Source organism: Andreesenia angusta, from assembly GCF_001855385.1.
Classification (GTDB): domain Bacteria; phylum Bacillota; class Clostridia; order Tissierellales; family Gottschalkiaceae; genus Andreesenia; species Andreesenia angusta.
In genome coordinates, this window is sequence record NZ_MKIE01000007.1 from 1 (window position 1) to 115,343 (window position 115,343).

Consider the following 115,343-nt stretch of genomic DNA (forward strand, 5'->3'; position numbering starts at 1 on the left):
GCCGCTAGATCATTCGAATTCCGACCGAAGTTTTCCTTCGAGTTCTCTCGCTCGACTTGCATGTGTTAAGCACGCCGCCAGCGTTCATCCTGAGCCAGGATCAAACTCTCATTTAAAAAGTTTATCTTGGTCAGTCTTGCTGACTGTTTTTTCAGTTTTTTTGGATGTCTGATCATCCGTTAATTTGATCTCCCTTGCGGGCGATCTTAAGGAATTAACTTGCTTTTTACTGTTCAACTTTCAAAGTTCATCGCAGCCGGCGTTTGTTCCTCGCTGACTACTTTATATACTTTACCATAATCAAAACTATCCGTCAATGGCTTTTTGAAATTATATTTATATAAAATTAAAAAAGCACACCCTCTCTTTATTCAAGCCTTCTCACAAAGACTCCAGGTGTGCTTTTTTCTACTTTTTCTTGCCTATATACTCTTTTATCGTCTTAAATATCTCTGACCCTATCTCAATGTACTTAGATATATTGTCTATGCTTCCTTTAACAGAAGTCGCTGTTTCCTCCACAGTGTCCTTTAAAACCCCAACAGCTTCGCCGACATCTTCTGCTCCTTTGCTGACTGTCTTGGTTATCTTATTTACACTTGAAGTTATGTCACTGGCGTCTTCAGTTATATAGTTCACATTTCTGGTTATCCCAGATATATCTGGACTTATCTCCTCTAAAGTCTCCTTAAAGTCGGATGTTATCTCGTTTACATTAGCTGTAATCAGTGGAATATCCGATATAGTCTTGTCTATAGAATCCTTATTTTCAGATAAGACAGCGCTAATATCTTTTGTGATTTTCGCCAAGTTCTTGAATAGCAATACAAGATAGACGCCTACGCCTATCCCAAGCAAGTAAAGTATAAACTTTAAAAGTTCACTTATTTTTATAGTTCCATCCATCTCTACTTGTTACCCATCTTCTTGTTTTGGTTTTTAGAGTCCTTTTGATCTACCTCTTCTAGCTTCTTTTCAGCTTCTTCAAGCCCTTCTTCTGCTTTTTCCTTGGCGTCACTCTTTATCTCCTCTACCTCTTCAGCTATCTCTTCTTTTTTCTCTTTTAAGTCCTCTTTCAATTCATTTTTCTTTTCCTTCAGTTCCTCTTTCTTTTGCTCTATAGTCTCTTTAGCTTTGTCAGCAACTTCTTTGGCTTTTTCTACAGACTCCTTAACTCCTTTTTTCACAGTTTCAGAAGTATCTTTAGCTTTCTTGGCTATCTCTTCCCTGTTTTCCTTGCCCGATTTTGGCGAGAACAGAAGACCTATCGCCGCTCCTATAGCTGTTCCTATCGCAGTTCCAGTGGCTACATTCTTGGCCTTTTTCTTGTTTTCCTCTTTTCTCTTTTTCTCCTGCATTTTTTTAACTAATTTAAACATAGTTATACCCCCTCGATTTATTTTTCTTTTACCTATATACCCATCTTTATTGTCTAAATTCAAGACTTTTCATTTTTTTATCCAATTTTCTTGCTATGCCATTCCAAGCTTTTTCCAGTATAAGCGGGTACAGTTCTGTAAATTTCTCTCTATCCTTAATCCTGTCTAGCCTAGAAATTTGCCTTTCAATCGCCATCCTAATACCTTCCTCAAACTCTTCAAGCCCATCTTCTACAGGTTCATCTACGTTCTTGAGTTTAGGAAGCTGTACGTACTCTATAAGTCCACTGTCGTTTAAAGCTTCTCCCAGGTACTCATGTATTCCATTTAACCTGCTTACTACCACTCTAAGCCCTGAAGCCAATGCCTCTACAGTAACTAGAGACAGACCTTCATAGAATGATGGAAGCACAAATAAATCGGAGTCTCTGAACAGGTCAGCCAGTTCATCTTGAGACACCTGCCCCTTGAGTGTCAGTTTTTTTTCACACTTTCTTATCTCTGCCATGACCCTTTCGCCTTCCTCGCCTTCTGCATTTCCGACTAGAATAAGCTCCAAATCATCCTCTAGCTTTTCGTAGGCTTTCAAAAGAGAGCTTACCCCTTTTGAGTAGCTGAGCTTACCAACGTATACAGCCTTTACCCTGTCTTTTTTAAGTGTGCTCTCAAGATTTGCGAGGTGAAATTTTTCAGAGTCGAACCCTCCTCCTATCACTTCAATTTTTTCTCTATCTATTCCATACAGCTCTGATATATCCTGCTTTTGTTCACTGCTGAGAGCATAAACCCAGTCAAGTTTTCTACAATTTTTCACTATGTAATCCCTGTACTTGCAACCCTTCTTAAGCTGCCTTATATCTGTCCCATGGCAAAATGCAATTACAGGTATGTCTTTAATCAGCTCTGCCACTAAACCAGTCATGGCCCAAAGGTGATGCGTCACCACTACATCTGGTTTGTAATCCTCTACTGATTCCAGGATTTTTTCTTTGAAACTCTGCTTCCAAACTTCCATCATATCCTCTGTCATATCACAGTACTTCACGCTTTTATATGGCATAGTATCACTCATGCCAGGAATGTTGAATGGAATTTCATCTGTCCCGAACTCTAGCACATACTCTCTTTCAACTCCTATGCCACCTAGGTCGAACTTGTCTCCTGAGTTCACAGCATAGAGTGCACTTTGAATATAGTTTAGTTTAGACAATTCTTTTATCACAGACCTGAAATACACACCACTTCCTGTTCTCTCTGGATACTGCGATATCATATGTAGTACTCTAACATTCAAATTAAATCTCTCCCCTTTAAACAGAAATACAAGGGAGACAGCTAGGTCTCCCTTGTATTTTAATTCTCTTTTCTATTCTTCTGTCTCGCTTTCCTCTAGCTTGTTCTCACCTATAGGCTTCATAGTAGGGAACAGTATTACGTCCCTTATAGACGGCTGATTCGTAAGTATCATTATAAGCCTGTCGATTCCTATTCCAAGACCACCTGTAGGCGGAAGACCTACCTCTAGAGCCCTTATAAAGTCCTTGTCCATCATATGGGCTTCATCGTTTCCAGACTCTCTCTCTTCTATCTGCTTTTCGAACCTTCCCTTTTGATCTATTGGATCGTTAAGCTCAGAGAAAGCATTGGCTATCTCCCAGCAGTTTACGAAAGCTTCGAATCTATTTGTTATTCTAGGGTCGTCTGCATTTCTCTTTGCAAGCGGCGAAACCTCTACAGGGTGATGAAGTATGAAAGTAGGCTGGTCTAAATGCGCCTCTCCAAACTCTTCAAACAGCTCGTTTATTATATGACCTCTAGTCATGCCATCTGTCACTTCTATTCCCTTCTCTTTGGCAACAGCTTTGGCCTCTTCGTCAGTCTCTATCTGGCTGAAGTCGACTCCTGCGTATTCCCTAACAGCGTCTTCCATAGACAGCCTTCTCCAAGGTGGAGTCAGATCTATGTCCTTGCCCTGGTAGTTTATCTTAGTAGTCCCTAACACTTTTTCAGCAACGTATGCAACTAGCTTCTCAGTTATATCCATCATATCGTTGTAGTCAGCATAAGCTTGGTAAAGCTCTATTGCCGTGTACTCTGGATTGTGCTTTATGGACATTCCCTCATTTCTAAACATCCTGCCCATTTCATATACCTTGTCAAATCCACCTACGATAAGCCTCTTCAAGTAAAGCTCGTTCGCTATTCTAAGGTACATGTCAAGGTCAAGTGTATTGTGGTGAGTCACGAAAGGTCTAGCAGTCGCTCCTCCAGCAAGTGTGCTCAGTATAGGTGTCTCAACCTCAAGAAAGTCTCTGTCGTCTAAAAACTCTCTTATGGCCTTTATTATCTTAGATCTCAATATAAAGCTCTCTTTGACTTCAGGGTTCATTATGAGATCCACATGTCTTTGACGGTATCTAAGGTCCTGGTCCTTGAGTCCGTGGAATTTTTCAGGCAGTATCTGAAGCGACTTGGAAAGCAGCTTTATTTCGCTTACCTTTATAGACACTTCGCCCATCTTTGTCTTGAATACTTCTCCAACTACACCTACGATATCCCCTATGTCGTAGGTTTTGAAGTGTTCATAGTCCTCTTCGCCTACATTGTCCACTTTTACAAATAGCTGAATTCTGCCTTTGCTGTCCTGTATATCGGCAAAACTTGCCTTTCCATGCCCTCTCTTGGACATTATTCTTCCAGCAAGCGAAACCTCTTTGCCTTCGAACTGCTCGTAGTTATCGGCTATTTCGTCGCTTTTATTTGATACATCGTATGTCTCTTCCTTGAATGGGTCTTTCCCCATTTGCTTGAGATCTTCTAGCTTCTGCCTTCTGAGCAGGAGCATTTCATTTAAATTGTTTTCTTCTACAGACATCCACTCGCCTCCCTGTGCTATTTATTTATAGAAAGAACTTCGTACTTCGCTATTCCATCTGGAACTTGCACTGGAACTATATCTCCTACTTTTTTCCCCAAGAGAGCAGTTCCGACTGGAGATTCGTTTGATATCTTTCCTTCGCAAGGATCTGCCTCAGCCGATCCAACTATTGCATATGCTATAACTTCATCGTAGTCTAAGTCCTTTATCTCTACTTTCGATCCTACACTCACTATATCTGAAGATATGTCGTCGTCGTCAATGACTGTAGCGTTCCTAAGCAACGACTCCAGCTTCAGTATCCTCTCTTCAAGCCAAGCTTGTTCGTTCTTGGCTTCATCGTACTCCGAGTTTTCACTTATGTCTCCGAAGTCCAATGCTTGCTTTATTCTCTCTGCAACTTCTCTTCTTCTGACCGTTTTCAGTTCTTCTAGCTCAGCTTCTATCTTCTTTAGCCCTTCACTGGTTAAGAGCGTCTCTTTTTCCGCCATTTACATCCACCTCTAATTTTTATTTTATTCTATTGAATCTGCGAAATCTCTCTGTAAATATATACTCGCTGTTTCCCTTTTGCGGGGCTCAGATGAAGAATATTATAGTTTAGTAGCTCTACATTGTCAAGTTGAGCTGATTTCTGTAGTTGCACAGAATATCGTATATATCTTCTTTTGACCTTGTCTTGTTTATTTTGTCCTTTATTTCAGCCGATCCCCTCAGCCCCTTGAGATACCATGCTACATGCTTTCTTATCTCTCTTGTAGCCAGAACCTCTCCTTTGTTCTCTATCAGAAGCTCAAAATGCTTTACCGACATGTCTATTTTCTCATCCGGCAAAGGCTCTCTGTAGTTGCCACTCGCTAGAAGCTCATTCCCCATCTTAAATATCCAAGGGTTGCCTCTAGCACCTCTGCCTATCATAACTCCGTCGCAGCCTGTGTATTCAATCATCTTGCTGATGTCCTCAGGCTTGAATATATCTCCGTTTCCGATTACAGGAATAGAGACACTTTGCTTTACCTCTCTTATTATATCCCAGTCAGCAACTCCAGAGTAAAACTCCTCTCTGGTCCTTCCATGTATTGTTAAGGCCGATGCCCCCTCTGCTTCTATGGCCTTCGCCACTTCAACTGCATTTATGCTCTCATCGTCCCAGCCTTTTCTTATCTTTATAGTTACAGGCTTGTCTGAGGCCCTCACAGCTGTTTTTACGATTTCTGAAACCCGCTTTAAATCTTTCATAAGGGCGCTGCCGTAGCCGTTCTTCACTATCTTGGGTGCAGGGCATCCCATGTTTATGTCCAGTATCTCAAAGCTGTCATTTCTATTCAGTTTTTCCTCTATAACTTTTTTAAAGACCACTGGGTCCGCTCCAAAGATCTGAAGCGCTGTAGGCCTCTCATCTCTGTCTATAGTCATAAGCTCTTCCGTCTTATCGTCGTCATAGTAAAGACCGTTTATGCTGACCATCTCCGTAAAGAGAAGCCCTACACCCATTTGCTTGCATATGACCCTGAAGCTTCGATCTGTAACGCCCGCCATGGGGGCTAGAAAGATATTGTTTTCAAGCTCTAAATTCGCTATCTTCATATTCTCTCAGACACTCTCCTCTATTTGTTTCTCTCATATATAATCCTAAGGCCCTCTAGTGTAAGCTGGCCGTCCACTTTCGTTATGGTCCTAGACTCTGAAGCTATTAACTTAGAAAGCCCCCCTGTAGCCACAACTTCCACCACTTCAGAGTCCATCTCTCTCTTCATTCCATCCACAATGGCGTCCACCATCCCGGCGTACCCGTATATTATGCCCGACTGCATGCTGGAGACTGTATTCCTGTTTATGACAGTCTTAGGCTTTACAAGCTCTACTTTGGGCAGTTTTGAAGCTTTGTTGAACAGAGCCTCTGTAGATATATTTATCCCCGGAGATATAGCTCCTCCTAGATACTCCCCCTGCTCCGAAATTGCACAGAATGTCGTGGCAGTGCCGAAGTCTACTATTATAAGGGCCCCCCCGTACTTCTCATATCCAGCTATGGCATTTACTATCCTGTCCGCTCCAACTTCTTTAGGGTTTTCGTACTTTATATTCAGTCCAGTCTTGATCCCTGGCCCTACAACTATAGGCTCTCTGCCAAAGTAGTTTTTGCTCATCTTCTCTAAAGCGTGCATTATGGTAGGTACTACCGAAGATATTATGACTGACTTTATAGACCTCTTGTCTATGCCCTCGTATTCAAAAAACTGACTTACCAGAATACCGTATTCGTCGTATGTCTTGTTCTTGTCTGTGGATATCCTCCAGCTCTTTATCAGCACTTCCTTAGAGTATATTCCCAAAACTATATTGGTATTTCCCACGTCTATAACCAGTATCAAATATTTCACCTTCTCTTTTATTTTTCCTATACATTTTATCAGCTTTATTTGTTCTATACAACCACACTTCTAAACGTAGCCATGAATTCCCCTTATAGATACCTCTCCTGAAAACACAGACTCCCGATTTCCATCTCCGTCTTCAACCACAAGTTCTCCGTCTTCGTTTATATCCACAGCTTTTCTCAGCATCTCACTCTTTCTGGATATGACCCTGACTTCTTTCCCAAGTAGAATGGAGTTGGCCTTGCATATCTCTATAGAGACCGATATGCTTCCCCGCTCTAAAAAGTCACTGTAGAGTTTTTCAAAGTTGTTGAGCACTGCTGAAGCTATCTTCTTTCTTTCAAACTCTTTTTTCTCCTCTAATTTCAGAGAGCTAGCCTTGTTCGCTATTTCCTCCGGAAAATCCTCTATGCCGTTATTTACATTTATCCCAATCCCCAGTGTTATATACTCCACTCTCATAAGCTCCCCAGTCATCTCTGTAAGTATGCCTGCAACTTTTTTCTCTTTGAGGATTATGTCGTTTGGCCACTTTATCTTCGCATCCACACCTGACTCTTTAAGACCTTTCACCACAGCAGCAGCGGCTACCTGAGTTATCTTAGGGGCGTCTTGGGGATATATATCAGGCTTTAGCAGTATACTCATGTATATGCCAGCTCCTTTTCTAGAAGTCCAGTTTCTCCCGAGCCTCCCTTTTCCGACACTCTGCTCCTCAGATATGACTACAAGCCCCTCTCTACTTCTATCTGCTCTTCTTTTGATTTCTTCATTTGTGGAGTCCACTGTATCTAAGTAAACTATCTCTCGGCCTATAAACTCAGTGCTCAAGAGAGGCCCTATCTCCTCTCTATCTAGCTTGTCAGGCGCAGACTTTAGCTTGTATCCCTTTCTGGATATGGACTCTATTTCATAGCCTTCTTCCTTAAGCTGGTTTATATGCTTCCAGATCGAAGTCCTAGACACTCCCAGGCTTTCGCTGAGTTCTTGTCCCGATACAAATTCCCCTTCAGCATTTTTTAAAAATCTCAGTATTTCAGATTTCAAATCCACCACTCCCTGTATAAAGCACAAAAGTACCCCTAAAACCTGGGATACTTTTGTGCTTAACTCTATTGTTTATCTCTGTCTGTATCTAGATCTTCCCGATCTATATTCAGCTTAGCTGTCTCTTCAAAGGATATCTCTTCATTTATATCTTCTTTAACTTCTTCTATTTCTTCTACTTCTTCTTTGACTTCCTCTTTGTAGTCTTCCATCGGAGGAAGCTCTTCGCCAGTGAACACCATCTCAAATTCCTTGGCATTCAGTGTTTCTCGCTCTAGAAGAGCCTTCGCTATTTCATGAAGCTTGTCTAGGTTTTCACTCAAAAGCTTTTCTGCTCTTTCGTAAGCTTCGTCCACTATAGTCCTCATCTCTTTGTCTATTGCGGCAGCTATGTCCTCGCTGTAGTCTCTCGCTCTAGCTAGGTCTTTGCCTATAAAGACTTCCTGGTCGTCAGATCCGTAAGTCATAGAGCCTAGGTTGTCGCTCATACCATAGCTTGTAACCATATTTCTTGCAATCTTCGTAACCCTGCTCAGGTCGTTTTGTGCGCCTGTGCTTATATCTCCAAGCACCAGCTTTTCAGCAAGCCTTCCTCCAAGCAGAATAACTATTTCATTCTCCATCTCAGACTTTATGCTGTAGTACCTTTCCTCTGTAGGAAGATTCATAGTGAACCCTCCAGCCCTTCCCCTAGGTATTATAGTTACCATGTGGACAGGATCGGCTTCAGGAATAAGTCTAGAGAGAAGGGCGTGTCCAGCCTCATGATATGCAGTCAGTTTTCTCTCTTTTTCACTTACAACTCTGCTCTTCTTCTCTGGCCCTGCTATTACCTTAGTCGAAGCCTCTTCTATAAGCCTCATAGGTATAGTCTTCAGGTTTTCTCTAGCAGAAAGCAGTGCCGCTTCATTTACTAGATTTTCCAAATCAGCAGGGGTAAATCCTGGAGTCCTTCTGGCCACCACTTTAAGGTCAACATCTCTGTCTAGTGGCTTTTTCTTTGTATGAATCTTAAGTATCTCTTCTCTTCCTCTTATATCTGGAGCTCCTACATATACCTGTCTGTCGAACCTTCCAGGTCTTAAAAGTGCAGGGTCTAATATGTCCGGCCTGTTTGTGGCGGCTATCATTATTATACCTTCGTTTTCTCCAAACCCATCCATCTCAACTAGAAGCTGGTTTAGAGTCTGCTCTCTTTCGTCGTGCCCTCCGCCAAGTCCTGCACCTCTTCTTCTACCTACAGCGTCTATCTCGTCTATAAACACTATACAAGGAGAGTTTTTCTTGGCCTGCTCAAACAAGTCCCTTACACGCGAAGCTCCAACCCCTACGAACATCTCCACAAAGTCTGAACCACTTATGCTGAAAAACGGAACTCCTGCCTCTCCAGCAACTGCCTTTGTGATATAGGTCTTACCTGTTCCAGGAGGACCCACCATGAGTACTCCTTTAGGGATTCTGGCTCCTAGGTCATTGTATTTTTTAGGGTTTTTCAAAAAATCCACTATCTCTTTAAGTTCTTCTTTCTCTTCGTCAAGTCCTGCTACGTCAGCAAAAGTGACTTTGCTTTCGTTTTCTTTCAACATCTTGGCCTTGCTCTTTCCGAAAGACATCACTTTACTTCCGCCACCTTGAGACTGCTGCATAAATACAAACCAGAATACCACAAATACCAATACGATAAATATGGTAGGCAGCATAGTTATAAACCAAGAGGTCTCAGGCTCAGCCTCACCTACAAGCTCTATCTTCTCTTCTTGAACAAGAGTCTTTAGATACTCTTGATAGAAGATGTCAGGACTGACAGGGAGCATCATGGAAAATGTATTTCCATCTTTCAGTTCACCCTTTGCCGTTCCGTCTTTAACTAAAGTTATGGTCTTTAAATTGTCTTGTTCTATTTGATTTACTAGCTGTACGTATCCTATCTGCTTTGGCTCTTCAAAGTCTTTGCTAAAAAGTGTGACCAAAATCAGCAGAGCCAAAAATATAACCAGGTAGGCGCTAATTCCTCTAAAAAATTTCTTCAACTATAGTCCTCCCCTCTTTAAAGCGATTTTCTTTTGAATCTTATGTTTTATTTGTTGTAAGTCTCTTCCTTGAGCACCGCAACTTCAGGGTAGTTTCTATATTTTTCAGCATAGTCTATCCCGTAGCCAACCACGAACTCGTCTGGAATGTCAAATCCCTTGTATTTTATCTCTACCTGTACTTTTCTTCTCTCAGGCTTGTCTAGAAGTGTACATATCTTTACACTGCTAGCCCCTCTTGACTTTAGGTTGTTTACAAGATAGCTAAGAGTAAGTCCTGTGTCTATTATGTCTTCCACTATGAGTATGTCTTTTCCCTCTATTTCAAGGTCTAAGTCCTTAAGTATCTTTACTACTCCTGAAGATACAGTTGAATGTCCGTAGCTTGAAACTGCCATAAAGTCCACTTCAAGAGGTATTTCTATGCTTCTAGCCAGGTCTCCTAAAAACATAAACGCACCTTTAAGCACTCCTACAAGCACAAGCTCTTTTCCTCTATAGTCCTCAGTTATCTGCGCTCCAATCGCTTTCACTCTCTGCTCTAGCTCTTCTTTCGTTACAAGTGTAGTCTTTATATCGTTCTTCATCTTTAATCCTCCCTTTTGATTTAACTTCTTAGCTTTTCAGATATTCCAGCACCAAAACTCTCTTGGTATTCGCTGTGACTCTTGCTTTTTCAGTGGATCTATATCCCACTATCCAAGCTATTTCTCCGTCGATCTCAATCAGCGGAGTCAACTCCCTGTCATCCTGTGGAACTTTCTCGTCTATGAAATAGTCTTTGAGCTTCTTCCTACCATTCATACCCAAAAATTTCACTTTGTCACCAGGCAATCTATTTCTTATGAAAATGTCTCCTGAGATTTGGTCATAGTCAAAACAAGAGCTGCAAGTCTCTTTCGCCTCTCCCTCAAACGAGCCTATCTCTACGACTTCAGATTTGAGAGTAGCACCTAGCTCTTTAAGCTTCAAACTTTCACCGACTTCTACCTTATAATTATATCTTATTACAGATCTTTTTTCACTTTTTTCTATAGATAATTCCCCGTAAGTCATCTTCGCCTTTATGCCCTTAAGCAGGTCTATGCTCTTCCCCGTCTTTGACATATCTGAAAACTCTGTCAAAATCCTGAGGTGTTTTTCCTCTAGCCCCTCTATGTCCCCTGTAAGCTTGAGCACAGCTATCCTCGCCACCCTGTATCTTATCGCAGGGTCAAGCGCTTTAAACTTGTCGTTGTCGAGAGTGACTGCGTCATTTTTTTCACGTACTAAAGTAATTCCGTACTCTCGTTCTGCCAGCTTATGCAGAAAGTCGGAGTCTCTTCTGGCCAACTCCGACATTCGACAGAGAGCGTCTGTGATTTTGGAGTTGAAGTTGTCTTCAATGTACGGAATAAGCTCTAGCCTTACCTTGTTTCTGGAGTATATATTTTCGAAGTTTGTCCTGTCAACTCTGGGCTCTAGACCATGATCTTCACAGTATTTCTCTATTTCAGATCTCGTCACGTCAAGCAGCGGTCTGACCACGTCACCGTTTACAAAGTCCATGCCTTTGAGTCCGTCTATTCCCGTCCCCCTCATAACTCTCATTATGACAGTTTCGGCCTGATCGTTCTTATTGTGTGCCACAGCTATCTTCCCTGTCTTGAGTTCGGTTTTGAGTATCTCTCTGAAGAAAGAGTACCTTATCTCTCTTCCAGCCTCTTCAGACGACAGATTCCTCTCTTTAGCGTAGCGGTTCATATCAGCCTTTTTCACATAGAAGGGGAGTCCGTAAACTTCAGCTAGCTTTCTTACATACTCTTCGTCTCCATCAGCTTCTTCCCCTCTCACTCCATGGTTTACATGGGCAATGTGAAGCTTGTATTTTTTGTATTTTGCAATCTCTTTAAGTACATGGAGCAACACAATAGAGTCATGCCCCCCCGAAACCCCTATAAGTACATTCTCGCCTTCTTCAAAAAGCCTGTGGCTTTCTATATTGTCCATTACGGCTTTAATCAACATATCTATCCCTCTGCTCAACTGGATTTGCAAATTAAAAAAACTGGGTCAACCCCAGTTATATTTACGCTTTACGGCTTTTTTGGGAAAGCCCCTTCCTTGAATCTTTTCTCTTAAGTTGGTCTTGCTTCTCTCCACTGTCTTTCAAGAACTTGTTAAGCTTGTCTTCAAAAGACAATCCCTTGACTTTATCATCTGTCTTAGTCCAGTCGATTTCAGCTGGTTTCTTTACAGTAGACTTCTTAGGCTCTGCCTGTCTTATAGATAAGCTGACTTTGCCTTCGTCATTTATAGATATTACTTTAACTTTTACCTTTTGATCTTTTTTAAGATAATCACTCACTTTGCTAACATAGTCATGTGAAATCTCAGAGATATGAACTAAACCTGTTTTTCCTTCCGGCAGCTGAATGAATGCTCCAAAATTAGTTATTCCTGTTACAACACCTTCAACTACACTACCTACTAGAACGGGCATAAATTAAATACTCCTCCTTTAAATTATCTCAATTAACAACTTTCTTAAGTATATATTATTACTATAATTATGTCAATCCAAAAGCGCTCTATTCTTTGTCTGGCCTATTATCGACGCTTGAAGCATTTGCGTCTTCGTATATTATTTCATTAGGCCTCACCATGTTCAACTCGTCTCTGGCTATTTCCTCTATATACTGTATATCTTCTTTGTTCTCTATCTTTTCCTCTATCTCTTTCGACTCAGCCTCCAAGTGCTTAAGCTGCTCTTGCTTTTCTACTCTGCTTTTTTCAAGTTCTTTTATTGCGAACTCCTGCTGTACCAGTGAAAAAGCTACATAGATACTGAAACAAGCGAGTGCAATTTTCCTTATCTTCTTCCAATCGAGCCTTTTCAAACTATCTCCCCCTGATTTTTGACTTATAGAAAACAGTATACCCTCTTTTTGCCGTTTCATTCAACGTTCTATATATTTTTATATAGGCTTTCAGCCTTGTCCTTCGGAACATGCTCTAGTATCTCAAGCACCTCTATGTTCATCTCGTTGTTTCCAAAAGTTATCTTTACCCTGTCTCCAACCCCAACCTCTGTCCCAGGCTTGGCCGCTCTGTCGTTTACAAGCACTCTCCCCTGATCACACGCTTCTTTCGCCACCGTTCTTCTCTTTATAATTCTGGCGTTTTTAAGAAACTTATCTATTCTCATAAATATCACTCCTCATGCTCAAGATATAATAAAAAACCAGGCCACTAGACCTGGTCTCAAACATACTACTTATTAACTGCTTCCTTTAGAGACTTTCCTGCTTTGAAAACAGGTGCCTTTGAAGCTGGTATTTGTATTACTTGCTCAGGATCTCTTGGGTTTCTTCCCTCTCTAGCTTTTCTCTCTCTAACTTCGAAAGTTCCGAATCCTACTAGTTGGATTTTGTCTCCTTCTATAAGGGCTTCCTCCACTGTCTGCATGAATGCGTTTAGCGCATTTTCTGCATCCTTCTTTGTCAATTCACTCTTTTCTGCTATGCTAGCAACTAATTCAGCTTTATTCACAATAAAACCTCCCTATTCTCTAATTAACTTTATATTTCATCCAAAGACACTCAAAACACTTGCCTTCAGACAATATATTATTTTATTTTGAAATCCCGGTACATAATCAGTTTATTCTTTATCAAGCCTTAAGTCAAGAAAATCTCTCACTTATTTGGCTTAAATTGAACATTTTATTCTCCTGATTTGACTTCTTCCCAGATTTCATCCAGCTCGTCCAAGCCCATATCTTCCATCTTTCTCCCCGATTTCAGAACTTCATCTTCGACCTTTGAAAACCTGTCAATGAACTTGTCGACCGACTTGTATAGCGCTCTTTCTGGGTCTACATCTAGAAATCTGCTGAGGTTTACCACAGAGAAAAGTATATCTCCAAGCTCTCCGTCTATATTCTCTCCATTCGAGTCTATCTCCTGGATAAGCTCCTCTACTTCTTCCCTGAGCTTTTCTACAGCTCCGCCTCTGTCGTCCCAGTCGAATCCGCATTTTGAAGCTCGCTTCTGTACTTTCTCACTTCTGATAAGTGCCGGCAGCACCTTCGGAACGCTTCTCAGCCTCTCCTGATGGCTCTCCTGCTCTTTTTCAGAAGCCTTGATGTCGTCCCAGACACGCTTGACCTCGGAATCTGTCTCGGCCACACCGTCCCCGAATACATGAGGGTGCCTGTTGACCATCTTTTCCGAAATGCCTCTTATCACATCCCAGATGTTGAAGTAGCCTTCTTCTCTGCCTATCTGGCTGTGAAAAACAACCTGAAGCAACACATCTCCAAGCTCTTCAACTATTCCATCTATGTCATCTTCCTCTATGGCCTCTACAAGCTCATAGGCTTCCTCTATAACGTACTTCTTAAGCGACTCATTCGTCTGCTTTATATCCCAAGGGCATCCGTCTTCTCCTCTAAGCGTTTCCATTATCTTCAGAAGATCGTTGAAGTCGTAAACCCGCTTGTCCTCTGTCTGGACCTTCGGTATATAGATGCTGGTCAAATAGTCTATCCAGCCTAGCCTGTCTAGCTCGTACACTGGAACTTTGATCTTCTTCTCTTCTCCCGGAACACCGGCCGCCTTTATTATGTAGACTTCGTACTCATCTCCGTAAATCTCGGAAAGCTCAAGCTTCAGCTCTGACGCCTTAGTCTGATTATAAACCTGAGTCACGAGATTGTCTACACTTATATCTACTTTTTGATTTTTCAGGTCCAGCCCATCTATTATCTTAAGCCCCTCTACAGGGTCAGACTGCATAGAGAGTATTACCGGCTCGATAAAGCTAAGTCCTTCTACTATTTCAAGCTCTACTCTCTCCTCTTTCTCTGCACCTAGCAGCAGTTCTACAGTTTTTTCAGCTATAAGAGGGTGTCCTGGAACACAGTAGTTTATTGTTCCGTACTTGTCGGACTGCTCTATAAGGTCTTCCACTATAGAGCTGTATACGTCCTCGAACTCCTCTTTGCTGTCATAGACTTTATCGTAAGTCTCATATTCTATTTCTTCCCTCTTCAGATATGAGACTGTTGGGTGCTTTTCGGTCCTTAGATACGTCTTTCTCTTCTCTCTTAAGTTTTTAGCCGCTCCAAGCGTAAGAGCATCTTCAGCTCCTGGCCCTAGTCCTATAACTACTATCTTGTTCAAAGTATCCCCTCCAAAGCTTATTTTACAAGTTTCAATTTTTTAAGCATCTTAAACAGCTTATCTCCCTTAGGGAACATGTCGAAATCAGACTCCGCAACTGCCCCTGATTTCAAAAGCAGAATCACGTAGGAAGCTCCACCTGCCGCTATAGATACAAGAGTGGCCAGCTTGCTGCCAAGCATCCCCTCGGATGCATAGAACGCCCCGTAGGCTACAACGCCCATTACAATCGAAGCCATAAGCGGCTTAAGCACAGTGTTCTTCACTTCTATATTGGAACCTGTAAGCCTTATAACAGCTGCATAGTTGAGCACCGCAGCCACCATATATGTTATAACTGTACTTGCAGCCGCCCCTTTTATGTTTAGAGCCGGTATGCCTGTAAGCACATAAGTCAGCACTATCTTCACAAGAAGCCCTATCACAAGGTTTCTGACTGGCACCATGGGCTTTCCAAGCCCCTGAAGAATAGCTGTCAAAGACTGTATAAGCGTCAAAAACACAAGGCTTATGGCAAGCACCTGTAGAACTGCGCCTGAGCCTAGCTGTTCCTCTAGCGTGTTTCCATAGTAGAGCAGTTGCATTATAGGCGTCGCCAGCACAAAAATTCCTATAGCCGAAGGCAGTCCGAAAAGCAGAGTCATCCTTATTCCAGACTTGGTCGCCTTTCGCATCTCATCTTCTTTCCCTCTCGCCATCGCCTCCGATATAGCCGGAACCAAACTCATTGCAAGGGCAGTCGAGATGACCTGAGGAAGGTTTATAAGCGTCTGTGCATTTCCCGTAAGCTGTCCAAACATCTCAGAGGCCTGCTTTGCCGTATACCCTATGTCCTGAAGCCTTCTCATTATGAGGAATGTGTCCACATTGTTTATGACAGGCACTATCGATGCCCCTATAGTGATAGGTATAGCTATCTTCATTATGTTTTTAGCTATTACACTTACCTCTTCTTTTTCATAGACCTTGCTGCTTTCTATTTCAGATTTCCTGCCTCTTCGTTCCCTTGCATATGCGAACATTATGACAGCCATACCAGCAAGCGCTCCTATAGTTCCTCCAAAAGAAGCTCCACCTGCCGCCTGAGGCAGTCCTTGCTTCAGCAGTATATATGCCAGTGGCAGTCCAGCTGAAACCCTGAAGAGCTGCTCTACTGTCTGAGAAACCGCTATAGGCAGCATCTGCTGTTTCCCCTGGAAGTATCCCTTGAACGAGGAAAGTATAGGCACTAGAAATAGAGCAGGCACCAGCGCCATAAGCGCGTAGTATCCGCCTTCGTTCCCCACCAGCTTGACTATAGGCCTTGCAAACAGCGCTATGAAAAGTGATGTGACAACGCCGGCTATCAAGAAGCCTATAAAGGATATCTTGAATATCCTGCTTGCGCCGTAGTAGTCCTCTACTGCTCGTTTCTCAGATATAAGCTTGGATATCGCCGTAGGAAATCCAGATGTGGATATGGCAAGCAGCAACGTGTAGAGCGGATATGCCGTCTGATAGTATCCTAGCCCTTCTGTCCCCATTAAATTCGAGAGCGGTATTCTGTAGAAAGCCCCTAGTACCTTGGTTATCATGCCAGCTATTCCAAGTATGGCCGCTCCCTTTAAAAAACTGTTTTTACTCATCTTTTTCCCTCCTGATAAGGATGTTCAACTCAAATAGAGCCTGCCCGTTAGGCAAGCTCTATTCTACTCTTCTGTTTTAGTCTCTGTCTTCGAGCCGTCTTCTGCTGGCTTTTCTTCTGATTTTTTCTCTTCACCATCTGCCCCATCTTTAGCTTCTACACTGTCTTTAGTTTCCTCTTTTTTCAGGAGGATCTCTATCTTGGCTTTTTCTTTAAGCTCGTTTGCATATTCGTTGTACTTCTGGTCCTTTATGGCATTCTCTATGTCGCTCTTCAAAGACTCTATCGTGTCTTTCTTGTCTACTAGCTTTATTATATGGTATCCGTATTGAGTCTTTACAGGTTCGCTTATCTCTCCCACTTTCATAGAGAAAGCCGCTTCCTCAAACTCTGGCACCATCTGGCCTTTTCCGAAGTACCCAAGGTCTCCTTTACGTTCAGCGGCGCCTGGCTCTGTAGACTGGTCTACATAGTCTTCAAACTTCTTGCCGCTCTTTATGGCCTCAGATATCTCTGTAGCCTTAGCCTTAGCCTCTTCTTCTACTTTAGCTATCTCTTCCTCTGTAGCCCCTTCTTTAGCCTCAGCCCCTATCAGTATATGGCTAGCCTTGACCTGCGAAAGATAGTCTTTGTTCTGCTCGTAGTAGTCCTTCACCTCTGCTTCAGAGACTTTCATCTCTTTTTTCACCTGCTCTGCATGAGATTCTAGCATAAGATTTTCTTCAAGCATTTTTTCAAAGTCTTTTTGCTCTATCTTGTTTTCCTCTAAAAACTTCTTGTAGCCTTCTTCTCCGCCGTACTGCTCTTTAAATTCTTTTAAAGACTTTTCCAGCTCATCTTTTGACACCTTTATATCTCTTTTTTCAGCGTCCTGCACAAGCACTTCATTGAATATCAGATTGTCCATAACTTGCTCTGAAAGCATCTTCTCTAAAGTCATTCCCTCTCCCATTTCCTGAGAAAGCGACTCTTCCCCGTACTGTGAAACATAAGGTGACTTCACCATTTCAAACACTTGGTTGTATTCAGCCATTGTTACACCTTCGCCATTTACCTTGGCCGCAAGCTCCCCTTCTGAGCAAGCTGTCAAAAACATAGAGCCCACTAACACTGTAGACACCATGATGGCTGATTTCTTTCTTATATTAAAAAACACCTAATCATCTCCTTTAATTTTTAGCTTTAGACTATTTTATAATAAAAAAAGCCTAATTACTACTCAATTTAGTTACAATTGCCTCTATTTCTTTCAGCACTTCTGTCTGGGATTTAGACTCTAGCTTGTATTTGATGCTTGGACTAGATGTAGTGTCGAACTCGACTCTCGGGCCGTACTCTCCAACTAGAGACTCTATAAACTCTCTCTTCATGTCCAATATATCTCCAAATCCCAGCTTGACTCTGTCGCCGGACTGCTCTACGCTGAGTATCCTATGGCTCCTGGCCATAGCCTTTATATAAGATATCCTTATGAGATTCTGCACCTGCTTTGGAATATCCCCATATCTGTCTGTAAGCTCATCCATTAGTTCGTCCATCTCCGCCTTGCTCTCTATTACAGATATGCGCTTGTAGGCTTCTATCTTTTGCTCTTCGTTTGATATGTACCTGTCCGGTATATATCCGTCTACGTCTATCTCTATAGATGTCTCCACAGGCTCTTCTGTCTTGATCTGTCCTTTAAGGCGCTTGACTGCGGAGTCTAGATATTTCACGTAGAGATCGTATCCTATAGAGGCCATCTGCCCATGCTGCTCGGCTCCTAGCAGGTTTCCAGCTCCCCTTATTTCCAGGTCTCTCATGGCTATTTTAAAGCCTGATCCGAATTCAGTGAACTCCTTTATGGACTTAAGCCTTTTCTCCGCAACTTCGCTAAGCGACTTGTCCTTGTCGTACATAAAGTAGGCGTAGGCCATCCTGCTGGACCTTCCCACACGCCCCCGCAGCTGATAGAGCTGGGAAAGTCCCATCTTGTCTGCATCGTTTATTATTATGGTGTTCACATTTGGTATGTCGAGCCCTGTCTCTATTATAGTGGTACAGATAAGCACATCGTACTCTCGCTCTAGGAATTCAGACATGACCCTCTCTAGATTCCGCTCTCCCATCTGCCCATGGGCAACACCTATGTTGACTTCCGGTATCAGCTTCTTTATCTTGGCCGCAAATATATCTATGGACCTCACCTTGTTGTAGAGGATGTAGACCTGACCGCCCCTTGCCACTTCCTTCATGACAGCGTCTCTTATTATACTCTCATTACGCTCTAGGACATAAGTCTGGACCGGAAGCCTCTCTTCAGGAGGCTCTTCTATCACGGACATGTCCCTTATGCCTGTAAGCGACATATGGAGCGTCCTGGGGATTGGAGTAGCCGTAAGGGTCAACACATCCACCGACTCTTTTATCTGCTTTAAAGCTTCTTTCTGCTTCACTCCAAACCTCTGCTCCTCATCTATTATCAGAAGACCTAGGTCTTTAAACACCACTTGCTTGGAAAGTATCCTGTGGGTGCCTATGAGTATGTCTATATTTCCGCATTTAAGGTCGTTCATTATCTTTCGCTGCTGCATCGGAGTCTTGAATCTGCTAAGGCTCTCAACCTTTATCGGGTACTCTGAAAACCGCTCTGAGATATTGGTGTAGTGCTGCTGTGCAAGTATGGTGGTTGGAACTAGAAACACGACCTGCTTGCCGTCCATAGCCGCCTTGAACATCGCCCTTATGGCGACCTCTGTTTTGCCATACCCTACGTCTCCACAGAGCAGCCTGTCCATCGGCTTTTCTCTCTCCATGTCCTGCTTTATCTCCTCTATGGATTTAAGCTGGTCGTCTGTCTCTTGGTGTGGAAACGCGTCTTCAAACTGCTTTTGCCAAGGCGTGTCTTCCGAGAAAGCGTACCCCTTGATTGTCTCTCTTGTGGCGTATAGCTTTATGAGATCCTTGGCCATGTCCTCTATGGCCTTTTTCACCTTCGCCTTAGTCTTCTGCCAGTCAGAGCTTCCAAGCTTGTTGACTTTAGGGCTTGCGCTGTCAGAGCCTATATACTTCTGGATCAAGTTCATCTGATCAATGGGGATGTAGAGTATGTCGTCGCCGGAGTAGTTTATTATCATATAGTCTTTTTTCACGCCCTGCACGTTCAGCTGCTTTATCCCGGTATACCTTCCTATACCGTGAGCTTCGTGAACCACATAGTCACCTGTCTTGAGGTCTGTGAAGGACTCTATCTTGGCCGCATCTTTCCGCTTGAGCTTTTTCTTTTTCTTGCGCTCTTTTTTAAATATCTCCCCGTAGCCTATAAAGACCCAGTTGCAGTCAGAGTACTCAAACCCTGCGGCAATTTTCCAAGGAATCACACCGATCTGCCCTGCTTCTAGCTCTATCTCTGGATTTTCAGTGTATACAACCTCCAGGCCGTACTCTCTTATGTCCTGCTCAAGCCTTCTTCCGTTTAGCTCGTCTCCCGAAAAAATCAGAACTCTGCTATTTCTTCCCTTGTAGTACTTCAGATCGTCTACAAACAGATCCAGTTTCCCCATGTAGTTAGGGATGCTCTTTGTGTTTATATTTACGGCTGCCGAAGACCTAAAGAGCGAGCTTTTCTTGGCTATGTCGCTTGAAAGCAGCATCTGCCTTTCCTGGAGCTTCTGGATCACTTCTTTTTTAGAGTAGTATATCTTTTCGTGTGAAGAAGTGGCTTCCCCTAGCTCCTCTAGCTCGGCTATCTTTGACTTGTAGCTTAGCTCCAACTCCTCTATGGACTCCGCCACCCTCGACGGCTCATCTACCAGGACTATAGAGTCCTCTTTCAAGTAGTCAAGTAGCGAACCCAAACTCTCCTTTACATAGGGGATCAAGAAATCCATATTCTTTACAGCTACACCCTCTTTGAGCTTCTCTATCTGAGAGGCATATTTAGCCTCCAGCTTTTCAAGCACTTCCTTCAAGTCCTTGCTCTCGCCGAGCTTTTCAGCTGTCTTTTTCAAATCACTTTCCATAGCCCTGATCAGAGGCTCTACGTTCTTCCAGTCAATCACTATCTCTTTCGAGGCGTATATCTCCACAGACTGCAGATTTCCCACAGACCTCTGGGTCTTAGCGTCAAAGCTCCTTATAGAGTCGACCTCATCTCCGAAGAACTCAATCCTGTACGGGTCTTCCGCCCCCACAGAGAACACGTCGAGTATGCCTCCGCGCAGGCTGAACTGACCTCTTGCTTCAACTATCTCGACTCTCTCATACCCCAGATTTGCAAGTCTTGAGACTATCTCCTCTAGGCTGTAGCTTTCTCCGTACTCTATTTTCAGCTTGAGATTCAAAAAGTCTCCTTTTGAAACAACCCTGTCAAATACGCTCTCTATAGAAGCCACTGTTATTATGTCTTCTCCGTTGTAGAGCCTTGAAATTATCCTGCACCTTTCGTCAGAGACTTCATGGCTGTATGCATCTATGTCGTAGAGCATCAGCTCTCGCTTTGGATAAAGCTCTGTATTCTCTCTGTCGTAGAGCATAATTGAATCGTAGAGCTTTCTAGCCCTGTATTCGTCTTTGGCCAGTATCAGTATCTGTTTTCCTTCGTCTGCGCTTAGTGTATAAGCTATGTTGGCCAAGCTCTCAGGTGAGACTCCCACTATGGAAATCGCACGGCAGCCTGAATTCATGCTCGCCAGAATATCTCTGTACTGGCTCGACTGCCTTAATCCTCTTGTTACAACTCTGTCCAATCCGATTCCCCCAATACCGACAAGCCCAGGACAGCTGTCCTGGGCTTGTGTTTATCTATTGTACTTGTTCATGGCCACGTCAATTCCCTCTGCTATAAGGCATTCTATCGAGTCTGCGGCCTTTTTAACCAATTCATCTATTACAGGTCTCTCGTCTGGCTTGAACCTACCCAACACAAACTCGGCCAGGTCTTCTCCTGGTTCAGCTTTTCCGACGCCTATCTTCACTCTGGGAAATCCGTCGTTCCCCAAAAGCCCTATTATGGACTTCATGCCGTTGTGACTGCCGGCACTTCCCTTCTGCCTTATCCTGAGGCTTCCAAACTTTATGTCTATGTCGTCTTGTACCACCACTATATTCTCAGCTGGAACTTTGTAGAACTGGGCTATCTCCAGCACAGCTTCTCCGCTCTTGTTCATATACGTCTGAGGCTTTAAAAGCACCACTTTTTCTCCGCCTAGCTTTATCTCGTTGTAAAGCGACTTGTACTTTATCTTGTTGAGATTTGCGCCGTGTCTTTCAGCCATATAGTCTAGCACGTCAAACCCCACATTGTGCCTAGTTCCGCTGTACTTGCTGCCCGGGTTTCCAAGACCCACTACTATATACAATCTGCTCTCCCTCGCCCTTTTAGTCGAAGAGTATGCTTACAGACTCGTGCTCGTATATTCTCTTTATGGCCTGCGCAAATATAGGTGCAACTGAAACTACTTCTATCTTGTCTATTTTCTTCTCTTCACTTAGAGGTATGGTGTCTGTAACTACAAGCTTCTCTATGACCGAGTTCTCTATTCTCTCTATTGCCGGTCCAGAAAGCACTGCATGGCTACAGCATGCGTACACTCTCTTAGCTCCAAACTCCTTGAGCACCTCTGCAGCTTTAGTCATAGAGCCCGCTGTGTCTATTATGTCGTCCACAAGGATCACGTCTTTGCCCTCTATTTCTCCTATTACGTTCATTACCTCCGAAACGTTGGCCTTAGGCCTTCTTTTCTCTATTATAGCTATTGGAAGATCTAATATGTTTGCAAAATTTCTAACCCTCTGAACTCCACCTAAGTCAGGTGAAACTATTACAGTGTCTTTTCCTAGTTTTTCTCTGAAGTACTCAGCTAGTATAGGCCCTCCTAGCAGATGATCTACCGGTATGTCGAAGTACCCTTGAAGCTGTGCCGCGTGAAGGTCCATACTTATAACTCTGTCTGCTCCAGCAACCGTTATAAGGTCTGCCACCATCTTAGAAGTTATCGGCTCTCTGGCTTTCGCCTTTCTGTCCTGTCTAGCATATCCGTAGTAAGGGATTACTGCGTTTATCCTTCCTGCCGACGCTCTCTTTAGGGCGTCTATTATTATAAGAAGCTCCATAAGGTTGTCGTTTGCCGGCGGACAAGTAGGCTGTATCACAAATACGTCTGCTCCTCTTACGGTCTCGTTCAAGCTAACCGTTGTCTCTCCGTCGCTGAATTTCCCAGCTGTGCTGTCTCCAAGTGGCATATCTAGCTCTTTACAGATTGCATCTGCCAAGTCCTTGTTGGCATTCCCTGAAAAAATCTTGATTTTTAATCCTCCAATGTTCATCGTATACCTCCAGTTTTTTTGTTGTCTAACATCATTATATTATAAAGCATGGCCCTAAACCATTACTTTTTAAGTCCTCTTTTAAGTACCCAGTCTTTTTTTTCTACTTGTCTCTCTCTAGCTATGGCCAAGCTGTTGGCACTTACGTCATCTGTTATAGTCGATCCGGCCGCTATATACGCGCTTTCTTCCACTGTAACTGGCGATATAAGGTTCACGTTGCAGCCTATGAAAGCCTTGTCTTTCACAGTGCTTCTATGCTTCGAAACTCCGTCGTAGTTTACAAACACAACCCCACAGCCTATATTTACGTCGTTTCCAACGTCTGAATCGCCTATATAGCTAAGGTGAGAAGCCTTTGAGTTGTCCCCTACATTCGAGTTCTTGACCTCCACAAAGTCGCCTATCTTCACGTGTTTTCCTATTCTGCTATTTGGTCTAAGGTATGCATACGGCCCTATCTTGGAGCTGTCGTCTATAGAGCTCTCCACTACAGTAGATGACTGAACCTCCACGAAGTCGCCTATCTTGGAGTCCACTATTCTGCAGCCATGACCTATGACAGAGTCTCTTCCTATCTCAGTCTTTCCCTCAAGTATTACTCCAGGGTATATAACAGTGTCTCTCCCTATCTTGACGTCTACACCTATATAAGTGGACTTAGGGTCTACCATTATGGCCCCTTCCGCCATAAGCTTTTCGTTCACTCTGTTTCTCATAACTTCTTCGGCCTCTGCCAGCTGCTTCTTGGAGTTTATGCCCTGTATCTCTCCGCTGTCAGAAGCTATGTAGCCTCCTACGGCTCCGCCTTCAGCCCTGACTATGTGTATTGCATCAGTTATATAGTACTCGCCTTTGGCGTTGTTGTTGTCTATCTTTCCAAGCACGCTTTTAAGAGTCTTGCCTTCAAAGCAGTATATGCCCGAGTTCACCTCGTCTATCTCTAGCTGCTCTGGAGTAGCTTCCTTCTGCTCCACTATGCCTGTAACTTCTCCAGATCCGTCTCTTATTATCCTTCCGTAGTCTGTAGGGTCTTCCAGCTTTGAAGTCAGAACTGTAACTGAATAATTACCCTCTATATGGTACTTGGTAAACGCTTCTATAGTCTCGCTCTTTATAAGCGGAGTGTCGCCACAGAGTATAAGCACTGTATCTCCGTCCTCTACATGGTCTATGCCCTGCTTGACTGCAAATCCCGTTCCATATGGAGCACCTTCGCCTACAGGCTGCTGTACAAACTCAACTCTCTCCTGCTTTTCCACTATGAACTTCACCTTGTCGGCACCGTGTCCAACTACAACTACGTTCTTCTCAACTCCCGCCGCTGTCGCAGCATCCACTATGTGGTTTATAAGCGCTTTTCCGCAGACTTTATGCGAGCATTTTGGAAGGTCCGACTTCATCCTAGAGCCCTCTCCAGCCGCAAGTATTATCGACTTTATCATATATATCACACCTCTTTGATCTCTTATTTTAAGTTTAATATTTCATCATAGGATTATATTATAACACCTTAGCGCTCTTAATTCACCCTCCTAAAGATTTGGAACTATTGTCAGCCTCTCTTCCGCTTCGTCTATCTCGTCTAGCCTTAGAAGGGACGAGATATTCTGCTCTCGGTTGAACTCCTCGCTGTTTCGGCTTACAAGCACTCCAACTCCGACTATCTCCGACTTGAACTCTTTCATCATCGACCTTATACCGGCCAGTGTACCTCCGCCTCTCATAAAGTCATCTATCACCAACACCTTGCTGTGCTCTTTCATGCTGTTTCTAGCCAGCGAAAGGCTCTGTATGTTCTTGTTTGACTTAGACACGTAGTTCACATTCACAGTGGCTCCTTCTGTCACCTTTATATCTTTTCTGATTACTACCAGAGGCACGTTTAGTGACCTTGCCGTTGCAAACGCCATCGGAATCCCCTTTGTCTCTATTGTAACCACGTAGTCTATATCCTGCTCTATAAAGCGGCTTGCGAATATCCTGCCTATTACCTCTGATACATTTGGAGAGTATATTATGTCTGTCATAAACACAAATTCTCCAGCAGTTATCCGCTCCGGGTCCGAGAGCTTCTCTGCCAGCTCTACCAAGAACCTGGTTTCCTCTATCTTGTTCACTTTGGGAACGAACTTAACCCCACCTGAAGCGCCCGGTATAGTGACCACGTTCCCTACGTCTAGCTTCTCTATGGACTCCTTCACTATAAATATGTCCTCGCTTATGGTCGACTTGGCGGCATCTAGTTTTTCGCTGAAGTAGTTGTAGGTGAATATCTTGTTTGGACTGTTCGTAAGCATATAGGTAAGTGCTCCTATTCGTTCATTTCTCTTGTATTTCATATACATACCTTCCTCACCGAATTTTTTTCTAATTATTTATCATTTTATTCGTTATTTTATGGCTTTTCAAGTTTTAGTTGCAATTCCTTTATTTTTTTCTTGTGACTGTGATATAATCTTCACGTTGTATCTTTTATTATTAAAATCTAGGAGGAACAGTTTATGACTAACTTTGATATACATAGCAAAAATATAGGCCAAGTGCACTTTATAGGAATCGGGGGAGTCAGCATGAGCGGACTTGCCAGCATCCTTCTCGACAAGGGCATCTCTGTATCTGGCTCTGATATGGGAGATTCTGAAGTTCTACACGAACTTTCTGAGAAGGGCGCACAGATATACAGCGTTCACAGCGCAGAGAACATCTCTTCACCAGACCTTGTAGTCTACACAGATGCAATATCTAGCGAGAATCCAGAGTACCTTGAAGCGCTTTCCAGAAAAATTCCAACTATGGATAGAGGTACTTTCCTTGGCCAGCTTATGAAGCAGTATAAAAACTCAATAGCTGTTTCAGGAACCCACGGAAAGACGAGCACAACCGGTATGCTGTCTGTAATACTTGGCGACTCAGATCTAAACCCTACAATACTGCTCGGGGGATATTTGGAACAACTCAAAGGCAATATACAGATTGGAGATACGGAGCTGCTTATAACTGAGGCCTGCGAGTACAAGCGCAACTTGCTCAAGTTCTATGCCACTATAGGCCTTATTCTCAACATAGATGCAGACCATCTAGACTACTACAAGAGCCTGGATGAGATAGTGGAAACTTTCGGGGAGTTTGCCTCAAAAATACCTAGCGACGGCCACCTTGTCATAAACGCAGACGATGAAAACTGCGAAAGAGTTGTAGACAGGTCAAGCTGCAAGGTTGTCACTTTCGGAATAAAGTCTCCAGCCACTTACACAGCCGAAGATATCTCCTTTGGAGACGATGGCACCGCTTCCTACACTCTTACAGTAGATGGCTCTGGCAAGTACAGCGTAAAGCTCAGCGTGCCTGGACTTCACAATATCTACAATTCTTTAGGCGCCATAGCTTCATCTCACTTAGCTGGACTTAGCTTAAGCGAGATAATATCTAAGATAGTCGAGTTTAAAGGTACAAACAGGAGGTTCCAGCGCAAAGGCGAGTTGAACGGGTTCACCATAATAGACGACTACGCCCACCACCCTACAGAGGTAAAGGCAACTCTTGAAGCTGTTAAAAATCTGCACCCTAAAAAAGTTTGGTGTATTTTCCAGCCGCATACTTACACTAGAACCAAGTCTCTGCTAGATGATTTCAGCAAGTCCTTCGCAGAGGCCGACAAGATCATAATCACCAATATATACGCTGCAAGGGAAAAGGACACCGGCATGATCCACTCTAAGGACTTGGTTGAAAAGATCGTCTCTCAAAACAGCGATGCGGTTTTCATAGACTCTTTTGAAGATATCCAAAACTATATACTCGAAAACGCCTGTGATGGAGATATAGTCCTGACTATGGGCGCTGGAGATATATATAAAGTTGGAGAGAACCTCCTGAAAAAATAGATTAAAATTAAATAAATTTTAAATTTTGCGTTTAACCCCTCCAATTTAGGACATATATAATCCATAGAATAAATTTTAGGAGGGGTTTTGACATGAGCGTAAAAAAAATATTACTTCCACTAGATGGATCTAAGAGAAGTCTCGATGCCATCAACATGATTAAGTCACTTTTCGGGGACAGCGAACTAGATATCCATATCTTGCACGTTGTGGAAACTGAGTATATAACAGTTCCTGGAATTCAAGAAAAAGCCAACGAGATAAGCAAGGACATTCTAGACAAAGCTGCTGATCTGCTTGCAGGCTACAGCACTACTAAGATTGGGATGAGCGGTGTAGCTTACAAGGATATCGTGGAGTATGCTGACAAAGAGAAAGTCGATATGATTGTCATGACTAGAACTGGTATAAGTGGACTTCAGAGATACCTAGTTGGTTCCGTTACTAGCAAGGTTATATCGGGCAGTTCAGTTCCAGTGCTAATAGTACCTGAGTCTGACTAATTTTCACAGTTTAAAAATCGTATTTCGGGATATAAAAAATATAGAGAAGACAATCTAGGAGGGGTTCCAAATGGGTGCAAAGAAAATACTTATTCCAGTAGACGGGTCAAAGAGAAGCTTAGACGCTATAAACATGGTAAAATCGCTTTTTTCAGGTGAAGAGCTTGATATACACTTGCTGCATGTAGTTGAAATGAACTATATAATACAGGAAGATGTTCAGAAAGAGCTTCTAAAGGTAAGCGACAACATACTTGACAAGGCGGCAGAATTGCTTGGAGACTACAGCATAAACAAAGTCAGTCTTATGGGTACGCCTTACAAGGATATAGTGGAGTATGCGGAGAAAGAGAATATAGATATGATTGTCATGACTAGAATGGGTCTTAGCGGACTTCAAAGATATCTAGTGGGATCTGTAACTAGCAAGGTCATATCTAACACTTCAGTGCCTGTGCTTATAGTTCCTGAAGGGGACAAGTAGTATAAAAAAGAGAAGGATCAAATCCTTCTCTTTTTTTTCGCTATTTTTCTTCAAAATACCCCATATTTCTTATCTTCGTATACCTTTCGGCCTTGAGTTCATCTATAGACTTAGCTCTGAGAATTCCTAAGCTCTCGACTATATACGACTTTATGTTTCGGCTCATCTCACATACGTCTTTATGGGCTCCTCCTAGAGGCTCGCCTATTATGTCGTCTATGATTTTAAGCTCTTTTAGATTTTCCGATGTCAGCTTCATGACTTCAGAAGCACTCTGAGCTTTCTTGGAGTCTTTCCAAAGTATACTCGCAAGCCCCTCTGGGGATATAACCGAGTAGACTGAATGCTCAAGCATAGCTATCTTGTCCCCCACACCAAGCGCAAGAGCCCCTCCGCTTCCACCTTCGCCTATCACTATGGCAATAGTCGGAACAGAAAGCCTGCTCATCTCTAGAAGGTTCAACGCTATCGCCTCTCCTTGACCTCGCTCCTCTGCGCCCAGTCCGCAGAAAGCTCCTGGAGTGTCTATGAAAGTCACCACCGGTCTTCCGAACTTCTCAGCCTGTTTCATAAGCCTAAGGGCTTTTCTATACCCTTCTGGATGAGGCATTCCAAAGTTCCTGCTTATGTTTTCGCTGGTGTCCCTGCCCTTTTGGTGCCCTATTACAGTCAAAGGTTCGCCATCTAGCATTGCTATTCCACCGACTATAGACTTGTCGTCTGCAAACTGTCTGTCTCCGTGAAACTCCATAAAATCCAAAAATATATTGGATATATACTCTAGCGTATTGGGCCTGTCTTTATGCCTAGCCAATTTCACTTTTTCCCAAGGGCCCAAACTGCTGTATATTTCATTTTTCATACTCTCCGACTTTTTTCTAAGCGTTTCAATCTCGTCGTCTAAGTTTACGTCTTTTGCTCTAGAGAATTCCTCTAGTTCCTTTATCTTGTTTTCAAGCTCCAGTATAGGCTTTTCAAAGTCTAGAAAATTACTCATATATTTCACCACCTGACGGATGCATCTTAAGTATATCTCCAAGCACCGACTTCATTCTGTGCCTGTCCACTATCTTATCTACAAAGCCTTTTTCCACCAAGAACTCCGATCTCTGAAACCCTTCAGGGAGCTTCTGCTTTATAGTCTGCTCTATAACTCTAGGTCCTGCAAACGCCACAAGCGCTTTTGGCTCTGCCAGTATTATGTCTCCGAGCATGGCAAAGCTGGCCGTTACTCCTCCTGTGGTCGGATCTGTAAGCACAGATATATACGGAAGTTTAGCGTCATCTAGCCTTGCAAGCGCCGCAGAGGTCTTGGCCATCTGCATAAGGGAGAGTATCCCCTCCTGCATCCTAGCTCCTCCTGATGCGCAGAAGATTATGACAGGGAGCCTCTTCTCTATTGCGGCTTCCACCATCCTAGTTATCTTCTCGCCTACGACCGAGCCCATGCTGCCCATCATAAAGGCGGGGTCCATCACAGCTATAGTCGTGTCTATTCCGTTTATCTTTCCCTCTCCTGTGACTACAGCTTCTTCTATTCCAGACTGTTGCTTCGCCTTTTCTATCTTCTCTTCGTAGTCCGGAAACCCTAGAGGGTTCCCTGTGCTTATGTCCACATCGTACTCTACAAAGCTGCCACCATCTATTACTGTCTCTATCCTCTTTCTGGCGTCAAGCCTCCCGTGGAATCCACAGTTGGCGCATACTTTTGAATTTGCCTCATAGTCTTTTATCAGCATAACTTCTTCGCAAGCTGTACACTTCATCCATATCTTTTCGTCGTAGACTTCCATCTTCTTTTTCGGTTTTTCCGAAGTCTCTTCCTGCTTATCTACTTTGTTCTCTGTCTTTAAGCTCGGACTCTCTTCTTTTGCTTCTTCTTTTTTGTAGAGCTTTACAGTAGCGTATTTCCTCTTTGATTGAAATAAGTCACCTAATTTCATTTTTTCATCTCCTTCTAGCTCTAGCCGTTGAGTATTTCCTTCTCTATAAACGAGGTGTCTATGGAGTTCTCAATAAACTTTTCGTTGTTCAATATCTCCATCTGGAAATCTATATTGGTGTCTATACCCGTTATCTTGAACTCGTCTAGCGCCCTTATCATCCTCTTTATGGCTTCGTCCCTGTCATCTCCCCAGACGATTACCTTTCCTATCATAGAGTCGTAGTTTGAAGGTATGGTGTAGCCACTGTATATATGGCTCTCTATCCTAGTTCCATATCCCCCAGGCACAAGCAGCGTGTTTATAGTTCCAGGCGAAGGCCTGAAGTTGTGTTCAGGGTTTTCAGCATTTATCCTGCACTCTATGGCATGTCCTCTCAGCACTATGTCCTCTTGTCTTAGCTTCATAGGGTTTCCATAGGCTATGTTTATCTGCTCTTTTATGAGGTCTACACCTGTAACCATCTCTGTAACTGGGTGCTCAACTTGAATTCTAGTGTTCATCTCTATAAAGTAGAAGTTCCCGTGTATGTCCAGCAGAAACTCTATAGTCCCGGCACTCATGTAGTTTACAGATCTAGCCGCCTTGAGTGCAGCCTCTCCCATTCTCTCTCTGAGATCTTGAGTTATGGCGCTGCAAGGAGCTTCCTCTATGACCTTCTGGTTTCTTCTCTGAAGAGAGCAGTCCCTCTCGCCTAAGTGAATTACATTTCCGTACTCGTCTGCAAGTATCTGAAACTCTATATGTCTAGGGTTCTCTATGAACTTCTCCACATACATCGAGTCGTCGTCGAAGGCAGTTTTGGACTCTGATTTGGCCATGTTGAAACTGTTCTCGAACTCAGATTCTTCCCTGACTATTCTCATTCCTCTTCCTCCGCCTCCGGAAGAAGCTTTTACCATGACTGGGAAACCTATGCTCTTGGCTATTTCAAGCGCCTCTTTGGAATCTGTAGTAGAACCTTCAGAACCAGGAACAACTGGAACTCCGGCCTCTATCATAGTCTTTCTGGCTTCAGACTTGTTCCCCATTCTCTCTATATGCTCTTTCTTAGGCCCTATGAACTTTATGCCGTGCATATTGCATATGTCCACCATCTTTGAATTCTCGGATAAAAATCCATATCCCGGATGTATGGCATCTGCACCTGTCACAACTGCTGCTGAAATTATGGCCTTCATATTCAGATAACTCTTCATTGGAGAAGGCGGTCCTATGCATATAGCTTCGTCCGCCATATGTACGTGAAGCGAATCCACATCTGCCTCAGAGTAAACAGCTACGGTGGCTATTCCCATTTCCTTGCAGGCTCTGATTATCCTTAAGGCTATCTCGCCTCTGTTTGCAATTAAAATCTTACTAAACATAGCTACCTCCTGATTATCATAAGTGGCTGATTGTATTCTACTATATCCTCGTTCTCCACCAGTATCTCGTAGACTTCTCCGTCAACTTCGCTCTTTATTTCGTTCATTATCTTCATAGCTTCTACTATACATACAACTTCGCCTGACTTCACTTTAGAGCCCACTGCGACGTAGTTTTCAGAGTCTGGAGACGGCGAGCTGTAGAAAGTCCCCACTATCGGCGATTTCACTATGAACATATTCTCGTCTTCTGCTGCATTTTTATCGTCAGTGCTGGCTGACACATCCGTAGACTGGCTTACAGCCGGTGCTGCTTGAGTCTGTGGGGCCTCCTGGATAGCATATGGAGCTGGCGCAACCTGAGATGTCTGCACCACTATTTGCTTCTCTTTTGAAATCCTTATCTTAAAGTCGTCTTCCTTTATTTCAACTTCATTTATGCTAGTTTGATCTATAGTCATTATCAGTTCTTTTATATCTTTAAAGTCCATTGTAATTCCTCCTCGCATTTTTATAGACAAATATACGCATAAGTATATTATGTCCAATATATCCTGCTAAATCTCCAAACTATATCCAGTGATTTAATACCATATCGTTTCAAAACCTTGCCTTCCAAAGTCGTGATATTGCATTGATTTTTTTCTGGATAAAGTGCCGTTATATAGCCTACATAAGATTCTCCAGTTTTCTTTGTGTACCTGACTATATCTCTATGTTTGAATTCATTTAGAGATTCCGTCTTAGCTTTTGACTTTCTCCTCATGGGCTTTATATTCCAGTCTTTTACGTCTGTACTGCTCGGTTGCAAGCCAGTTATACAGAGAGCGTCATTGCTATGGCTTTTTTCTATATCCCAGTCGATTCGCCTATTCGATGTATCACCGCCTACAGTGTGCTCAAGCGGCGCTATCTTTGAAAGCTCTTCTCTCAGATAGGTTTTGCCTTGCATAACATGCTGGGCATAGTCAAATCTGGTGTTTTTTCCGTTGATTAAACTGTAGAAGTAATTTTGGTAATTCAGCTCTTCATCTGAAACTTTTTCATGACAACCACTGCAAAGCGTTATCAAGTTGCCAAGCGTATCTGAACCTTTAAGCCTCCTTGGCTGTATATGATGAACTTCCAGTATGCAGTTCGTCTTTCCACACATCATGCATCTATTGCCGTCTCTAAGGATAGCAGCTTTTCTCAAGTTCTCGTCAAGCCTGTTGCTTTTCTGGTACTGCCATCTGTAAGGCTTGTAGCCTTCTGTCATAGCCCTTATATCTATAGCCACATCTTCTAGAACTATATTTGATATAGGTGTGATTTTATCTAGCTTGTTCACAACTCTAAGTATAGAGTCCTTCTTCTGCTTTATGCTTGGAGCTATCCTACTTTTTCTTTTTGAGGAAGCTCTATTGTCAAACCTAGCAGGCCTGTATCTTTTATGGCTTCTTTTGTATCTTCTGTACCCTCTTCTGACGTCCATAAGGTGTTTGACGTCTTGTCTAAGCTGTATAGTTCCTTTGAACACAGGCTTATTGTGCGTATCGCATTTTTGAACTAGCGCTATTCCTACACTCTTAGAGCCGTCATCTATTCCAAGGACTATTTCAGGGACACTCTCCCTCTACTTCTCTATTCAGTTTGATTGTCATAGGGTATTTGTTGATCATTGTAGCTTTTTTCTTCCTGATAAGTATCCAGGCTTTGTTTATATTGGTTGGAGCCAACTTCTTGTCGTTAGCATCCAGTACGAAAGCATACTCTTTTGGTAAATCGGCCATCTCTGACCACTCTCCTTTTGGGAATTTCTCTTCTTGCCAATGTCGTGAGGAAGCTCATGTGTTTCTCTGTTATCTGTGCAGGACATTAGCACAGTTTCTTGATTGGCACTCTTAGAGCTTCAGACTGAAGATCACATCCGAAGGTAAGTCTTTAACTTCTCCTCATAACGTAGTTCATCGCAGAGAATAGCTTTCGCTAAACACTGCTCACTTAGGCTTGAAACCTAGCATAAGTCGAACAGAAAAGAGAATATTTGTCCACTCTTGTCTGCTTTTGTCTATGTTTTTAGCGACTTATGCTTAGTCCTAAATGTGTTAGTACCAAGTTCTAATAGCTGTTACCATTGTAACATACGGGCAATTCCTTTGCAATTAAAAAAGCACTGCTGCGCAGTGCTTTAGTGTACTCCATCTACCCAGAATTCCTTGTTGGCCATATCTGAATAGTATTCCGCCATCTTTATGGTTATCTCATCGTCATGCGATGCGGAACGCTCTATATAAACGTTTATTCCATCCACCTCATACTTCATGTAGTCGCTTAAATCCTTAGGCTCTCTTAGTCTAACAAAGACATCTGCTTTTTGAATCCCTCAGCAACCTACAGGCATCTCTGTATATATGGAGATATCCTTGACCCTTCTATTTTCCAACACACTTCTAGCTTCATCAGTTATATTTATCTTCAAGATAATCACCTCTTTGGCATATTTTCTTTCCAGTACTAAGTTTATACCCGAAATACATGCACTACAACAGTTTTAATCTTAAAATAGTGAAGTCGTCCTCCAGCTCGTAGAAGATAAAGTCGTCTACGCTGTTTTTTATAGCCTTTATAGGATTTTCATGCCTCTCGCCTACAATATCTGCAAGTCTTTCAAAGCCATATTCTTCGCCTTCTCTATTCTTGGCTTCAGTTATTCCATCTGTGTAGAGTATGAGCTCATCTCCCGAACTCAGCTTTACTTGGCTGTCTGTATACACTATGTTGTCGAACAACGAGGTTATAGGGTATCCTGTCCCTTCCAGATGTCCTATATCTTCGCTTTTTATATGGAACGGCACACTGTTGTGACCCCCGTTTACAAACTTGAGAACTCTGTCTTCTGTGTTTATTATCCCGTAGAATATCGTAAAGTAGCTCTCCACGTCTAGATTCAGGTCTAGAAAGTTCTTGTGAAGGTTTGTCATGGCCTCTCCTGGTGAGATATACTCACTCACTATACTTGCCATCGTCTGCTTTACAAACATGGTCATTATGGACGCTGTCACTCCGTGTCCAACCACGTCGCTTACGTAGAAGCCTATATGACTTTCATCTATCTTGAATATATCGAACATGTCGCCGCTCAGCATCTCACAAGGCCTGTATAAATACTCCATCTCCACTCTTCCGTACTTGCCTTGTTTAGGGAGTATTTTCTTTTGAATCTTTCTTGCAAAAGCCAAGTCCTTGCTCATCTTTTCATTTCGCTTCATTATCTCTTTTTCCAGCTTACGCTCTTTTGTCACATCTCTAAAGACCTCTACTACAGCGTATATATTTCCTTCATCATCTCTCACAGGAGAGCTCTTTATGGAGAATATCTTTTCCCCTATGATCTCCTCTTTTTCAGCTATTTCTCCCGTGCTCATGGTGGTCTCTGTTATGCACCTTCTACATCTGCTGTCTTTCTCAAACACCCTGTAGCATTTAGCCCCTAGCGCTCTCCCCTGCAAGTCGCGTTCCATAGACTTGTTTGTATAGATTGTATAACCCTTGTTATCTATAACCCTGACCCAGTCTACCATTCCGTCTAGAATGTCAGATGCAAGCCTGTCATAATTGTTGATTATACTGTCTCCTTTTAGCATACTCTCTATATGACCCAGCATATTTACCCCCTGTATCGTCTTTAGATCTTTTCCCTTTGATATCTTTTATATATTGTACCATAAGATGGGCTTTTTTTCTTTATAAAACTTACCCATATTTTGTGTGTTGTGATATAAGTCACATTTAATTTTGATAGAAATCATGGTTAGTTTCTCTTTCAAGGGGTATTATAAGTCAATAAGAGGAATTCAATTCAAGAGGAGGTTTTACAATATGAGCATGTTTTGTTATCAATGTCAAGAGGCAGCACAGGGAACAGGATGTACAGCAATGGGAGTCTGTGGAAAGACTTCAGCAGTAGCCAATATACAAGATCTACTTATGCACACACTTAAGGGGATAGCGCTTTACAGCCAGAAGGCCAGAGAGCTTAAGCTAGACACTTCTGAAGCTGATGCATTTATAATGGAAGGTCTTTTCATGACTATCACAAATGCCAACTTCGACTACGATGTATTTATAGAAACTATAACTGAGGCTAAGTCCCTTAGAGACAAGGTCAAAGATGCAGTCGTATCTGCAGGTGGAGATGTAAGTGGTATCACAGCAGATGCTGCTACTTGGTCTGCTCCTGAATCAGACTACGACGAAAAAGCTAAATCGGTGGGCGTGCTTTCGACTGAAAACGAAGACGTAAGATCACTTAGAGAGCTTGTAGTATATGGACTGAAGGGAATGGCTGCCTACGCTGAGCACGCTTACAACCTTGGATCTACTAAAGATGATATATTTGAGTTTATAGAGAGAGCACTTGCTTCTACTACAGACGACTCACTTTCTGTAGACCAGCTTGTAGCGCTTACTCTTGAAACTGGAAAGTTCGGAGTAGACGTAATGGCGCTTCTAGATGCTGCCAACACTTCTGCATACGGAAACCCTGAAATAACTGAGGTGAACATAGGAGTTAGAAACAACCCTGCAATACTTATCTCAGGTCATGACCTTAAAGACATGGAGAGACTTCTAGAGCAGACTGCAGGAACTGGAGTAGACGTATATACGCACTCTGAGATGCTTCCAGCCAACTACTACCCGGCGTTCAAGAAGTACGACCACTTTGTAGGAAACTACGGAAACGCTTGGTGGAAACAGCAGACTGAGTTCGCTTCTTTCAACGGACCTATACTGTTCACAACTAACTGTATAGTGCCACCTAAGAGCGAAGAAGTAAGAGAGAGAATCTACACTACAGGAGCTTCTGGGTTCCCAGGATGTACTCATATAGAGATGGACTCAAACGGAAACAAGGACTTCTCTGCCATAATAGAGCACGCCAAGAAATGTGCACCTCCTACAGAGATAGAGACTGGAAAAATAGTCGGAGGGTTTGCACACGCGCAGGTGATGCAGCTAGCCGACAAGGTGGTAGACGCTGTTAAGTCTGGAGCCATCAAGAAGTTCTTTGTAATGGCAGGATGCGACGGAAGAATGAAGTCTAGAGACTACTACACTGAGTTCGCCGAGAAGCTTCCAAAAGACACAGTCATCCTTACAGCAGGATGTGCCAAGTACAGATACAACAAGCTTCCGCTTGGAGATATAGGCGGAATACCTAGAGTTCTAGACGCTGGACAGTGCAACGACTCTTACTCGCTTGCAGTTATAGCGCTTAAGCTGAAAGAGGTATTCGAGCTAAACGACATAAACGAGCTTCCTATAGCTTACAACATAGCTTGGTATGAGCAGAAAGCCGTAATAGTGCTGCTTGCACTGCTTGCACTAGGAGTTAAGAACATCCACCTAGGACCTACACTTCCTGCATTCCTTTCGCCAAACGTGGCAAAGGTGCTTGTAGAGAACTTCGGAATAGCTGGAATAACTTCAGTAGACGAAGATATGAAGATCTTCCTAGGAGCATAATGTGATATAATGTAAAGAGTAAAGCCGAAGACAGAGTTTCTTCGGCTTTTATAAAACTCTAAATACATCTAAATGCAAAGGAGGATCTATGGATCTGAAAAAACTTGAACTCGAGGCAGATAGTTATTCTGACGAACTTGAGCTTTTAAGCCAGTCAAATACAGATGGCTTATCTAGATCACTTACCAGACTATTAAGCAAAGCCAAAACATCCTCTTTATTATGGTCTTGGATTGGCTCTTTTCTTGGAATTTCGATTCTGGCGAATATGCATTCCCTTGTAGGACAGTTATCAGGAGGGACTTTGACCCTTATGGTAGGGTCCTTTGGAGCTTCAGCTGTACTTGCATATTGCGCAATTGAAAGCCCGCTGGCTAAGCCTAAGAACATAATAGGAGGCCATGTGCTTTCCGCATTGGTAGGGGTTACGGTTTACAAGTTATTCGGTGGAGACTACTGGCTGGCTTCAGCCCTTGCTGTCTCGGTAGCCATAGTTGTGATGCAGCTTACAGATACGGTGCATCCTCCAGGCGGAGCTACCGCCCTTATAGCAGTGACCGGAGGTCCTGGAATTTACAAACTAGGATACCTATATCCGCTTGTCCCGGTGGCTTTGGGAGCAGTTGTAATAGTTATAATAGCCTTGGTGGTCAACAATATTCCCGACGGAAGAAGATATCCCCTGAAGTAATTTAGGGGATATTCTCTTGACTTTAACATCGTTATATTTTAATATATAGATATAAATTAAATCGGAGGTATTAATATATGGGCCTTTTAAACTTATTCAGTCAAAATCCAGCAGCTTCACTGTCAGACTCTCAGCTGAAAGAGATGCTCCAAAGCGAAAATCCACCTATACTCTTGGATGTAAGGTCTCCTGGCGAGTATCAGGTAGGACATATCCCAGGCAGTTCAAATGTTCCAGTTCAATTTGTGGCCGATACTATGAATCAGAACAACATCCAACTAGACAAAACTCTAGTCCTGTACTGTCAAAGCGGTGCCAGGTCAGCCCAGGCTTGCCAGATTCTTCGAAATCTCGGATACACAGCTGTGTATAATTTCGGCGGGATCCGCAATTGGAGCTATGGATTCCAGAGGTAAAATATGCGTTCAAATCTAAAGCCAGTAATGATTGCAAAGTCAATCACTGCTGGCTTTTTTCTTTTTCGCAGTATATCATGTTCTTATGGTTGTATTTGAATTCAAAAAAAGAGGGGGGATTTCTTGCCTAGTTTCTACTGCCACTACTTAGCCAGCTCTGCTGTACTCGAAACCATAGGGTCTTCCAGTCTCAAGTCCATTTTAGACTCCAATAGAAATGTATTTAGCCTAGGAGCTCAGGGTCCAGATATATTCTTCTACTTCGACTTCTGGCCATTCAAGAAGTCGACTTCTCTTGCCAAGCTCGGCGGAAGGCTTCACTATCTAAAGGTTGGGCTTTTTTTCGAGAAGTCTCTTGAGTACATCTCCAGGACAAACGGTAGAGACCGTGACATTCTGCTGGCCTATATAATGGGTTATATCTGCCACTACAGCTTAGATGGCTCTGCGCACCCTTATGTTTTCTATAAGTCAGGCTTCAAGGTACCCAAGTCGGAATCTAGAGAGCGGTACAGTGCCGATCACAGGAGATTTGAGACTGCCGTCGACATACTTATGCTTCAACACATTCTGGGTACAAAGCCTTCTAAGCTCAGTCCATTTAAGCTTATTCACACAGACAATCACTCTAGGCTTGTAATAGGGCAGTTCTATTCCTGGATTCTGTCTGAGATGTTCAAGCTGGACGCCCCGTATTCCGAGATAGTTTCTGCGATCAAAGCCACCGAGACTACGCTGCTGCTTTCTATGGACAGAACAGGCGTGAAAAAATTTCTGCTTGAGCTGATTGAGTCTTTGCTCGGAAGGCCTCCAGTTTTTTCTTCTGCAATACACTCTGGCCCTGTAGACAACAATATTGACTATCTAAACCTCGAGCATAGGCCATGGCATCTTCCTTGGGATATAGATGTAGAGATCACCTCGAGCTTCCCCGAGCTATTCGACCGCTCTGTCTCAACTGCCAAAGAGCTGTGCGAGCTCTACTTCTCTAAGGCAAATAGCGGTGACTGCTCCGCTTTAGACGGAACTCTTTGGAACAACTCATTCTACACAGGCTTGAGCTGCGACAGACGTCTGGTGTTCGACTACTTCGACTCTGTCTATGGCGAATACAGGGCCTAGCCTATCTCTCCACGGAGCATCTTGTACTTGACTATTATGCGGTCTATAAGCCTGTCCTCCGTGACTATGCTTTTTTCGGGATGCCTCACTATGAGGTATCCGTCTCCACCTACCTTGACTATCTCATACATCACACCCTTGTACTTGATCATCTCGGAGCTTTTAGACCTGTTCAAGTCGTTTGTGAGGTAGTGATGGTAGGCCTTGAAGATGTCCCTCTGCTCTCTGTCACCGATTTCCGACTGCTCTATAGACTCCAGAAGCTCAGGAGTTATTTCACACCCCTCTTTTATCAGCTCTCCCCGCCTTCTCTGGATCTCTATAGATCTCTCCACCATGCTGTCTATTTCAAGCAATGCTTCGAAAAGCTGATCGTAGTCCATTTTTTCAAGCATATCCAGGTACTCCACTGTATGAAGTTTCAGGCTTGAGACATAGGCTTTTACAGTCTCTTTGCTCACAACATACTTGGCCTTTAGCTTACTTTCCTCTCTGTATGAGACTACATCGTTAGAGAGCACCATCATCATTATGGATTCGTCCACATCCCGGTTTTCAAATAGCTTCAGCCTTACCTCTTCTACAGCTTCTCTGTGCTCTGTCTTGAAACTCTTCTCCACGTCCAGCAGAGACAGTATCTTGCCTATATCTACTATTCTTCTGTCCCTACCTCTTTTAAAGATAAATTCCAAATTCTCTTCAAATATATCTAAGTTAACTGCACGAATCATTTTAGAAGTTTCAAAGCTTCTATACACGGGCTTTGAGAGCTTCTCTTTCGAGATATTGTATATAAGCCTTACGGTAAGCCTGTCGCCTTCTAAGCTCATCTCGTTTAGGTTGTATATCTTCACATACTTTTCCATGATCTTTCTAAATCTATTTAAGTCCATGCGATCACTCCATTATCGAGGATATCTCGTCTATTATTTCATCGTATAACTCAAAGTCTTCTGTCTGAAAATAATCTCCTATGCGGCTGTCCTTTAGCGAAAGCTCCTTCAAGAATTTAGCCATAAGAGATGGCTCCAAGTTTTTTTTCACAAACTCAAGCACTCTTTCCACTTTACCAACTGTAACTTCATCCAAGGTATTTCTATGCAAAACCTCAAAATCACCTATCATAATCGAAGCTGTTTTGTTGGCCAAGGTCCCGACCACAAGATGCTTCTTGTCCTCTTCCCCAGGCATAGCTACAGCTTTGCCGTCCAGTATCCCGTCTATATCTGGAAGCTCGTCTTTCAGCCTGCAGAACTCCGAAAACATGGAGTATGTCACGTCGTCTAGACTGCCTCTTATAAGCTCCCAGACTATCCTGTTTGAATTTAGCTTTTCCTCGTCCGAAGTATACAGCATGTCGCTTATTCCCACCCAAGTCCTAGGAGTCGCAAAGTAGCTGCTGGTCATCTCCAGCTCTGGATTGTAGGTGTGTAGTCGCTCTGGTGCAAAGGATATAAACGAGGTCACCAAGTGGTGTACTCTGTGCTTGTAGGCATATAGGTTCAGCCAGTCTTCCGCGGAGGTCATCATGTTGAACTTTATAAACCTGTCTGAAAGCGCCGGCGGCATCTCGTAGTAGACACCTCTGTCTTCCTCTCTGTTTCCAGTTGCCACTATATGCCACCCATCTGGCAGACTGTACTCTCCAAGCGCCCTGTCGAGACATAGCTGGTAAAGCGCAGTCATTACGGCAGGCTTGGCCGCTGGAAGCTCGTCAAGCAAGAGTATGCCTCGCTCCCCGTCCCTGTCAGCTTCAGGAAGTAGATTGTTTTTAAGCCAGACTGTCGAAGTCCTGTCTTCATTCGGAAAAGGTATCCCCTTCAGCTCCACTTCAGAGTAAAGCAGCACTCTCATATCTATAAATCCGATATTTAAATCGCTTGCGACTTTCCTTACAGTCTCCGACTTTCCAACTCCCACTTTCCCATATATCATGATGGGCTTCTTGAGCCCGTTTTCTATCGAATACTTCAGTATCTCTTCTACGTCTTTTATCCTAGTTTCCGCTTTCATCTAAGCCACCCCCTATAGTTCTACTACTCTGTTGATAACGCTGTACCTCATCACGCTGCCCTCTGTTAAAATCCACATGTGATTGTGCATATCCTCTGGAGCTGTATAGAAACCTCCGTCTGTAATCGTAATTGCAAATCCGTAGCCTATTCTTTTCTCCGCTACGTACTTCGGCACGCAGTTCCAGTCCGTTCCTCCAAAGGCGTATCGCTCTATATTCTTCTCTATCTCCTTTGTATTCAAGGGCTTGTCCAGTACCACCTCTGTGGAAAACCCTATAACTCTTCCATTTAAACTGAACTGTTCTGAAAGATTCTTGATCTGAAAGAGCATCTGGTCTATCTCGCGCTTTTCTATCGAAGACGAAAGATCCAGTACTATAAGCAAGTCCAGAAAGTCTTCCCTTGGTTCAAAGTCAGGTATGACCATATCGTTCCATTGAAACCTAGAGTCTGGATATGCAAAGGAAGTGTCTTCCGTAGTCTTCACCTGAAGATGCCTTCTGAGTATGCTCAGCCAGTTTATCTTCTTGCCCTCTATCCTGCCAAGTATCTTTGAGCCTTCAGCTGAGTCGCTTCCGGCGAGCCTGTCTTTTGTGACGCTTTCGGCCACTATGCTCTTTATCCTGTTCTTTTGCATCTCAGCATTCTCCTGTTTCGTATCTGCCGATGATTCTCTTCTGCTTTTCAAGTCGGATTTTTTCAAGTTCAGGGAAAACACTTCGTCTAAATAAGCTATCTCGCCACTGTTTTCAGAGTAGTTTTTCATAAGCTTTCTGTATATGTTCTCCTCCGTCTCCCGTCTGAACCGCTCCTCGTCGAAAACTATGAATTTATTCAAGTAGAGACCTCTGCTGGGGTCGTAACTGGGTGGAGGATTCAGCTTTCCAAACTCCTGCTCTAAGATTGCACTCAACCTGTGCTCTATGACCATATCGCAAGCTATATTCCAGATTCTAGAGTCTCTGTACTCTCTCCTGTACTCGTGCAAAAGCAGTATCCTGTACATCTCGTGTAAAATAGCGTATCTTAGCCTGGAGACACTGAGCCTGCTCTCCTCTATAAGTTTTTCATTGTACTTTATATATAGTCCATCAGATTCCACTACCGCTTTGATATCTGAATCATCTTTTAATTCCAGTGAGTACAGTACATTTCCGAAAAACGGCTTTGTCATTATAAGCTCCAGCTTCAGCTTGTCTACTTCTCGCCTCGTGTCCATAGCTACCTCCATTTGTGATATATAGAAATTCATACCCATTATTTATTGTTTTCTGTTTAAATCTCAAACCTAAAGTGTATATATATTATAACGTAGTAATTCAATCAGAATTAAATAAATATCGTAATAATAAAACAAGGGGGCATTTGATATGAGTATAGGTCAATTTTTACAATCAGGAGACTGGAAAGGCGAAAAGCACGTACCAGCTATATTGGCACCTTCTTCAGTTAAAGCAGGAGAGGAAGTGGATATAAAGGTAGTTGTAGGCGAAGAGATAAAGCATCCAAACACGCTTGAACATCAGATAAAGTGGATAAAGGTGCTTTTCAAGCCAGCTGACGCCAAGTTCCCTGTGGAGATTGCAGACTTCCAATTTGCAGCCCATGGAGAGTTCGATGTATTCTCTGAGCCAGCTGGAACTGTATCGGTTAAGCTTCCTAAGTCTGGGACTGTATACGCGATGAGCTATTGCAACATACACGGACTTTGGGAAAACAGTTTAGACATAAGCGTAGAGTAGTCTACCGTGAGGGACCGGCCATGTGCCGGTCTTTTTTGTTTTGCGCCATGTTGACAAAGCAAACTCTGTATAATATCATTGTACTGTACAAGTATATAGTTTCTATGAAAGATTGAAGTAGCAGTTTGGCGTTTACAATAGAGAGAGTAGGCTGGATGGTGAAAAGCCTATAACTGCGCAAATTGTGAATTACGTTCTGGAGGATGGCAATTTGCCACGTATATTGCACGTTACAGCAATCTAAGGCAGCTTGTGCTGCGAATTAAGGTGGTACCACGAGTTTCTTCGTCCTTATCAGGATGAACGGGGCTCTTTTTTATTTTCATTTTTTAGGAGGAGATATTTTGGAAAACGTATTTGACACTTTAATGGAAAGAGGATATATAAAGCAGACTACTCATGAAGACGAAATCAGAGAGCTGCTTGGAAAAGAGAAAGTGACTTTCTACATAGGCTTCGACCCAACTGCCGACAGCCTTCACGTAGGACATTTCATAGCCATGATGTTTATGTCCCATATGCAGAAAGCCGGCCACAGGCCTATAGCCCTTGTGGGAGGCGGTACTGCCATGATAGGAGACCCTTCAGGCAGAACTGATATGAGGCAGATGCTGACTGATGAAGATATAAGTCACAACGTAGCTTCTATAAAGTCTCAGCTTGAGAGATTTATAGACTTCTCTGACGAAAAGGCGATACTCGCAAACAACGCCGACTGGCTGCTAGACCTTAACTACGTGAACTTTATAAGGGATATCGGGGTTCACTTCTCTGTAAACAGGATGCTCTCTGCCGAGTGTTTCAAGCAGAGGCTTGAGAAAGGTCTTTCATTCCTCGAATTCAACTACATGCTTATGCAGGGGTACGACTTCTACGTGCTGAACCAGAAGTACGACTGCAAGATGCAGCTTGGTGGAGACGACCAGTGGTCCAACATGATAGCCGGAATGGAACTTATAAGGCGAAAAGAAGGCAAGCAAGCATACGCCATGACTTGCACACTGCTTACAAACAGCGAAGGCCAGAAGATGGGCAAGACTGCAAACGGAGCTGTCTGGCTTTCTGCCGACAAGATGTCGCCATATGACTTCTACCAGTACTGGAGAAATGTCGAAGACGCTGACGTAAACAAGTGCCTAAGACTTCTGACTTTCCTACCTATGGACGAAGTGGAGAGTCTATCTGCACTAGAGGGCGCAGGGATAAACAAGGCAAAGGAGATACTTGCCTACGAGGTCACAAGCCTTGTGCACGGTGCTGAGGAAGCCGAAAAGGCCCAGAGCGCTGCAAGAGCTCTTTTCAGCGGTGGTACCGATAGCTCGTCTATACCTACCACAGAGCTTGACAGTTCTATATTCCAGGAGGGGACAGGGCTTTTAGGGCTTCTTACAGAGCTTGGGCTTACTAAGTCAAACGGAGAAGCTAGAAGGCTCGTTCAGCAAAATGGAGTGTCCATAAACGACGTTCCTGTATCCGACCCTTCTAAAGTTGTAACGCTCGATGACTTTGTAGATGGAAGCATGATGGTCAGAAAAGGCAAGAAGGTGTATCACAGGGTTTCTGTGAAATAAAGGAGATGATTTTTTGGATAGTTCTAAACAGTTGGGTGAAGAGCGGATTCTTCACCTTATAGTGAAGTTTTCTATACCTGCGATAGTCGGTATGCTTGTAAATGCAATATACAATGTGGTAGACAGGATATTTATAGGAAACTTTGTGGGGCCTGAGGCTTTTGCCGGAACTATAGTGGCCTACCCCTATATGATGATAGTCATAGCCTTCGGTATGCTGATAGGCATAGGTGCAACCTCGCTTGTATCTATAAGGCTAGGGCAGAACAAAAGAGATGAAGCGGAGCGGATTTTAGGAAACGGATTTTCTCTGCTTGTCATAACTGCTATTCTGCTCTCTGTGGTTACATTCATATTCCTAGAGCCTATACTTAGGGCATTCGGAGCTAGCGACATAACACTGCCCTACGCTTCAGAGTATTTAAGGATAATACTCTTTGGATTTGGCTTCCAGCTTATAGGCTTTGGAATGAACAACTTCATACGTGCTGAAGGCAGGCCCAGCATAGCCATGAAGACTATGCTAATAGGCGCAATCCTGAATATAATACTGGATGCTGTATTTATGATATGGTTTGATATGGGCATAAAGGGCGCAGCCTTGGCTACTGTTATAGCGCAGTTTATATCCATGGTATGGGTACTTAGGTATTTTTTCTGCGAGCTTAGCCTACTGAAGCTCAAGCGAGAGAACATACCCTTGAGGTTTGACGTTGTAGGTGGAATTCTCTCACTGGGTTCAGCCCAGTTCTCCATTCAGCTTGCCAACAGCGTAATCACGCTCCTCTTCAACCGCTCTTTCGGGCAGTACGGCGGAGACCTAGCTATATCGGCTTTTGGAGTTGTAAACAGTCTGTCTGTAATGATACTCATGCCTATGTTCGGAATAAACCAAGGTGCCCAGCCCATAATAGGGTATAATTACGGAGCGAAGAAATACGACCGTGTGAAAAAAGCTTTAAAGCTCGCAATTTTAGGAGCTACGGCGCTTTCAGTGCTTGGTTTTGTACTGGCTCAGACTGTTCCAGAGTTTCTGGCTTCCTTCTTCTCAGACAGCGAAGAGGTCACGTCTTCAGCTGCCCATGGAATACGGACTTTCTTTCTTGTATTCCCTATAGTTGGGTTTCAGATCATAAGCTCGAACTACTTTCAGGCCACTGGGAAGCCCAAGAAAGCCTTTTTCCTGAGCATGTCTAGACAGGTCATAATGCTTGTCCCAGCTATTCTGCTTTTGCCCAAGTTCTTTGGTGTAGACGGAATCTGGTACGCCATGCCTGTTGCAGACGCTATATCATCAGTCTTAACAGGTGTCCTCTTGTTTAGGGACATACGGGCTTTAAATTAAATACACATAAGAAAAGACGATCGCCTTTAAGCGATCGTCTTTTAAAATTATCCCAGCAGCTCGTCTCCTGGTTTCCATCCTGCCTTGCAGAGTCCACCTGTCTGAAGAGCTTTAAGCACTCTAAGCACTTCATCTACGCTTCTTCCAACGTCTAGATCGTTTACTGTAGAGAATCTTACTTTTCCTTCCGGATCTATTATGAAAAGTCCTCTCATAGCTATACCCTCTTCTTCTATAAGTACTCCATAGTCAGAAGAAGCTTTTCTAGTTCTATCCGATGCAAGCGGGTACTCCAGTATTCCAAGACTTCCATCTATCCAAGCTTTATGTGAGTGTTCACTGTCTGTACTTATCCCAAGTATGTCAGCCCCTATTTCCTCAAACTCGTCATACCTTCCACTGAAGGCCTGTATCTCTGTCGGTCAAACGAAAGTGAAGTCAAGCGGGTAGAAGAACATCACAAGCCACTTCCCTTTGTAGTCCTCAAGTCTTGCCACTCCAAAGTCCTCTCCGTCTCCCGAGATCATCGGAAGGCTAAAATCTGGAGCTTTTGCTCCTACTAATCTTTCCATTTCTTTTTCCTCCTCTTATAATAGAATTGATATTCATTATCATCAAGTTGTTTTAAATAAAGCAGAGAATATATATCTCTCTTGTAGTATATATTCCCTGCTTCTCTGCGTTTAAACATAAATTATAGTATTTTTTTATATTTTTTTATTTCTTCATAGTTTTAATCTATACTAAAACAGCCCCAGCGACTTGAGCCTGTTCTCCACTTTTATACCCGCTGCAGAGTTCAACCGCTTTACATAAGACATGTAGTCAGCGAAATCCTTTTTGCCTTCCACTACCTTTCCAAACACAGTCTTCTCTAGCGCACTCTTGGTCAAGTCCAGTTTTCTGTTTTCCAAGTTCTTCTCTATGTTCTTGAAGTAGTGGTAGAGCGTCATGCTTATGGCCTCTACAAGCTCCTCTTCGCTGAACTTCTTTTTGTGGAACTCTATCCTCTTGTCGTCCATCTCCTCGGAGTCGAGCACCTCTTTTATAAACCCAACAGCGCAGCTGCTCCCCTGGCAGTTGCCACATTCTCCGCCCAAGCAGAGATTTTCAACAGCAAGCCTAAGCTGTATATTTTGGCTTTTGAGCTCGTCTGCTACCTCTCTGTACTCGCTTTCTCTATGTCTGTTTTGAAGCATCTGTCTGGACATGTACACCGCAATAGCCACCACTATGGCGCTGCCGATTCCAAAGTACTTCCAGCTTACATACTCTACCGGAAGCGAGTCGTATAGCTTTGTAAAACCAAATATCAGGAACACTATTGAAGAAACCAGCTTTATATATATCTCTGGAACCTTGTCTCCTATCTTGACACCTACGAATATACCTAGACTGCTTGTAAAAACCATTCCAAGCACTGTTCCTGCCAGCACAAATGCCGCAAAATCTGCATAAGTAGATATCGTCATAGCGGCTAGCTGAGTCTTGTCTCCAAGTTCACCTATAAAGAATGCCAGCGCCACAGTCAGCACAGGTCCGTATTTCTCTTTCACTTCATCCTCATCGCCGTCATCTACTCTAAGGCCCCAAAGTCCGAACACGAGAAACATAACTCCTCCCAGTATCTGAAGGTAGTCTAGGTCTATGTACCTTGCAAGTATCGTTCCAAACAGTATGGCCAGCCCGTGATTCAGCATGGAACCTATTCCTACTCCTAAAAGCACTTTTCTGGTGCTGTACTTGGTGGCGAATGTCATGGCCAGAAGCTGGGTCTTGTCTCCCATCTCGGCTATAGTTATAATCATAAACGCCCTTATCATCTCCATAATCATATGCCTCATCTCCTCAATTAGTTATTATAGCACAGCCCCATGGCGTTTAAGAGGTTTTTTGTGTGGTATAATACTATATATCTAATTTGGAGGTGTTTTGATGTATAAATTTGGATTTATAGGTATTGGAAATATGGGCTATTCCATAATAAAAGGCCTTATGAAAAGCAATTCAAATGAGGATTTCAGCTTTTACGACATCTCGTCTGCAAGAGCTGAACTCATAGAGTCAGAGCTTGGGATAGCTCCGTCTAAGAGTATGGAAGAGCTTGTATCCAATTCCAAGTATGTTTTTCTAGCTGTAAAACCTCAGATATACAGGGTGGTCATGGACAGCATCAAAAGCTATATAAAGCCTGATCACGTTGTAATAACTATAGCGCCTGGATTTGACATGGAGACTGTCAAAATGTACCTTGGATCTAGCACCAGAGTCATACGCTCTATGCCAAACACGCCTGCTCTTGTAGGAGAGGGAATGAGCGTTATAACTTTCTCTGACGACGAATACTCTGATTCAGAGGTGAAAGAGATAAAGAGCATATTTCTTTCATTTGGTGAAATGGAGATAATAGACGAGTCGCAGATGAATGCAGTAGTGCCTATCTCAGGGAGTTCACCAGCATACGTTTATATGTTCATAGAGGCCATGGCCGATGCCGGAGTGTCTATGGGACTTCCTAGGAATCTTGCTTACAAGCTGGCTTCGCAGTCAGTGCTTGGCTCAGCCAAGATGGTGCTTGAGACAGAGTCCCACCCTGGAGAGCTTAAAGATGCAGTTTGTTCGCCTGGCGGAACTACTATAGAGGCCGTTACAGTCTTAGAAGAGCGAGGCTTTAGATCCGCTGTAATAGAGGCTATGAAAGCAGCTTACAGCAAGACCCAGAAGCTGGGCTAAACTAAAAACAGAGTCTGGACTCCCGCGGGAAATCCAGACTCTATTTTTATCTTATAGAAAACGACACTGCATCTTCAGGCAAAAGTGGCTTGCTAAAAAAGTATCCCTGTACATAGTCTGTCCCTTGAACCAAAAGCTGACTGTACTCCTCTTGATCTTCCACCCCTTCTGTAACTACCTTGAATTTCAGTCCATGGCATATGGATATTATCCCCTCCATCACCTGGGCCTCTTCAAAGTTCACAAATCTGTCTTTTATGGACTTGTCCAGCTTCACCTTTGTGACAGGCAGGTAGGCCAAGTAGCTGAGCGAAGAATACCCTGTTCCAAAGTCGTCTAGGGCTATTCCCATTCCCAAGTCCCTTATGGCCTTAAGGCTTCTTATGTTCTCCTCTCTGTTTTCCATAAGCACCGTTTCTGTTATCTCTATCTCAATAAGAGAAGGGTCTATTCCGCTTGACTCGATCTGCTCTTTCAGAAACTCGACAAAGTTCTCCTGCCTTATCTGAAGCGGAGACACGTTTATAGCCACCGGCTTTAAATCATGTCCTTCCTCTTTCCATTCTAGAAGCTGTCTTATGGCCTCTTTTACCACCCATTCACCTATTGGGACTATCAGCCCTATCTCCTCTGCCACACCGATAAATACAGCTGGAGATAAATCCGAGTTCGCCATCCTTATGAGCGCTTCAAAATAAGCTATTCTTTTTTCGCCTGCATCTATGACCGGCTGGTATAGAAGCTTGAACTTTCCATTTTCCACAGCATCCCTGAGATCGCTCTCTAAGTTGACTTTCCAGTCTAAACTTCTCATCATATCATCACTGAAGTAGTGGCATCTGTTTTTCCCAAGTTTTTTAGCGTCGTACATGGCTATATCAGCTTTCATTATCACTTCCTCTGAGGTTATGGCGTCTATTGGATATATTGCTACTCCAACACTTGCAGTTATATGGTTTTTAATGCTCTCTATGGAGTTGTGCATCTTAAATGATTTAAACACCGTATCTACGCAGCTTTTTATTTCCTTGTACTCTATTACAGATGGCATGTGGACCACAAACTCATCGCCTCCAACTCTGTACGCTGTGGAGCCATGAGGTATTTTTGAGAGCAGAAGATTCCCTAGGTGCTTTAGCACCTTGTCTCCATAGGAATGCCCCAGAGTGTCATTTATGTTTTTAAAGTTATCTATATCTATGAGTATTACCGAGCCCTTTCCATCTCTCTCTATATGGTATGATATATCCTCGGAACACTTTCTTCTGTTGAATAGATTTGTCAGCAAATCGCGTTCAGCTAAGAAACTTATATGTTCCTCGCTTGACTCCAGCTTATCGACCATCTCTTTCAAGTCTTCATTCTTAGACATAAGCTTTGTCTGAGCTTCGCCTAGCTGCTTCTGGTTCTGCCTCAACATTTCATTTGTGCTTAAAAGCTCATAGCTTACAAACCCTGAAACTGAAGATATCAGAGCTCCTGTAGCTATTATTATGTAGAACAGACTAGACTTCCCCGAAAATCCTTCTTTGGGAAAAGCTCTTATTGTCAGCTTAGAGTCGTACAGCTCTATGTCTACTGAGTCTACTTCGTCATCTTCTACCTGAGTCTCGCTGTCTAAATTGCTCCAGACCACACTATCTGACGCTTTGAACCCATCTTTCGAAACAAGAGTTACATACATATCCTCTGACAGAGCTTTGACTCCGCTGTATTCTATTATTTTATTGTAGTCGAAAACCATGGATATCTGTCCAAGATAGTCTCCATCAGACTCTACCGGTATTCTCACTATAAACCCTGTTCCGCCCTCCACTAGCTCTACGGGAGCTGTGAATATGGTCTCTTTTGTTCTTTTAGTGTAGAGTATCCAGTCCTTTTGAGCTTCTATTTCAGCAAGATCTCTGCCTATCCCTGATTTGTTTTCTTCATATGGATATGTATGGGTTATGGTCGTGTCTGTTAAGAAGCTTATATTTCTCATGACATCGTCGCCAACTCCATATGTCTCTTCCCCAAAATCCGAAAACTCCTCTTGGTCGAAAGTCGGATTCCTTCCTATATAGTCTTTAAAACCGCTTGCTGCAACTATCTTATAGGCTATAGAGGTCTGTATATCATCTTCTATATCAGACAGGGACTCCTTCAGCTTTTGCTCTTGGTGCTCCTTCTCTCTTGTGTATTCCAAAGCTGATGTAAAAAGGAATATAGCCACAACTAGCAGAAATACACCAAAAGCTTTTAAGTAATTATTTTTCAAGGATTCCAGGGCAAACACCCCCTTATCTATTTTGGCTTACACCTTAATATATACCTAAGTTGCAGTGCTTTAATCTTCTTTGTCGAACTCCTGCTCTATGTCTTTTTTCTTTTTCCAGCTTCGCTTTTTAATCCACGTCGCCGCCGCCCGCTCTACTACAAATATGGGGACAGTGTTGTATATAGAGTAACTAAACGAAACCATATTGAGCACAATCAAAAAACCAACTGAAAAATAATAAAGACCCGCCACAAGATTAAGTATCCCCTGAACTTTATCACAGTTGAAACTGCTCTTTTCCTTGCTATGTATATCTATCCCATCTGATATGCAGTACACCGCTCTAAAGATCAAAACCACTCCCCAGAGTCCAAGCACGCTGCCGAACAACTTAAACGCCGCAAGCTTTTCAATCTCCATAATAATCCCCCTGAACTTCTAATCCGATATTTAATTCCCTTCTTCTTAATATACCCATTCTACAAGATTAAACCAGTTCTCCCTTTGAAATTACAGAAAAGTCCAAATTCCATATGGAGTTTCTGGAATTTGGACTTTCCCTATATTTTCTATTCTACTTTCACCTTTAACATCTCCACTCCAGCTATATCCTTTACAGAAAACTCTCTGTTTTCGTATACGCCGTAGGAGCTCGGATGGCCTCCTTTTGGAAGCGTTATAGAGCCAGGGTTGAACAGATAGAAGTGCTCTTTCTTCTCAGCAACAGGTATATGTGTATGGCCGTGGACCATTACGTCAAATGCTCCTTTCGGCAGCTTCGACTCGTTGTAGATATGTCCATGTGTGATGAAGAACTTGAGTCCGTCCACAAATATTATGCTGTAGTCTGCTGTGATGTCGAAGTCAAGCACCATCTGGTCCACTTCGCTGTCGCAGTTTCCACGCACAGCCATCACTTTGTCTCTGTACTTGTTCAGTACGGGTATAAGGTCTTTCGGGCTGTACTCCTCTGTAAGCGGGTTTCTGGCGCCGTGGTAAAGCAGATCTCCCAGCAGCACAAGCTGATCCGGCTTCTCCTTTTCGTATATCTCCTCTATCTTCTTTCCGTAGTGATATGAGCCGTGTATATCCGATATAAAAAGCAGTTTCAAAACTTTCCCCTCCTTTAAAATTCTAAAAAAAGGGCAGCCTTATAAGCTACCCTTTCGTCTATATTCTTATATCTCTATTGTGCTTCTCCACTCTTTTATAGTGTACTTACGAGATTTTTCCTTTATAACTGGATCGTTCTCTACAAGCTCTCTAGCCTCTTCTTCGCTAGCTGTGTTGTATATCATAAGTCCTCCGCTGTGATCTGTGAAAGGTCCTTTTGCGAATATCTTGCCTTCTTCTATATACTTTGCAAGGTAAGCCTTGTGCACGTCTAGCACCTCTGCGTCCTTCTCAGCGTCTATAGTCTCCATTATAACTGCGTAAAGTATCATTTTCATTCCTCCTAGTCTAAATTATTTCAAATCCATTATAACACAGATTCGCTAGTATCTAATGTGGAATTTGCCGAAATAGCCCTTGATTTCCTCTCTCAAAAGCTCCAGCTCCTCTTTTTTATACGGTGTATAGCTCTTCCCGGAGAGTATGTTCCCGCTGTCTCTGTAGTTCTGAAGGGTGTATTTCATACTGCCCTTTATTCTCTTGGCTATTTTCAGTATGTCCGCTGTGCTCAGAAGCTCCTTGCATATGGTGGTTCTGAACTCGTAGTCCACTCCTGACTCTCTTATAAGCTCTATAGACTCCTCTATCGTCTCTATGTCCACTTTTTCAATGGCAACACTTCTGTAGTTCTGAATTGGGGCCTTTATGTCCATGGCTATATAGTCTAGCAAATTTCTTTCCAAGAGGTCTCTCAAGGCTTTTGGAGAGGTTCCATTTGTATCCAGCTTTATCAGATACCCCATGCCTTTTAGCTTTAAGATAAACTCATCAAGCCCTTGCTGCAGCGTAGGCTCTCCGCCGGTTATGCAGACTCCATCCAGATATTTTTTCCGTTTTTCAAGCTCAGAGAAGAGCTCCTCCTCGTCTATATTCTCTCCCATATTGTAGACAAGCTCTCTGTTGTGGCAGTACGGACAGCGGAAGTTGCAGCCGCCTGTGAAAACCACGGCCACAATCTTGTCTGGGTAATCTATAAATGAAGATTTCTGAATTCCCTTTACCTTCAAACTATATCACGTCTTCCATTTCTTTCTCGTTTTCAGCCTCTAAGCTAGCTTCCGGTGAGAATTCCACTCTGTCCTTGAACTCCTCTTTCTTGCCCTTGTTCCAGGCCTGTACAGGCCTGTGGAATCCAACAACTCTAGTCCAAACTTCAGACTCCTGTCCGCACTGTGGGCATTCGAAATGCTCTCCCTTAAGGTATCCGTGCTCAGGACATATGCTGTAGGTAGGAGTCACTGTGAAATAAGGTATAGAGCTATTCTCAAAAGCCCTCTTTATAAGCAGCTTTGTGGTCTCCACGCTGTCTATCTCTTCTCCTATAAAGCCGTGAAGCACTGTTCCTCCAGTGTAAAGCGTCTGAAGTGGCTCCTGCTGCTCTATGGCCTCGAAGACATCTTCTGTATATCCTACAGGAAGCTGTGTAGAGTTTGTGTAGTAAGGCTCGTTCTCTCCCTGAGTGTATATCTTAGGGTAGAGCCTCTTGTCCATTCTGGCGAATCTGTAGGCCGCTCCTTCCGCTGGAGATGCCTCAAGGTTCCAAAGACTTCCCGTCTCCTCTTGGAATATGCTTATAACCTTGTTCATAAACTCCATTATCTCTACAGCGAAGTCTCTTCCCTCTTCTGTAGTTATGTCTTTGCCTAGAAGGTTTACGCAAGCTTCGTTCATTCCGTTTAGCCCTATTGTGCTGAAGTGGTTTTTGAAGTACTCTCCTGTGCCGTCCTTTACACCCTGGAGGTAGAACCTAGAGTATGGATAGAGCCCTGCGTCCATATACCTCTCTAGTATGTCCCTCTTCACTTCGCATATCTCCTTGGCGTACTCCATAAGGTCTCTGACTCTCTTCTTGAACTCCATCTCATCTTTCGAGAGGTATCCAAGCCTGGCCATATTCAAAGTCACCACGTTTATAGATCCAGTCAGAGGGTTTGCTCCGAAAAGCCCTCCTCCTCTTTTTCTAAGCTCTCTGTTGTCAAGTCTCAGCCTGCAGCACATAGATCTCACGTCTTCTGGAGACATGTCGCTGTTTACGAAGTTTGCAAAGTAAGGCGTTCCGAACTTTCTAGTCATCTCCATTATGCTGTCCGCCACCTCCGACTCCCAAGGGAAGTCGTCAGTTATGTTTATAGTAGGTATAGGGAAGCTGAAGCTTCTACCTGCTCCGTCACCTTCCATCATCACTTCGCAGTATGCCTTGTTGAACATATCCATCTCCGCCTGGAACTCTCCGTACACCTTCTCCTGTCTCTTTCCACCCACAACTACAGGCATCTTCTCCAGCAGCTGATGAGGTTTTATGTCAAGAGTTATGTTTGTAAAAGGAGTCTGGAAGCCTACCCTTGTAGGTATGTTGAGGTTGAATACAAAGCTCTGTACAGCTTTCTTGACTTCGCTGTAGCTTAAGTTGTCGTAGTATATAAAAGGAGCCGCATAAGTGTCTAGAGAGCTTACAGCCTGTGCTCCGGCTGCCTCTCCCTGAAGAGTGTAGAGCCAGTTTACAATCTGCCCTAGAAACGACTGTAGATGCTTAGGAGGATTTGACTCTATCTTTCCAGACGCACCTTTGAATCCGTGCTGAAGCAACGCTTCAAGGTCCCACCCGCAGCAGTAAGGCGCTAGCAGTCCCAAGTCGTGTATATGGATATCTCCCTTTATATGAGGGTCTCTCAGCTCTTTTCTGTATATCTTGTTCAGCCAATACTTCTTGGTTATAGACTCGACTATGTGGTTGTTGAGTCCCTGAAGGCTGAATCCCATGTTGGCGTTCTCGTTTACTCTCCAGTCGTCAAGCGAAACGTAGTCGTCTACAAGGCTCTCTGCATCCATAAGCAGGTTCTTCACGTCTCTTATCTCTTCTCTCTTCTTTCTGTAGAGTATGTAAGACTTGGCTGTCTTGGCATGCCCCTCTTCTATAAGCACTTTTTCCGCTATATCCTGTATATCCTCTACAGTCGGAACTCCTCCACCGAAAGCTTCTTTGACTATCTGCTCCACCATATGAGAAAGTCTCTTTGCTTCCTCTCTGTCCGTTCCTCCAACTGATTTTGCCGATGCAAATATCGCTTCCTCTATCTTTGTAACGTCGAACCCGACTATATCTCCATTCCTTTTCTGTACTCTAGCCATAGTGATGCCCCCTTATATTGTGTTCCAAATTAAAATACACCATATATATGGTGTATCGGTCTTAACCTATTATAGTCTAAAGCAGAACTATCTACAAACCAAATCCATTTTAAATTAGCCCTGATTTTATGATTATATTCTACTTATCTTTATTTCCTTGCCTCTTGCTAACTATTTCACTTTTGACAATCAGACTACCGACCCTCCGTTAGGACTCAGGACCTGACCGGTTATAAAGTTGGATTTGTCGGACGCAAAGAAGAGCACGGCCTCGGCTATATCCTGCGGAAGACCCATCTTCATCATTGGGATCTCGCTCGTTATATCCCTGAGCTCCTCTTCCGAAAAACCTCCATTCATGTCGGTGTCTATGACTCCAGGGGCTACACAGTTTACATGTATATTGGACGGCCCCAGCTCTTTCGCAAGGGACTTTGTAAGCGCTATTATCCCAGCCTTTGTGACCGAGTAGTGGACCTCGCAAGACGCCCCTATAAGCCCCCAAATAGACGAAATGTTTATTATCTTCCCAGACTTCTGTGGGAGCATGTACTTAAGGGCATGCTTCGAGCAGTAGAACACGCTGTTCAGATTTGTCCTTATCATCTTGTCCCAGTCCTCGTCTGTTATGTCCGTAAACAGCTTTATCTCGGCTATTCCGGCGTTGTTCACAAGCACGTCAAGCCCTCCAAACCTCATTTTCGCAAATTCAATAAGCGACTCGGCTTCGCAAGCCACAGATACATCTGCTCTGAATATATCCACTGAGAACCCCTCCGAAAGTAGCCTCTCCTTGAGCTCCTCTGCATTCTGCTCGGAGTTTCTGTAGTTTATCACCACATTGTAGCCCTCTCTTGCTAAATTCTCCGATATAGACCGCCCTATTCCCCTAGAGCCTCCCGTAACTACAGCTGTCTTTCTGTTCATATTATCACCCCTTTAAATTATATAGCTGCATATGTAGACTGCCAGCACTGCGTAAACCGCGACCTTTGTAAGTCCTTTGTTGTAGTATGCCAGAAAAATAGCCACTGCCGTTCCGATCGCTCCTGTCGCCATATTCCCTGTAGAGTAGATTACAGCCGGAAACGTCATAGAGCCAAGCACCGCATATGGCACATAGTACAGAAACGACTTCAGAAATTTCGACTCTATCCGCCTTCCCTTCATCGCCAGAAGCGGTGCGACCCTTGGTATGTAAGTCACTGTGGCCATTATGGCTATGTAAATGTACGTGCTTCTCAAATCAGTCACCCTCCCTAGGAAATATAATCGCTCCAGCTCCAGAGGCTATTACCGTAGCTATGACTATTGTCCAGCCCTGTGATACAGCCTTGGCAAGAGGCATATATCTGAAGAATACACCCACATATATGGCTATAGCTGTGACCCCAGCGACTTTTCTGCTCTTTCTGGCCTCTGGGACTATGATTGCAAGAAACATCCCGTAGAGAGCTATTCCCATGGCCGACTTCAAGCTCTCTGAGAGCAGTCCCGAGACAAGTGCTCCTGAAAGAGTTCCCAGTCCCCAACTCAAATAGGGCAGCGATATAAGACCTATCATATAGGGAACACTTAAATGCTCTCGCTCTATTGAAGCCACAGCAAATGTCTCGTCTGTGACCCCGAATCCCACCAGAAGCCTATCCAGCAATCCGAAGTTCTCCATCTTCTGGCTCAGCGAAAGCGACATAAGCATATACCTTATGTTTATCACAAAAGTGGTTATGGCCACTTCTAAATAGCTTCCGTTTGAAACTATTGCATTTATGCCTGCAAACTGGCCTGCGGAAGTGAAATTGGTCACAGAGACTGCAAGTGTCGAAAAGGTGTCCATTCCCATGCCTGAGGCTATCATTCCGAAAGTGAAAGAAACGGGAAAATAGCCCATCGCTATGGGCAGAGAAGACCTAAGCCCTTCCTTTAATTCCATACTCTCGCCTCCAACTCATTTTTAGCTCAAAAGTATATTTTAACACAAAAAGAGGGCAGAGACGATATCTCTGCCCAGCTTATTTTACCCTAAGGGCTCTCATGGCGTTCAGCACCGCTATAAGAGAGACTCCTACGTCTGCAAATACAGCCTCCCACATGGTTGCAAACCCCAGAGCTCCAAGCCCAAGCACAAGGAGCTTTACTCCAAGTGCAAACACTATATTCTGTACAACTATCTTCTTGGTCCTTCTAGCTATCTTTATAGCCGTGGCTATCTTGCTCGGCTCGTCCGTCATTATGACTATGTCAGATGCCTCTATGGCTGCGTCCGAACCAAGCCCCCCCATGGCTATTCCTATATCTGCTCTTGCAAGCACAGGGGCGTCGTTTATTCCGTCGCCTACAAATATCAGCTTTCCACTTCTGCCTTTTTCCGCTTCTATCATCTCCAGCTTCTCAAGCTTGTCCTCAGGAAGCAGCTTTGCAAAATACCTGTCCAGTCCCAGCTCCTCTGATATCTTGGAAGCCGTGTCTTCGGAGTCGCCTGTAAGCATTGTGATCTCTTTTATGCCAAGCTTTTTAAGCTCTTTTATGCTTTCAGCGGCGTCGCCCTTTATCTCGTCCGCTATCTCTATCTTCCCGGCATATTCTCCGTCTATTCCCACAAGCACCACTGTCCCGCTGTTCTTGTCCGAAAACTCTATCCCCTGGGCTCTTAAGTGCTTTTCATTTCCCACAACTACAGTTTTCCCGTCTATCTCCGCTGTTATTCCATGTCCTGAGACTTCCTCGTACTTCCCTATCCTCTTCTCGTCTGGAGTTTTGCCATATTTAGACACTATGGACTTTCCTATAGGGTGTGTCGTGTGCGCTTCAGCTATGGCTGCGTACTCCAGCACTTCCGATTCGCTGTACCTTTCAGATGCAATTACCTTCTGGACTTCGAACACCCCCTTTGTGAGCGTGCCCGTCTTGTCCATGACCACGTACTCCACGTCGTTTAGCGCCTCCAGGTAGTTGCCTCCCTTTACGAGGATTCCCGACTTAGAGGATGCTCCTATCCCTCCGAAGAAGCCAAGCGGTATAGAGACCACCAGTGCGCAAGGGCAGGAGATAACTAGAAATACAAGCGCCCTGTAGATCCAGGTAGAGAAATCGTCTCCCGTGAAAATCGGAACTCCTATGGCTATAACGGCTGCAAGCCCTACGACTGCTGGAGTGTAGTACTTTGCGAACTTGGTTATAAAGTTCTCTGTAGGGGCCTTTTTTCCGCTGGCGTTTTGAACAAGGTCAAGTATTCTGGAGACTGTAGACTCTCCGAACAGCTTTTTGACCTCTATCTCTATAAGGCCAGTCTCGTTTACAAAGCCTGAAAGGGCTTCATCTCCTACTTTCAAGCTCCTAGGCACGGGCTCGCCTGTAAGGGCTGAAGTGTTCGCCCTGCTCTCTCCCCTTACAACCACTCCATCTAGTGGAATCTTCTCTCCCGGCTTTACCAGTATTACGTCTCCTATTCTGACTTCCTCCGGTGAAACCCTCTCAGTCACACCGTCTTTAACTATATTTGCATAGTCTGGCCTTATGTCTAGCAGTGACTTTATGGACTTTCTAGACTTGTTCACAGCTCTCTCCTGGAACATCTCTCCGACCTGGTAGAAGAGCATTACAGCCACAGCCTCAGAGTACTCTCCTATCATTATGGCTCCGAAAGTGGCCAAGCTCATAAGGAAGTTTTCGTCGAACACGTCTCCTTTCAGTATGTTCTTAAACGAACGCAAGACTATGTCTGAACCTGCAAATAAGTATGAAAGCGTAAGCAGCCCTGTCTTCACATTGCCGCTCTCTATGAAAAATGAAATCCCAAATAGGGCCGCTCCAAACAGTATCCTGTAGAGATCTTCTCTTCCCTCTCTGTCGTCTTCCTCCTGGCTTTTCGCCCTGTCTACTTCCTCGGTATAACTGTGTATAACTTTGACACCCGGCTCTATCCTGTCCACAATCTTCTCTATGGCCATGACTGTAGACCTTATGTCTATGTCCTCGTCTGCCTCTAGGTTTAGATTGCCGTTTACCATATTTACAGAAGCCGTATCGACTCCTTTTAGAGAAGATACCTCTGACTCTATCTTGGCTGCACAGCTCGCGCAGTGTATTCCCTCCAGCACTACTTCTAATTTCAAAATATCCACCTCCAATATTACATATGAACAGTTGCTCATATGTTGTTCTATGAATATTATAGTCCCTTTCAATATAAAAATCAACAAAAAAATAAAAGCAGATGATTTTCATCATCTGCCTACTATTCGTATATTTTTGCCTTTTCTTCTATTCGCTTAAAAGTGTACATTATGACAGAGTTGAGCATAAGGTATACCACCGCAGCTATCACGAATGGGCTTATTATAAACTCCTTCGTCACTATCTCTCTAGAAGACCTCAGAAGGTCCCCAAGACCTATAGCTGCCACTAGGGCTGTGTCTTTCACAAGGTTTACCATCTCACTGGAAGTGGTGGGTATGACCCTCCTCACAGTCTGAGGGAATATTATATACACCATAGTCTGCCAGTAGCCAAATCCCATGGCCTTTGAAGCCTCGTACTGGCCCTTGTCTATGGACTCTATGCCTCCTCTGAATATCTCGGTGAAGTAAGCGGCGTAGTTTAGCACAAACGTAAGTAGCGCTGCAGCAAATCCACTGCTTATAGTCAGCTTAGGTGACAGTATTGGAAGCCCGTAGTACACAAAGAACACTTGAAGCAAGAGAGGAGTTCCCCTAAACAGCCACGTGTAGAAGCTGAGTACGGTCTTTAGAGCTTTCCCTCCTGACACTTTTCCTACCGCCGCCAACGCCCCTAGGGGAATCGAAAGTACAGCAGTTCCAAGCGCAAGCTTGACCGTAGTGCCTATTCCGTTCAAAATATAGAATAAATTATTTATTATTGCCTCCAATACCGTTTCCTCCTAAGTTTTACTTTACAAGTATGTCTTCTCCGAACCACTCGTCAGATATAGCGCTTCCCTTTTCACTGCTCTTGACTTTTTTCAGCGCTTCATTTAGCTTTTTCAAGAACTCTCCGTCTTCTTTTCTGACACCTACAGCATAGTCCTCTTCGCCTAGGTCTCCTGAAAGCACTTTAAATTCTCCTTCTTTCTTGCTCATATAGTATCTTCCAACTATCTCGTCTACAAGTACTGCATCAACTCTACCTGCACTTAAATCCATAAGCGCCTCTGTGTTGTTTGCATACTTTGTAACCTCTGAAAGCGAATCGCTGAATTCAGAATCTGAAGCTAGAGCCTTTTCACTACTGCTTCCAAGCTGAAGTCCAAGCACCTTTCCTGAAAGATCCTCTTTGGACTTCACATCTGAATCTGACTTTACCACTATTATCTGCCTGTTTGCAAGATAAGGCTCTGTGAAGTTTATCTCTGCCTTTCTCTCCTCTGTGACAGTGAGTCCGTTCCATATCACGTCTATGTCGCCTTTCTTAAGGCTAAGAAGCACTCCGTCCCAATCCACAGACTTGAACTCAACTTCCATACCCATCTCCTCGGCCGCAGCCTTGGCAAGGTCTATGTCAAATCCAACTATCTCTCCGCTCTCATCCCTGAATCCCATTGGTGGAAAGCTGTCATCAAGTCCAACTACAAATTTATCCTCCGCAACTTTAACCCCAGCATCTGAAGCTCCTTTATCTTCACTTCCACTGCATCCTGCTATAAGCATAGTAGCCGATATCATCAGTGATAATCCAAGCAATAATCTCTTTTTCACGTCTATTCCTCCTGTAAAAGTTATTTTCAGGTCCTATTCTACTTTAAGTTGTTAAAGTTGTAAAGCAATATTTTCTTAATTTTTAGAAACATTTAGACAAAAAAACAGAGCCTTTCGGCTCTGCTCGCTACTCTATAGTGACTTCTGGGATATCCATATTCTCAAGATCCATATTCTCTAGATTGAAGTCTTCAGGGTTGAAATTCTCCATCCCTTCGATACCCTCCATATTCTCAGGCATTTGGAGCTCCAAGCTCTTCATATAGTCTTCAAAGCTCATGGAGTTCTCCTCTGTAAGCTCTGGGAAATCTATGTTCTGATCATTGCCCATATCCCAGATCCTGAATTTCAAGTCCATAGCAAGTCCTTCTGTCTCGTTTTTAGAATCCACAAGGTCCATCTTGATATCCTGCCCCACTATATAGTCGTCTCCGTCTATATATACAGCGTACTCGAAGTTCTCTATCTCTATATTCTCAAATGAAGACTTCATTTCAGCCACCATGGCGTCTATCTCTTCTTTGCTTGGAGCTTTTCCTGATTGCTCGCCCATCAGTTTTATAAACTCTTCATCTGAGTAGAGCTTCTCAACTGTGCTGATCAAGATCGCCTTTACATCTTTGCTCTCCAGCTTGACTGTGCCCTTGTCCACATTGACCTTGCCGTCTGGCATCTCAAGCTCAGTCTTCTCTAGAGCTATTTCCCCGTTTTCCTTTATTCTTTTGACTATATCAGCATACAGTTCATCCGAGAGTTTTTTGAGACTCTCTTGACTCTTTTGAACATCTGTAGCTCCTTCTGCCCCTACATCCATGACTATATACTTGTCAGACATAGGCATCTTAGTTATGCTCTGCTTGGAGTCGCCGTACATCTCCATATTCATGCTGATTCCCATCATAGAGTAGTTTATGTCGGCTCTTGTCTTGTCCTTGTCTACATCGGCCTTCATCTCTACAGTTATATTTCCCATTTCGCTTTGAGCAGTTTCACCCTCCAGCTCCTGCATGTTCACTCCTATGTCTCCTGACATCGACATCTTATACTGCTCTAGCTCGCCTGTCTTTTTGACCGCTTTTTCAAGCCTTGCAACAGGGTCGTTGCCACAGGCAGTTGTCATAAGAAGCATAGAAAGCAGCAGTCCTAGCACTATTTTTTTCATTTTATCTCCCCCCATTATTCACTATGCGAAATTTATACCCCAACAATCAAATAGATATCAACTTATCTTCTGAAACTGTGATTTATAGAGTCTGGAGTATGCTCCATCTCGCTCAAGGAGCTCTTTATGCGTTCCGCTTTCGGCTATTCCGCTCTCTGTCAGGACTATTATCTCATCTGCGCTCTTTATGGTCGAGAGCCTATGCGCTATCACGATAGTAGTCCTTCCCCTTGAAAGTTTCTCAAGCGACTCCTGTATTATCACTTCGTTCTCGTTGTCCAGCGCCGAAGTGGCCTCGTCCAGTATGAGTATGCTAGGGTCTTTCAAGAACACTCTCGCTATAGATATCCTCTGCTTCTGACCGCCTGAAAGCTTTACGCCTTTCTCGCCTATATTGGTGTCGTAGCCATCTGGAAGAGTCATTATAAACTCGTGTATATTGGCGTTCTTCGCAGCCTCGACTATCTCCTCGAATTTGGCGTCTCGCTTGCCGTAGATTATGTTTTCCTTTACGGTACCGGTGAAGAGAAATACATCCTGGTGCACAAAGCCTATCTTCTCTCTAAGAGACTTGAGCTTTATGTCCCGTATGTCTCTGCCGTCTAGCAGTATCGCTCCGCTGTCTACATCGTAGAACCTCATTATAAGCTGGCAGATCGTGCTCTTTCCGCCTCCCGAAGGCCCCACAAGTGCCATCGTCTTTCCGCTTTCAACTCTAAAGGATATGCTTTCCAGTACATCTGACTTGCCTTCGCTGTACCTGAAGCTGACATCCCTAAACTCTATTTCCCCACTCACCGATTCCACTTCTACTGCATTCTCTCTGTCCACTATAGAGGGCTCTATATCCATAAGCTCTGTGAATCTCTCGAAACCGCTCATTCCATCTTGGTAGTGCTGCATAAAGAGACCTAGTTTCTTTATAGGTTGCAGGAAGTAGGCTATATATAGCATGTAGGCTATAAGGTCCCCTGTGTTTATAATCCCCTTGTAGGCGAAATACCCTCCTAGAGATATCACTATCACGTCAAGCGTATTCGAGAAAAGCAGTATGCCTGAAGTAAACTCCGCCATCACCTTGTATGCGCCCTCTCTAGTGCTTTTAAATACGCCGTTGTTCTCCTTGAACCTCTCTAGTTCGTAATCCTCTCCTGTAAAGGACTTGGTGACTCTGACTCCAGATATGCTGTTTTCAAGCCCCGAGTTTATATTTGCAATCTCCTTTCTCTGGGCTCTGAAAGCTTGGGACATTCTCCTTCGCTTTCTTATTCCGAATATCGCCATTATAGGTATGAAGAGAAACAGTATAAGCGTAAGTCTCCACTCTATGCTCATCAGTATTCCAAAAGACCCCAGCAGCATTACCACTGATATTATGAGGTCCTCGGGGCCGTGATGGGCAAGCTCTGTTATGTCTTTTAGGTCGTTGACTATTCTAGACATTATATGACCCGTCTTGTTGTTGTCGTAGAAGTCCACAGACAGCTTCTGTATATGAGAGAAAACCTCTTCTCTCATATCAGACTCCATCCTGACTCCGACTATATGACCCCAGCTATCCACTATGTAGCTGCATATGAACCTGACTAGGAAAAGCCCCACAAGCACTCCGGCCATCATGAGTATAGAGTCTATCTGCTTGTTGGGGATATATTCGTTTATGACCCTTCTTGCCGCCACTGGATATACAAGGTCTATCCCCGCCATCATTACGGCGCAGAACATGTCTATGAAAAACAGCTTTTTATGTGGTTTATAGTATTTTGCAAATCTCCTCACCATCTCCAATTTACATGCCCCCCTTTTTCACCTCATTTTTATCTTTGAGCTCCATCATGATCTTAGACAGAGAGTAGACCATGATATATAGAAACGCCAGCGCGCCAGTGTCGTTTAAAACCATTGCAAACACAGCAGTCGCATAGCATATCATATGCCTGACGTATTCTCTCGAGCCTTTTTCCACATGGTCCCTGACATACCTGAAAAAAATCAGTGACTGTGCAAATACAACTATCCCCACAGGCGGTATAAGCATCACAAGAACTACCTGGGTTGCTTTTCTGTATATCATATTCCAGAATTCAATATATCCGTACTCTCTCACCCTTATAAAGAATTCCCCTATATGGCTGCCCTCTCCGCCTGCATAGACTATGGCTCCAACTACCACGAGCAGCCCTGCAGCAAGCCCAAGGAATTGCCACTTTCTATTTTTGCCGTAAAAGTACTCGTAGTATATAAGCGCTCCGGCCATAAAAGTCGATGTCATAAGACCGCCAAAATTACTTCCATAACCCTCGGTATGGCTTACGACAAGGGCCGTTGTGTAGAGAGTCAGTATAATTCTGTATTTTTTCCCTACCCTAGAGGATGCCAGAAAGTAGACTGTCATGCCAGTTCCCAGGAACACTCCCATTATGTCGTTGTTGTATCCATAGAACCTCAGCGCCGCGACTATGCTATTGTACCCTACAAAGGAGTTGTACAGCACTTCAAAGTCTAGGAACATAAACGCAAATATAAATACATTTGTAAATATCGCAATAGCGTCTATAGTCTTCGAGCTGGCCGCCTTTCTGCCTAGATATATCGACGCTGCAACACTTGTCCCGAACGTCACCGCTATATAGGGGAATAGATGCCTAGAAAGCGAAGTCGTTCCGAATATTAGCGTCACCGCTATCAATACAATCGGCATAAATATAATTGACGGGCTGATTTTTTTGCCTCGAAGAAGAAGCGCTATGGCGACAAGCTGTGCAGCTATCACAACTGCACGAAACAGGTATTTCACTATGTCCAAGTTTAGAAACCCCGTCATTATCTCCCTTACAGCTTCCACTTTGTCTCCGTCATATTGCTCTACCTCAAGCCTGTTTCCGATTGCGAACTCCTGCTCTGCCCCAAACCTCTCCAGTATGTCTACCATTATGTCTGTATTAGAGACTACTCCTGTCCTCTTTGTCGAATCGCTTGTGAGTATTCCAGCTTCTCCCTCAACTCTATATACAATTGGAACTATGGTGCTGTTAAACTTGCGGTCTATATCCCCACTTACAGTCTTCGGAAACATCATTATGTTTTCTTCCCTCTGGCCCAGTATCTCTAAGATTGTGTCCAACCTCTTTGGATCACCTTCTATTTCATATGAGAGCAGAAGCAAGTCCGATTTTCCAATCATTTCGTCTATCTTTTCGGAGAGACTTTCCCTGTCATAGTCCATGTCTTTGTATCCAAAGTCCACTTCTCCAGACTTGTCGGCTATTAAAAGTATGTCCTCGCTATCTCCTATGTAGGAAGTCTTTTGCCCCGATTTTCCAAGACCTTCGCCTAGAAACTCCATACTAGTGGAAAAGTCCTTGTACCCCGAGTCCAGCTGTGAGAGTATATCTTCGTAGTTCTTGACCACAAGCTTCTCTCCCGACGACTCAATGCCCTTAAAGCTTCCCGCTTCTATTTTGACTCTTCTGCCTGTGGCAATAGTCATCATATGGCTTTCCGGAGACCCTCCGTAGCTATCTCCAGACTTAAGACTTAGAAGCCCTACAGAGCTATCTCTGCCCACTTTCTCCATGTCTTCAAAGTCCAGGCTGTCTGTGACTACAACTATGGTCTTTCTGTAGCCCTCTGCCATGGATTCGACTCCAGACCCTAGAAGCACCAAAATTGCCATCAGCACACAGACCACGCTCTTTATATGTTTTAAGATATTAAAGCGACTCAAAAGTCCAACCCCCTCTTACAGTTTCAAGTTAAAAAATATAAAACTCCTTCACAGGAGTTTTATATACAGCTTCTATTCTCTTTTGCTTTTCCGTAGCGATTGTTTCTGCTGTAGCTCTTTTCTAGCTTTCTAGCTATGCTTTCGTCGCTTTGAGCCTTCAAGCTCTTGCTTATTGAGAGACCTAGATTGTAGTATATTATGGCCTCTTCGTAGTACTCTCTCTCAAAGCTTATGTCTCCTAGCAACTCATAGGACCCCACGCTTTTGTCAAACAAACTTACCCTGCTGTAGTAGTTTATAGAGGCTTGAGCGTTTGTAACTGCGCATCTGTACTTTTTATCCCTATAGGCATCTAACCCTTTTATATAGTATATCTCCCCTATATGCTCTAAGAGGTTGTAGTCCTGTGATAGCTTCCAAACTCTATATATTTCTTTTTGCCTCTCACTCTCTTCAATAAGCTCGGACCTTATCTCCTCTATTCTCTTCTCGCAACATTCTTTTGCAAGTTCTTCCTTGCTCTTTAGAAAGTACTCTGGATCTATGTAGTTATCTAAGCCCTTCTCAGCTGAAAGCTCATTTATCCTCTGCGCTAAGTATTCGGCGTTCCTTCTGTTTATGCTTCTCCTGTTGTTCTCAAACATGGATATGTAGTTTTTAGAAAATCTATCACCAGCTAAGTCATCCTGTCCCAAGTTAAGCTTTTTTCTCTCGTGTCTCAGCCTCTCTCCCACGCTTAGTATCTTTATACACTCCAATTAACTCCACCTCTTTACATCTTAATTGATACGTTTATAATATCATATATTCAGATTTCTACCAATATTTATTTATTCCATTTGAAAGTCCCCGGCATCGTGATAAAATTAAATCAATAAAGATGAGGTGATTTATTTGATACAAAGCTTTTTCCAAAACATAGAGTCTGACTACAACTTGCCCCTAAATGACTCTCAGAAAAAGGCGGTGCTGCACAACAACGGTCCTGCCCTTGTTCTAGCTGTTCCAGGGGCTGGAAAGACCACTGTGCTTATCTCAAGAGTGGCCGCCTTGATATCGCTTCACGGCGTAAAACCCTCTAAAATACTCTCCATAACTTTCAGCAAAGCTTCAGCCTTGGATATGCAGAGCCGCTTTTATTCAACCTTTGGAGCGGAACTCGGGGCCAGCCCTAAGTTCTCCACAATCCACAGCTTTGCTTACTTTGTGATAAGAGAGTACTGCAGGAAAGCCGGAGTTTCCTACAATCTTATAGAAGAAAATGGCCCAAACGGGAAAATACAGCTCTTGCGCAACATATACAGCAGTATAAACAAAGGCTTTCTCTCTGAAGACAAGCTTGAAGAGCTTGTAAACGGAATAGGCTACGTAAAGAACATGATGCTCTCTCCAGAGGAGTTTAAGTCTCCCGGCATAAAGAACTTTCCAAAGATATACTGGGAGTACGAATCTGCTAAAAAAGAAAACAAGCTATTGGACTTTGACGACATGCTTTCTCTATGCCTAGACATCCTGGAGAAGAACGGCGCTCTGCTGGAGAGCTACAGGGTGAGATACGAGTATGTCCAGGTGGACGAAGGTCAGGACACCTCGAACATACAGCACAGGATAATAGCTCTGCTTGTAAAGCCAAAGAACAACCTCTTTATAGTCGCCGACGACGACCAGAGCGTCTACGGCTTCAGAGGGGCCAACCCCAAGTATCTGCTGGAGTTCAAGACGCATTACCCCGACGCTTCTGTATTCAACATGAATAGAAACTACCGCTCCACCCCGGACATAGTGTCTATAGCCAACAGCCTCATAAAGCAGAACAAGCTGAGGTACGACAAAGACCTTGTGGCGCACAGTGAATCGTCTCACCCTGTAGGGATATTCAAATTAGACACTCAGGAAAATCAGTATAGGCATTTGGTGGACAGCCTTGTTCCATCAGAGTTTGAAGATACTGCCGTCTTGTTTAGGAACAATATCTCGGCAATTCCCATAGCCGATATCCTGGACAGAAAGGGAATCCCCTTCAAGCTGAAAGACAGCAAGCTCACTTTTTTCAACCACTGGCTTCTTAAAGACATACTCTCTTTCCTAAAGCTAGCCACAGATCAGAGCGACACTGGAGCTTTCGAAAGAATCTACCATAAGATGAAGGGCTATATCTCTAAAAAGGGGCTGAATTACGTAGCTAAGAACATGAAGACCGAAAAGTCTGTATTCCATGTGTTGGAGCTTTTTCCGGATTTAAAGCCTTTTCAGAAGGAGAGCATGAGAAAGCTGTCCCTTGACTTTTCAAAACTTCAGAAGAAAAGACCTCTAGAGGCCATAGAATTTATAGAGTCAGACCTAGAGTACCTTAAGTACTTAAATGAAAAGAGCGAGTTTCTAGGCTATGGACTTGAAAGCAATTTGAATCTGCTCTCTTATATAAAGTCCATAGCCAGCAGATGTATATCTATACTGGACTTCGTAGCACGACTAGACGATTTGAAAGCCACGCTCTCAGAAAGCCGAGACGGACATGGAGTGCTCCTGTCGACTATCCATTCCTCTAAAGGGCTGGAGTTTAAGAATGTATTTCTAGTAGACCTTATAAACGGCGACTTCCCAAGCTCTTCAAGCATAGACGCCATGAAGCAAGGTGTTCTAGAGCCGATAGAGGAGGAGCGCAGGCTTTTCTACGTCGGGATCACTAGGGCAAAACAAAACTTAAACCTGCTCTGCTACAAATACAGTGACGGCAAAAAGCTGGCTCCATCCATGTTTTTAAGCGAGATAGAGCGATCACTCGCCTCTGAATCCGAGGAAAAACTACGTGTATATGGAAGAATTGAGCATGTGAAGTTCGGCGAAGGCACAGTGCTAGATATAAGTGAATCTTCACTGCTGGTGGACTTCGACGATAGCGGACAAAAACAGCTTCTAAAGTCTGCCTGCCTTGAACAGAATCTAATATCTATAATAGACTGAAAAGAGCCAGGCGAATCCATCGCCTGGCTCTTAAAATGCTTAAAATGCTATAACTATTCCTCCGTCATTGGCATACACAGTGCTTATACCCTGAGTCTCAACTATGACTATTTCTTTGAAATTATACGCACGCTCTATCTCCGACTTTAGCTTCAAGGCTTTTTCAAAGCAGTTGCAGTGGGCTATGCCCAGTATCTTTTCCTCGAATGAGCTCCCCTGCTCGCCTATTATCTCCACCAGTCGTCCAAACGCCTTCTTGGCTCCTCTTACTTTTTCGCTGAGATCTATCTCTCCAGCATCCGTGGCCTTCATGATTGGAACGATAGACAGGAGCGAAGCAAGCTTTCCCTTGAACCTGCTTATTCTCCCTGCTTTTATCAGGTTGTCCAGCGACTCCAGTATAAAGTAAGTCTTCATCTCCTCTATATAAGCTTCTGTCTGCTCTACTACTTCGCTGTTCTCAAGTCCCTTGTTTATAAGCTCTTGAAGCTTTAAGCTTATCATAGTCTCCCCCACTGAAGCGCTCTTGGAGTTGAACACATGTATAAAGCTCTCCTTGTGCTCTTCCTGGAATATCTGCTTTGCGAGCACCGCAGAGTTGTAAGTTCCGCTCAACTCTGAAGAGAGAGTCACTACAAAGCTGTCTTTTTCCGCATCGTATGACTTTATAAAGTCGTCGGGAGACGGACAAGACGTTGACGGTGGCTCTTGACTCGACTTCATCTCCGCTATAAGCTCCAGCGTATCGAGTGTTTCATCGTCTACGTAGAGCTTTCCGTTTGCTCTTATAGTAAGTGGAACTTCCACTATATCCATCTTGGCTTTCAGCGCTTCGCTTAGATCGCAGCAGCTGTCAGCTATTATTTGCTTTTTCAAAAAACCGCCCCCTCTATTATCTCCTTGATCTTAGTTTACATACCTCTTGTCTCCCCAGAAGTTAAAAGGCATCAGGTCGTCGGTTATGGCTTCAAACCTATATCCTCTTCCAGACAGATACTCTATTATATTGGGCAGCGCCTGTGTCGTATTTGCCTTGTCGTGGAAGAGTATTATCACCGGCCCTTCAAATCTAGAGGCCTGGTTCGCAGTGTAGTTGTAAACCCCTGCACTGCCCCTGTTCCCGACAGCATCTCCGCTGTCTATATTCCAGTCCCATACTCTGTAACCACTTTCAACTGCCGCATTCCTGAAGTCCTCAGTGAGCTGAGGCTTGCTGCCGTAAGGAGGCCTTATAAGCCTTGTCTTGACACCTATCGCCGACTTCACAAGCTCGTTGCACTGGTCCATTTGGGATACAAAGTTTGAAGGCGAAGCGTATACCTCTCTGTATACGTGGTTCATGCTGTGCAGCCCTATGGAATGCCCCTCTTGATATGTCTTGCTCAGAATGTCTTCTTTTCCATATATGTTCTTTCCGAGTACAAAGAAAGTGGCTTTTATGTCGTAGCTGTTCAGTATGTCTAGTATCTGTGGAGTGAACTCATTCGGCCCGTCGTCAAATGTCAAATATGCGACTTTTTCATCCGGTATCTCTTTCATAACTAATGCCTTTCTCTTGTCCGGGTACTGCTCCTCAAACATGGCCCTTTCATGCCTGTACTTGAATTCATAGTCCGCTATCTGCTTTCCGAATTCAGCCTCGTATTTCTTGCTGAACTCTATGTCTAGAAGCTCGCTGTCTGGATTCTTTATCCTGAATATCCCAAGCTCCCCTAGTCTTGAGATCTGATATCCGAAATAAGACATAACTCTCCCCGATGGCAAGATGGACTTCTTTCCCTTCCCATATAGCTTGACTTGCTCTTCATTTCCATCAGAGTCTACTATGACATTCTCTCTTGTGTCCACCACTATGTAGTCTTGTTCGTTTTTTATTATAAGCTGCTTTGAGATTCCGTTCCACTGCAGTTCAGCGCCTATGACTTTCGCCAGGTCCTGGGCTCCTATGTAAAGCTCCCCGCTTCCGTCTTCTATCTGGCATATCTCCTCGGGGTAGAGCTCGCTTTCATATCCTATCTTCATATTGTGAACAGTTACACCCTCTCTGCTTTCCAGCTGCTCTAGTCCTATTTCCTCGCCTTCTGCCTTGCTAACGGACTCTTTAGACGCTTCCGAAGTCTCTGCATCTGCTATTTCACCTTTACCTGAAGGTCCCAGTATATTCCCCATGCCTATGCCGACAGCGAAGATAACAAACACCAGCAGAATTATCCCAAGCATTTTTCTGTTTTTTTTCACAAAATTCCACCTCTATTTACCCGTATTTTAGTGTTTAGTTAACAAATATATCTATACTCTCAATTCTATAGAAAAAAAGTGAGGAAATCAATCCTCACTTTCTCAAACCACTAAATTCTCTTTATAGATATACCAGCCTCTTGATCGTTCAGCTGCGTCTTCTCTATAGTCTCGTCGTCCACCTTGCTTATGCTTGCGGCAAGCGTCTCCGACTTTATATACTCTGAGTGTATCTCTATGGCCTTGTCTATGGCCTCTGTACCGCAGTACACTATCTCTATATTGTCCATCATCTCGTAGCCGTTGCTCTTTCTCATCTGCTGGATCTTAGAGATGAACTCCCTTGCATATCCTTCGTTCAATAGCTCCTCGTTCAGCACAGTGTCCAGGATTATGAAGAGATTGTTCTCCATAGTCACGTTAAAGCCTTCCTTCGACTCTATGTTCACGCTCACAAGAGAGCTGTCCACTACAAAGTCTTCTCCGTCTAGATCTACTGTCACAGATCCGCCCGACTCTATTACAGGAACTACAGACGATGCGTCAAGCTCTGAAAGCGCCTTTCCGAACAGCTTTATCTTCGATCCAAGTACTGGACCTGCCTCTCTGAAGTTAGGCTTCAAATTGAAGTTCATATAGTCTTTAAGGTCGTCCGAGAATATGACCTCTTTTACGTTCAGCTCCTCCATCACAAGCGGAGCAAGGTCAGATATAAGCTCTCTGTACTTTCCGTCTATAAGCACCTTCTGTATAGGCTGTCTTACCTTTATCTTCTCGGCCTCTCTTGAAGCTCTTCCAAGCTTCACAAGGTCCCTTACAAGGTCCATTCTCTCCTCTATCCTTGTGTCTACAAGAGAGCTGTCTGAAACAGGGTACTCGCTTAGGTGAACCGACTTCTCTCCAGTGAGGTTCTGGTATAGCTCTTCCGAGATATAAGGCACGAAAGGCGCTATCATCTTGGAAACTCCCACCATTATCTCGTAAGTCGTGTTGTATACCGACTTCTTGTCTTCGTTCAGCTCCGGCTCCCAGAACCTTCTTCTAGATCTTCTTATATACCAGTTTGAAAGGTCTTCGTTTACAAAGTCCTGTATCCTTCTGACCACTTTTGTCATGTCGAAAACTTCTAGCGACTTTTCAACCTCTGAAAGCAGCGACTGGTACTTTGAGATTATCCATCTGTCAAGCTCAGGTCTCTCTTCCACAGGTATGTTGAACTCCCTAGGGTTTATGCCGTCAGTGTTCGCGTAAAGCGTGAAGAAATTGTACACGTTCTTTATAGTCACAAAGAACTTGCTGACCACTTCTTTGAGGCCGTCTTCGTCGAATCTAGTAGGCGTCCAAGGTGGCGACACGTACAGCAGGTACCATCTGAGGGCGTCCGCTCCGTACTTGTCGAAAAGCTCGAAAGGATCTACAGTGTTTCCTCTCGACTTCGACATCTTCTTGCCTTCCTTGTCCAGTATAAGGTCGTTTACAAGCACTTTCTTGTAAGGAGCCTTGCCTGTGACGAAGGTAGAAACTGCAAGCAGCGAGTAGAACCATCCTCTAGTCTGGTCTATTCCCTCGCAGATAAAGTCCGCCGGGAACTGCTCTTCGAATTCTTCTACATTTTCAAAAGGATAATGCTGCTGCGCAAAAGGCATCGACCCGCTGTCGAACCAGCAGTCTATTACGTCTGTAACCCTAGTCATAGTCTCTCCACACTTTTCGCACTTAAAGTGGATGTCGTCTACATGTGGTCTGTGAAGCTCTATAGTCTCAGGATTTACATCCTCTATCGCCTTCTTGGCAAGCTCTTCCCTAGATCCCACGCTCTCAAGGTGGCCGCAACCACATCTCCATATGTTCAGCGGTGTTCCCCAGTATCTGCTTCTTGAGATTGCCCAGTCGTTCAGGTTCTCAAGCCAATTTCCGAATCTCTTCTCTCCCACGTAGTCCGGGAACCACTCTACCCCGTTGTTGTTCTCTATGAGCTTGTCCTTAAGCCTTGTCATCTCTATATACCAGCTAGGCTTTGCGTAGTAGAGAAGAGGAGTCTTACATCTCCAGCAGTGTGGGTAGTTGTGCGCTATCTTCTCTTTCTTGAACAGCTTCCCTTCAGCGTGAAGCCACTTTATTATCTCTATGTCGGCGTCCATTACGAACATGCCCTTCCAAGGAGTGTCCACGTACTTTCCATCCTCGTCTACAGGCTGAAGCACCGGCAGGTCGTATTTTCTTCCCACGTTGTAGTCGTCCTCTCCAAAGGCAGGTGCTATATGGACTATCCCAGTACCGTCCTCGGTAGTTACATAGTCTGCAAGCGTCACGAAGAAGGCCTTCTTGTCAGGCACTACGAAAGGCATAAGCTGCTCGTACTCTATCCCCTCTAGCTCAGATCCTTTCATCTCTTCAAGCACACTGTATTCAGCGTCTCCGAACACTCTGCCAGCCAGGTTCTTCTCTACATAGTAGACTGTCCCCTCCGATTCGGCCTTTACGTAAGTCTCGTTTGGATTTACGGCAAGCGCCACATTTGAAGCAAGCGTCCAAGGAGTAGTTGTCCATACAAGGAAGTACTCGTCGGCGCCAGCTCTTTTGAACTTGGCTATTACAGTGTTCGTCTTTATCTCCTCATACCCCTGCGCAACCTCATGCGAGGCAAGCCCTGTACCGCATCTAGAGCAGTATGGCAGTATCTTGTGTCCTTCGTATATATAGTCCTCTTTAAAGAACTTGTCGAGTATCCACCAAACAGACTCTATATAGTTGTTGTCCAGCGTTATATAAGGTTTTTCAAGGTCTACAAGGTAGGCCATTCTCTCAGTCATCTCTCTCCAGAGACTCTCGTACTTGAATACAGACTCCTTGCACTTCTCGTTGAACTTGTCTATTCCGTATGCCTCTATGTCGTGCTTGTCTTTAAGGTTTAGCTGCTTTTCTACCTCTATCTCGACAGGAAGTCCATGTGTGTCCCATCCTGCCTTTCTCTTCACTTTGTACCCCTGCATAGTCTTATGTCTGCATACAGAGTCCTTAAGCGTTCTAGCTATTACGTGGTGTATCCCTGGCTTTCCGTTAGCCGTAGGAGGTCCTTCGTAGAATACAAATGGCTTTGCATCTTTTCTGATTTCCACACTCTCTTTCAGAAGGTCTATCTCACTCCAAAAATCCGATATATGCTTCTCGGTCTCCTTTATAGATGACCCAGAAAGCTCTTTAAATGTCTTCATAGATTCCATCCTTTCAGTTTAAGTTTTCAAAAAAATAAAGTCCCTAAGCATTGCTTAGGGACGAATCACCGTGTTACCACCCAAATTATAGAGTTTCCTCTATCACTCATTTAATTTAACGCATTTCTACGTGATGCCCTACTCGATTCAGACAACAAGCTCATGGGTGATCTTCACCTGTAACTCGCTGACAGCCTCCCACCAATGGCCGTCTCTCTTTAAGCTAAATACAGACTACTCTTCCAATCGCAGCTTTTGTTATTCACTTTTCAATACTTTACAAGGTATTATAACATATTTTTTTAGAGTATGCTATATCGTGCCTAAATTATCTCTATATAGGGACTCAGCTTGTATATCATGTCTTTTCGCTCTATTATTATCCTGATTTTGTCGGACAGTTCCGGGTCTTTCCTAATCATCATAAAGAGCTCCCTGTTCGGGTTTATGACTATGGGCTTTCCCACCATCTTGAGCATAGAGTAGTCTCCTGCCGTGTCCCCATAGGCGTAGCAGTTTCCAAGGTCTAGATTGTACTTCTCTATCAGCTCTTTTACGGACCTCAGCTTGTTCTTGGAGTCCCACATGCCTTGAAGCTCCCCTGTGAAGTTGTTCGCTTCGTCCACTTCATAGATAGAAGCCCTGTACTCTGTTATGTCGTATTTTTCAGCCATCTTGGAGACCAGAAAGTCCGGGCTCCCGGAGATGAAGAAGACAAGGTCCCCTCTCTCCTTGTGGTGCTGTATCCTGTCCCTGGAGTACTTGTATATCTTATCTCCATTTAAGTTTATGACCTGGTTGGCTATAAACTCTATATAGGACTTGTTTATGCCCTGTAGCTGCTTTACATATATCTCCACAAGCTCCCCTAGGTATATGTCGAAGTCAAGAAGCCTCCTCTCCCATTCGTTGAAAGAGTGCTTCACCTTTCCGTACCACACAGCGGGGTCTACCATCTCGTACTTTATAAGCTTTTTGAAATGCTCTATCATAAGCGAATTCCTGTAGATAGTTCCATCTATGTCGAAAAACGCAGCTGTATTTTTTTCCATGTTATCCCTCATCTCTAGTAAAGTAAATCGTCTTTGTTCTTATTTACCCTAGATTTCGGCTTTATACCATATTCCAGTACATCCACCAGCTCGTCCACCTTGCTTTCGTAGTCAAAGAGAACTCCTTTTGTCTTTCTGTATTCCTTTAAAAACACATTTATATTCACTAGAAACGAGGCTATGAGCTCAGTGTCAAGGCTTGACTTAAGCTCCCCTTCCTCTATGGCTTCGTCTATAAGCTTTGAAAATACATTGGGTCCATCTAGCTCTAGAGATTCCAGTATCTCGCTCTTTAAATTCAAATCGTCTATCTTGTATATATGGTCCAGCACAGCGGCGTATTTTGGCTTTTCGTCTGAAAACCTTATTATCGACTTGTAGACTTCCTTTAGCCTTTCAAAGAAATCCACATATTTCGTTCTCTTTATGGCTATATCTATATAAGACTCTTTCTCCACTTCGCATATTTCCACCAGGTGTTTGTAGAGATCCTCTTTGTTCTCGAAGTACTGGTAGAAGCTCCCCTTCGCGATTTCCGAGTGCTTCACTATCTGGTTTATGCTTGCCACTTCGTACGGATTGCTTGAAAACTCCTCTATCGAAGATTCCACTATTCGCGCCCGCTTTTCCTCGCTTAGGTTAAAAAAAGTGTTTTTCGGCATAATAGTCCCTCCTATTTCAAATTCTTAAAGGCTATAGAGAGCATAAGCTTTATCCTGTTTATCTGGTTTACCTCGCTCGCACTTGCATCGTAGTCTATTGGCGCCACGTTTGAAAGCGGATAGGACCTTCTAAGCTCTTTTATCATTCCCTTTCCCACTATGTGGTTCGGAAGACACGCAAACGGCTGAAGGCAAGCTATGTTGTTGACTCCGCTCTCCAGTAGCTCCAACATCTCTCCCATTAGGAACCAGCCCTCTCCAGTCTGATGGCAGAGCGAAAGATGCTTCTTGGCAAGCTCCGCTATATGCTCTATCCTCTGAGGAGCCTCAAACCTCTTGCTCTTTTCAAGCGCTTTTCTCAGCTCTTTTCTGTAGTACTCCATGACCTCTACAGCTATACCGCCCATCAGGTTTCCCTTATAGCTGCCTGAAAGCTCCTTGTACTTGACTTTCGCATCATATGCACTGTAGAGCAAGAAGTCTAGAAGGTCAGGCACCACAGCTTCCGCTCCTTCTTTTTCAAGCAGCTCCACTATGTTGTTGTTGGCTATAGGGTGATATTTCACAAGTATTTCCCCTACGACTCCGACTCTAGGCTTGACCATGTCTTCGTGAATCTCAAAGCTGTCAAACTCCGATATCATATCGTTTATAGTCTTCGCAAACCCCTTCTTGCCTTCCTCTCTGAGCGACTTCTTGCATATATCGTTCCACTTCTGGTATAGCTCGTCTGCCGAGCCCTTCACCTTTTCGTAAGGCCTGACTCTGTAGAGAAGCCTCATCATGGCATCCCCGTATATAAGCCCAAGCATCAGCTTGTGAAGCATAGGAACAGTTATCTTGAACCCTGGATTTTTCTCAAGCCCAACTGCGTTCAGGGATATCACAGGCACATGCTCCATGTCCGCGTCCTTAAGCGCCTTTCTGATAAAAGCTATATAGTTTGTAGCTCTGCACCCTCCGCCTGTCTGAGACATTATTACAGAGGTCTTGTTTAAGTCGTACTTCCCGGAGTTTAATGCTTCCATCAGCTGGCCTATGGATACTATGGCTGGGTAGCAGGCGTCGTTGTTTACGTACTTCAGCCCCTCCTCTATTCCGCTCTGTCCTACAGACGGAAGCACCTCTAAGTTGTAGCCGTACTCTCTGAACACCTCTTCCAAGAGCTCAAAATGTATAGGCGACATCTGAGGGCAGAGTATAGTATGGTCTTTCTTCATCTCTTTGGTAAACTCCACTCTGGCCGGTGCAGAGTAGAGCTTTGTAGGTGTGAACCCTCTTCTGTCTCTCTCTTGCATAGCCGCCATAAGCGACCTTATCCTGATTCTCACAGCCCCTAGATTGCTTATTTCATCTATCTTTATGACTGTATATATCTTGCCGTACATGTCCAGTATGTCTTTAACCTGGTCTGTTGTGACAGCGTCTAGTCCGCATCCAAAGGAGTTCAGCTGTATAACCTCTAGGTCCTTGTGCTTGGCTGCGACTGTAGATGCGTTGTAGAGCCTGTTGTGGTATGTCCACTGGTTTACAACCCTCAAATCCTCTGCCTTGTCCAGATGCGATATCGCATCTTCTGAAAGCACTGCAAAGCCGTAGGAAGCTATAAGCTCCGGAATGCCGTGGTGTATTTCAGGGTCTATATGGTAAGGTCTTCCGGCAAGCAGTATTCCCTTCTTACCGTGCTCTTTCATATACTCCAGGGCTCTCTCTCCTTCAGCCCTTAAGTCTGATTTATATTTATCCCACTCTTCATAGGCCTTTGTAAGCGCTATATTTATCTCTTTCAGTGAAAGCTCCTCTTCCGGAAGCTCCTCAAGTATCCTCTTGCCCAGCCTGTTAGGGCTGTCTATAGGCAGAAATGGATAGTAGTACTTTATGCCCAGGTCGTGTATGTCGTCCACGTTCTTGTCTATGGCCTCAGGGTACGACGTCACTATAGGACAGTTGTAATGGTTGTCTGCATTTGGATCTTCCTTCACGCTAAACGGAATGCTAGGGTAGAATATCTTCTGCACTCCTTTTTTTATAAGGTCTGCTATATGCCCGTTCACCAGCTTGGCAGGATAGCACATCGACTCCGAGTGTATTGTCTCCATCCCGAGCTCATAGAGTTGCTTGTTCGACCTTCCCGAAATGACCACCCTGTAGCCAAGCTCTGTAAAGAAAGTGAACCAGAAAGGGTAATCCTCGTACATGTTCAGCACCCTAGGTAGCCCTATAGTTCCCCTTGTAGCTTCGTCTTCTTTAAGCGGCTTGTAGCCGAAAAGTCGTCTGTACTTGTATTCGTAAAGATTAGGCGCCTCTATTTTCTCTTTCTTGAAGCCAAGCCCTCTCTCGCATCTGTTCCCGGATACGAACTCCCTGCCGTCCGAGAAATGATTCACTGTCATAAGGCATCTGTTTCCGCAGAGCTCGCATCGCCTCATAGAGGTATCCACTTGGAACTCTTCCAGATCGCCTAGCGGTCTCATGCTTGAAGCATGTCCTTCGTACCTCTCTCTGGCTATAAGGGCTGATCCAAAAGCTCCCATAAGCCCTGCTATATCAGGTCTCACCACATGTCGTCCTATAACTGTCTCAAGCGCCCTTAGCACTGCGTCGTTGTAGAAAGTGCCTCCCTGCACAACTATATGCTCTCCAAGCTCGTCTATGTTCCTGATCCTGATTACCTTGTAGAGTGCGTTCTTTATTACGGAAAGCGAGATCCCCGCCGAGATATCCTTCACCGTGGCACCCTCTTTCTGGGCCTGCTTCACCTTGGAGTTCATAAACACAGTGCACCTTGTCCCAAGGTCCACCGGCCTCTCTGCAAAGAGTCCTTCTCTTGCAAAGTCGGCCACTTTCATTCCAAGCGACTCGGCAAACGTCTCTATAAACGACCCGCATCCAGACGAACATGCCTCGTTCAGCATTATCGAGTCGATAGTCCCGTTCTTTATCTTGAGGCTCTTCATGTCCTGCCCGCCTATGTCCAGTATGAAGTCAACTTCCGGCTCGAAAAACTCGGCTGCTTTGTAGTGAGCCACTGTCTCTATCTCCCCTATGTCTATTGAAAGAGCTGACTTTAGGAGATGCTCCCCGTATCCAGTCACAGCTGCATTGGCTATCTTTATATTTGCATGAAGCTTGCTGTTCAAGTCTTTTAATGCCTCTATTACTGACTTTAGAGGCCTTCCCTGGTTGCTTCCATAGTGAGAGTAGAGTAGCTCCCCGTCTTTTGTTATAAGCACCACTTTCGTAGTTGTGGAGCCTGCGTCTATCCCCAAGAAGGCATTTCCGCTGTAGTCTGCAATCCCTTTTCTGGCAACTTTTTCTGAGTCGTGCCTCTTCTTGAACTCCTCGTAGTCTTCCTGATTCGCTATAAGAGGCTTTAGAAAGTTGCTCTCTGTAAGATTCTCTGGGTCCACCTTGGAAAGGTTACTTAAAAGGTCGTTGTACTCTGTATAGTTATCATCCAGTGAAAGCAGCGCTGCCCCCATGGCCACGTAGTAGTGGGCGTCAGGCGTCTCCACTATCTCGTCAGGCTTGAGCTCTAGCGTCTCTATAAACCTGGACTTGAGTTCTGTCAGGAAGTGAAGCGGCCCTCCCAGGAAAGCTATCTTGCCTCTTATAGGCTTGCCCTGGGCAAGTCCTCCTATAGTCTGGTTGACAACTGCCTGCAGCACCGATATAGCTATATCCTCTTTTAAAGCCCCTTCATTTAGAAGAGGCTGTACGTCTGTCTTTGCAAATACCCCGCATCTAGATGCTATAGGGTATATATGTTTGTAGTTTTTTGCAAGCTCGTTCAGCCCAGATGCGTCTGTCTTTAGAAGCGAAGCCATCTGGTCTATAAAGGCTCCAGTTCCGCCTGCGCATGTGCCGTTCATCCTCTGCTCCAAGCTCTTTCCGAAGTAAGTTATCTTGGCGTCTTCTCCTCCAAGTTCTATTGCCACATCCGTCTCTTTTGCGTACTTTTCAACTGCCTCTGTAGAGGCTATTACCTCTTGCACAAAAGGTATGTTTAGGTTTTCAGCCAAGTTCAGCCCCCCTGAGCCTGTTATGCTCATGGATATCAGCTTGTCGCTTAGCACCTCTTTTGCGTCTGTTATTATCTCTTTTACGGTGTTTCTGACATCTGAAAGATGTCTAATGTATTTCTTGTAGGCTACATTCTCCAGCTTGTCCAATACAACCAGCTTTACAGTCGTAGATCCGACGTCGAGCCCTACTTTAAATTTTTCCTTCATGCTTAACACTACCCCCATAAATTATAATAAAAATCACGATAGTTTTCCCAATATATACGGCAATACCGTCTCAACTCTGAGTATCCGCTCCCCCAGGGAAAACACTTTGAAACCTTGACTTTTAAACATCTCCACTTCATATGGAGTAAATCCACCCTCCGGCCCTATGGCCAGCGTGACTTTGCACCCCTCGGACTTTTCGCAGGAGGACTCTCCTCCAGGATGCCCGAGCAGACATTCAGTACCCCTAATTATATCAGGTAATTCATCCTCTACAAAAGGTTTAAACCTCTTATAAACTCTAATTTCTGGTAGAATTGTGTCTTTCGCCTGTTCTAGTCCAAGTATCATGCTCTCTCTCAGTTTTTCTTCATCTAAGACCGGGCTTTCCCAAAAACTTTTCTCCACCTTCCAGGTTTTTATCACATTTATTTTCTTTATCCCCATGGTGGTCATGTCCTGCAGCATCCGTCTAAAGACCTTTGGTCTAGGCATCGCCATCACCAGCTGAATATCCGAAGGCGGTGGGGGATCTTCATAGAGTTCTAATTTCATCTCCAGCTTCTCGTCGTCCATCGAAAGGATTCTTCCCTCGCCAAGCTTGCCGTTCAGTTTTCCAACCCTAAGCGAGTCCCCTTCCACTGCCCCGTGCACTTCTGTGATATGTTCAAGCCTTCTGCCTGAAATAACCACCCTGTCTCTGTCTACAAAATCTTCGTCCAAAAGCAACACTATGTTCATCTCATCTATCCTCTGCTTTAATTTCTATACCTATATTATATAGCAAAATATCGTCTTATTAGAATATACCTTTTACAGCACAAAGTAAAGGGTATAAGTACTTTAAAGGCAAATAGACCGACTATTTTGAAAGGGGTGTTTTTCATATGAAAGCAGTTGTATTTTTAGCAGACGGATTCGAGGAAGTGGAGGCCTTGACTGTAGTGGACTACCTCAGACGGGTGAACATAGTGGTGGACACTGTCTCCGTATCGGACTCAAAGCAAGTCGAGGGAGCCCACGGCGTAACTATAATGGCCGACAAGCTCACTCCAGAGCTTAAGAACCTTCATTCCTACGATGCCGTCGTCCTCCCAGGTGGAATGCCAGGGTCTAACAACCTGCGTGACAGTGAATTCGTCTTAGATACGGTAAAATCTTTGTACAACTCCAATAAACTTGTCGCCGCCATCTGCGCAGCTCCAATAGTGCTCAAGCGAGCGGATATAGTGGATGGAAAGCGCATAACTTCCTACCCTGGCTTTGAGCAGGAACTTAAAGGCGCAGTCTACATCGAAGAGCCTGTCGTAGTTGACGGCAATATAATAACTGCAAGAGGGCCTTATTTTGCAGTGGACTTCGCTCTGGAGATAGTGAATTATCTGCTCTGCGAAAAGAGAGTCTCGTCGCTTAAGAAAGACATTCTCTACACTTAAGTAGAAAAGCAGCCTCGGCGAATCAATTCGCCGAGGCTGCTTCTAGTTTTCCAGTCCAAAGTTTCCATTTCCATCTAGGTTTCCGTAGTTTGCGTTGTCCCTCACATATACCACGAAATCCGGTCTATGCTTCTCTACATATTCATATATATCCATCTCGCTGTAGTATCTGTAGTCAAGCACTCTTGTCTCATTGAAGTGGTAGTAAAGCAGTGGTTCTACTGCGTTTGTAAAAGAGTCTCCCACCACCAGCAAGTTCGGAAGCTCCGGCCTGTCGGTGTGTACCTCTATTTCCGCCATATCTCCGCCCATATATATATCGTAAGTCACGTACTTGTCCTGTTCCCCAACTTTATACATCTCAGGGTCTGGGTTGCCGTTTGTGAGCTTTCTGTACGCCACTTCTTCTCTTGGCCTTCCTATCTGAAGCTTCTCGTCTGTAGGACGCATATAGTAGATCTGCCTGTTTCTAGAGCCTCTAAATTCCTTAGGAACAGTCTCTATATCCAGTTCCTCTCTCTCTAGAGGTCCTCTTATGCCAGCCTGACTATCAGCTGATATCCGGCTTATTATTTCCCTATAGGTTCTATAGGAGCCTTCAAAGTTGTAGTGATGGTCTGTCTTGAAGTAGTAATCGTCTCTGTCTTCCTCCGCAAAGACCTTGCCCATATCTATACTGCTTATCCCTTTTTCATCTAGCAGCGAAAACATACGCTCTCCCGACTTGTCTAAGAACTCCTCGTTTCTCTCAAAGTACTCGGGGTATCTCGCTCTGTAGAATGACTGCTGTACAGGAATCCCTGCAAAGTAAAGCTCTCCTCCGTAGCTTTCCAGGGAATTTTTCAGCTTTTCAAGCCTTTCGCTCATCTCCGCTATGTCCTCCAGATTCTGCGAGAGAGTCTTCTCCGGAATATATGGATTGTATGGAAGCGTGGTATCTCTCTCTCCAAGCACTATGTCGTTTATCTTCTGCTTTTCAAGCACATTCATATTCATGTAGGTGTATTTTTCAAGCCACCCATTCCTGCCGTATATATGGTCGGCCATATAGGTCTCCCAGTCTTTGAAGTACTCCCCGCTGAGAACTCTCTCTTTGTCTATCTCCGGCATCTTCGCCAGCTCCCGGTTTTCAAACTGTGAGATATCTTCTTTTGTCTTCAGCAGTGTCAAAACAGGGACAGTAAAAATGATTCCTAAAAACACAATCAAAGTCGTCAATTTAGATAGCTTTTTCATTTTTTGCCCCCTCTAAAATCTAAAGTATATAAACGGATTGAAAGTCGAATTTACAAGGTTCATTATGCAGAGCAGAAACATGGATGACAGCACTATCGGAGATGCAAATGCCTCTACACGTTCAACCCAGCTTCCAGTCTGGAAAGTTGAAAGTTTTTCCTTTATAGATCTGTAAATAGGTGTGGAAGCCACTATGGCCAGCAGGAACTCCATCCTGTACTCTGTAAGATAGTACATGGCCTGATCGCTTAAAAGCTCTTGATGGCTTGCCCCAAACATCACTGCAAGGTACTCTCCCGCGTATCCCAGTGTCTCCGACCTAAACATGATCCATCCGACCACTACTAGCGTCATAGTGTAGATATGCCTTAGTGGAGCCCAAAGCTTCCCTATTCTCTCCCCTATAAAGAACTTCTCCACCACAAGTATAACTCCGAAGTAAAGCCCCCATGATACAAAGTTCCATGAAGCCCCATGCCAGAGCCCTGTCAGCATCCAGACTGCAAATATATTCCGGAGATGCTTGACTTTACTGACCTTGTTTCCCCCAAGTGGGATGTATACGTAGTCTCTAAACCAGGTACTAAGAGATATATGCCATCTTCTCCAAAACTCGGTTACAGATTTGGATATGTAAGGGTAGTTGAAGTTCTCGAGAAACTCAAATCCAAACATCCGCCCAAGTCCTATGGCCATGTCGGAGTACCCAGAGAAGTCAAAGTAGATCTGCCCTGTATATGCAATAGCCCCTATCCAAGACAACAAGACTGAAATATCAGCTGGCTGGTTGGCGAATACCTCGTCCGCTATAAGTCCCATGCTGTTGGCCAAGAGAACTTTCTTGCTAAGCCCTACTATGAACCTGCTTATCCCAGACACGAATTTGTCGAAGTTCTCCACCCTGCCTTCTATCTGGTCTGCGACTGTTTCATACCTGACTATAGGACCTGCTATAAGCTGTGGAAAAAGCGAGATGTAAAGCGCCACATTCAGCGGATTTTTCTGCACTTTCCCATGGCCCCTGTAGATATCTATCACATAGCTCATCCCCTGGAAAGTGAAGAAAGAAATACCTATAGGCATTACTATCTCTGCATAGGGAAGCTCCGCTCTGAATACAGTGTTTATATTTTGAATAAAAAAATCTGTGTACTTGTAGTACCCTATTATGGTCAAATTGCCTATTCCAGAAAACGTCAGAACTCTCTTCGCACTCATATGGTCTTCTCTGAACCTTTCAACCATAAGTCCAAATACGTAGTTCATAGCTATGGAAAAAAGCATTACCAAAAGGTACTTCGGTCCGCCGTATGCGTAGAAAAACAAGCTAAAGCCAAGAAGCACTATGTTTCTGAACTTCTTCCCAAGCGCATAGTAAAGCACCAACACAGATGGCAAAAAAACAAATAGAAAAATCAAGCTGCTAAACAGCATACTAAAGCCTCCTTGTACAGAAATAGGCCCTCAAACATCTAATCGAGGCTTGAGGGCCACTTTTTTAAGCCTTGTCTCTTATTTCCTGAACTATCTTGTCTATAAACTCTGAAAGCCCTAGCGCTCCCATGTCTCCACCGTCTCTAGTTCTGACAGATACAGCGTTGTTCTCCACCTCTTTTTCCCCTACTACAAGCATGTAAGGTATCTTCTGCATCTGAGCTTCTCTTATCTTGAAGCCTATCTTCTCAGATCTTACATCCATCTCAACTCTTATGCCCTTAAGCTCTAGAGCGTTTTTAACTTCTTCCGCGTAGTCGTTGTACTTGTCTGATATAGGCAGTATCGAAACCTGAACCGGCGCAAGCCATGCAGGGAATTTACCGGCATAGTGCTCTATCAGTATTCCTATAAATCTCTCCATGCTTCCAAGTATCGCCCTGTGTATCATTACAGGTCTGTGCTTTTCGTTATCCGCCCCTATATAAGTCAGGTCGAACCTCTCAGGCATCTGGAAGTCAAGCTGTATAGTGGCACACTGCCAAGTCCTGCCTATGCTGTCCTCTAGGTGGAAGTCTATCTTAGGTCCGTAGAAAGCTCCGTCCCCTTCGTTTATCCTGTACTCCACTCCCTTTTCCTCTAGTGCGGCTCTCAGATTTTCAGTGGCTAGGTCCCAAGTCTCTATCTCTCCCATGTAGTTGTCCGGCCTAGTTGAAAGCTCCACATGGTATTTGAATCCGAATGCGCTGTATAGCTCGTCTGCAAGCTCAATTACACCTACAAGCTCGTCTTTCACCTGCTCTGGAAGCATGAATATATGTGCGTCGTCCTGCGTAAAAGTCCTAACCCTCATAAGGCCGTGAAGTGCTCCTGCAAGCTCATGTCTGTGAACCTGTCCAAGCTCTGCCCATCTTATAGGGAAGTCCCTGTAGCTGTACATATTGGACTTGTAGACTATCATAGATCCTGGGCAGTTCATAGGCTTTATAGCGTAGTCTCCACCGTCTATCTCCGTGAAGTACATATTCTCCTTGTAGTGGTCCCAGTGGCCCGACTGATGCCAGAGGTCTTCATTCAGTATAAGAGGAGTCTTTATCTCTCCATATCCTCTCTTCTGGTGCTCAGCTCTCCAGAAGTTCTGGATTGTGTTCCAAAGCACCATACCCTTAGGATGGAAGAACGGGAATCCAGGCCCCTCGTTGTGCATAGTGAATAGGTCCAGCTCTTTTCCTAGCTTTCTGTGGTCCCTCTTCTTGGCTTCTTCCACCATCTCGAGGTATGCGTCTAGCTCTTTTTGCTTCTCGAAAGAGATTCCGTATATCCTCTGAAGCATAGGCTTCTTCTCGTCCCCACGCCAGTAAGCTCCAGCTATGCTTGTAAGCTTCACAGCCTTCACTCTCTTTGTGTTCGGAAGATGCGGCCCTCTACATAGGTCAGTAAACTCTCCTTCAGTGTAGAAAGATATCTCCTCTCCCTCTGGAAGTTCTGATATAAGCTCCACCTTGTAGACTTCGCCTCTCTCCTCCATGTACTTGAGCGCTTCCTCTCTGCTCATCACAGATCTCTCCAGCTCGAAGTTTTCCTTGGCTATAGCCTTCATCTCTTTTTCAAGCTTCTCAAGGTCCTCAGGCACCAGCCTGTGCTCCATATCTATGTCGTAGTAGAACCCGTCCTTTATAGCTGGTCCTATGGCGAACTTCGCTTCAGGGAACAGCCTCTTTATCGCCTGTGCAAGCATATGCGCAGAAGTGTGCCAGAATATCTCTTTTCCACCTTCATCCTCCACTTTCAGAAGCTCCAAGCTGCTGTCCTCTGATATCTCCTCTTTAAGTCCTTTAAGCTCTCCGTTGACCTTTGCTCCGACCACGACTCTTGCAAGTCCTTCGCTTATGCTCTTCGCCACATCGTAGACTGTAACTCCGTCTTCATATTCTCTTACAGAACTATCTGGTAATGTTATATTTATCATGTTTCTTCCTCCTATCACCTTTTAAGAAAAACAAAAAAACTCCCGTCCCTAGCGCTGCTAGGGGCGAGAGTCTGACTCACACGGTTCCACCCTAATTAGAGCCCTGAGGCTCCACTCTTTGATTGTAACGTCATCAACGCAGCTCCCTTTCGGGGCGGGCTCAAGGTTAGTCTTCAACTTGCATCCACTAGAAGCGATTCCAGCCATGTCGCCTCTTCTCTTGAGCGGAAACTCAAATCTACTCGTCCTTTCAATGCCTTTGTATCACTTTTGTCAATAACTATATTATATTGATCAGCCCGACTCTTGTCAATACACTGAGAGCTATCTTCCTAGCTCTATTATGTTCGCCACAAGCGCCTTGCATCTTCCGCAGTCAAGCCCTGCCCCTGTGTGCTCGCCGACACCCTCGACTGTGTTTATTCCAGATTTTACTGCGTCTACAACGGATTTTAGCGACACGTCTCTGCATCCACATACTGAAGCTAGTATTCCAGGAAGCTCTGATTTGCATCCTTCGCACTCGTTGCAGATTCCAGCCATCTCCACTACCTCTTCCGCAGTTCTAGCTCCCCCGCACATTGCCTTTCTTATATCAGAATACTCCACGTTGTTTGTTGTACATATAGTTCTGTTTCCTGCCAAAATAATCATCTCCTTGTATAATGTTTACTTCCATCCAAATACCATCTTATCATAGTCGTATGCTCTTTTTCAGCTCAAGTTTTTTCATTTTTTTCGCCTCAGGGTGTTCACTTCTGTGCTGTTTAGATATCTCCACTTCCCTGTTGGAATGTCTCCTAGCTTCAGTCTGTCTATCCTGACCCGCTTAAGCTTTACTACCTCGTATTTATGGACCTGGCACATCCTTCTTATCTGGCGGTTTAGCCCCTGGGAAAGCACTATCGCAAAGCTTCTGTCGTTTACGCGCTTGATTTTGCAAGGCCTTGTCTTTTCGTGCTTCTTCTTGACCGGGTTGTATATTGTCACACCATCAGCCATGGACTTCAGGAAAGTTTCTGTTATGGGTCTATCCACCGTCACAACATACTCTTTCTCATGGTTGTTTTCGGCCCTGAGTATCTCGTTCACTATGCTTCCGTCGTTCGTAAGCAGTATAAGTCCTTCCGACTCCTTGTCCAGCCTTCCAATGGGAAATATCCTCTCTCTATGGTTTACATAGTCCACTATATTGCCCTTTACATGATTCTCCGTGGTGCATGTGATGCCCGCCGGCTTGTTCAAGGCTATATACAGGGCCTTTGGCTTTTTCTTGTCCACTATGAGCTTTCCATTTACCTTTACAGCGTCTCCGTCTTCAACCTGCTGGCCTACAGATGCCCGTTTCCCATTCACCGTGACCTTGCCCGCTTCTATCAGTTTATCTGCTTCTCTTCTCGAGCATATTCCACTAGAGCTTATATAGCTATTCAGTCTCATCTTCAATCCTCGCCTCTTGTTTTTATTTTCTATACTATAGTATCTCATATTCCGCAATTATTTCAATGCATATTGCAAGCCATCTCTTCACCTATCCGTTTTTTCTCTCAGAAATATGGGTAGGTATGTAAATGTGAACTTAAAGTCTATAAGGGGGAATACAATTGAAGAATATAGTCATCATAGGAAGTGGAGTAGGCGGGCTGACAGTGGCTCAGACTATTAGGGCTTCTGATTCAGAATCTGATATTACAATAGTTGGAGCGGAGGATTTCTATCCCTACAACAGAATAAAGCTGTCCAAGTCCTTGGAAAAAGATGTGACAGAAGATGAGCTTCTCATAAAGCCTAAAAGCTGGTATTTAGAAAACAATATAATGCTCTTAAAAGGCATCTCCATGAAGAGTATCTCTAGCTCGGAGAAAAAAGTGTATCTTTCAAACGGCAAAAGCCTAAAATACGACAAGCTTGTGCTGGCGTCTGGAGCCAAGAGCTTTGTTCCTCCTGTGGAGGGCGTCGATTTAAAAGGTGTCTTCTCCCTCAGAACACTGGACGATTCCTGGGCCATAAGGGACTACATGGTGAATGTCCAGAATGTGCTCGTAGTCGGGGGCGGAGTTCTAGGGCTTGAAAACGCTTATTCCCTGGCAAAGCAAGGAAAGAAAGTAGCTGTGGCCGAGATGGCCGACTGGCTTATGCCCAAGCAGCTTGACCGCGAGGCTTCCGAGATCCTTGAATCCAAGCTCCGCGATGCTGGCGTAGAGATTATGTTTGGAGCTTCCGCCTCCAAGCTACTTGGTGGCGACTCTGTAGAAAGCTACGAGACTTCTGACGGCAAGCAGCACCCTGCCGAAATGGTCATCTTCTCCACTGGAATACGTCCGAATACTGATATAGAGATAGATGCAGAGCTTGAAACAAACAGGGGGATAGTTGTGAATTCCAAAATGGAGACTAGCGTAGAAGACATATACGCCGTAGGAGACGTAGCTGAGTTTGACGGAAGGGTTTACGGACTTTGGAGCATCTCTACTCTGCAGGCTAAAGTGGCCGCCGAGAACATACTTGGGATTGGCTCAGAGTTTAAAGACGGCTCTCCTATGATGAGTCTAAACTCCTTTGGGCTCTACCTTTTCTCTGTGGGTAACATCTCGCCTGAAAATCCGGACTACACGCTGACTGGCGATGGTCCTTCCTACAGAAAAGTCGTGGTAAAAGACAGTATGCCCGTAGGCGGTATTATATTTGACGATGCCAACAAGGCCATAGCGCTTAAGAGGATGATTGAAAAAGGCCAAGCTGCAAGCCGCGAAGAGCTTGAAGCTTTCTTAAAGTAAAAAAGAGGAGTCTGACCTATAGGCCTGACTCCTCTTTTTCTGTGTTTTGCACTATTTTTTTGCGCTCAGCTTCTTTATGATTGTGTTTGCAACCTCTATTCCATTTGCAGAGGCCTGCTGAAGCCCTCTTGTGATTCCAGCTCCGTCTCCCACTGCGTATAGACCCTTTATATTGGTCTTGAACTCAGGAGTCACATCTACCTTGTTGGAGTAGAACTTGACCTCAACTCCGTAAAGCAGCGTCTCGTCGCTCGCCATACCTGGGACTATCTTGTCTAGAGCTTCTATCATCTCTGCTATGTCTAGCATTATTCTGTAAGGAAGTACAAGAGAGAGATCCCCTGGAATTGCATCTTTAAGAGTCGCAACTATGTTGTTTCTAGTTATCCTCTCGTCAGTGCTTCTTCTGCCTCTCTTGAAATCCCCGTATCTTTGAACAAGTATCTTGTTGCCTGCCAGCATGTTTCCAAGCTTGGCTATATGCTTTCCGTACTCTATAGGTGTCTTGAAAGGCTCTGTAAAGTTCATTGAAACAAGCAGAGCAAAGTTCGTGTTTTTAGTCTTCATGTCCTTCGACTTATAGGCATGCCCATTTACTACAGCTAAGTTGTCGTCGTAGTACTCTGTAGCCACTTCTCCAGAAGGGTTAGAGCAGAACACCCTCACTTTGTCGTCAAAAGTAGGCGTGTAGTAGACCATCTTGCCTTCATACATAGTCTCGTTTATCTCTTTCATGACTTCGTCTCTTACTTCCACCCTTACGCCGACGTCTACAGTGCCAACTTTGGTATTGATGCTGTGCTTCTCGCAAACTCCCTTAAGCCACTCCGAGCCCTCTCTTCCTATGGCTATTACTATGTCGTCAGAGTAGTACTCGTCTCCGCCAGTAGTCTTTACTCCAGTCACAACACCGTTCTCCTCTATTATATCTTCAACCATTGTGTTGAAAAGTATCTCCACCCCTTGGTCTATCAGATGCTGCTGAAGGTCTCCGTATATTCTATATCCCTCTTCAGTTCCAAGATGGCGAACTGGACACTCTATAAGTTTCAGATTGCTCACTATGGCCTGCTTCTTTATCTTTTCAATTCTCTCCACTTGATCCACACCATGCACATTTGTGTCGGCTCCAAACTTCAAGTATATGCTGTCCGCTTCATCTATAAGCTCTTTGGCCCTGTCATACCCGAGTATCGCCGGAAGCTCTCCTCCTACGTCTGGCGAAAGCGAAAGCTTTCCGTCAGAATAGGCTCCTGCTCCTGCAAATCCAGTAGTTATAGAGCAAGGCTTGCAGCCTACACATCTCTGTAGTTCCCTCTTCGGACATATTCTCTTCTCTATATTTCTTCCCTTTTCAATCAAAAGTATATTCAAATCACTATTGTATTCTTTCAGTTTATAAGCTGTAAATATCCCCGATGGGCCTGCGCCCACTATTATAGCATCGTATTTTTTCATCTTGTCCCCCATTAAATACAAACGTTTTTAGTTTCAAAAGTTAATATTGTACGTGTTTATCACTCCTACATATTATCAGAGTTTGTATTCACGGTCAAGCCCATTTACGAATATTTAACCGCGATTTTATATTAAAGTACGTAAAAGAGCAGCCCTTAGGCTGCTCTTTTACTAAGCTTTCAACAATGAGTCTATGGAGATTCCAACCTGATAGAGAATAGGACCTTCTCTGTACGCCAAGTACTTGAATATAGATCCATCTTCCGCTCTTCTCTTTACAGGAGTCGACACGTATTTTGTCTTACCCTCCTTCAAAGGTCTAAAACTCGGCTCCACTTCGTAGAGATTTATTCCAGCGCTAGACTTGTCTGAAACTATTCTAGCTGTTCCGCTTTCATCAGTTATCAGAAGGTCGTCGGACTTTATCTCTCTTAGTGCTTTTTCTACATCGCCTTCTTTAAAAGCAGGATATTCGTCTATGATATGCTTTATGTCCTCTAGCATCATATCATCCATAGCTCTTCCCGCCACAAACTGCTGCATTTCTTCAGAAGCCGTATTCAAGTGATGCGATGTCCTCTCCAGCTCCTCTATCCTTTTATCAAGCGCTGTAACTTCACCTTCGGCTTCATCCATGCTGGCCGATATCTCGTTGGAGAAGCTTGTCACCTCAAGTATATCATCCTTTATACTCTCACTCTCTGCGCTGACGTTGAACATATTGTCCTTCATTCCAACCACTTTGTCCACTATCATCTGAAGCCCTTCCTGGATTTTGTTGAATTCCTCTATGGCATTGTTCATAGACTGGTATTCCTCTTCGACGTATTGCACCTCTAACTCCATGTCCTTGGATATATGACCTATGTCCTGCTTCAGAGTGTCCAGCACCTTGGTTATGCCTTTAGAAACCTGACTTGTCTCGCCTGCCAGCTTTCCTACTTCACTCGCAACCACTGCAAATCCCTTTCCATGCTCTCCGGCCCTGGCTGCTTCAATCGAAGCGTTCAGCGCAAGCATATTAGTCTGCTCAGATATGTTGTTTATAAGCTCCACCATGGAAACTATCTCTTCTGAATACTTTCTGAGTTCCTCCACCTTTCCCGAAGTACTGGTCACAAGCTCTTTTGTATTCTGTATCTTTTCTCTGACCTTGTCTGTCTCTTTTATCCCCGCTGTAGCAGAGCTTATAGACTTCTCTGTGAACTCCGCAGTGTCGTCTGTAAGTTCTTTTAGATTTCTAATCGACTCAACTATACTGTCGGTTTTATTGGAAACTTCGCTGAGCATCTGGCATTGCTCTGTAGACTTTTCATTCGCTCTAGAAGTCAGCTCTGAAATGATTCCAAACCTGCTCTTTGCCTCTAGAGAAATTCCAGCTATGTCCCCTGCCGTTCTCATTATATTTGTAGATATGGCAACCTGGCTCTTGAAGTTGCTTCGGAGTTCGTTGAAAACCTTTGAAATCTCTCTGTCTAGTTCGTTTTCTGCATCTAAATTTTTCCTCTTTATCAAGAACTCGTTGCTGCCTATGCTCTTTATATGCTCCACGGCTCTCTCGTCTTCTTTTCCTCCTGCAAACATGGCAATCGCGCCGGCTGACACAACTATAGAAACCACTATAGCTGCCGCCAAGCTACCCATAAAGTAGCTGATTGCAGAAGTCAGAAATATCCCTAATACCAGAACCAGAAGCTTGATTTTGCTTGACTTTTTCATCATACACTCTCCTCTCTAGTGAACAGCTTTGTCTGTGAAAACGTTATCCTTTTGCTGTGCATGGACTTTATCTTTTTTTCACATACAAGTTACTCTATGTATTTTTAGTTACTCCCTAATTATAGCATTTTAAAGCAAAGAGTAGTAGGTTATCCCCACTACTCTTTTAAACAAATATCAACATTTAGCTTTCGTTCTCTATATCTACTTCTTCTTTTGAGACTTGTATCTCAAGTTCTTGTCAAGTATAGCTTTTCTTATTCTAAGGCTCTTTGGAGTAACCTCTACAAGCTCATCGTCGTCTATAAACTCAAGCGACTCCTCTAGACTAAGTCTCTTTGGAGGCGGCAGTCTCAGAGAGTCGTCTGTTCCAGAAGATCTAGTGTTTGTAAGCTGCTTTTTCTTACATATGTTTACTTCTATATCTCCCTGCTTAGCGTTCTGTCCTACTACCATTCCAGAGTAGACCTTCTCTCCTGCTGATATAAACAGTATTCCTCTGTCGGCCGCTGAGTAAAGTCCGTATGCAACAGACTCTCCCGTTTCGAAAGAAACAAGCGATCCCACAGACCTTCTGTTTATCTCGCCTTTATATGGCTGATATCCGTCGAATATAGTGTTTATGATTCCATTACCCTTGGTGTCGGTCATAAACTCCGATCTATATCCTATAAGACCTCTAGCTGGAATTGAAAGCTCTATTCTAGTGTATCCTCCATTCGAAGGATTCATAGTTAGGATCTCGCCTTTCCTATTTCCAAGTTTCTCTATTACAGCTCCTACAAATTCCTCTGGAACGTCTATAGTGGCTCTCTCCATAGGCTCTTGCTTCACTCCGTCTATTACTTTAAAAAGCACCTCTGGCTTTGAAACCTGGAACTCATATCCTTCTCTTCTCATGTTCTCTATCAGTATTGAAAGGTGAAGCTCCCCTCTTCCTGAAACTCTGAAAGAGTCAGTCGAATCTGTGTCCTCTACCTTGAGTCCTACGTCTGTCTGAAGCTCTTTGTAAAGTCTGTCTCTAAGCTGTCTTGAAGTTATAAACTTACCTTCTAGACCTGCAAGCGGGCTGTTGTTTACAGCGAAGTTCATAGATAGAGTAGGTTCTGATATCTTCACGAAAGGAAGTGGCTCAGGGCTCTCTACAGCACATATAGTGTCTCCTATGTTGATTCCCTCAACTCCCGAAACAGCTATTATATTACCGGCTGAAGACTCCGTAGTTTCAACTCTCTCAAGTCCTTCGAACTGGTATATCTTTGTAATTCTGACTTTTTTGCTCTTGGTCTCGTCTTCATAGTTCAGTATAACTGCCTCTTGGTTCAGCTTTATAGTTCCTCTTTCAACTTTTCCTATCCCTATTCTTCCCACATACTCGTTGTAGTCTATAGTAGATATAAGCAGCTGAAGTGGGTCTTCCTCGCTTCCCTCAGGCGCAGGTATAAAGTCTATTATAGTCTCAAATAGAGCTTTCATGTTCTCGTCTTGCTTCTCCATATCTAGGGAAGCAGTTCCGTTTTTAGCTGATGCGTATACAAATGGGCACTCCAGCTGGCTGTCGTCGGCTCCAAGCTCTATAAACAGGTCTAGAACTTCGTCTATTACCTCGTTTGGTCTAGCCTCTGGTCTGTCTATCTTGTTTATGCAGACTATAACCGGAAGCTTTAGCTCTAGGGCTTTCTTAAGCACAAACTTAGTCTGAGGCATAGGTCCTTCAAACGCATCTACCACAAGTACAACTCCATTTACCATCTTGAGCACACGCTCCACCTCGCCACCGAAGTCGGCATGTCCTGGAGTGTCTATTATGTTTATCTTCTTATCTCCATACTGTATTGCTGTATTTTTAGAGAGTATAGTTATACCTCTCTCTTTCTCTATATCGTTTGAATCCATTACCCTTTCCTGCACATTCTGGTTTTCCCTGAATGTACCGCTTTGCCTTAGAAGTCCGTCTACAAGCGTAGTCTTTCCGTGGTCAACGTGAGCTATTATGGCGATATTTCTGATATCTTTTATACTGTTTTTCAAATTTACTCCTACTTTCTCGTTCAAAGTTTTTTTATTTCTAACCTTGTAATTTTATCACAGTAAAGCTCTATCTTCAAAACTTTTTTCTAGGCTTAGAGCTTTTTCTGCTTTTTTCCCTATTGCTTTTAGAGTTCTTCGTATCCCTGTTTCCTGAAGCCTCTCTTTTCCCAGCAGCATTCCCCCTGCTGTTTGATTCATTTCTTCTAGGCCTTATGAGGCAGTGCTTTTCAAAGCCCACAAGGTCCATCCTTCCGCCTTTCTTAAGCGCCTCAAGTACAAGGTCGTAGTTTTTAGGGTTTCTGTACTGTATAAGCGCCCTCTGCATGGCCTTTTCATGTGGGGACTTAGGCACGTAGACCTTCTTCATAGTTCTAGGGTCCAGCTCTGTATAGTACATGCAGGTGGAAAGCGTAGAAGGTGTTGGGTAGAAGTCCTGAACCTGTTCAGGCATATACCCTAAATCTCGCAAATATTCAGCCAGCTCTATGGCTTCCTTGAGCGTCGAGCCTGGATGGCTTGACATAAGGTATGGCACTATAAACTGGTTCATTCCAAGATCTGCGTTCAGCTTCTTGTACTTGTTTACAAACTTTTCGTAGACTTCCTTTCTAGGCTTGCCCATCTTCTCGAGCACTTCTCTGGACACATGCTCTGGGGCCACTTTAAGCTGTCCACTTATATGGTGCTCGCAGAGTTCCTTGAAGAAAGTATCGTCCTTGTCGTGGATCAGATAGTCATACCTTATCCCTGACCTTACAAAGACCTTCTTTACTTTAGGTATCTCTCTCAGCTTTCTCAGAAGCTTCAAGTAGTCCATATGGTCTATCTTAAGGCTCTTGCAAGGGTTGGGATATAGACACTCTCTGTCTTTGCACACACCGTGCTTTACCTGCTTTTCGCAGGCCCTGTCCCTGAAGTTAGCAGTAGGTCCTCCAACGTCGTGTATATATCCTTTGAAGTCTGGGTCCCAAACTATCTGCTCAGCCTCGTTCTCTATTGACTTGTGGCTTCTCGACTGTACAACCCTTCCCTGGTGGAATGCAAGCGCGCAGAAATTACAGTTTCCAAAGCAACCTCTGTTGCTTATAAGGCTGAACTTGACTTCCTCTATCGCCGGTATACCACCCTTCTCCCTGTAGATCGGGTGGTAGTCTCTCATATAGGGAAGTGCGTATACAGCGTCGAGTTCGCTCTGCTCCATAGGCTCAGGCGGCTCGTTCTGGACTACATAGTAGTCCTTGTACTCCTCTACAAGCGGCTTCGATGTGATGGAGTCCAAGTTTTTCGACTGCACCATAAAGCTTTCTGCATACTTTTTCTTGGACTCAAGTATCTCGTCGTAAGTCGGCAGGAATATGGGCTCGTAAGCCCTGTCTCTATCCTTTGTCTTGTAGACCGTTCCCTTTATATAGGTTATCTCATTCACAGGAATCCCGCTTTCAAGCGACTCTGCCACTTCAACTATCTGCTTTTCTGCCATCCCGTACACTATCATATCGGCCTTTGAATCCAGAAGTATAGATCTTCTGACTTTGTCGTCCCAGTAGTCGTAGTGGGCAAGTCTTCTTAAGCTGGCCTCTATTCCCCCCAGTATTATAGGCACGTCTTTGTAGGCTTCCCTCACCTTCTGGGAGTATACTATAGTGGCCCTGTCAGGCCTATGGCCCATCTCGCCTCCCGGAGAGTACATGTCCTTCTTTCTCCGCTTCTTGGCCACCGAGTAGTGGTTGACCATGGAGTCTATATTTCCGCTCGCCACCAAAAATGCCAGTTTCGGCTTCCCAAGCCTCTTGAAGTCCTTCAGCTTCTTCCAGTCAGGCTGAGCTATTATCCCCACTTTGTAACCGTGGCTTTCAAGCACTCTCCCTATTATGGCGACTCCGAAAGATGGATGGTCCACATACGCATCTCCCGAAACTATTACAAAGTCGAGCTCGCTCCATCCCCTCTTCTCCATATCGCCTCTACTTATCGGTAGAAAGTCTTTCATTTTTTTCCTCCTATTCCTAAAATAAAAAAGCATGTCTCCATGCTTTTACTACTTAAACTCCAAATCTCTCTTAGTCATCTTCTGCTCTACTTTCGACTTAAATTCAGCCATCTCAGCTTCATCTGCAAAAGCTTTCTTCGGAACTATATAAGCCATTTCGTTGCTTATATAGAGGTAGAATCTCTCTTCATCCTCTCCAAGTATGCCTATAGCCTTCCACTTTATCTTTACTTCTCCGCTTTTGTTTTTCAGAATCAGACCGTCGCTTGTCTCCTGCAGCGTGTACTCTCCAGTTATAGTCTGTCCGTTCTCCTCTGCTGCCCTTATGTTCTTCACTATCCTGCTTTTCAGAGTGTGCTTAAAGCCTTTGTTGAAGAATATAACCCAGATAAGCCAAACTATTCCGAACATAGGAAGCGTAGTTGTAAAAGGCCTTCCGAACAGAACTCTCATTAGAACAGGCACAAGCAGGAATATCGCTGACACCAAAAACCTCTGTATAAAAAGGTTTTTTTTGAACTTTGGGGAATTATCTGCATGGTATAGATTGAACTCCACGTAGTCTTCCTCGCTTAGATTAAACGTCCATCTCTTCATATCATTCTCCTTATCGTTTCACTTTTTTCCTCTAGTTTAAATGATACCTTATTTCATCCCTATTTTAAAGGGCTCTTAGCTTAAAAAAGCCATTATTTTTGTGGCTGAATAGAGCCCGAATAGAAAAGTCGCCTGTGACAGCTCTATAGAGCAGCCTATAGTGTCTCCCGTAATTCCGCCTACAGTGCTTGAGACTTTTTTCGCCATGGCCAAAGTTATAGCAGCCGAGAACAATAGTCCTATAAGCCCAGGAAGCCCGAAAAAATAAGCTGCCACAACTGACGATGAAATCGTCCCAACTGCCATCTCCAGGTTTCCGCATCTGTCCACGAATACTTTTCCCATTCCGTCAGGCCTAGCGTATATGTTTCTGCCGCTTACGAGCAACGACACCGACCTTCCCACAATCGGAAACACAAGGTATGCAGTTTCAGGAAGGTAATGTGAGTTCACAATTCCAAAGCCCATCACGGCTATTATCCCAAGCACCCCAAATGCGCCTATATGACTGTCTTTCATTATCTCAAGCACCCTGTCTCTATCTCTGTTGCTGTATATTCCATCGAAAGTGTCAGCCAGTCCGTCTATATGGAGCCCTCCTGTGATCCCCAAGTAGAGCAACCATACTGAGACGTTCACCACTCCTCTGTCGAACTCGAAGATGCCCATGCCATAGGAAAGCCCGTAAAGCAGACTCCCAATCAACAGTCCGACTAGCGGCATATACTTTATGCCTTTAGCCATCTCCTCCTCGTTGTAGTCCACCTTGAAGGGAAGAGGTATCCTGGTCAGAAAAAGCACCATTATAGCCAGTCTGTTCATGATCTCCACCTACTTCAGCCTACTAGGGATTCCCAGAAACACCATGTAGACCTCGTCAGCTACATGCGCCAGATACTGGTTAACTCTCCCAGAGATATCCCTGAAAGCCGACCCAAGCCTAGTATCTGGAACTATCCCAAGACCCACTTCATTGCTCACTACTACAATGTCTTTTCCCGAGCTCTCCACAGCTTCAAGAAGTGTCTCTATCTCGCTCATTATGCTGTCTTCAAGCCTGTCGAAGTCTTCCATAGTGGCCGTGTCAAAGTCCAGCTCACTCTCCAGCATCTGGTTTGAAATTAGGAGAGTCATGCAGTCTAGCAGCACCAGTTCCGAGCTTTCAAACTCCTCTTTTACTCTTAGCTCCGAAAAGCCACTGTGCATTTCAAGCGTCTTCCATTCGCCTGGCCTCTCTATCCTGTGAAGCTCTATCCTGTGCTTCATGCCTTCGTCAAAAGCTATGGCTGTAGCAAGGTAGACCACACTTTTCCCGCTGTCCAAAGCCAGATTCTCTGCAAATCTGCTCTTTCCGCTTCTAGCTCCTCCACTTATAAGCACCATCTTACCCAAGCTCTCCACCACCTCTATACATCTTCATATTCTCCAAAAGCTCCTCATTTTCCTTTCTCCTTCTCACGGCAAGCCTTATGTAGCTTTCATCCAAACCATAGAAGTCGCTGCAAGTCCTTATATAGAAGCCCCTCTCTCCAAGATGTTGCTGAAGCTCTGTCGAACTTCCAGCTTTAAGCTTGCAGAGCACAAAGTTGGCCTCCGAGCTGTATGTCTCCAGATATGGCAGGCCAGAAAGCGAATCCATAAACCTCTCTTTTTCACCTCTGTACCAGCTCTCCGTGCGCTCTCTGTACTCCTCGTCCTCCAGATAGGACTCAAGCGTCGCTATGGCCATGCTGTTTACGCTCCAGGGCTCCTTTATCTTGTTCATGGCCTCAACTATATCTCTATGACCCACGCCGTAACCTATTCTGATTCCAGGCACTCCGTATATCTTGGTCACAGACCTAAGTACAAAAAGCTTATGGTCTCTAGCCATGTCTATAGAGCTCTCTCTGTCTGAAAACTCTATAAAGGACTCATCTAAAAAAAGTGTAGCGCTTAGCTTTTCAAGCCCTTCGAGCAAGTCCTCCACCGCTCGTTTTTCAAGCGCTCCTCCAGTGGGATTGTTGGGGCTGCATATATACACGGCTTCAGCTGAAACTTCCGCAGCTCTCTTCAAAAGCGCCTCTCTGTCTAGCTTGAAATACGGCTTTTCAAGGCAGTGCCTGTGCACTTTCCCTCCGACTATCTCCACCGACTTGGCGTACTCCGTGAAGGTAGGCTCGACCACCAAAGCCTGCTTTATGCCCAAGGCCCTTGAAAACAAGTATATGAGCTCTGTAGCGCCGTTTCCAACTATTATCTCTTCTCGATTTAGGCCCAGTTGCTCTGAAAGCAGTTTTACGGATTCCTCTGCACCTATCTGCGGGTATTTCTCCAGCTCGTCTATAGAGCTCAAAAGCCTCTCTTTCAACGCATCCGATACACCTAGTGGATTTATATTTATGCTGTAGTCCACTACGCTGTTCTCGCCTCTGTATCCCCCATGTGTATTGTACATAATATCACCTCAGTTTCATGGTATATATGACGGCTATTGCAGCTATCATCAGCAGTTCCGCTATATACATAATCTTTATGGCCTTAAGTATGTCGTCCGGCCTTATCTCCCTGATTCTATCACCTATAGTCGGCTTGTATACCGACTCTCCAAAGTACACATTTGTGCCCCCAAGCTGTATGTTCAGTAGTCCGGCAACTGCACTTTCCGGGTATCCGCAGTTGGGACTTTTATGGTTTCTTCTGTCGCGAATTATGGTCTTTATTCCGTTTATAAAGTTGTATCTCAACACAATGCCGGCAACTGCCATAAGAGCGCTTCCAATCCTGGCAGGAATGTAGTTTAATATGTCGTCGCATTTGGCAGATGCATACCCCAACTCTCCATATCTCTCATTTTTATATCCCACCATGGAGTCTAGAGTGTTGACTGTCTTGTATATATACACAAGCTCTACAGGCAGGCCCAGAAAAAGACCCACGCCTATGTAGAAGAGAGGAGCCAGCACTCCGTCCACAGTGTTCTCGGCAACAGTCTCCACAGTAGCCCTCGTCACTTCCTCAGAACTTAGCTCACTTGTCTCTCTTCCCACAAGATAGCCTATCTTAATCCTTGCTTGCTCTAGGTTTCCATCCTTCAGCTCTCTGTACACTTTTCTCGATTCTACATCCAAGCACTTTGAGGCAAGGGATGTATATAGTATATAGCAACTTAGTAGGTCCGAAAACAGGGGACTGATTCGGCCTGAAAGCCTCAGCATAATCGAAATCACGGCTGTTACTCCTATTACAGAGCCTCCAAGCAGAAAAAAGCCTCCAAGCTTCAAATTTGAAACGCTGGACCTTATTCTGTCTTCCTGGTACTTTATCCACTTCCCTATATACCTTATGGGATGCGGAATGCTGTATGGGTCTCCAAATATGAAGTCAGCCACAGATGCAATTAAGACTAAGAGCAGTTCCTTCATTCCTTGCCCTCTATTATCCTGTCCAGCGCCTCCATGTCCAGATGTTTCTCCACAAAGCAGGCGAGTTTTTCGTACTCCGCATCTCTAAGCTCGTCGTCATCTATCCTCTCGCCGGCAGTCCCGGATATCAAGCTGTCCTCTTCTTCCAGATTTATCTCTGTGTAGGGAAGCACGCCAAGACAAGGTATCCCTAGGCGATTCTCCAGCTCTTCAATTCCAGGCCTCAGTATATCTACATCTCCTCTAAACTTGTTTATCACAAAGGCCTTTATTCTGGCTCTATCGCTTTCATCTAGAATCATAGCTGTGCCGTATATAGATGCGAAAACTCCGCCTCGTTCTATGTCTCCCACCAAGATCACAGGGGCGTCAACCATATGCGCAAGCCCCATGTTGACATAGTCATTTTCCCTCAAGTTTATCTCTGCAGGACTTCCAGCTCCCTCTATGACCAGAAGATCGTACCTAGACTCCAGGTCTCTGTAGCACTCCTCTACGGCAGACTTGAACTCTGATTTCTCACTGTAGTATCTTCTAGCCTCGTAGTCTCTATACTCTGCTCCTTTTAGTATGAGCGTGCTGCCTGTGTCTGTTTTAGGCACCAGGAGCACCGGATTCATACTGTACTCCGGCTTCGCCTTGGCACTTTCGGCCTGCACAACTTGAGACCCTGCTATATATGATCCATCCTCTAATTTCACTTTGTTTCTAGTCATGTTCTGGGACTTAAAGGGCGATACGCTGATCCCCCTGTTGGCATAGATTCTGCAGAGCGAAGTCGTAACTATGCTCTTTCCCGCACTCGATGAAGTTCCCTGTATCATTATATTTCTGGCCAAAATTCTTCCTCCCCGCTTAAAATTTCAAGGCATTACAGGGCCTGACGCTCTGTAATGCCTTCTCTCTTTTAACTGCTATTGATGTTTAACTACATTTCTTGGCTTTCCTTCTGTAAAAGCCTGTATGTTCTTTATTATCTCCCCGACAAGCCTCTCTCTAGACTCGATGCTTCCCCAAGCTATATGAGGCGTGAGCACAAGCTTTTCCATATTCCTCACGCGATAAAGCGGGCTCTGCTCAGTAAGCGGCTCAACTTCAAACACGTCAAGACAGGCACCACCTATGTATCCACGGTTCAGGGCTTCTGCCAAGTCACTCTCTTTGACTATCGGACCTCTGGCCACATTTATGAGTATAGAAGTAGACTTCATCTTCTTTAGATTCTCTATATTTATAAGGTGCTCTGTATCACCGTTAAGCGGCGCATGTATCGAGACTATATCGCTGTTAGAAAGCAATTCGTCTAGTTCTAGTCTTCTGTAAGGCGTCTCTCTGTCTCTTCCGCTTGCAGAATAATAGGAGACTTCCGCCCCAAATGCAGTCGCCACTTCCGCCACCTTAGAGCCTATGTTTCCAAGCCCTATTATACCCCAACTTTTGCCTTCAAGTTCTGGAAAAGGACTCTTCAGATTGGTGAAGTTTCCGCTTGCGCCGTACTTTCCTGATTTCACAAATCTGTCTTGAATATCTATCCTACTGAACATGTGGAAAAGCATTGAAAAAGTATGCTGGACAACACTAGGTGTCGAGTAGCCTGCAACATTGCATACAGTTATGCCTCTTTCGAGTGTATAGTCTATATCCACGTTGTTGTATCCAGTGGCCGTAAGGCATATCAGCTTCAAGTTTTTCAAGTTCTTCAGGTTTTCCCTGTTCAGTCTCACCTTGTTTGTGACCAGGACTTCCTTGTCCGCAAGTCTAGTTCCAACCTCAGCTTCGCGTATATTCTGAAAGTACTCAACTTCTCCAAACTGCTCTAGTCCACTGAGATTCATATCTTCTCCAAGCGTCCTTCTATCTAACACAGCTATTTTCATAAAAATTCCCCCTGTTTCAATGCCCTCTAGGATTTTTCCTGACTATCTCTACAGCTTTAACTATCTCCTGTATTATGCTGAGCTTAAACTGAGGCTCTAGCATCTTGACCTTGTTGTAGGCCTCTCCCCTATGGCTCACATAGTACATAGTCGGCAGATTGTTAAGCGCTATGGCCTTTATGTCCATCTTGAACCTCTCTTCTTCCTTATATGGACAGTCGTAGTCCCTAAGCACATTCACCATAAGCTCATCCACAAGAGTCTCCATGTAGTTCTTTAATTCAACCAAACCGGTCCCTCCTAAAAAAGATATATAGCTATCTTTTACCCAGTTTGTTCAGCTTGAACTGGTTATCAATCAAATATTTTCTTAAATCTTTCAAATACTTCCTTTACAGATATTATAGAGTCTATTCTCCAAGCCTCTGTGCCGGCAAAGAGTATACCCTCTTCTCTATCTCCTTCTTTTCCCTTTATCAGCCTGTCTCTTATGCAGTACTTCCTGCTGCATTTTTTGAGGCAGTTGGTGCATTCCAGCGGCGCATCGGGATTGCCCTCCAAGACCTTCTCCACGAACTTTCCTCTTATAGAGTTCGCCGGAAGCCCTGCTGAGCTCATTATCTTCACTATGTCGTCTTTTTCAAGCTCTAAGTAAGCCTGCTTGTACTCCTCCGCTACATTGCTCTCGAAAGTGGCTACAAACCTGCTCCCCATCTGGATTCCGTCAGCTCCAAGCTCAAGCATTCTCCTGCCGTCCTCTGGAGTTATAATTCCACCTGCTCCAAATACAGGTATACTCACAGCCTCTTTTATTTCCTTCACTATATCCCAAGAGTCTAGCTCTGTTCCAAGATGCCCTCCGGCGTTTCCACCTTCAGCAACCACTGCCGCAGCGCCCAGCTTCTCGGATATCTTTGCAAGCTTTACAGAAGACACTATAGGTATTACAGGTATGTTGTTCTTTCTGCCTATCTCAAATATGTCTCTTGAAAATCCTGCTCCAAAAGTTATGAAATCTATCTTTTCCTTTATAGCTATATTTATAAGTTCGATAAAATTGCTAACAGCATACATCACATTTATCCCTATGGCTCCGTTGCCTTCCGAGATCTCTTTAGCAGCTCTTATCTCTCTCTTAAGTTCTTCTTCTCCTAGTCCTGTTCCGGCTATGACTCCCATTCCGCCTTCCCTAGCTACACTGCCCGCCAGTTTGGAAAGAGACACTCTTATAGCCATCCCTCCCTGTATGATAGGATACTTTATATCTAAATCTCCAATTTTCATCAGCTCAACCTCCTATTAAGATTATATCATCTTTCAAATTAAAATAACACTAGATTTTACTAACTGGTATTAGTAGTAGGTTATTAAATAGAGATAAAAAAAAGATGTGAAAACACATCTTAAGCTTTTATGGCTAATCCATGGGCACTATTTTTTTTATAAATCCAAAGTCCTTTTCATACTCAATCTCGGTGTAGGAGCCGTTCTTGCACTGAAAATGCCATATCTTCTTGAGGGGAAGGTCGAGCAAATAGGTTATTACTGTCTGTATAACCGCTCCATGCGTCACAACTATGCAGTCTTCATCTCTCTCTATAAGGCCGTCTATAAACGGTACTACCCTCTCTTTAAGTTCCACAAGGTTTTCTCCGCCTGGAAGTTTGAAATGCACATAGTCTCTGTTCCAAGCTTCCCAATCCTCTTTGAATTCAGCCATTATCTCGCCACTAGTCTTTTTCTCGAACAGCCCGAAATTTATCTCCTTCAGCTCCGGCTTTATTATAATCCCCTTTTTCAGGCTCTTTGCTATATAACTTGCAGTTGTCTTGGCTCTTAGCAGAGGGCTTGCGTATATCCTATCTATATTTTCATATTTTTCTAGACATCTTCCGAGACTTACGCACTGCACCCTTCCTCGCTCTGTAAGCGGGTAGTCTGTCCATCCGCTGAATATCTTGTTCTCGTTGGCCACGGTCTCCCCGTGCCTCACAAGTATTATCTTCAAAAAAACACCTCCAAACGTCAAAAGACACCAACTACCCGATATAATTGATGTCCTCTGTCTACGATAGATATTTAACTACAGAAACGCCTTCGTCTGATATGCTGAGTTCATCGCTCAGACCGTCCACTATGAAAAGCCCTCTCCCCGAAGACTTCATGTCGAGCGGGTCGTAAGAGTCCCTGTCGTACTCGAACCCATGACCTTCGTCCATGACCTTTATCTGTATATTGTTGTCTTCTATCAAGACCCTCAGCTCAACTTTCTTGTTTTCATCCAGCTTGTTTCCGTGTATAACACCATTTACCACTAGTTCGTTGAGTATAAGTCTTAGGTCAAACATAAGGTCTTCATTTTTTAGCAACTTGTTTAGCTGCTCGACTATATCTTCAAGATTATTCTTGACGTCATCTAAATCACTCTTTATTTTAAGTATCTTTTCATATTTCAACATGGCTACCCCATCCTCAATTTCTATTTTCTTCTTAGTCTTATAATACCCACATACTAGAATTCATAAACCCAAAATAGCTCTCAAAACACATTTCATTTTCGTAAAATTTAGCCTCTTAGCTCTAGTCAATCCCGATTTAACGAGTATATTTTATCATAAAAAGGGGTGAATTAAACATCATTTTTTATCTTGTTTATTGAAAATTTTTTTGGGTATAATTCTACCTGTAAGACAATTTACCATTAATTCTATATGAGAGGAGTGTTTTTATGGACAAGTATGTTTGCATCCCTTGCGGATACATATATGACCCCGAAGAGGGAGATCCAGACGGAGGTATAGCACCAGGCACTGCTTTTGAAGATATCCCTGATGATTGGGTTTGCCCTATATGCGGTGTTGACAAGAGCAACTTCGAAAAACAATAAACCATAAAAAAGCTTGCAGAATTTTCTGCAAGCTTTTTCACTTCTATTCCTCTATATCCTCTTCTAGCTCTATATCCTGAAACTCTGAAGAATTTCTGTACTCCTCGTTTATCTCCACAAGCTCATTTATAGTCTCCCAGACCTTGTCTCTGTTTGTGTGCTTGCTGGCTGAGTAAGGTATTATAAACTCCTTGTTCTCAACGCCAAGCTTGTTGGCTATTATATTTATATGCTTAAGCCAGTTTCCCCTTGATATCTTGTCTGCCTTCGTGGCTATTATGATTCCGTTGAAGCCACAGCTCTTTATCCAGTCGTACATCATCTTGTCGTGTTCTCCAGGCTCGTGTCTTATGTCCACAAGCAGTATGACCTCTACAAGACTCTTTCTAACTTTAAAGTAGGCCTCTATCATCTTGGCCCATTTCTCTCTAGATGTCTTGGAAACCCTTGCATATCCATATCCCGGAAGGTCGACTATCCTTATCTCTTTGTTTATCTCATAGAAATTGATGGTCTGTGTCTTCCCCGGCTGTCCACTTGTCCTGGCCAAACTCTTTCTGTTTATGAGAGAGTTTATAAGAGATGACTTGCCTACATTTGATCTGCCTGCAAAGGCCACCTCGAATTTCCCCTCTTCTGGATACTGATCTGGCCTTCCAGCCGTTATGAGCAGCTCCGCACTTTTAATTTTCATAGCTATCTTCCTTATCTTCCACTATAAGCACATGAGGCAGTACCTCACTTATATTTTTCACAAATACGAACTCTATCTCTTTTTTCACTTTTTCAGAGACTTCTTCCATGTCCCTCTTGTTGTCCCAAGGGAGTATTATCTTCTTCACGCCTGCCCTGTATGCAGCCAGCACCTTCTCTTTTATGCCTCCTACCGGAAGCACCATGCCCCTGAGAGTTATCTCTCCTGTCATAGCCACTTGCCTGTCCACTTTAGTGTCTGTAAGCGCCGATATGACAGCCGTGGCCATAGTTATGCCAGCCGAAGGTCCATCTTTAGGAATAGCCCCTTCCGGAACGTGGATGTGCACGTCTTTTTCCTTGTAGAAATTAGGGTCTACCTTGAGTTCGTCCGCTCTAGACCTTATATAGCTTATACCGGTCATCGCAGACTCCTTCATCACATCGCCAAGCTTTCCTGTAAGTTGCACTTTGCCTGTACCGTGCATTATATTGACCTCTATAGAGAGAGTGTCCCCTCCTACAGCTGTCCAAGCAAGTCCTCTCACAAGCCCCACTTGGTTCTGCTCCTCTACAGAGTCGAATCTGTACTTGGCATTTCCCAGATAGTTTTTAAGGTTTCCAGAGTTGATTCTTACAGTCTTTACTCTGTCTTCGACTATCTTCTTTCCAGCTTTTCTGCATATATTGGCTATCTCTCTCTCGAGATTTCTGACTCCTGCCTCTCTTGTATAGCTCTTGACTATTTCACGAAGCGTGTTCTCCGAAATCTGAAGCTTAGACTTGCCAAGTCCATGCTCTTTCATCTGCTTAGGCAGTAGGTACTTCTTGGCTATGCTGAGTTTTTCGTCCTCTGTATATCCGGCTATCCTTATTATCTCCATCCTGTCTAAAAGCGGACCAGGTATAGTGTTCAAGGAGTTGGCTGTAGTTATAAACATCACCTTTGAAAGGTCGAACGGAAGCTCCAAGTAGTGGTCTGTGAAAGTGGAGTTCTGCTCAGGGTCCAGCACTTCAAGAAGCGCCGATGCAGGATCTCCTCTGAAGTCTCCGCTCAGCTTGTCTATCTCGTCCAATAGGAATACAGGGTTTTTCTGCCCTACTTTCTTCATAGACGATATTATCCTTCCAGGTATAGACCCTACGTAAGTCCTTCTATGACCTCTTATCTCAGCTTCGTCTCTGACTCCACCTAAGGACATTCTGACGAATTCCCTATTTATGGCTCTGGCTACAGACTTGGCTATAGAAGTCTTTCCAACACCAGGAGGTCCTACAAGGCAGAGGATAGGCCCTTTAAGCGAGTCCGTAAGCTTTCTCACCGCTAGATACTCCAGTATTCTCTCTTTTACATCCTTTAGTCCATAGTGATCTTCATCCAGTATCACCCTGGATTTCTTTATATCTATAGAATCTTCGGTTTCCTTGTCCCAAGGCAGGTCAAGTATCCACTCCACATAGTTTCTGACTACGCCAGATTCAGCTGAAGAAGAGCTCATTCTCGCAAGCTTGTCCAGCTCCTTGTTCAGCTTTTCAACCACTTCTTCAGGCAGCTCCATCTCGTCCATCTTGGCTCTGTAACCTCTGATCTCGTCAGTCTCTTCCATCTCGCCTTCGCCAAGCTCTTTCTGTATGGCCTTTACCTGCTCTCTAAGGTAGTACTCTTTCTGAACCTTGTTTATCTGTTTCTTCACTCTTCTGCTTATTCGCTCTTCTATCTTTATGATTTCAAGCTCTTTTTCAAGTATGTCCTGTATCAGTTCAAGCCTGTCTTTAGGCTCTATCTTGTCGATTATAAGCTGCTTTTCATCTATCGCCACCGGCAGATACGAAGCTATCGTGTCTGCAAACCTGCCAGGCTCTTTTATGTCTGAGAGATTGAGTAGCACTTCTGGAGATATCTTGCTTCCAGAGTGGATATACTCCTCAAAAGAGTCCATTATCATCCTCATAAGAGCTTCCATCTCGAAAGTCTTCTTCACTTTCTCGCTTTCGGCATGGTCCTTTATTTCAACCTGGAGATAGTCTTTTTCATCTTCTATGAAGTTCACTATCTCTCCTCTGTTTATTCCCTCCACAAGCACCCTCACTACGTCTCCTGGAAGCTTGAGCATCTGCTTTATCTTGCATATCGTTCCTATATGATAGAAATCATCTTGACCCGGGTTTTCCGTTTCAGCTGATTTCTGAGAGCTCAAGAATATTATAGAGTCCTCTGCCATCGCGGCTTCTAGCGCCTCTATCGACTTGTCCCTTCCCACGTCAAAGTGAAGCACCATGTGCGGGAATACAGACAGCCCCCTGAGCGGAATATATGGCAGGACTTTCAAATCTCTGTTGTCCATGTTTTCTCCTCCTTATGCAACTTTTTATGCTACCTATACTATATTCTGTATTTATCTGTAGAGTTGAATTCATTATACCATTAGAGTTTGCAAAAAACAGCTAGTGAAAAAACAAAAAGTCTACAGAATGTAGACTTTTTAAGAAGCTGAGTTTTCATCACCCTTATCTTTTAAGATGAGTTTAGGCTCACTTCCGTTTATAACTGTATCTTTTGTTATGATACACTTCTCTATATCTTCTCTAGAAGGTATTTCATACATTATGTCTAGCATAACCTCTTCTATTATCCCTCTAAGGCCTCTGGCCCCTGTATTTCTCTCTATCGCCTTCTCGGCTATAGCCTCTAGCGCTTCGTCTTCTATCTCCAGCTCTACTCCGTCTATAGCGAACAGCTCCATATACTGCTTCACAAGAGCGTTCTTAGGCTTTGTGAGTATATCTATAAGCGAATCCTTGTCAAGCTGGCTTAGAGTGACCATAACCGGAAGTCTTCCGATAAACTCCGGTATTAGCCCGAACTTGAGAAGGTCTTCTGGCCTAAGCTGCTCGAGAAGCTTTCCCTTGTCCATGCTGGTCTTGCTCTCTATGCTGGCTCCAAATCCCATGGATTTCTTGCCTATTCTGTTCTGGATTATGCTCTCCACTCCGTCGAAAGCTCCTCCAACTATAAACAGCACGTTGCTTGTATCTATCTGTATAAACTCCTGATGTGGATGCTTTCTTCCACCTTGAGGTGGAACACTTGCAACTGTCCCCTCAAGTATCTTGAGTAGCGCCTGCTGCACTCCCTCTCCTGAGACGTCTCTAGTTATAGACGGATTCTCAGACTTTCTGGCTATCTTGTCTATCTCGTCTATATAGATTATACCTTTTTCAGCTCTGTCTATATCGTAGTCAGCCGCCTGTATAAGCTTTAGGAGTATGTTCTCTACGTCCTCTCCAACGTATCCAGCCTCTGTAAGTGAAGTTGCGTCCGCTATGGCGAACGGAACGTTCAGTATCTTGGCAAGTGTCTGCGCAAGCAATGTCTTTCCAGACCCCGTTGGTCCTGCCATCATTATATTGCTCTTTTGAAGCTCTACATCACTGTCTATAGACTTCTTGTTTATCCTCTTGTAATGGTTGTAGACAGCTACGGCAAGTGCTCTCTTAGCCTTGTCCTGCTGCACCACATACTCATCTAATATAGATTTTATCTCTGAAGGCTTAGGAAGCTCTGTCATATCCATTTCTACAAACGTATCCAGCTCATCTTCCACTATCTCCTGACAAAGCTCTATACACTCGTCACAGATATAGACATTAGGTCCCGCCACAAGTCTCTTTACCTGGTCTTGATTCTTCCCACAAAATGAGCATTTCAGCTTTTTTTCATCTGTCTTTGGCATTACTACACCCCATTTAAGTGTTATTTTCTCGAAGCGATAACCTCGTCTATCAACCCATAAGCCTTGGCTCTGTCTGCCGTCATAAAATTATCTCTATCTGTGTCTCTTTCTATAACTTCTAGAGGTTGACCTGTTCTCTCGCTGAGAATTTCATTCAGTTTTGATCTCATCTCTATGATTCTCTCGGCGTGAATTCTGATATCCTCTGCCTGACCTCTTGTTCCCCCAAGCGGCTGATGTATCATGACTTCTGCATTGGGAAGGGCATACCTCTTACCCTTCGCCCCGGCTGCCAGCAGGAAAGCTCCCATGCTCGCTGCCATCCCAACACATATAGTAGATACGTCAGGCTTTATATACTGCATGGTGTCGTATATTGCAAATCCAGAAGTTATAGATCCACCTGGACTGTTTATATATATCTGTATATCCTTGTCAGGGTCTTCAGACTCCAAGAACAGCAGTTGCGCAACCACTAGGCTAGCCGTTACGTCGTTTATCTCATCGCTTATAAAGATTATTCTCTCTTTCAGAAGTCTAGAGTATATATCGTAAGACCTTTCCCCTCTATTTGTCTGTTCAACAACCATTGGTACTAAAGCCATTCCAATCGCCTCCCGTATTTAAACTCTTAAACTAATTTGGCGTTCTCAACTAAGAAGTCTATAGTCTTTCTCTTCACTACTCCGCCTTTTATATAGTCTATGTCATTCTCGTCTAGTGTAGACTTCAGCTTGTCTAGTTCCTGTCCGTACTGCTTAGCAAGCTTCTCTAGTTCCTCTGAAAGCTCCTCTTCGCTTACCTCGAAAGTCTCGCTCTTGCCTATGGCGTCAAGTATAAGATCTCCCTTTACGAATCTCTCAGCGTTTTCTCTAAACTGAGCTCTGAAGTCTTCCATGCTAGTGTTAGTAAGCTCTAGGTATTTTCCTAGGTCAAGACCTTGGTATCTAAGTCTGTAAGAGAAGTCGTTTATGCTGCTGTCTATCTGGTTCTCTATCATAGCCTCTGGTATATCTACCTTGCTGTTCTCAGATATCTTGTCTATTATCTTGTCTTCTATTTCCATCTTAGCTTCTTCCGACTTCTGCTCTTCTAGCTTCTTCTTTATGTCAGCTTTAAGCTCTTCTAGAGTGTCGAATTCACTTACGTCTTTAGCAAGCTCGTCGTCTAGTGCTGGAACTTCTTTTTCCTTTACTTCGTGCACTTTTACGTTGAATACAGCTGCTTTTCCTGCAAGCTCTGCTGAGTGGTACTCTTCAGGGAAAGTAACTTCTACCTTGACTTCTTCTCCTGCGCTTTTCCCTACAAGTTGCTCTTCAAATCCTGGTATAAAGCTTCCTGATCCTATCTCCAGAGTTTGGTTTTCAGCTGTTCCGCCTTCAAACTGCTCTTCTCCAAGGAATCCAGCGTAGTCTAGAGTTATAACGTCGCCTTCTTTGACTTCTCTCTCAACTGCTACAAGTCTAGAGTTCACGTCCTGTATTCTCTTAAGCTCGTTCTCTATAGCTTCGTCCTCTATGCTGTACTCTACCTTTTCTACTTCTATTCCCTTGTACTCGCCAAGCTCTACTTCAGGCTTTACAGTTACTTCAACTAAAAAGACCACTGGCTTTCCTTTCTCTATATCTTCAACGTCTAGAGACGGTCTATCTACTGGATCTAGGTTGTGCTCTTTTACAGCTTCTCCGTATACTTCTGGGAAAACTGAGTTTATAGCGTCTTCATAGAAAACTCCTACTCCGTAGTTTAGCTCTATTATCTTTCTAGGAGCTTTTCCCTTTCTGAATCCTGGTATATTGAATCTCTTCTTGTTTTTGTTGTATGCTTCGTTAACCGCTTTCTCAAATACATCTGGAGCCACTTCTATCTTAAGTGTTACCTGATTGTTTTCCTTTTTTTCAACTACTGAACTCATTGTTATACCTCCCTATTTTATAAACAAGCCTTGTCTAAGACTGCTAGTCATTTTCTACTGTTAATTCAACTAATACATTATATCATAGTTTTTCCCACTGTCCAACAACGTCTTGCGCTCTTGTTTTGGGCATTTGTGACTTTTCTATAAAAAAAATGCCAATGGATTTTTTAGAAACCACTGGCATTTCTTATCTTGGTGCGGAAGAGAGGACTTGAACCCCCACGTCGTTTGACACTAGATCCTAAGTCTAGCGCGTCTGCCAATTCCGCCACTTCCGCTGGCACGTATATTGTTCTTTCGAACAATTACTATTTTACCACATCTGAATATAAAGTCAATACTTTTTGAAAGTTTTTTTAAAAAACTTTTTAGGTACTTTTAGGGCACGCTCTAAAAAACAAAAGAGCTTCAAACCTTAAGTTTGAAGCTCTAGTCTGGTGCGGAAGAGAGGACTTGAACCCCCACGTCGTTTGACACTAGATCCTAAGTCTAGCGCGTCTGCCAATTCCGCCACTTCCGCTGGCGTGTTTCGCTCTTTCGAACAATTATTATTTTACCACATCTAGATTTAAAGTCAATAGCTTTTCATAAACTTTTTAAAAGTTTTTTGATGAACTCTATCCGCTCCTCTGATATACTCTATCTGTATAAGACTAATTAGAAAGGAGTGCTTAAATTTGAAACAGAGATTTGCGTTTTTCGACGTAGACAAGACAATACTCGAAAGGGATTCGATGTACGACCTCTTGTTCTACACTTGGAAGAAACACCCCATATCTATAATCCCCTCTATGCTCAAGCTGCTGTCTGTAGTCATAGTCTATTTATTCAAGGGAGCCAACGATATCAGGATTTTGAAAGAAGGAGTTTTCTTCTCTTTCAGATACTTGAGCGAAGAAGAGCTCAGGTATTTTGCTCAAGAGCTGCTGCTGAAGAAAAAGAGCTTCAGGGCGGGAATTGCAGAAATAAAGCTAAAGCACGAGCAAGGTTGTATTGTAGCTCTTGTTTCAGCCTCACCAGAGAGATACCTTAAATACTTTCCAGAGGTATTGCCTGTAGACAAGATAATCGGTACCACAGTCGACGAAAACGGCGTTATCGACGGCGAGAACTGCAAGCACGACGAAAAAGTGCGTAGAATAAAGGCCTGGCTTATTGCGAACGAATGGGAGATCGACTACGAGGAAAGCTTCGGGTATTCCGACTCGCTCAGCGCAGACGGCCCTATGCTTGAACTTGTGCAGCACAGGTACCTTATAAACTCCAGCCTCCAGGTCGAAGGCTACAAGAACCTATACTGGGAACGCTAAAAAACTCTAGATCATCGATCTAGAGTTTTTCTTATGGTGCGGAAGAGAGGACTTGAACCCCCACGTCGTTTGACACTAGATCCTAAGTCTAGCGCGTCTGCCAATTCCGCCACTTCCGCAAGTGGTGATCCATCCGCGACTCGAACGCGGGACACCCTGATTAAAAGTCAGGTGCTCTACCGACTGAGCTAATGGATCTCGATATTTCATTTTGCTTACAGTATCAGAGTTTTCTATTTCAGTCTACCCTGCCATTACGGACTAAGTGATTCACTCGAAATCAGAGATTTCGGTTCTCTACTTATACCGACTGAGCTAATGGATCATGATTATTCTTTTTATGGGGTGGATGATGGGATTCGAACCCACGACCTCCAGAGCCACAATCTGGCGCGCTAACCAACTGTGCCACACCCACCACATTTTTGTATGGCGTATTTCTTAACCCGCCAACATTTATAGATTATATCCTATATCCATATAATCGTCAATAGCTTTTTTATAATTCTATTATCTTTTTTTCTAGCGCCCCATCTTTCAGCTCCAATATCCCCATAGACGGCTTCATTCCAAGCCTAGGCTCCGACGAGCTTCCCGGATTGAAAACATGGAGCTTCTCGTGCTCTATGGAAAGCGAAATATGGGTATGTCCAAAGACTACAATATCGGCTTCAAGCTCTTTTCCTCTGTAGAATATATTCGCAATATCTCTTTTGACTCCATACTTATGTCCATGAGTTGCAAACAGCTTTACACCTTCCAGCTCGACAAAAATTTCCTCTGGGCTTGTATCATCCTTATAGTCACAGTTTCCCTTTACAATCAGAGTTTCAATGCCAGTCAGAGCTGATATGGCTTTGCCGTCTTCAGTGTTGTCTCCAAGGTGGATAACCATCTCGTAGCTTCTGTCTTTTTCCAAGTGCTCTATTACATTCCCTATACTTCCATGGGTGTCGCTCACCACAAGTATCTTCATAGCTTCTAAATCTCCTCTAGTCTCTCTTTCAGCTTTTCAATGGCCCTAGCCCTATGACTTATGCTGTTTTTCACATCTGAAGACAGCTCTGCAAATGTGGCGTCATAGCCTTCAGGAATAAATACGCTGTCGTATCCAAAGCCTCTAGACCCTCTCTCCGCTTCAGCTATCTTTCCACCGCACTCTCCTTCTATCACCTCAACGCTTCCGTCACACAGCACTAGTGCTATTGAAGTTATAAATTTGGCGCGTCTGTCGCTTTTGCCCTCAAGTTTCCCGAGCAGCTTCGCCCTATTTTGGGAATCGTCGGAGTTTTCACCGGCGTATCTGGCCGAGTAAACTCCAGGCTCTCCTCCAAGCGCATCCACAAATAGCCCCGTGTCGTCAGCCATAACTATTTCACCTGTCTGCTCCCAGATTGCCTTGGCCTTTTTAATGGCATTTCCCGATAGATCGCTCTCGGTCTCCTCAACCTCTATGTCCGAGTACCCCATCTCATCTTTCGAGACAACTTCAAAGTCCATCCCCGCGAGTATCTCCTTTATCTCCCTAAGCTTATTCACATTTCCAGTTGAAAGTATAAGTCTTTTCATTGAAACCCCTCCAGCTTTAAAATAGAAAAGAGAGTTAGAAGTCTAACTCTCTTTTCTCACTCTATTTATTATATTATTTTTTAAAGAAATTATCTACACCGTTTGCCATACCTTTTGCACAGAGCTCATGGTAAGCATCGCTTACAAGCCTTGATTCGTCATTTGGATTAGTTATAAATCCAAGCTCCACTAATGCCGCAAGCCCTTTCGTGTTTCTCAAGACAGAGAAGTCACCGTTCTTCACCCCTCTGTTTACAGAGCCCGGAGTTGCTCCCATCAGCCCAGCATGTATGCTCTTCGCAAATTGAAGATCCGTAGCCCCTTTATAGGATACAGTTCCAGCTCCGTAAAGGAAAGTCTCCAGCCCTGTAGCCGCAGGTGCTGCTGCATTGAAGTGTATGCTTATAAAGCCGTCTGCATTGGCGTTGTTGGCTATCTGCGACCTCTCCGAAAGAGTAGGGTAAATATCTGTCCTTCTGGTCATTACGACGTTGTAGCCTCTCGCCTTGAGCTCTCGCTCAAGCTTAAGCCCAACAGAAAGCGCAAGATCCTTCTCTCTGTATTTTTTAGAGTACGACAGTGCTCCAGGGTCTGACCCTCCATGTCCTGGGTCTATGACTATCGTCTTTCCACTTCCACCGCCGTTATTTACATTGTCTGCAAATTTCCACACTACAGTCCCGCCAAAAACTATGACTGAATCAGCCCATTTTTTAGCTTCAACTATAGCTTGGTCCTTTGTGCTGAATTTGCCTAGATGTGCATCTCCCTGATAGACCTCATAGAAAACCTCTTGCTTGCCTTCAGTGTATATAATCAAGTCGTTTCCTGACTTCTGTATGTCGTAGCTGCTGAGTTTGATATTCTCTTTTACATCCAACACGACTCTCGAAACCCCAGAATTATTTCCAGTCCTAACTTTTTCTACAACACCTGTAGAGAGAGCATAAGTCTTTTCGCCTTCTGAAAGCGTAGAGTTCTTTATGTCCAATACTACCCTGGTAGGGTTTTCAAGTCTCATATGAGTATATTCAACTGCCCCAGAGTTCCTCACCACTATGGCTTCTCTTCCGTTTATGGTCTGCTTGGCCACTGTTTTTAGCTGTGTCTGACTAGGAGTTACAGGTCCTGGCGTTATATCAGTCCCTACTCTATCGGTCTTTACAGTAGCCGTTTTAGTCTTGTCATCCCATTTCACCTCTGCCCCAAAGTTTTCAGATACAAACCTAAGGGGTATCATAACCCTTCCATTCATAGCTATCGGAGCACTCACATCTGAAGGTATGTACTTTTTAACTCCATCTACTACTGCCTCTCTACTTCCCAGCTTGACAGATACTACTTTGGATTTAAGCCTCACTACCACTTCCTGAGTCTTTTGCAGCCATTCGACCTCTCCTCCAATGCCTTCTGATATAAATCTCGCCGGAACCATCGTAGTAGTTCCATAGACTATGGCCGGAACGTCTCCTGACATAGTCTTTCCGTCTATGTTCACGTTTACCTTTAAATAGCTTCCCGGTGTCCCGTTTACCGTTGCGTTGAAATTTTCCCCTGACGCAAACGCCCCACTTATAGACGTCAAAAGCATGACTAGCATCAGCAATACAGAAATTCGCTTTTTCATATTTCCCCTCCT

General features: G+C 44.0%; 103 protein-coding genes, 5 tRNA genes, 1 rRNA gene and 2 other annotated features. Of the genes, 16 read left to right on the forward strand and 93 right to left on the reverse strand.

From position 1 onward, the window contains the following. The 24 genes from EUAN_RS08570 to purR form a co-directional block, all read right to left on the reverse strand. A 16S ribosomal RNA gene (locus EUAN_RS08570) occupies positions 1-116 on the reverse strand; the annotation flags it as partial. Between the two features lie 292 nt (positions 117-408). Beyond that, positions 409-906: a hypothetical protein gene (locus EUAN_RS08575; RefSeq protein WP_071063711.1), complete on the reverse strand. Its 498-nt coding sequence runs from the start codon at positions 904-906 to the stop codon at positions 409-411. A gap of 2 nt (positions 907-908) precedes the next feature. Next, complete coding sequence (locus tag EUAN_RS08580; RefSeq protein WP_071063713.1) at positions 909-1,379, reverse strand: YtxH domain-containing protein; 471 nt, start codon at positions 1,377-1,379, stop codon at positions 909-911. A 46-nt stretch (positions 1,380-1,425) separates the two neighbouring features. Next, positions 1,426-2,652, reverse strand: coding sequence for a glycosyltransferase family 4 protein (locus tag EUAN_RS08585; RefSeq protein ID WP_071063897.1), 1,227 nt, complete (start codon positions 2,650-2,652; stop codon positions 1,426-1,428). Positions 2,653-2,745: 93 nt separating this feature from the next. Continuing rightward, positions 2,746-4,254, reverse strand: a complete 1,509-nt coding sequence (gene lysS, locus EUAN_RS08590) for a lysine--tRNA ligase (protein ID WP_071063715.1) — start codon at positions 4,252-4,254, stop codon at positions 2,746-2,748. A gap of 17 nt (positions 4,255-4,271) precedes the next feature. Then, on the reverse strand, positions 4,272-4,748 hold the full coding sequence (gene greA / locus EUAN_RS08595) for a transcription elongation factor GreA (RefSeq protein ID WP_071063717.1): 477 nt from the start codon (positions 4,746-4,748) through the stop codon (positions 4,272-4,274). A 118-nt stretch (positions 4,749-4,866) separates the two neighbouring features. Continuing rightward, a complete protein-coding gene (gene dusB, locus EUAN_RS08600) occupies positions 4,867-5,844 on the reverse strand; it encodes a tRNA dihydrouridine synthase DusB (RefSeq protein WP_071063720.1) in 978 nt (325 codons plus the stop codon). 20 nt (positions 5,845-5,864) lie between these two features. Beyond that, the gene (locus EUAN_RS08605; RefSeq protein ID WP_425388418.1) at positions 5,865-6,641 is read right to left on the reverse strand and encodes a type III pantothenate kinase; all 777 of its coding nucleotides are present in this window, start codon (positions 6,639-6,641) and stop codon (positions 5,865-5,867) included. Between the two features lie 60 nt (positions 6,642-6,701). Next, the gene (locus EUAN_RS08610) at positions 6,702-7,685 is read right to left on the reverse strand and encodes a biotin--[acetyl-CoA-carboxylase] ligase (RefSeq protein ID WP_071063725.1); all 984 of its coding nucleotides are present in this window, start codon (positions 7,683-7,685) and stop codon (positions 6,702-6,704) included. Positions 7,686-7,750: 65 nt separating this feature from the next. Continuing rightward, positions 7,751-9,715 (reverse strand): ATP-dependent zinc metalloprotease FtsH, encoded by a 1,965-nt coding sequence (gene ftsH / locus EUAN_RS08615; protein ID WP_071063727.1) that lies wholly within the window; start codon positions 9,713-9,715, stop codon positions 7,751-7,753. A gap of 47 nt (positions 9,716-9,762) precedes the next feature. Next, positions 9,763-10,302, reverse strand: coding sequence for a hypoxanthine phosphoribosyltransferase (gene hpt, locus EUAN_RS08620; protein ID WP_071063729.1), 540 nt, complete (start codon positions 10,300-10,302; stop codon positions 9,763-9,765). Positions 10,303-10,330: 28 nt separating this feature from the next. Beyond that, positions 10,331-11,722 carry a tRNA lysidine(34) synthetase TilS gene (tilS, locus tag EUAN_RS08625; protein ID WP_245674474.1) on the reverse strand — a complete coding sequence of 464 codons (1,392 nt, stop codon included), beginning with the start codon at positions 11,720-11,722 and terminating at the stop codon, positions 10,331-10,333. A gap of 61 nt (positions 11,723-11,783) precedes the next feature. Then, positions 11,784-12,197: a S1 RNA-binding domain-containing protein gene (locus EUAN_RS08630; protein ID WP_071063731.1), complete on the reverse strand. Its 414-nt coding sequence runs from the start codon at positions 12,195-12,197 to the stop codon at positions 11,784-11,786. 88 nt (positions 12,198-12,285) lie between these two features. Then, positions 12,286-12,594, reverse strand: coding sequence for an FtsB family cell division protein (locus tag EUAN_RS08635; protein ID WP_071063733.1), 309 nt, complete (start codon positions 12,592-12,594; stop codon positions 12,286-12,288). Positions 12,595-12,662: 68 nt separating this feature from the next. Continuing rightward, a complete protein-coding gene (locus EUAN_RS08640) occupies positions 12,663-12,902 on the reverse strand; it encodes an RNA-binding S4 domain-containing protein (RefSeq protein ID WP_071063735.1) in 240 nt (79 codons plus the stop codon). 65 nt (positions 12,903-12,967) lie between these two features. Continuing rightward, positions 12,968-13,246 carry an HU family DNA-binding protein gene (locus tag EUAN_RS08645; protein ID WP_071063737.1) on the reverse strand — a complete coding sequence of 93 codons (279 nt, stop codon included), beginning with the start codon at positions 13,244-13,246 and terminating at the stop codon, positions 12,968-12,970. Positions 13,247-13,419: 173 nt separating this feature from the next. Next, entirely contained in the window at positions 13,420-14,880 is a 1,461-nt protein-coding gene (gene yabN, locus EUAN_RS08650; protein ID WP_071063739.1) for a bifunctional methyltransferase/pyrophosphohydrolase YabN, read from the reverse strand. 17 nt (positions 14,881-14,897) lie between these two features. Then, positions 14,898-16,505 carry a putative polysaccharide biosynthesis protein gene (locus EUAN_RS08655; RefSeq protein ID WP_071063741.1) on the reverse strand — a complete coding sequence of 536 codons (1,608 nt, stop codon included), beginning with the start codon at positions 16,503-16,505 and terminating at the stop codon, positions 14,898-14,900. Positions 16,506-16,568: 63 nt separating this feature from the next. Next, a complete protein-coding gene (locus EUAN_RS08660; protein ID WP_071063743.1) occupies positions 16,569-17,660 on the reverse strand; it encodes a peptidylprolyl isomerase in 1,092 nt (363 codons plus the stop codon). A gap of 52 nt (positions 17,661-17,712) precedes the next feature. Further along, a complete protein-coding gene (gene mfd, locus EUAN_RS08665) occupies positions 17,713-21,231 on the reverse strand; it encodes a transcription-repair coupling factor (RefSeq protein WP_071063745.1) in 3,519 nt (1,172 codons plus the stop codon). 51 nt (positions 21,232-21,282) lie between these two features. After that, on the reverse strand, positions 21,283-21,843 hold the full coding sequence (gene pth / locus EUAN_RS08670) for an aminoacyl-tRNA hydrolase (RefSeq protein WP_071063747.1): 561 nt from the start codon (positions 21,841-21,843) through the stop codon (positions 21,283-21,285). Positions 21,844-21,862: 19 nt separating this feature from the next. Continuing rightward, complete coding sequence (locus EUAN_RS08675) at positions 21,863-22,810, reverse strand: ribose-phosphate diphosphokinase (RefSeq protein ID WP_071063749.1); 948 nt, start codon at positions 22,808-22,810, stop codon at positions 21,863-21,865. 62 nt (positions 22,811-22,872) lie between these two features. Further along, complete coding sequence (glmU, locus tag EUAN_RS08680; protein WP_071063751.1) at positions 22,873-24,255, reverse strand: bifunctional UDP-N-acetylglucosamine diphosphorylase/glucosamine-1-phosphate N-acetyltransferase GlmU; 1,383 nt, start codon at positions 24,253-24,255, stop codon at positions 22,873-22,875. A 90-nt stretch (positions 24,256-24,345) separates the two neighbouring features. Beyond that, positions 24,346-25,152 carry a pur operon repressor gene (gene purR / locus EUAN_RS08685; RefSeq protein WP_071063753.1) on the reverse strand — a complete coding sequence of 269 codons (807 nt, stop codon included), beginning with the start codon at positions 25,150-25,152 and terminating at the stop codon, positions 24,346-24,348. A 162-nt stretch (positions 25,153-25,314) separates the two neighbouring features. On the opposite strand from purR, the gene murC reads away from it, so the two are divergent. The 3 genes from murC (at position 25,315) to EUAN_RS08700 (ending at position 27,684) form a co-directional block, all read left to right on the forward strand. Further along, a complete protein-coding gene (gene murC, locus EUAN_RS08690) occupies positions 25,315-26,697 on the forward strand; it encodes a UDP-N-acetylmuramate--L-alanine ligase (RefSeq protein WP_071063755.1) in 1,383 nt (460 codons plus the stop codon). 92 nt (positions 26,698-26,789) lie between these two features. Beyond that, positions 26,790-27,200, forward strand: a complete 411-nt coding sequence (locus tag EUAN_RS08695; RefSeq protein ID WP_071063757.1) for a universal stress protein — start codon at positions 26,790-26,792, stop codon at positions 27,198-27,200. Positions 27,201-27,270: 70 nt separating this feature from the next. Continuing rightward, positions 27,271-27,684, forward strand: a complete 414-nt coding sequence (locus EUAN_RS08700; protein ID WP_071063759.1) for a universal stress protein — start codon at positions 27,271-27,273, stop codon at positions 27,682-27,684. A 40-nt stretch (positions 27,685-27,724) separates the two neighbouring features. On the opposite strand, the gene EUAN_RS08705 is transcribed toward EUAN_RS08700, so the two are convergent. The 8 genes from EUAN_RS08705 to EUAN_RS08730 form a co-directional block, all read right to left on the reverse strand. Beyond that, complete coding sequence (locus EUAN_RS08705; protein WP_071063761.1) at positions 27,725-28,681, reverse strand: acetyl-CoA carboxylase carboxyltransferase subunit alpha; 957 nt, start codon at positions 28,679-28,681, stop codon at positions 27,725-27,727. Then, complete coding sequence (gene accD, locus EUAN_RS08710) at positions 28,674-29,627, reverse strand: acetyl-CoA carboxylase, carboxyltransferase subunit beta (RefSeq protein ID WP_071063763.1); 954 nt, start codon at positions 29,625-29,627, stop codon at positions 28,674-28,676. The genes EUAN_RS08705 and accD overlap by 8 nt, the downstream gene beginning before the upstream one ends. A gap of 20 nt (positions 29,628-29,647) precedes the next feature. Then, entirely contained in the window at positions 29,648-30,994 is a 1,347-nt protein-coding gene (locus tag EUAN_RS08715; RefSeq protein WP_071063764.1) for an acetyl-CoA carboxylase biotin carboxylase subunit, read from the reverse strand. Positions 30,995-30,996: 2 nt separating this feature from the next. Then, entirely contained in the window at positions 30,997-31,485 is a 489-nt protein-coding gene (gene accB / locus EUAN_RS08720) for an acetyl-CoA carboxylase biotin carboxyl carrier protein (protein ID WP_071063766.1), read from the reverse strand. Between the two features lie 47 nt (positions 31,486-31,532). Next, complete coding sequence (iscB, locus tag EUAN_RS08725; protein ID WP_281182089.1) at positions 31,533-32,591, reverse strand: RNA-guided endonuclease IscB; 1,059 nt, start codon at positions 32,589-32,591, stop codon at positions 31,533-31,535. Position 32,592: 1 nt separating this feature from the next. Beyond that, the gene (locus tag EUAN_RS12955) at positions 32,593-32,766 is read right to left on the reverse strand and encodes an RRXRR domain-containing protein (RefSeq protein WP_211266333.1); all 174 of its coding nucleotides are present in this window, start codon (positions 32,764-32,766) and stop codon (positions 32,593-32,595) included. A 398-nt stretch (positions 32,767-33,164) separates the two neighbouring features. Beyond that, a complete protein-coding gene (locus EUAN_RS12960; protein WP_281182088.1) occupies positions 33,165-33,287 on the reverse strand; it encodes a hypothetical protein in 123 nt (40 codons plus the stop codon). 229 nt (positions 33,288-33,516) lie between these two features. Beyond that, positions 33,517-34,641 (reverse strand): SpoIIE family protein phosphatase, encoded by a 1,125-nt coding sequence (locus tag EUAN_RS08730; RefSeq protein ID WP_071063768.1) that lies wholly within the window; start codon positions 34,639-34,641, stop codon positions 33,517-33,519. 214 nt (positions 34,642-34,855) lie between these two features. On the opposite strand from EUAN_RS08730, the gene hcp reads away from it, so the two are divergent. The 4 genes from hcp to EUAN_RS08750 all read left to right on the forward strand — a co-directional run bounded on the left by hcp (position 34,856) and on the right by EUAN_RS08750 (position 38,731). Next, entirely contained in the window at positions 34,856-36,502 is a 1,647-nt protein-coding gene (gene hcp / locus EUAN_RS08735) for a hydroxylamine reductase (protein WP_071063770.1), read from the forward strand. An 88-nt stretch (positions 36,503-36,590) separates the two neighbouring features. After that, a complete protein-coding gene (locus tag EUAN_RS08740; RefSeq protein ID WP_084655856.1) occupies positions 36,591-37,193 on the forward strand; it encodes an HPP family protein in 603 nt (200 codons plus the stop codon). Between the two features lie 77 nt (positions 37,194-37,270). Next, positions 37,271-37,609 carry a rhodanese-like domain-containing protein gene (locus EUAN_RS08745; RefSeq protein WP_071063772.1) on the forward strand — a complete coding sequence of 113 codons (339 nt, stop codon included), beginning with the start codon at positions 37,271-37,273 and terminating at the stop codon, positions 37,607-37,609. A 123-nt stretch (positions 37,610-37,732) separates the two neighbouring features. Continuing rightward, positions 37,733-38,731 (forward strand): zinc dependent phospholipase C family protein, encoded by a 999-nt coding sequence (locus tag EUAN_RS08750; RefSeq protein ID WP_071063774.1) that lies wholly within the window; start codon positions 37,733-37,735, stop codon positions 38,729-38,731. On the opposite strand, the gene EUAN_RS08755 is transcribed toward EUAN_RS08750, so the two are convergent. The 3 genes from EUAN_RS08755 to EUAN_RS08765 are packed head-to-tail and all read right to left on the reverse strand — an operon-like array spanning position 38,728 to position 41,977. Then, positions 38,728-39,624 (reverse strand): hypothetical protein, encoded by an 897-nt coding sequence (locus EUAN_RS08755; RefSeq protein ID WP_071063776.1) that lies wholly within the window; start codon positions 39,622-39,624, stop codon positions 38,728-38,730. The genes EUAN_RS08750 and EUAN_RS08755 overlap by 4 nt on opposite strands. 4 nt (positions 39,625-39,628) lie before the next feature. Further along, positions 39,629-40,744: an ATP-binding protein gene (locus EUAN_RS08760; protein ID WP_071063778.1), complete on the reverse strand. Its 1,116-nt coding sequence runs from the start codon at positions 40,742-40,744 to the stop codon at positions 39,629-39,631. A gap of 12 nt (positions 40,745-40,756) precedes the next feature. Further along, positions 40,757-41,977: a DUF2201 family putative metallopeptidase gene (locus tag EUAN_RS08765; protein WP_169817370.1), complete on the reverse strand. Its 1,221-nt coding sequence runs from the start codon at positions 41,975-41,977 to the stop codon at positions 40,757-40,759. A gap of 139 nt (positions 41,978-42,116) precedes the next feature. Here EUAN_RS08765 and EUAN_RS08770 point away from each other — a divergent pair, with 139 nt between their 5' ends. From EUAN_RS08770 to EUAN_RS08780, 3 genes are all read left to right on the forward strand, one after another. Continuing rightward, positions 42,117-42,488 carry a class II SORL domain-containing protein gene (locus tag EUAN_RS08770; RefSeq protein ID WP_071063781.1) on the forward strand — a complete coding sequence of 124 codons (372 nt, stop codon included), beginning with the start codon at positions 42,117-42,119 and terminating at the stop codon, positions 42,486-42,488. A 95-nt stretch (positions 42,489-42,583) separates the two neighbouring features. After that, positions 42,584-42,784: a binding site (T-box leader), on the forward strand. A gap of 3 nt (positions 42,785-42,787) precedes the next feature. Beyond that, positions 42,788-44,059 carry a tyrosine--tRNA ligase gene (tyrS, locus tag EUAN_RS08775; protein ID WP_211266335.1) on the forward strand — a complete coding sequence of 424 codons (1,272 nt, stop codon included), beginning with the start codon at positions 42,788-42,790 and terminating at the stop codon, positions 44,057-44,059. A gap of 13 nt (positions 44,060-44,072) precedes the next feature. Next, positions 44,073-45,404 carry an MATE family efflux transporter gene (locus EUAN_RS08780; protein WP_071063785.1) on the forward strand — a complete coding sequence of 444 codons (1,332 nt, stop codon included), beginning with the start codon at positions 44,073-44,075 and terminating at the stop codon, positions 45,402-45,404. A 47-nt stretch (positions 45,405-45,451) separates the two neighbouring features. Here the strand turns inward: EUAN_RS08780 and EUAN_RS08785 are convergent, their stop codons facing one another. Beyond that, entirely contained in the window at positions 45,452-45,976 is a 525-nt protein-coding gene (locus tag EUAN_RS08785; RefSeq protein WP_084655859.1) for a peroxiredoxin, read from the reverse strand. Positions 45,977-46,147: 171 nt separating this feature from the next. Continuing rightward, a complete protein-coding gene (locus EUAN_RS08790; protein ID WP_071063786.1) occupies positions 46,148-47,239 on the reverse strand; it encodes a TMEM165/GDT1 family protein in 1,092 nt (363 codons plus the stop codon). A 100-nt stretch (positions 47,240-47,339) separates the two neighbouring features. On the opposite strand from EUAN_RS08790, the gene proC reads away from it, so the two are divergent. Further along, positions 47,340-48,137: a pyrroline-5-carboxylate reductase gene (proC, locus tag EUAN_RS08795; protein WP_071063788.1), complete on the forward strand. Its 798-nt coding sequence runs from the start codon at positions 47,340-47,342 to the stop codon at positions 48,135-48,137. Positions 48,138-48,183: 46 nt separating this feature from the next. Here proC and EUAN_RS08800 read toward each other — a convergent pair whose 3' ends face one another. From EUAN_RS08800 to EUAN_RS08875, 16 genes are all read right to left on the reverse strand, one after another. Next, positions 48,184-50,325: a bifunctional diguanylate cyclase/phosphodiesterase gene (locus tag EUAN_RS08800; RefSeq protein ID WP_169817371.1), complete on the reverse strand. Its 2,142-nt coding sequence runs from the start codon at positions 50,323-50,325 to the stop codon at positions 48,184-48,186. Between the two features lie 141 nt (positions 50,326-50,466). Next, entirely contained in the window at positions 50,467-50,817 is a 351-nt protein-coding gene (locus tag EUAN_RS08805; RefSeq protein WP_071063791.1) for a hypothetical protein, read from the reverse strand. Between the two features lie 149 nt (positions 50,818-50,966). Continuing rightward, positions 50,967-51,509, reverse strand: a complete 543-nt coding sequence (yfcE, locus tag EUAN_RS08810; RefSeq protein ID WP_071063793.1) for a phosphodiesterase — start codon at positions 51,507-51,509, stop codon at positions 50,967-50,969. Between the two features lie 66 nt (positions 51,510-51,575). Continuing rightward, positions 51,576-51,842, reverse strand: coding sequence for a YciI family protein (locus EUAN_RS08815; protein WP_071063795.1), 267 nt, complete (start codon positions 51,840-51,842; stop codon positions 51,576-51,578). A gap of 51 nt (positions 51,843-51,893) precedes the next feature. Continuing rightward, positions 51,894-52,577 carry an anaerobic ribonucleoside-triphosphate reductase activating protein gene (locus EUAN_RS08820; protein WP_071063797.1) on the reverse strand — a complete coding sequence of 228 codons (684 nt, stop codon included), beginning with the start codon at positions 52,575-52,577 and terminating at the stop codon, positions 51,894-51,896. 1 nt (position 52,578) lies between these two features. Beyond that, a complete protein-coding gene (locus EUAN_RS08825) occupies positions 52,579-54,699 on the reverse strand; it encodes a ribonucleoside triphosphate reductase (protein ID WP_071063799.1) in 2,121 nt (706 codons plus the stop codon). Positions 54,700-54,888: 189 nt separating this feature from the next. Then, the gene (gene ymfI, locus EUAN_RS08830) at positions 54,889-55,626 is read right to left on the reverse strand and encodes an elongation factor P 5-aminopentanone reductase (RefSeq protein WP_071063801.1); all 738 of its coding nucleotides are present in this window, start codon (positions 55,624-55,626) and stop codon (positions 54,889-54,891) included. Positions 55,627-55,638: 12 nt separating this feature from the next. Then, positions 55,639-55,944 (reverse strand): AzlD domain-containing protein, encoded by a 306-nt coding sequence (locus tag EUAN_RS08835; protein WP_071063803.1) that lies wholly within the window; start codon positions 55,942-55,944, stop codon positions 55,639-55,641. A 1-nt stretch (position 55,945) separates the two neighbouring features. Then, entirely contained in the window at positions 55,946-56,632 is a 687-nt protein-coding gene (locus tag EUAN_RS08840; protein ID WP_071063804.1) for an AzlC family ABC transporter permease, read from the reverse strand. 79 nt (positions 56,633-56,711) lie between these two features. Continuing rightward, positions 56,712-58,853, reverse strand: coding sequence for a heavy metal translocating P-type ATPase (locus EUAN_RS08845; RefSeq protein ID WP_071063806.1), 2,142 nt, complete (start codon positions 58,851-58,853; stop codon positions 56,712-56,714). Between the two features lie 83 nt (positions 58,854-58,936). Continuing rightward, complete coding sequence (locus EUAN_RS08850; protein WP_071063808.1) at positions 58,937-59,587, reverse strand: amino acid ABC transporter permease; 651 nt, start codon at positions 59,585-59,587, stop codon at positions 58,937-58,939. A gap of 19 nt (positions 59,588-59,606) precedes the next feature. Beyond that, complete coding sequence (locus tag EUAN_RS08855; protein ID WP_071063810.1) at positions 59,607-60,413, reverse strand: amino acid ABC transporter substrate-binding protein; 807 nt, start codon at positions 60,411-60,413, stop codon at positions 59,607-59,609. A 127-nt stretch (positions 60,414-60,540) separates the two neighbouring features. Then, the gene (locus EUAN_RS08860; RefSeq protein WP_071063812.1) at positions 60,541-61,575 is read right to left on the reverse strand and encodes a DUF6583 family protein; all 1,035 of its coding nucleotides are present in this window, start codon (positions 61,573-61,575) and stop codon (positions 60,541-60,543) included. A gap of 57 nt (positions 61,576-61,632) precedes the next feature. Continuing rightward, the gene (locus tag EUAN_RS08865; protein WP_071063901.1) at positions 61,633-63,357 is read right to left on the reverse strand and encodes an ABC transporter ATP-binding protein; all 1,725 of its coding nucleotides are present in this window, start codon (positions 63,355-63,357) and stop codon (positions 61,633-61,635) included. Positions 63,358-63,364: 7 nt separating this feature from the next. Beyond that, on the reverse strand, positions 63,365-65,302 hold the full coding sequence (locus EUAN_RS08870; protein ID WP_071063814.1) for a hypothetical protein: 1,938 nt from the start codon (positions 65,300-65,302) through the stop codon (positions 63,365-63,367). A 59-nt stretch (positions 65,303-65,361) separates the two neighbouring features. After that, complete coding sequence (locus tag EUAN_RS08875; RefSeq protein ID WP_071063816.1) at positions 65,362-66,060, reverse strand: helix-turn-helix domain-containing protein; 699 nt, start codon at positions 66,058-66,060, stop codon at positions 65,362-65,364. A 127-nt stretch (positions 66,061-66,187) separates the two neighbouring features. Between EUAN_RS08875 and EUAN_RS08880 the strand changes: the two genes are divergently transcribed. Beyond that, positions 66,188-68,266, forward strand: a complete 2,079-nt coding sequence (locus EUAN_RS08880; RefSeq protein ID WP_245674476.1) for an ATP-dependent helicase — start codon at positions 66,188-66,190, stop codon at positions 68,264-68,266. Positions 68,267-68,305: 39 nt separating this feature from the next. Here the strand turns inward: EUAN_RS08880 and EUAN_RS08885 are convergent, their stop codons facing one another. The 7 genes from EUAN_RS08885 to EUAN_RS08915 all read right to left on the reverse strand — a co-directional run bounded on the left by EUAN_RS08885 (position 68,306) and on the right by EUAN_RS08915 (position 80,406). After that, a complete protein-coding gene (locus EUAN_RS08885) occupies positions 68,306-69,142 on the reverse strand; it encodes a DegV family protein (RefSeq protein WP_084655861.1) in 837 nt (278 codons plus the stop codon). A gap of 30 nt (positions 69,143-69,172) precedes the next feature. Continuing rightward, positions 69,173-70,504: a polysaccharide deacetylase family protein gene (locus EUAN_RS08890; RefSeq protein ID WP_071063820.1), complete on the reverse strand. Its 1,332-nt coding sequence runs from the start codon at positions 70,502-70,504 to the stop codon at positions 69,173-69,175. A gap of 110 nt (positions 70,505-70,614) precedes the next feature. Further along, positions 70,615-73,719 (reverse strand): isoleucine--tRNA ligase, encoded by a 3,105-nt coding sequence (gene ileS, locus EUAN_RS08895; protein ID WP_071063822.1) that lies wholly within the window; start codon positions 73,717-73,719, stop codon positions 70,615-70,617. A 53-nt stretch (positions 73,720-73,772) separates the two neighbouring features. Beyond that, positions 73,773-73,978, reverse strand: a binding site (T-box leader). Positions 73,979-74,042: 64 nt separating this feature from the next. Then, entirely contained in the window at positions 74,043-74,771 is a 729-nt protein-coding gene (locus EUAN_RS08900; protein WP_071063824.1) for an HAD family hydrolase, read from the reverse strand. A 14-nt stretch (positions 74,772-74,785) separates the two neighbouring features. Next, entirely contained in the window at positions 74,786-75,433 is a 648-nt protein-coding gene (locus EUAN_RS08905; RefSeq protein ID WP_071063826.1) for a TetR/AcrR family transcriptional regulator, read from the reverse strand. Positions 75,434-75,444: 11 nt separating this feature from the next. After that, positions 75,445-79,665: a 2-hydroxyacyl-CoA dehydratase gene (locus tag EUAN_RS08910; protein WP_071063828.1), complete on the reverse strand. Its 4,221-nt coding sequence runs from the start codon at positions 79,663-79,665 to the stop codon at positions 75,445-75,447. A gap of 33 nt (positions 79,666-79,698) precedes the next feature. Further along, on the reverse strand, positions 79,699-80,406 hold the full coding sequence (locus tag EUAN_RS08915) for a 16S rRNA (uracil(1498)-N(3))-methyltransferase (protein WP_071063830.1): 708 nt from the start codon (positions 80,404-80,406) through the stop codon (positions 79,699-79,701). Between the two features lie 146 nt (positions 80,407-80,552). On the opposite strand from EUAN_RS08915, the gene EUAN_RS08920 reads away from it, so the two are divergent. Then, positions 80,553-81,101 (forward strand): DJ-1 family glyoxalase III, encoded by a 549-nt coding sequence (locus EUAN_RS08920; RefSeq protein WP_071063832.1) that lies wholly within the window; start codon positions 80,553-80,555, stop codon positions 81,099-81,101. A gap of 42 nt (positions 81,102-81,143) precedes the next feature. Here EUAN_RS08920 and EUAN_RS08925 read toward each other — a convergent pair whose 3' ends face one another. The 5 genes from EUAN_RS08925 to EUAN_RS08945 all read right to left on the reverse strand — a co-directional run bounded on the left by EUAN_RS08925 (position 81,144) and on the right by EUAN_RS08945 (position 87,180). Continuing rightward, entirely contained in the window at positions 81,144-82,337 is a 1,194-nt protein-coding gene (locus tag EUAN_RS08925; RefSeq protein ID WP_071063834.1) for an alginate O-acetyltransferase AlgX-related protein, read from the reverse strand. 12 nt (positions 82,338-82,349) lie between these two features. Continuing rightward, positions 82,350-83,771, reverse strand: a complete 1,422-nt coding sequence (locus tag EUAN_RS08930) for an MBOAT family O-acyltransferase (protein WP_071063835.1) — start codon at positions 83,769-83,771, stop codon at positions 82,350-82,352. Between the two features lie 64 nt (positions 83,772-83,835). Continuing rightward, a complete protein-coding gene (gene thrS, locus EUAN_RS08935) occupies positions 83,836-85,740 on the reverse strand; it encodes a threonine--tRNA ligase (protein WP_071063837.1) in 1,905 nt (634 codons plus the stop codon). Between the two features lie 324 nt (positions 85,741-86,064). Continuing rightward, positions 86,065-86,385 (reverse strand): (2Fe-2S)-binding protein, encoded by a 321-nt coding sequence (locus tag EUAN_RS08940; RefSeq protein WP_071063839.1) that lies wholly within the window; start codon positions 86,383-86,385, stop codon positions 86,065-86,067. An 84-nt stretch (positions 86,386-86,469) separates the two neighbouring features. After that, complete coding sequence (locus EUAN_RS08945) at positions 86,470-87,180, reverse strand: pseudouridine synthase (RefSeq protein WP_071063905.1); 711 nt, start codon at positions 87,178-87,180, stop codon at positions 86,470-86,472. A gap of 164 nt (positions 87,181-87,344) precedes the next feature. On the opposite strand from EUAN_RS08945, the gene EUAN_RS08950 reads away from it, so the two are divergent. Next, the gene (locus EUAN_RS08950; protein ID WP_071063840.1) at positions 87,345-88,517 is read left to right on the forward strand and encodes an NAD(P)/FAD-dependent oxidoreductase; all 1,173 of its coding nucleotides are present in this window, start codon (positions 87,345-87,347) and stop codon (positions 88,515-88,517) included. A 51-nt stretch (positions 88,518-88,568) separates the two neighbouring features. Here EUAN_RS08950 and EUAN_RS08955 read toward each other — a convergent pair whose 3' ends face one another. The 15 genes from EUAN_RS08955 to EUAN_RS09025 form a co-directional block, all read right to left on the reverse strand. Continuing rightward, entirely contained in the window at positions 88,569-89,975 is a 1,407-nt protein-coding gene (locus tag EUAN_RS08955) for an NAD(P)/FAD-dependent oxidoreductase (protein ID WP_071063842.1), read from the reverse strand. 171 nt (positions 89,976-90,146) lie between these two features. Further along, the gene (locus tag EUAN_RS08960) at positions 90,147-91,697 is read right to left on the reverse strand and encodes a methyl-accepting chemotaxis protein (protein ID WP_097678072.1); all 1,551 of its coding nucleotides are present in this window, start codon (positions 91,695-91,697) and stop codon (positions 90,147-90,149) included. A 201-nt stretch (positions 91,698-91,898) separates the two neighbouring features. Then, entirely contained in the window at positions 91,899-93,725 is a 1,827-nt protein-coding gene (gene typA, locus EUAN_RS08965) for a translational GTPase TypA (protein WP_071063846.1), read from the reverse strand. Positions 93,726-93,798: 73 nt separating this feature from the next. Beyond that, positions 93,799-95,715: a YgiQ family radical SAM protein gene (locus tag EUAN_RS08970; RefSeq protein ID WP_071063848.1), complete on the reverse strand. Its 1,917-nt coding sequence runs from the start codon at positions 95,713-95,715 to the stop codon at positions 93,799-93,801. A 48-nt stretch (positions 95,716-95,763) separates the two neighbouring features. Then, positions 95,764-96,312, reverse strand: a complete 549-nt coding sequence (locus EUAN_RS08975; RefSeq protein ID WP_071063850.1) for a YcxB family protein — start codon at positions 96,310-96,312, stop codon at positions 95,764-95,766. 75 nt (positions 96,313-96,387) lie between these two features. Next, positions 96,388-97,134, reverse strand: a complete 747-nt coding sequence (gene cobS / locus EUAN_RS08980; RefSeq protein WP_084655863.1) for an adenosylcobinamide-GDP ribazoletransferase — start codon at positions 97,132-97,134, stop codon at positions 96,388-96,390. A gap of 9 nt (positions 97,135-97,143) precedes the next feature. Continuing rightward, complete coding sequence (cobU, locus tag EUAN_RS08985) at positions 97,144-97,695, reverse strand: bifunctional adenosylcobinamide kinase/adenosylcobinamide-phosphate guanylyltransferase (protein ID WP_084655870.1); 552 nt, start codon at positions 97,693-97,695, stop codon at positions 97,144-97,146. 1 nt (position 97,696) lies between these two features. Then, positions 97,697-98,749, reverse strand: a complete 1,053-nt coding sequence (locus tag EUAN_RS08990) for a pyridoxal phosphate-dependent aminotransferase (RefSeq protein ID WP_071063856.1) — start codon at positions 98,747-98,749, stop codon at positions 97,697-97,699. A 4-nt stretch (positions 98,750-98,753) separates the two neighbouring features. Beyond that, positions 98,754-99,716, reverse strand: a complete 963-nt coding sequence (gene cbiB, locus EUAN_RS08995; RefSeq protein WP_071063858.1) for an adenosylcobinamide-phosphate synthase CbiB — start codon at positions 99,714-99,716, stop codon at positions 98,754-98,756. Continuing rightward, on the reverse strand, positions 99,713-100,555 hold the full coding sequence (locus EUAN_RS09000) for a cobyric acid synthase (RefSeq protein WP_084655864.1): 843 nt from the start codon (positions 100,553-100,555) through the stop codon (positions 99,713-99,715). The genes cbiB and EUAN_RS09000 overlap by 4 nt, the downstream gene beginning before the upstream one ends. Positions 100,556-100,630: 75 nt before the next feature. Next, positions 100,631-101,593: a D-2-hydroxyacid dehydrogenase gene (locus tag EUAN_RS09005; RefSeq protein WP_071063860.1), complete on the reverse strand. Its 963-nt coding sequence runs from the start codon at positions 101,591-101,593 to the stop codon at positions 100,631-100,633. 16 nt (positions 101,594-101,609) lie between these two features. Then, positions 101,610-101,882: a late competence development ComFB family protein gene (locus EUAN_RS09010; RefSeq protein ID WP_211266338.1), complete on the reverse strand. Its 273-nt coding sequence runs from the start codon at positions 101,880-101,882 to the stop codon at positions 101,610-101,612. A gap of 65 nt (positions 101,883-101,947) precedes the next feature. Next, positions 101,948-102,877 carry an NAD(P)H-dependent flavin oxidoreductase gene (locus EUAN_RS09015; protein WP_245674477.1) on the reverse strand — a complete coding sequence of 310 codons (930 nt, stop codon included), beginning with the start codon at positions 102,875-102,877 and terminating at the stop codon, positions 101,948-101,950. 133 nt (positions 102,878-103,010) lie between these two features. Next, positions 103,011-103,601, reverse strand: a complete 591-nt coding sequence (locus tag EUAN_RS09020) for a histidine phosphatase family protein (RefSeq protein ID WP_071063864.1) — start codon at positions 103,599-103,601, stop codon at positions 103,011-103,013. A gap of 58 nt (positions 103,602-103,659) precedes the next feature. Further along, on the reverse strand, positions 103,660-104,052 hold the full coding sequence (locus EUAN_RS09025; protein WP_071063866.1) for an ATP-binding protein: 393 nt from the start codon (positions 104,050-104,052) through the stop codon (positions 103,660-103,662). A 269-nt stretch (positions 104,053-104,321) separates the two neighbouring features. On the opposite strand from EUAN_RS09025, the gene rd reads away from it, so the two are divergent. Continuing rightward, a complete protein-coding gene (gene rd, locus EUAN_RS09030) occupies positions 104,322-104,480 on the forward strand; it encodes a rubredoxin (protein ID WP_071063869.1) in 159 nt (52 codons plus the stop codon). Between the two features lie 43 nt (positions 104,481-104,523). Here the strand turns inward: rd and yihA are convergent, their stop codons facing one another. The 7 genes from yihA to EUAN_RS09065 form a co-directional block, all read right to left on the reverse strand. Then, a complete protein-coding gene (yihA, locus tag EUAN_RS09035; RefSeq protein ID WP_071063872.1) occupies positions 104,524-105,174 on the reverse strand; it encodes a ribosome biogenesis GTP-binding protein YihA/YsxC in 651 nt (216 codons plus the stop codon). Next, complete coding sequence (gene lon / locus EUAN_RS09040; protein ID WP_071063874.1) at positions 105,164-107,518, reverse strand: endopeptidase La; 2,355 nt, start codon at positions 107,516-107,518, stop codon at positions 105,164-105,166. The genes yihA and lon overlap by 11 nt, the downstream gene beginning before the upstream one ends. A gap of 138 nt (positions 107,519-107,656) precedes the next feature. Beyond that, the gene (gene clpX / locus EUAN_RS09045) at positions 107,657-108,907 is read right to left on the reverse strand and encodes an ATP-dependent Clp protease ATP-binding subunit ClpX (protein WP_071063876.1); all 1,251 of its coding nucleotides are present in this window, start codon (positions 108,905-108,907) and stop codon (positions 107,657-107,659) included. A 20-nt stretch (positions 108,908-108,927) separates the two neighbouring features. Further along, entirely contained in the window at positions 108,928-109,512 is a 585-nt protein-coding gene (gene clpP, locus EUAN_RS09050) for an ATP-dependent Clp endopeptidase proteolytic subunit ClpP (RefSeq protein ID WP_071063878.1), read from the reverse strand. 26 nt (positions 109,513-109,538) lie between these two features. Next, positions 109,539-110,822: a trigger factor gene (tig, locus tag EUAN_RS09055; RefSeq protein ID WP_071063880.1), complete on the reverse strand. Its 1,284-nt coding sequence runs from the start codon at positions 110,820-110,822 to the stop codon at positions 109,539-109,541. A 196-nt stretch (positions 110,823-111,018) separates the two neighbouring features. Continuing rightward, positions 111,019-111,103, reverse strand: a tRNA-Leu gene (locus EUAN_RS09060). Between the two features lie 157 nt (positions 111,104-111,260). After that, positions 111,261-111,345 (reverse strand) — tRNA-Leu (locus tag EUAN_RS09065). 157 nt (positions 111,346-111,502) lie between these two features. On the opposite strand from EUAN_RS09065, the gene EUAN_RS09070 reads away from it, so the two are divergent. Beyond that, positions 111,503-112,135 carry an HAD family hydrolase gene (locus EUAN_RS09070; RefSeq protein WP_071063882.1) on the forward strand — a complete coding sequence of 211 codons (633 nt, stop codon included), beginning with the start codon at positions 111,503-111,505 and terminating at the stop codon, positions 112,133-112,135. A gap of 34 nt (positions 112,136-112,169) precedes the next feature. Here EUAN_RS09070 and EUAN_RS09075 read toward each other — a convergent pair. From EUAN_RS09075 to EUAN_RS09100, 6 genes are all read right to left on the reverse strand, one after another. Next, positions 112,170-112,254, reverse strand: a tRNA-Leu gene (locus EUAN_RS09075). 3 nt (positions 112,255-112,257) lie between these two features. After that, positions 112,258-112,333, reverse strand: a tRNA-Lys gene (locus EUAN_RS09080). Between the two features lie 143 nt (positions 112,334-112,476). Then, positions 112,477-112,553, reverse strand: a tRNA-His gene (locus EUAN_RS09085). Positions 112,554-112,634: 81 nt separating this feature from the next. Next, on the reverse strand, positions 112,635-113,111 hold the full coding sequence (locus tag EUAN_RS09090; RefSeq protein WP_071063884.1) for a metallophosphoesterase family protein: 477 nt from the start codon (positions 113,109-113,111) through the stop codon (positions 112,635-112,637). A gap of 5 nt (positions 113,112-113,116) precedes the next feature. Further along, a complete protein-coding gene (gene rdgB, locus EUAN_RS09095) occupies positions 113,117-113,704 on the reverse strand; it encodes an RdgB/HAM1 family non-canonical purine NTP pyrophosphatase (RefSeq protein WP_071063886.1) in 588 nt (195 codons plus the stop codon). A 73-nt stretch (positions 113,705-113,777) separates the two neighbouring features. Beyond that, positions 113,778-115,331 carry an N-acetylmuramoyl-L-alanine amidase family protein gene (locus tag EUAN_RS09100; RefSeq protein ID WP_071063888.1) on the reverse strand — a complete coding sequence of 518 codons (1,554 nt, stop codon included), beginning with the start codon at positions 115,329-115,331 and terminating at the stop codon, positions 113,778-113,780. Between the last annotated feature and the right edge of the window lie 12 nt (positions 115,332-115,343).

What these genes read in the sequence shown, in the direction of transcription:
- EUAN_RS08805 (WP_071063791.1), bottom strand. Translation starts at nt 50,817, where the DNA reads ATGGAGATTGAAAAGCTTGCGGCGTTTAAGTTGTTCGGCAGCGTGCTT.
- EUAN_RS08930 (WP_071063835.1), bottom strand. Translation starts at nt 83,771, where the DNA reads ATGCTGTTTAGCAGCTTGATTTTTCTATTTGTTTTTTTGCCATCTGTG.
- EUAN_RS08900 (WP_071063824.1), bottom strand. Translation starts at nt 74,771, where the DNA reads ATGGAAAAAAATACAGCTGCGTTTTTCGACATAGATGGAACTATCTAC.
- thrS (WP_071063837.1), bottom strand. Translation starts at nt 85,740, where the DNA reads ATGATAAATATAACATTACCAGATAGTTCTGTAAGAGAATATGAAGAC.
- EUAN_RS08815 (WP_071063795.1), bottom strand. Translation starts at nt 51,842, where the DNA reads ATGATACTTTACGCAGTTATAATGGAGACTATAGACGCTGAGAAGGAC.
- EUAN_RS08760 (WP_071063778.1), bottom strand. Translation starts at nt 40,744, where the DNA reads ATGAAAGCGGAAACTAGGATAAAAGACGTAGAAGAGATACTGAAGTAT.
- purR (WP_071063753.1), bottom strand. Translation starts at nt 25,152, where the DNA reads ATGAAATACAAGAGAAATGAACGAATAGGAGCACTTACCTATATGCTT.
- tyrS (WP_211266335.1), top strand. Translation starts at nt 42,788, where the DNA reads ATGAACGGGGCTCTTTTTTATTTTCATTTTTTAGGAGGAGATATTTTG.
- EUAN_RS08975 (WP_071063850.1), bottom strand. Translation starts at nt 96,312, where the DNA reads ATGAAGAGATGGACGTTTAATCTAAGCGAGGAAGACTACGTGGAGTTC.
- EUAN_RS08730 (WP_071063768.1), bottom strand. Translation starts at nt 34,641, where the DNA reads ATGCTGGGTCATATAGAGAGTATGCTAAAAGGAGACAGTATAATCAAC.
- ileS (WP_071063822.1), bottom strand. Translation starts at nt 73,719, where the DNA reads ATGAAGACATTTAAAGAGCTTTCTGGGTCATCTATAAAGGAGACCGAG.
- EUAN_RS08925 (WP_071063834.1), bottom strand. Translation starts at nt 82,337, where the DNA reads ATGAAAAAGCTATCTAAATTGACGACTTTGATTGTGTTTTTAGGAATC.
- EUAN_RS08700 (WP_071063759.1), top strand. Translation starts at nt 27,271, where the DNA reads ATGGGTGCAAAGAAAATACTTATTCCAGTAGACGGGTCAAAGAGAAGC.
- EUAN_RS09025 (WP_071063866.1), bottom strand. Translation starts at nt 104,052, where the DNA reads ATGTTGAAATATGAAAAGATACTTAAAATAAAGAGTGATTTAGATGAC.
- EUAN_RS08640 (WP_071063735.1), bottom strand. Translation starts at nt 12,902, where the DNA reads ATGAGAATAGATAAGTTTCTTAAAAACGCCAGAATTATAAAGAGAAGA.
- yihA (WP_071063872.1), bottom strand. Translation starts at nt 105,174, where the DNA reads ATGAAAATTAAAAGTGCGGAGCTGCTCATAACGGCTGGAAGGCCAGAT.
- EUAN_RS08960 (WP_097678072.1), bottom strand. Translation starts at nt 91,697, where the DNA reads ATGATGAAAAAGTCAAGCAAAATCAAGCTTCTGGTTCTGGTATTAGGG.
- lysS (WP_071063715.1), bottom strand. Translation starts at nt 4,254, where the DNA reads ATGTCTGTAGAAGAAAACAATTTAAATGAAATGCTCCTGCTCAGAAGG.
- cbiB (WP_071063858.1), bottom strand. Translation starts at nt 99,716, where the DNA reads ATGAAGGAACTGCTCTTAGTCTTAATTGCATCTGTGGCTGACTTCATA.
- dusB (WP_071063720.1), bottom strand. Translation starts at nt 5,844, where the DNA reads ATGAAGATAGCGAATTTAGAGCTTGAAAACAATATCTTTCTAGCCCCC.
- EUAN_RS08765 (WP_169817370.1), bottom strand. Translation starts at nt 41,977, where the DNA reads ATGGAGGTAGCTATGGACACGAGGCGAGAAGTAGACAAGCTGAAGCTG.
- greA (WP_071063717.1), bottom strand. Translation starts at nt 4,748, where the DNA reads ATGGCGGAAAAAGAGACGCTCTTAACCAGTGAAGGGCTAAAGAAGATA.
- lon (WP_071063874.1), bottom strand. Translation starts at nt 107,518, where the DNA reads ATGGACAACAGAGATTTGAAAGTCCTGCCATATATTCCGCTCAGGGGG.
- EUAN_RS08955 (WP_071063842.1), bottom strand. Translation starts at nt 89,975, where the DNA reads ATGAAAAAATACGATGCTATAATAGTGGGCGCAGGCCCATCGGGGATA.
- tig (WP_071063880.1), bottom strand. Translation starts at nt 110,822, where the DNA reads ATGAGTTCAGTAGTTGAAAAAAAGGAAAACAATCAGGTAACACTTAAG.
- EUAN_RS08845 (WP_071063806.1), bottom strand. Translation starts at nt 58,853, where the DNA reads ATGAGCAACTGTTCATATGTAATATTGGAGGTGGATATTTTGAAATTA.
- EUAN_RS08755 (WP_071063776.1), bottom strand. Translation starts at nt 39,624, where the DNA reads ATGGACTTAAATAGATTTAGAAAGATCATGGAAAAGTATGTGAAGATA.
- EUAN_RS09090 (WP_071063884.1), bottom strand. Translation starts at nt 113,111, where the DNA reads ATGAAGATACTTGTGGTGAGCGACACCCATGGAAGTATAGGGAATGTA.
- EUAN_RS08580 (WP_071063713.1), bottom strand. Translation starts at nt 1,379, where the DNA reads ATGTTTAAATTAGTTAAAAAAATGCAGGAGAAAAAGAGAAAAGAGGAA.
- EUAN_RS08585 (WP_071063897.1), bottom strand. Translation starts at nt 2,652, where the DNA reads ATGATATCGCAGTATCCAGAGAGAACAGGAAGTGGTGTGTATTTCAGG.
- cobS (WP_084655863.1), bottom strand. Translation starts at nt 97,134, where the DNA reads ATGAACAGACTGGCTATAATGGTGCTTTTTCTGACCAGGATACCTCTT.
- EUAN_RS08840 (WP_071063804.1), bottom strand. Translation starts at nt 56,632, where the DNA reads ATGGAATTAAAGGAAGGGCTTAGGTCTTCTCTGCCCATAGCGATGGGC.
- EUAN_RS09015 (WP_245674477.1), bottom strand. Translation starts at nt 102,877, where the DNA reads ATGAAAATTGGAGATTTAGATATAAAGTATCCTATCATACAGGGAGGG.
- EUAN_RS08770 (WP_071063781.1), top strand. Translation starts at nt 42,117, where the DNA reads ATGAGTATAGGTCAATTTTTACAATCAGGAGACTGGAAAGGCGAAAAG.
- EUAN_RS08740 (WP_084655856.1), top strand. Translation starts at nt 36,591, where the DNA reads ATGGATCTGAAAAAACTTGAACTCGAGGCAGATAGTTATTCTGACGAA.
- EUAN_RS08575 (WP_071063711.1), bottom strand. Translation starts at nt 906, where the DNA reads ATGGATGGAACTATAAAAATAAGTGAACTTTTAAAGTTTATACTTTAC.
- EUAN_RS08915 (WP_071063830.1), bottom strand. Translation starts at nt 80,406, where the DNA reads ATGAACATAGTGTTGCTTTTGGACGAAGATTTTGTAGACAGAGACAGG.
- EUAN_RS08655 (WP_071063741.1), bottom strand. Translation starts at nt 16,505, where the DNA reads ATGAGTAAAAACAGTTTTTTAAAGGGAGCGGCCATACTTGGAATAGCT.
- hpt (WP_071063729.1), bottom strand. Translation starts at nt 10,302, where the DNA reads ATGAAGAACGATATAAAGACTACACTTGTAACGAAAGAAGAGCTAGAG.
- EUAN_RS08910 (WP_071063828.1), bottom strand. Translation starts at nt 79,665, where the DNA reads ATGAAGGAAAAATTTAAAGTAGGGCTCGACGTCGGATCTACGACTGTA.
- EUAN_RS08675 (WP_071063749.1), bottom strand. Translation starts at nt 22,810, where the DNA reads ATGAACATTGGAGGATTAAAAATCAAGATTTTTTCAGGGAATGCCAAC.
- EUAN_RS12955 (WP_211266333.1), bottom strand. Translation starts at nt 32,766, where the DNA reads ATGGCCGATTTACCAAAAGAGTATGCTTTCGTACTGGATGCTAACGAC.
- EUAN_RS08920 (WP_071063832.1), top strand. Translation starts at nt 80,553, where the DNA reads ATGAAAGCAGTTGTATTTTTAGCAGACGGATTCGAGGAAGTGGAGGCC.
- glmU (WP_071063751.1), bottom strand. Translation starts at nt 24,255, where the DNA reads ATGATAAAGTCGATAATACTTGCGGCTGGAGAGGGCTCTAGGATGAAG.
- EUAN_RS09005 (WP_071063860.1), bottom strand. Translation starts at nt 101,593, where the DNA reads ATGAAAATAGCTGTGTTAGATAGAAGGACGCTTGGAGAAGATATGAAT.
- EUAN_RS08630 (WP_071063731.1), bottom strand. Translation starts at nt 12,197, where the DNA reads ATGCCCGTTCTAGTAGGTAGTGTAGTTGAAGGTGTTGTAACAGGAATA.
- proC (WP_071063788.1), top strand. Translation starts at nt 47,340, where the DNA reads ATGTATAAATTTGGATTTATAGGTATTGGAAATATGGGCTATTCCATA.
- rd (WP_071063869.1), top strand. Translation starts at nt 104,322, where the DNA reads ATGGACAAGTATGTTTGCATCCCTTGCGGATACATATATGACCCCGAA.
- EUAN_RS08745 (WP_071063772.1), top strand. Translation starts at nt 37,271, where the DNA reads ATGGGCCTTTTAAACTTATTCAGTCAAAATCCAGCAGCTTCACTGTCA.
- hcp (WP_071063770.1), top strand. Translation starts at nt 34,856, where the DNA reads ATGAGCATGTTTTGTTATCAATGTCAAGAGGCAGCACAGGGAACAGGA.
- EUAN_RS08790 (WP_071063786.1), bottom strand. Translation starts at nt 47,239, where the DNA reads ATGATTATGGAGATGATAAGGGCGTTTATGATTATAACTATAGCCGAG.
- EUAN_RS08865 (WP_071063901.1), bottom strand. Translation starts at nt 63,357, where the DNA reads ATGGTGAGGAGATTTGCAAAATACTATAAACCACATAAAAAGCTGTTT.
- EUAN_RS08695 (WP_071063757.1), top strand. Translation starts at nt 26,790, where the DNA reads ATGAGCGTAAAAAAAATATTACTTCCACTAGATGGATCTAAGAGAAGT.
- clpP (WP_071063878.1), bottom strand. Translation starts at nt 109,512, where the DNA reads ATGGCTTTAGTACCAATGGTTGTTGAACAGACAAATAGAGGGGAAAGG.
- ymfI (WP_071063801.1), bottom strand. Translation starts at nt 55,626, where the DNA reads ATGAACAGAAAGACAGCTGTAGTTACGGGAGGCTCTAGGGGAATAGGG.
- EUAN_RS08715 (WP_071063764.1), bottom strand. Translation starts at nt 30,994, where the DNA reads ATGTTTAGTAAGATTTTAATTGCAAACAGAGGCGAGATAGCCTTAAGG.
- EUAN_RS08945 (WP_071063905.1), bottom strand. Translation starts at nt 87,180, where the DNA reads ATGAGACTGAATAGCTATATAAGCTCTAGTGGAATATGCTCGAGAAGA.
- tilS (WP_245674474.1), bottom strand. Translation starts at nt 11,722, where the DNA reads ATGTTGATTAAAGCCGTAATGGACAATATAGAAAGCCACAGGCTTTTT.
- cobU (WP_084655870.1), bottom strand. Translation starts at nt 97,695, where the DNA reads ATGGTGCTTATAAGTGGAGGAGCTAGAAGCGGAAAGAGCAGATTTGCA.
- murC (WP_071063755.1), top strand. Translation starts at nt 25,315, where the DNA reads ATGACTAACTTTGATATACATAGCAAAAATATAGGCCAAGTGCACTTT.
- accB (WP_071063766.1), bottom strand. Translation starts at nt 31,485, where the DNA reads ATGGACTTTAAAGATATAAAAGAACTGATAATGACTATAGATCAAACT.
- EUAN_RS08990 (WP_071063856.1), bottom strand. Translation starts at nt 98,749, where the DNA reads ATGTACAATACACATGGGGGATACAGAGGCGAGAACAGCGTAGTGGAC.
- EUAN_RS08860 (WP_071063812.1), bottom strand. Translation starts at nt 61,575, where the DNA reads ATGAAAAAAATAGTGCTAGGACTGCTGCTTTCTATGCTTCTTATGACA.
- EUAN_RS08905 (WP_071063826.1), bottom strand. Translation starts at nt 75,433, where the DNA reads ATGCCGAAAAACACTTTTTTTAACCTAAGCGAGGAAAAGCGGGCGCGA.
- EUAN_RS09100 (WP_071063888.1), bottom strand. Translation starts at nt 115,331, where the DNA reads ATGAAAAAGCGAATTTCTGTATTGCTGATGCTAGTCATGCTTTTGACG.
- accD (WP_071063763.1), bottom strand. Translation starts at nt 29,627, where the DNA reads ATGAAATTAGGTGACTTATTTCAATCAAAGAGGAAATACGCTACTGTA.
- EUAN_RS08705 (WP_071063761.1), bottom strand. Translation starts at nt 28,681, where the DNA reads ATGAGTAATTTTCTAGACTTTGAAAAGCCTATACTGGAGCTTGAAAAC.
- EUAN_RS08970 (WP_071063848.1), bottom strand. Translation starts at nt 95,715, where the DNA reads ATGAAAGACTTTCTACCGATAAGTAGAGGCGATATGGAGAAGAGGGGA.
- clpX (WP_071063876.1), bottom strand. Translation starts at nt 108,907, where the DNA reads ATGCCAAAGACAGATGAAAAAAAGCTGAAATGCTCATTTTGTGGGAAG.
- EUAN_RS08825 (WP_071063799.1), bottom strand. Translation starts at nt 54,699, where the DNA reads ATGGCTAGAGTACAGAAAAGGAATGGAGATATAGTCGGGTTCGACGTT.
- rdgB (WP_071063886.1), bottom strand. Translation starts at nt 113,704, where the DNA reads ATGAAAAGACTTATACTTTCAACTGGAAATGTGAATAAGCTTAGGGAG.